This window comes from Gemmatimonadales bacterium (assembly GCA_041390145.1).
In the GTDB taxonomy this organism is placed as follows: Bacteria; Gemmatimonadota; Gemmatimonadetes; order Gemmatimonadales; family GWC2-71-9; genus SPDF01.
Genome location: JAWKQM010000002.1, coordinates 227,127 through 342,469, shown reverse-complemented (window position 1 = coordinate 342,469; position 115,343 = coordinate 227,127). Strand labels below are relative to the sequence as shown.

The 115,343-nt window shown below is 67.2% G+C and carries 99 protein-coding genes and 1 riboswitch (2 of these 100 cut by a window edge); of the genes, 79 read left to right on the top strand and 20 right to left on the bottom strand.

The window, feature by feature from the left end; all coding sequences use genetic code 11:
• Both R2910_01550 and R2910_01545 read left to right on the top strand, forming a co-directional pair.
• A protein-coding gene (locus R2910_01550) for a potassium transporter Kup (GenBank protein MEZ4411655.1) crosses the window boundary here: on the top strand, positions 1 to 905 show its final stretch. It extends 1,030 nt beyond the left edge of the window; 905 of the gene's 1,935 nt are visible here — the last part of the coding sequence; its start codon lies off the left edge, out of view; it ends in the stop codon at positions 903 to 905.
• A gap of 2 nt (positions 906 to 907) precedes the next feature.
• The gene (locus tag R2910_01545; protein ID MEZ4411654.1) at positions 908 to 2,842 is read left to right on the top strand and encodes a KUP/HAK/KT family potassium transporter; all 1,935 of its coding nucleotides are present in this window, start codon (positions 908 to 910) and stop codon (positions 2,840 to 2,842) included.
• A gap of 139 nt (positions 2,843 to 2,981) precedes the next feature.
• On the opposite strand, the gene acs is transcribed toward R2910_01545, so the two are convergent.
• Positions 2,982 to 4,934 (bottom strand): acetate--CoA ligase, encoded by a 1,953-nt coding sequence (acs, locus tag R2910_01540; GenBank protein MEZ4411653.1) that lies wholly within the window; start codon positions 4,932 to 4,934, stop codon positions 2,982 to 2,984.
• A 212-nt stretch (positions 4,935 to 5,146) separates the two neighbouring features.
• A riboswitch (cyclic di-GMP riboswitch) is annotated at positions 5,147 to 5,230 on the top strand.
• Positions 5,231 to 5,325: 95 nt separating this feature from the next.
• Here acs and R2910_01535 point away from each other — a divergent pair.
• The 6 genes from R2910_01535 to R2910_01510 are packed head-to-tail and all read left to right on the top strand — an operon-like array spanning position 5,326 to position 8,288.
• Positions 5,326 to 5,640, top strand: coding sequence for an STAS domain-containing protein (locus R2910_01535; protein MEZ4411652.1), 315 nt, complete (start codon positions 5,326 to 5,328; stop codon positions 5,638 to 5,640).
• Between the two features lie 60 nt (positions 5,641 to 5,700).
• Positions 5,701 to 6,069: a response regulator gene (locus R2910_01530; protein ID MEZ4411651.1), complete on the top strand. Its 369-nt coding sequence runs from the start codon at positions 5,701 to 5,703 to the stop codon at positions 6,067 to 6,069.
• Complete coding sequence (gene ccmA, locus R2910_01525) at positions 6,053 to 6,772, top strand: heme ABC exporter ATP-binding protein CcmA (GenBank protein MEZ4411650.1); 720 nt, start codon at positions 6,053 to 6,055, stop codon at positions 6,770 to 6,772. Before R2910_01530 ends, ccmA begins: the two co-directional genes overlap by 17 nt.
• On the top strand, positions 6,765 to 7,445 hold the full coding sequence (locus tag R2910_01520; protein MEZ4411649.1) for a heme exporter protein CcmB: 681 nt from the start codon (positions 6,765 to 6,767) through the stop codon (positions 7,443 to 7,445). Before ccmA ends, R2910_01520 begins: the two co-directional genes overlap by 8 nt.
• Positions 7,442 to 8,143 carry a cytochrome c biogenesis protein CcsA gene (gene ccsA, locus R2910_01515; GenBank protein MEZ4411648.1) on the top strand — a complete coding sequence of 234 codons (702 nt, stop codon included), beginning with the start codon at positions 7,442 to 7,444 and terminating at the stop codon, positions 8,141 to 8,143. Before R2910_01520 ends, ccsA begins: the two co-directional genes overlap by 4 nt.
• On the top strand, positions 8,133 to 8,288 hold the full coding sequence (locus R2910_01510) for a hypothetical protein (GenBank protein MEZ4411647.1): 156 nt from the start codon (positions 8,133 to 8,135) through the stop codon (positions 8,286 to 8,288). The genes ccsA and R2910_01510 overlap by 11 nt, the downstream gene beginning before the upstream one ends.
• Positions 8,289 to 8,370: 82 nt before the next feature.
• Here R2910_01510 and R2910_01505 read toward each other — a convergent pair whose 3' ends face one another.
• From R2910_01505 to R2910_01465, 9 genes are all read right to left on the bottom strand, one after another.
• Entirely contained in the window at positions 8,371 to 9,042 is a 672-nt protein-coding gene (locus tag R2910_01505) for an aquaporin (protein MEZ4411646.1), read from the bottom strand.
• Positions 9,043 to 9,104: 62 nt separating this feature from the next.
• Positions 9,105 to 10,349, bottom strand: a complete 1,245-nt coding sequence (fabF, locus tag R2910_01500) for a beta-ketoacyl-ACP synthase II (protein ID MEZ4411645.1) — start codon at positions 10,347 to 10,349, stop codon at positions 9,105 to 9,107.
• The gene (locus tag R2910_01495) at positions 10,342 to 10,806 is read right to left on the bottom strand and encodes an SRPBCC family protein (GenBank protein MEZ4411644.1); all 465 of its coding nucleotides are present in this window, start codon (positions 10,804 to 10,806) and stop codon (positions 10,342 to 10,344) included. Before R2910_01495 ends, fabF begins: the two co-directional genes overlap by 8 nt.
• Positions 10,806 to 11,498 carry a methyltransferase domain-containing protein gene (locus R2910_01490; GenBank protein ID MEZ4411643.1) on the bottom strand — a complete coding sequence of 231 codons (693 nt, stop codon included), beginning with the start codon at positions 11,496 to 11,498 and terminating at the stop codon, positions 10,806 to 10,808. The genes R2910_01495 and R2910_01490 overlap by 1 nt, the downstream gene beginning before the upstream one ends.
• Positions 11,495 to 11,983 carry a flavin reductase family protein gene (locus tag R2910_01485; GenBank protein ID MEZ4411642.1) on the bottom strand — a complete coding sequence of 163 codons (489 nt, stop codon included), beginning with the start codon at positions 11,981 to 11,983 and terminating at the stop codon, positions 11,495 to 11,497. The genes R2910_01490 and R2910_01485 overlap by 4 nt, the downstream gene beginning before the upstream one ends.
• Positions 11,980 to 13,197, bottom strand: a complete 1,218-nt coding sequence (locus tag R2910_01480; protein MEZ4411641.1) for an FAD-dependent monooxygenase — start codon at positions 13,195 to 13,197, stop codon at positions 11,980 to 11,982. The genes R2910_01485 and R2910_01480 overlap by 4 nt, the downstream gene beginning before the upstream one ends.
• On the bottom strand, positions 13,194 to 13,958 hold the full coding sequence (locus R2910_01475) for a DUF92 domain-containing protein (GenBank protein ID MEZ4411640.1): 765 nt from the start codon (positions 13,956 to 13,958) through the stop codon (positions 13,194 to 13,196). The genes R2910_01480 and R2910_01475 overlap by 4 nt, the downstream gene beginning before the upstream one ends.
• An 8-nt stretch (positions 13,959 to 13,966) precedes the next feature.
• A complete protein-coding gene (locus tag R2910_01470) occupies positions 13,967 to 14,215 on the bottom strand; it encodes a zf-HC2 domain-containing protein (GenBank protein ID MEZ4411639.1) in 249 nt (82 codons plus the stop codon).
• The gene (locus R2910_01465; protein ID MEZ4411638.1) at positions 14,212 to 14,778 is read right to left on the bottom strand and encodes a sigma-70 family RNA polymerase sigma factor; all 567 of its coding nucleotides are present in this window, start codon (positions 14,776 to 14,778) and stop codon (positions 14,212 to 14,214) included. Before R2910_01465 ends, R2910_01470 begins: the two co-directional genes overlap by 4 nt.
• A gap of 107 nt (positions 14,779 to 14,885) precedes the next feature.
• Between R2910_01465 and R2910_01460 the strand changes: the two genes are divergently transcribed.
• The 7 genes from R2910_01460 to R2910_01430 all read left to right on the top strand — a co-directional run bounded on the left by R2910_01460 (position 14,886) and on the right by R2910_01430 (position 28,260).
• Positions 14,886 to 15,524 carry a hypothetical protein gene (locus tag R2910_01460; GenBank protein MEZ4411637.1) on the top strand — a complete coding sequence of 213 codons (639 nt, stop codon included), beginning with the start codon at positions 14,886 to 14,888 and terminating at the stop codon, positions 15,522 to 15,524.
• Positions 15,521 to 16,705 (top strand): M24 family metallopeptidase, encoded by a 1,185-nt coding sequence (locus R2910_01455; protein ID MEZ4411636.1) that lies wholly within the window; start codon positions 15,521 to 15,523, stop codon positions 16,703 to 16,705. Before R2910_01460 ends, R2910_01455 begins: the two co-directional genes overlap by 4 nt.
• A 368-nt stretch (positions 16,706 to 17,073) precedes the next feature.
• A complete protein-coding gene (locus R2910_01450; GenBank protein ID MEZ4411635.1) occupies positions 17,074 to 20,400 on the top strand; it encodes a TonB-dependent receptor in 3,327 nt (1,108 codons plus the stop codon).
• A 91-nt stretch (positions 20,401 to 20,491) separates the two neighbouring features.
• On the top strand, positions 20,492 to 24,451 hold the full coding sequence (locus R2910_01445; protein ID MEZ4411634.1) for a hypothetical protein: 3,960 nt from the start codon (positions 20,492 to 20,494) through the stop codon (positions 24,449 to 24,451).
• A 61-nt stretch (positions 24,452 to 24,512) separates the two neighbouring features.
• Positions 24,513 to 25,634, top strand: a complete 1,122-nt coding sequence (locus R2910_01440) for a PorV/PorQ family protein (protein MEZ4411633.1) — start codon at positions 24,513 to 24,515, stop codon at positions 25,632 to 25,634.
• 50 nt (positions 25,635 to 25,684) lie between these two features.
• Positions 25,685 to 27,124, top strand: a complete 1,440-nt coding sequence (locus R2910_01435; GenBank protein ID MEZ4411632.1) for a GWxTD domain-containing protein — start codon at positions 25,685 to 25,687, stop codon at positions 27,122 to 27,124.
• Between the two features lie 86 nt (positions 27,125 to 27,210).
• Positions 27,211 to 28,260, top strand: coding sequence for a hypothetical protein (locus R2910_01430; GenBank protein MEZ4411631.1), 1,050 nt, complete (start codon positions 27,211 to 27,213; stop codon positions 28,258 to 28,260).
• 74 nt (positions 28,261 to 28,334) lie between these two features.
• Here R2910_01430 and R2910_01425 read toward each other — a convergent pair whose 3' ends face one another.
• From R2910_01425 to R2910_01415, 3 genes are read right to left on the bottom strand one after another with little or no spacing between them, the layout of a single operon-like run.
• Positions 28,335 to 29,732: an aryl-sulfate sulfotransferase gene (locus tag R2910_01425; protein ID MEZ4411630.1), complete on the bottom strand. Its 1,398-nt coding sequence runs from the start codon at positions 29,730 to 29,732 to the stop codon at positions 28,335 to 28,337.
• A 35-nt stretch (positions 29,733 to 29,767) separates the two neighbouring features.
• A complete protein-coding gene (locus tag R2910_01420; GenBank protein ID MEZ4411629.1) occupies positions 29,768 to 31,582 on the bottom strand; it encodes an ABC transporter transmembrane domain-containing protein in 1,815 nt (604 codons plus the stop codon).
• Complete coding sequence (locus R2910_01415) at positions 31,579 to 32,538, bottom strand: heme o synthase (protein ID MEZ4411628.1); 960 nt, start codon at positions 32,536 to 32,538, stop codon at positions 31,579 to 31,581. Before R2910_01415 ends, R2910_01420 begins: the two co-directional genes overlap by 4 nt.
• A gap of 159 nt (positions 32,539 to 32,697) precedes the next feature.
• Here R2910_01415 and R2910_01410 point away from each other — a divergent pair, with 159 nt between their 5' ends.
• Both R2910_01410 and R2910_01405 read left to right on the top strand, forming a co-directional pair.
• Positions 32,698 to 33,996 (top strand): amino acid permease, encoded by a 1,299-nt coding sequence (locus R2910_01410; GenBank protein ID MEZ4411627.1) that lies wholly within the window; start codon positions 32,698 to 32,700, stop codon positions 33,994 to 33,996.
• A gap of 173 nt (positions 33,997 to 34,169) precedes the next feature.
• Complete coding sequence (locus R2910_01405) at positions 34,170 to 37,379, top strand: carboxypeptidase regulatory-like domain-containing protein (GenBank protein ID MEZ4411626.1); 3,210 nt, start codon at positions 34,170 to 34,172, stop codon at positions 37,377 to 37,379.
• Between the two features lie 79 nt (positions 37,380 to 37,458).
• On the opposite strand, the gene R2910_01400 is transcribed toward R2910_01405, so the two are convergent.
• Positions 37,459 to 38,541, bottom strand: a complete 1,083-nt coding sequence (locus R2910_01400; GenBank protein MEZ4411625.1) for an LptF/LptG family permease — start codon at positions 38,539 to 38,541, stop codon at positions 37,459 to 37,461.
• The gene (locus tag R2910_01395) at positions 38,541 to 40,151 is read right to left on the bottom strand and encodes an LptF/LptG family permease (protein MEZ4411624.1); all 1,611 of its coding nucleotides are present in this window, start codon (positions 40,149 to 40,151) and stop codon (positions 38,541 to 38,543) included. Before R2910_01395 ends, R2910_01400 begins: the two co-directional genes overlap by 1 nt.
• 91 nt (positions 40,152 to 40,242) lie before the next feature.
• Here R2910_01395 and sprA point away from each other — a divergent pair, with 91 nt between their 5' ends.
• The 16 genes from sprA (at position 40,243) to R2910_01315 (ending at position 59,957) form a co-directional block, all read left to right on the top strand.
• Entirely contained in the window at positions 40,243 to 46,287 is a 6,045-nt protein-coding gene (sprA, locus tag R2910_01390; protein MEZ4411623.1) for a cell surface protein SprA, read from the top strand.
• Positions 46,287 to 47,189, top strand: coding sequence for a M28 family peptidase (locus R2910_01385; protein ID MEZ4411622.1), 903 nt, complete (start codon positions 46,287 to 46,289; stop codon positions 47,187 to 47,189). The genes sprA and R2910_01385 overlap by 1 nt, the downstream gene beginning before the upstream one ends.
• Before the next feature lie 122 nt (positions 47,190 to 47,311).
• A complete protein-coding gene (locus tag R2910_01380; protein MEZ4411621.1) occupies positions 47,312 to 47,971 on the top strand; it encodes a helix-hairpin-helix domain-containing protein in 660 nt (219 codons plus the stop codon).
• 131 nt (positions 47,972 to 48,102) lie between these two features.
• A complete protein-coding gene (pilB, locus tag R2910_01375) occupies positions 48,103 to 49,815 on the top strand; it encodes a type IV-A pilus assembly ATPase PilB (protein MEZ4411620.1) in 1,713 nt (570 codons plus the stop codon).
• Positions 49,812 to 50,951 carry a type IV pilus twitching motility protein PilT gene (locus tag R2910_01370; GenBank protein ID MEZ4411619.1) on the top strand — a complete coding sequence of 380 codons (1,140 nt, stop codon included), beginning with the start codon at positions 49,812 to 49,814 and terminating at the stop codon, positions 50,949 to 50,951. Before pilB ends, R2910_01370 begins: the two co-directional genes overlap by 4 nt.
• A 20-nt stretch (positions 50,952 to 50,971) precedes the next feature.
• Positions 50,972 to 52,177: a type II secretion system F family protein gene (locus R2910_01365; protein MEZ4411618.1), complete on the top strand. Its 1,206-nt coding sequence runs from the start codon at positions 50,972 to 50,974 to the stop codon at positions 52,175 to 52,177.
• Positions 52,178 to 52,309: 132 nt separating this feature from the next.
• Complete coding sequence (locus R2910_01360; GenBank protein ID MEZ4411617.1) at positions 52,310 to 52,822, top strand: nuclear transport factor 2 family protein; 513 nt, start codon at positions 52,310 to 52,312, stop codon at positions 52,820 to 52,822.
• Positions 52,823 to 52,947: 125 nt separating this feature from the next.
• Positions 52,948 to 53,292 carry a metalloregulator ArsR/SmtB family transcription factor gene (locus tag R2910_01355; protein MEZ4411616.1) on the top strand — a complete coding sequence of 115 codons (345 nt, stop codon included), beginning with the start codon at positions 52,948 to 52,950 and terminating at the stop codon, positions 53,290 to 53,292.
• A 48-nt stretch (positions 53,293 to 53,340) separates the two neighbouring features.
• Entirely contained in the window at positions 53,341 to 54,207 is an 867-nt protein-coding gene (locus R2910_01350) for an arsenite methyltransferase (GenBank protein MEZ4411615.1), read from the top strand.
• The gene (gene arsB, locus R2910_01345) at positions 54,204 to 55,304 is read left to right on the top strand and encodes an ACR3 family arsenite efflux transporter (GenBank protein ID MEZ4411614.1); all 1,101 of its coding nucleotides are present in this window, start codon (positions 54,204 to 54,206) and stop codon (positions 55,302 to 55,304) included. The genes R2910_01350 and arsB overlap by 4 nt, the downstream gene beginning before the upstream one ends.
• Positions 55,305 to 55,312: 8 nt before the next feature.
• Complete coding sequence (locus tag R2910_01340; protein ID MEZ4411613.1) at positions 55,313 to 55,801, top strand: arsenate reductase ArsC; 489 nt, start codon at positions 55,313 to 55,315, stop codon at positions 55,799 to 55,801.
• Positions 55,798 to 56,421: a hypothetical protein gene (locus R2910_01335; protein ID MEZ4411612.1), complete on the top strand. Its 624-nt coding sequence runs from the start codon at positions 55,798 to 55,800 to the stop codon at positions 56,419 to 56,421. Before R2910_01340 ends, R2910_01335 begins: the two co-directional genes overlap by 4 nt.
• A 59-nt stretch (positions 56,422 to 56,480) precedes the next feature.
• Complete coding sequence (locus tag R2910_01330) at positions 56,481 to 57,107, top strand: TetR/AcrR family transcriptional regulator (GenBank protein MEZ4411611.1); 627 nt, start codon at positions 56,481 to 56,483, stop codon at positions 57,105 to 57,107.
• Positions 57,104 to 58,087, top strand: coding sequence for an efflux RND transporter periplasmic adaptor subunit (locus tag R2910_01325; GenBank protein ID MEZ4411610.1), 984 nt, complete (start codon positions 57,104 to 57,106; stop codon positions 58,085 to 58,087). Before R2910_01330 ends, R2910_01325 begins: the two co-directional genes overlap by 4 nt.
• Entirely contained in the window at positions 58,084 to 58,830 is a 747-nt protein-coding gene (locus R2910_01320; GenBank protein MEZ4411609.1) for an ABC transporter ATP-binding protein, read from the top strand. The genes R2910_01325 and R2910_01320 overlap by 4 nt, the downstream gene beginning before the upstream one ends.
• The gene (locus tag R2910_01315) at positions 58,827 to 59,957 is read left to right on the top strand and encodes an ABC transporter permease (GenBank protein ID MEZ4411608.1); all 1,131 of its coding nucleotides are present in this window, start codon (positions 58,827 to 58,829) and stop codon (positions 59,955 to 59,957) included. The genes R2910_01320 and R2910_01315 overlap by 4 nt, the downstream gene beginning before the upstream one ends.
• A 104-nt stretch (positions 59,958 to 60,061) precedes the next feature.
• On the opposite strand, the gene R2910_01310 is transcribed toward R2910_01315, so the two are convergent.
• Positions 60,062 to 60,805 carry a DUF2461 domain-containing protein gene (locus tag R2910_01310; protein MEZ4411607.1) on the bottom strand — a complete coding sequence of 248 codons (744 nt, stop codon included), beginning with the start codon at positions 60,803 to 60,805 and terminating at the stop codon, positions 60,062 to 60,064.
• 158 nt (positions 60,806 to 60,963) lie between these two features.
• Here R2910_01310 and R2910_01305 point away from each other — a divergent pair, with 158 nt between their 5' ends.
• From R2910_01305 to R2910_01140, 34 genes are all read left to right on the top strand, one after another.
• Positions 60,964 to 62,625 (top strand): ATP-binding protein, encoded by a 1,662-nt coding sequence (locus tag R2910_01305; protein MEZ4411606.1) that lies wholly within the window; start codon positions 60,964 to 60,966, stop codon positions 62,623 to 62,625.
• Positions 62,622 to 64,004 (top strand): sigma-54 dependent transcriptional regulator, encoded by a 1,383-nt coding sequence (locus tag R2910_01300; GenBank protein ID MEZ4411605.1) that lies wholly within the window; start codon positions 62,622 to 62,624, stop codon positions 64,002 to 64,004. The genes R2910_01305 and R2910_01300 overlap by 4 nt, the downstream gene beginning before the upstream one ends.
• A 351-nt stretch (positions 64,005 to 64,355) precedes the next feature.
• On the top strand, positions 64,356 to 64,766 hold the full coding sequence (locus R2910_01295; GenBank protein MEZ4411604.1) for a prepilin-type N-terminal cleavage/methylation domain-containing protein: 411 nt from the start codon (positions 64,356 to 64,358) through the stop codon (positions 64,764 to 64,766).
• A 95-nt stretch (positions 64,767 to 64,861) separates the two neighbouring features.
• Positions 64,862 to 65,326 carry a prepilin-type N-terminal cleavage/methylation domain-containing protein gene (locus tag R2910_01290; protein ID MEZ4411603.1) on the top strand — a complete coding sequence of 155 codons (465 nt, stop codon included), beginning with the start codon at positions 64,862 to 64,864 and terminating at the stop codon, positions 65,324 to 65,326.
• A gap of 16 nt (positions 65,327 to 65,342) precedes the next feature.
• Entirely contained in the window at positions 65,343 to 66,557 is a 1,215-nt protein-coding gene (locus R2910_01285) for a HAMP domain-containing sensor histidine kinase (GenBank protein MEZ4411602.1), read from the top strand.
• Positions 66,538 to 67,938 carry a sigma-54 dependent transcriptional regulator gene (locus tag R2910_01280; protein ID MEZ4411601.1) on the top strand — a complete coding sequence of 467 codons (1,401 nt, stop codon included), beginning with the start codon at positions 66,538 to 66,540 and terminating at the stop codon, positions 67,936 to 67,938. The genes R2910_01285 and R2910_01280 overlap by 20 nt, the downstream gene beginning before the upstream one ends.
• Positions 67,939 to 68,066: 128 nt before the next feature.
• Positions 68,067 to 68,438, top strand: coding sequence for a hypothetical protein (locus R2910_01275; protein MEZ4411600.1), 372 nt, complete (start codon positions 68,067 to 68,069; stop codon positions 68,436 to 68,438).
• A complete protein-coding gene (locus R2910_01270) occupies positions 68,438 to 69,295 on the top strand; it encodes a prepilin-type N-terminal cleavage/methylation domain-containing protein (protein MEZ4411599.1) in 858 nt (285 codons plus the stop codon). The genes R2910_01275 and R2910_01270 overlap by 1 nt, the downstream gene beginning before the upstream one ends.
• A gap of 17 nt (positions 69,296 to 69,312) precedes the next feature.
• Complete coding sequence (locus R2910_01265) at positions 69,313 to 69,765, top strand: hypothetical protein (protein MEZ4411598.1); 453 nt, start codon at positions 69,313 to 69,315, stop codon at positions 69,763 to 69,765.
• Between the two features lie 178 nt (positions 69,766 to 69,943).
• Complete coding sequence (locus tag R2910_01260) at positions 69,944 to 70,750, top strand: DUF4382 domain-containing protein (GenBank protein MEZ4411597.1); 807 nt, start codon at positions 69,944 to 69,946, stop codon at positions 70,748 to 70,750.
• 194 nt (positions 70,751 to 70,944) lie between these two features.
• Entirely contained in the window at positions 70,945 to 71,517 is a 573-nt protein-coding gene (locus R2910_01255; GenBank protein MEZ4411596.1) for a sigma-70 family RNA polymerase sigma factor, read from the top strand.
• Positions 71,504 to 74,158 (top strand): serine/threonine-protein kinase, encoded by a 2,655-nt coding sequence (locus R2910_01250; protein MEZ4411595.1) that lies wholly within the window; start codon positions 71,504 to 71,506, stop codon positions 74,156 to 74,158. The genes R2910_01255 and R2910_01250 overlap by 14 nt, the downstream gene beginning before the upstream one ends.
• A 122-nt stretch (positions 74,159 to 74,280) precedes the next feature.
• Positions 74,281 to 75,597: an OmpA family protein gene (locus tag R2910_01245; GenBank protein ID MEZ4411594.1), complete on the top strand. Its 1,317-nt coding sequence runs from the start codon at positions 74,281 to 74,283 to the stop codon at positions 75,595 to 75,597.
• 85 nt (positions 75,598 to 75,682) lie between these two features.
• Positions 75,683 to 76,150, top strand: coding sequence for a hypothetical protein (locus R2910_01240; GenBank protein MEZ4411593.1), 468 nt, complete (start codon positions 75,683 to 75,685; stop codon positions 76,148 to 76,150).
• Between the two features lie 10 nt (positions 76,151 to 76,160).
• Positions 76,161 to 77,288: a hypothetical protein gene (locus tag R2910_01235; GenBank protein ID MEZ4411592.1), complete on the top strand. Its 1,128-nt coding sequence runs from the start codon at positions 76,161 to 76,163 to the stop codon at positions 77,286 to 77,288.
• Positions 77,289 to 77,781: 493 nt separating this feature from the next.
• Entirely contained in the window at positions 77,782 to 78,825 is a 1,044-nt protein-coding gene (pilM, locus tag R2910_01230; GenBank protein MEZ4411591.1) for a type IV pilus assembly protein PilM, read from the top strand.
• A gap of 25 nt (positions 78,826 to 78,850) precedes the next feature.
• Positions 78,851 to 79,555 (top strand): PilN domain-containing protein, encoded by a 705-nt coding sequence (locus tag R2910_01225; GenBank protein ID MEZ4411590.1) that lies wholly within the window; start codon positions 78,851 to 78,853, stop codon positions 79,553 to 79,555.
• Between the two features lie 7 nt (positions 79,556 to 79,562).
• On the top strand, positions 79,563 to 80,195 hold the full coding sequence (gene pilO / locus R2910_01220) for a type 4a pilus biogenesis protein PilO (protein MEZ4411589.1): 633 nt from the start codon (positions 79,563 to 79,565) through the stop codon (positions 80,193 to 80,195).
• Positions 80,185 to 80,709, top strand: a complete 525-nt coding sequence (locus R2910_01215) for a hypothetical protein (protein MEZ4411588.1) — start codon at positions 80,185 to 80,187, stop codon at positions 80,707 to 80,709. Before pilO ends, R2910_01215 begins: the two co-directional genes overlap by 11 nt.
• Positions 80,706 to 82,466, top strand: coding sequence for an AMIN domain-containing protein (locus tag R2910_01210; GenBank protein ID MEZ4411587.1), 1,761 nt, complete (start codon positions 80,706 to 80,708; stop codon positions 82,464 to 82,466). Before R2910_01215 ends, R2910_01210 begins: the two co-directional genes overlap by 4 nt.
• Before the next feature lie 116 nt (positions 82,467 to 82,582).
• Positions 82,583 to 83,779 carry a chorismate synthase gene (aroC, locus tag R2910_01205; GenBank protein MEZ4411586.1) on the top strand — a complete coding sequence of 399 codons (1,197 nt, stop codon included), beginning with the start codon at positions 82,583 to 82,585 and terminating at the stop codon, positions 83,777 to 83,779.
• On the top strand, positions 83,779 to 84,297 hold the full coding sequence (locus R2910_01200) for a shikimate kinase (protein MEZ4411585.1): 519 nt from the start codon (positions 83,779 to 83,781) through the stop codon (positions 84,295 to 84,297). Before aroC ends, R2910_01200 begins: the two co-directional genes overlap by 1 nt.
• Positions 84,298 to 84,414: 117 nt before the next feature.
• Positions 84,415 to 87,213 (top strand): type I DNA topoisomerase, encoded by a 2,799-nt coding sequence (gene topA / locus R2910_01195; protein MEZ4411584.1) that lies wholly within the window; start codon positions 84,415 to 84,417, stop codon positions 87,211 to 87,213.
• The gene (gene trmFO / locus R2910_01190; protein MEZ4411583.1) at positions 87,210 to 88,505 is read left to right on the top strand and encodes a methylenetetrahydrofolate--tRNA-(uracil(54)-C(5))-methyltransferase (FADH(2)-oxidizing) TrmFO; all 1,296 of its coding nucleotides are present in this window, start codon (positions 87,210 to 87,212) and stop codon (positions 88,503 to 88,505) included. The genes topA and trmFO overlap by 4 nt, the downstream gene beginning before the upstream one ends.
• Positions 88,505 to 89,443 carry a tyrosine recombinase XerC gene (locus R2910_01185; protein ID MEZ4411582.1) on the top strand — a complete coding sequence of 313 codons (939 nt, stop codon included), beginning with the start codon at positions 88,505 to 88,507 and terminating at the stop codon, positions 89,441 to 89,443. Before trmFO ends, R2910_01185 begins: the two co-directional genes overlap by 1 nt.
• 27 nt (positions 89,444 to 89,470) lie before the next feature.
• The gene (gene hslV / locus R2910_01180) at positions 89,471 to 90,019 is read left to right on the top strand and encodes an ATP-dependent protease subunit HslV (GenBank protein ID MEZ4411581.1); all 549 of its coding nucleotides are present in this window, start codon (positions 89,471 to 89,473) and stop codon (positions 90,017 to 90,019) included.
• Complete coding sequence (gene hslU / locus R2910_01175) at positions 90,016 to 91,485, top strand: ATP-dependent protease ATPase subunit HslU (protein MEZ4411580.1); 1,470 nt, start codon at positions 90,016 to 90,018, stop codon at positions 91,483 to 91,485. The genes hslV and hslU overlap by 4 nt, the downstream gene beginning before the upstream one ends.
• A gap of 97 nt (positions 91,486 to 91,582) precedes the next feature.
• Entirely contained in the window at positions 91,583 to 92,482 is a 900-nt protein-coding gene (argF, locus tag R2910_01170; protein MEZ4411579.1) for an ornithine carbamoyltransferase, read from the top strand.
• A gap of 42 nt (positions 92,483 to 92,524) precedes the next feature.
• Positions 92,525 to 93,634 carry a glycine cleavage system aminomethyltransferase GcvT gene (gene gcvT, locus R2910_01165; GenBank protein ID MEZ4411578.1) on the top strand — a complete coding sequence of 370 codons (1,110 nt, stop codon included), beginning with the start codon at positions 92,525 to 92,527 and terminating at the stop codon, positions 93,632 to 93,634.
• Between the two features lie 11 nt (positions 93,635 to 93,645).
• On the top strand, positions 93,646 to 94,140 hold the full coding sequence (locus tag R2910_01160; GenBank protein MEZ4411577.1) for a MogA/MoaB family molybdenum cofactor biosynthesis protein: 495 nt from the start codon (positions 93,646 to 93,648) through the stop codon (positions 94,138 to 94,140).
• A gap of 6 nt (positions 94,141 to 94,146) precedes the next feature.
• The gene (locus R2910_01155; protein ID MEZ4411576.1) at positions 94,147 to 95,652 is read left to right on the top strand and encodes a sigma-54 dependent transcriptional regulator; all 1,506 of its coding nucleotides are present in this window, start codon (positions 94,147 to 94,149) and stop codon (positions 95,650 to 95,652) included.
• Between the two features lie 101 nt (positions 95,653 to 95,753).
• Positions 95,754 to 97,448 (top strand): diguanylate cyclase, encoded by a 1,695-nt coding sequence (locus R2910_01150; GenBank protein MEZ4411575.1) that lies wholly within the window; start codon positions 95,754 to 95,756, stop codon positions 97,446 to 97,448.
• A gap of 43 nt (positions 97,449 to 97,491) precedes the next feature.
• Positions 97,492 to 98,247 (top strand): hypothetical protein, encoded by a 756-nt coding sequence (locus tag R2910_01145; protein MEZ4411574.1) that lies wholly within the window; start codon positions 97,492 to 97,494, stop codon positions 98,245 to 98,247.
• Positions 98,248 to 98,542: 295 nt separating this feature from the next.
• Positions 98,543 to 99,946, top strand: a complete 1,404-nt coding sequence (locus R2910_01140; GenBank protein ID MEZ4411573.1) for an HD-GYP domain-containing protein — start codon at positions 98,543 to 98,545, stop codon at positions 99,944 to 99,946.
• Positions 99,947 to 99,961: 15 nt separating this feature from the next.
• Here R2910_01140 and R2910_01135 read toward each other — a convergent pair whose 3' ends face one another.
• Positions 99,962 to 103,288 carry an AAA family ATPase gene (locus tag R2910_01135; protein ID MEZ4411572.1) on the bottom strand — a complete coding sequence of 1,109 codons (3,327 nt, stop codon included), beginning with the start codon at positions 103,286 to 103,288 and terminating at the stop codon, positions 99,962 to 99,964.
• Positions 103,289 to 103,557: 269 nt separating this feature from the next.
• On the opposite strand from R2910_01135, the gene R2910_01130 reads away from it, so the two are divergent.
• Positions 103,558 to 104,451, top strand: a complete 894-nt coding sequence (locus tag R2910_01130; GenBank protein MEZ4411571.1) for a hypothetical protein — start codon at positions 103,558 to 103,560, stop codon at positions 104,449 to 104,451.
• An 86-nt stretch (positions 104,452 to 104,537) separates the two neighbouring features.
• Here the strand turns inward: R2910_01130 and R2910_01125 are convergent, their stop codons facing one another.
• Both R2910_01125 and R2910_01120 read right to left on the bottom strand, forming a co-directional pair.
• A complete protein-coding gene (locus R2910_01125; protein MEZ4411570.1) occupies positions 104,538 to 105,551 on the bottom strand; it encodes a MoxR family ATPase in 1,014 nt (337 codons plus the stop codon).
• Positions 105,552 to 105,610: 59 nt separating this feature from the next.
• Positions 105,611 to 106,060: a nuclear transport factor 2 family protein gene (locus R2910_01120; protein ID MEZ4411569.1), complete on the bottom strand. Its 450-nt coding sequence runs from the start codon at positions 106,058 to 106,060 to the stop codon at positions 105,611 to 105,613.
• A gap of 118 nt (positions 106,061 to 106,178) precedes the next feature.
• Here R2910_01120 and R2910_01115 point away from each other — a divergent pair, with 118 nt between their 5' ends.
• The 6 genes from R2910_01115 (at position 106,179) to atpH (ending at position 109,217) form a co-directional block, all read left to right on the top strand.
• Complete coding sequence (locus R2910_01115) at positions 106,179 to 106,457, top strand: AtpZ/AtpI family protein (protein MEZ4411568.1); 279 nt, start codon at positions 106,179 to 106,181, stop codon at positions 106,455 to 106,457.
• The gene (locus R2910_01110; GenBank protein ID MEZ4411567.1) at positions 106,454 to 106,795 is read left to right on the top strand and encodes a hypothetical protein; all 342 of its coding nucleotides are present in this window, start codon (positions 106,454 to 106,456) and stop codon (positions 106,793 to 106,795) included. The genes R2910_01115 and R2910_01110 overlap by 4 nt, the downstream gene beginning before the upstream one ends.
• Positions 106,792 to 107,652, top strand: a complete 861-nt coding sequence (atpB, locus tag R2910_01105; protein MEZ4411566.1) for a F0F1 ATP synthase subunit A — start codon at positions 106,792 to 106,794, stop codon at positions 107,650 to 107,652. The genes R2910_01110 and atpB overlap by 4 nt, the downstream gene beginning before the upstream one ends.
• Positions 107,653 to 107,805: 153 nt before the next feature.
• Complete coding sequence (atpE, locus tag R2910_01100) at positions 107,806 to 108,132, top strand: ATP synthase F0 subunit C (GenBank protein ID MEZ4411565.1); 327 nt, start codon at positions 107,806 to 107,808, stop codon at positions 108,130 to 108,132.
• A 57-nt stretch (positions 108,133 to 108,189) separates the two neighbouring features.
• Entirely contained in the window at positions 108,190 to 108,684 is a 495-nt protein-coding gene (gene atpF, locus R2910_01095) for a F0F1 ATP synthase subunit B (protein MEZ4411564.1), read from the top strand.
• Positions 108,681 to 109,217: an ATP synthase F1 subunit delta gene (gene atpH / locus R2910_01090; GenBank protein MEZ4411563.1), complete on the top strand. Its 537-nt coding sequence runs from the start codon at positions 108,681 to 108,683 to the stop codon at positions 109,215 to 109,217. The genes atpF and atpH overlap by 4 nt, the downstream gene beginning before the upstream one ends.
• A gap of 62 nt (positions 109,218 to 109,279) precedes the next feature.
• Here the strand turns inward: atpH and tnpA are convergent, their stop codons facing one another.
• Entirely contained in the window at positions 109,280 to 109,660 is a 381-nt protein-coding gene (tnpA, locus tag R2910_01085; GenBank protein MEZ4411562.1) for an IS200/IS605 family transposase, read from the bottom strand.
• A gap of 555 nt (positions 109,661 to 110,215) precedes the next feature.
• On the opposite strand from tnpA, the gene R2910_01080 reads away from it, so the two are divergent.
• The 5 genes in view from R2910_01080 to R2910_01060 are tightly spaced (at most 52 nt apart) and all read left to right on the top strand, a layout consistent with a single transcriptional unit that may run on beyond the window.
• Positions 110,216 to 113,188: a M1 family metallopeptidase gene (locus R2910_01080; protein ID MEZ4411561.1), complete on the top strand. Its 2,973-nt coding sequence runs from the start codon at positions 110,216 to 110,218 to the stop codon at positions 113,186 to 113,188.
• A gap of 32 nt (positions 113,189 to 113,220) precedes the next feature.
• Entirely contained in the window at positions 113,221 to 113,805 is a 585-nt protein-coding gene (locus R2910_01075; protein MEZ4411560.1) for a 4Fe-4S dicluster domain-containing protein, read from the top strand.
• Positions 113,805 to 114,158 (top strand): cupin domain-containing protein, encoded by a 354-nt coding sequence (locus tag R2910_01070; protein MEZ4411559.1) that lies wholly within the window; start codon positions 113,805 to 113,807, stop codon positions 114,156 to 114,158. Before R2910_01075 ends, R2910_01070 begins: the two co-directional genes overlap by 1 nt.
• Positions 114,158 to 115,135, top strand: coding sequence for a sugar phosphate nucleotidyltransferase (locus tag R2910_01065; protein MEZ4411558.1), 978 nt, complete (start codon positions 114,158 to 114,160; stop codon positions 115,133 to 115,135). The genes R2910_01070 and R2910_01065 overlap by 1 nt, the downstream gene beginning before the upstream one ends.
• Before the next feature lie 52 nt (positions 115,136 to 115,187).
• A protein-coding gene (locus R2910_01060; GenBank protein ID MEZ4411557.1) for a LeuA family protein crosses the window boundary here: on the top strand, positions 115,188 to 115,343 show its 5' end (the start). It continues 1,107 nt past the right edge of the window; 156 of the gene's 1,263 nt are visible here — the first part of the coding sequence; it begins with the start codon at positions 115,188 to 115,190; its stop codon lies beyond the right edge, outside the window.

Here is a 115,343-nt window from a genome sequence, read left to right as displayed (position 1 = left end):
ATATCCCCGAGGTGAACCAGGCGCTGGCCGTCGGGTGCATCCTGCTGGTGCTCGGTTTCCGGAGCGCCACCAACCTGGCGGCGGCGTACGGCATCGCCGTCACCGGCACGATGGCGATTTCCACGCTGCTCTTCTTCCGCGTGGCGCGTGACCTCTGGCACTGGAAGCTGGCGGCCGCGGCGTTGCTCTGCACCCTGTTTCTCCTTGTCGATCTCTCCTTCTTCGGCGCGAACATCATCAAGTTTGCCGACGGCGGGTGGTTCCCGATCCTGGTGGCCGCCCTCGTGTACACGCTGATGACCACCTGGAAGCGGGGGCGCGCGAAGCTCACCTCCCTGGCACAGCAGACCAGCCTCCCGATCGACCTGTTTATCGCGGATGTGGCCAGGCGCCCGCCCGTCCGGGTACCCGGCACGGCGGTGGTTCTCACCTCCGCGCTCGACGTTGCGCCGCCGGTCCTGCTGCACCACCTCAAGCACAACAAGGTGCTCCATCAGCGGGTCATCCTCCTCTCCATCGTGACGGAGGAGGTGCCGCAGGTCTCGGCCGCGGAGCGGGTTGAGTCCCGCGAACTGGGCGAGGGGTTCTGGCGGGTGGTGGGCCACTATGGATTCATGGAGAGCCCGGACGTGCCGGCGTTCCTGACCAAGCTTGGCGAGTCGAACCTCCCGGGGTCGCCGGACCCCGTCTTCCTCACGCAGACATCCTTCTTCCTCGGCCGGGAGACGTTGATCGCCACGCCACGCGGCAAGCTCCCGAAACGGCTCCCCGGCGACCCCCGACCGATGCCGTACTGGCGGCGGAAGCTCTTCATCATCATGACGCGGAACGCGCAATCGGCCGCGGCATTCTTCGGCCTGCCACCGAACCGGGTCGTCGAGCTGGGGGCGCAGATCCAGATCTGACCATGACTTCCCACGACAACCGAGCAGGGCATGATCACGGCACACGGCTGGGCGCGCTGGCGCTCGGTGCCCTCGGCGTCGTCTATGGTGACATTGGGACGAGTCCGCTCTATGCGTTGAAGGAGGCGTTCACCGGCTCGCACGGCCTCTCCCCGACTCCGGCCAACGTCTACGGCGTCCTCTCGCTGGTGTTCTGGTCGCTCAATTTCGTCATCTCCTTCAAGTACATCGGATTCGTGATGCGGGCGGACAACCGGGGGGAGGGCGGCATCCTCGCTCTTCTGGCGCTGGTCCGTTCCCGGGGGGTGCGCGGCCGGGGACAGGCCGTGCTGGTGGCCCTGGGACTCTTCGGTGCCGCCCTCCTCTACGGCGACGGGGTCATTACCCCGGCCATCAGCGTCCTGGGTGCCATCGAGGGGCTGGAGGTGGCCGCACCCGCGCTCGCCCATGTCGTCGTGCCCCTCTCGGTGCTCATTCTGGTGGCACTCTTCTGGTTCCAGCGCCATGGCACCGACCGGATCGGGCGGGCGTTCGGGCCGATCATGCTGGTCTGGTTTCTCTCGCTCGCGGTGCTCGGGGTGCGGGGCATCAGCATGCACCCGGAAGTCCTCCGGGCCATGAATCCGTGGTACGCCCTGGACTTCTTCATCGAGGATGGATTGCGGGGCTTCCTGATCCTCGGTGCCGTGGTCCTGGTTGTCACCGGCGGGGAGGCGCTCTACGCCGACATGGGGCATTTCGGCCGGCGCCCGATCCAGCTCGCCTGGTTCGGCGTCGCCCTGCCGGCCCTCCTCCTCAACTACTTCGGGCAGGCCGCCCTCCTGATCCAGACGCCGGGCGTCGAAAATCCGTTCTTCGCGCTGGTGCCGGGGTGGTTTCTCTATCCGATGATCGTCATCGCCGCGATGGCCGCGGTGGTGGCCTCACAGGCGCTGATCTCCGGCGCCTTTTCCCTCACGCGGCAAGCGGTGCAGCTGGGGTACAGTCCGCGCGTGACCATTGTCCACACCTCGCGTACCGAGGTGGGCCAGATCTATGTCCCGGAGGTCAACCAGGCGCTGGCGGTCGCGTGCATCCTCCTGGTCATCGGGTTTGAAAGCTCGTCCAACCTGGCCGCCGCGTACGGCATCGCCGTCACGGGGACGATGATCATCACCACCATCCTGTTCTATCGCGTGGCGCGCGATCGCTGGCAGTGGAGCCTCCCCGTCGCGGGCACGCTCTGCGGGCTCTTCCTCCTGGTCGACCTGGCCTTTTTTGGCGCCAACATCGTCAAGTTCGTGGATGGCGGATGGTTCCCGGTCGTGGTGGCGGCCGGCGTGTACACGCTGATGAGTACCTGGAAGCGGGGGCGGGATCGAGTCAAGGCACTGGCCAGCGAGTCCAGCCTTCCGATCGACCTGCTGTTGTCCGACTTCGCGGCGCATCCCCTGGTCCGCGTCCCGGGCACGGCGGTGTTCCTGACCTCGGCCACCGACGTGGCCCCCTCGGTGTTGCTCCACCACCTGAAGCACAACCGGTCGCTGCACCAGCGGGTCATCCTGTTGTCGATCGTGACGGAGGAGGTACCGCAAGTCGATGCGGGAGACCGTCTGGAGAGCACAAGCCTGGGAGAGGGGTTCTGGCGTGTGGTTGGACACTACGGGTTCATGGAGAGCCCCGATGTGCCGGCGCTCCTGACGCACATGGATTCAGTGGAGTCAGCAGATGTGCCTGCCCGGGTGTTCCTGACCCAGTCCTCGTTCTATCTCGGGCGGGACACCCTGATCGCCGCACGGGCGCCAAGAACCAGGCGGAGCGCCGGAGGACCCCGGCCGATGTCGTATTGGCGGCGAGTGCTGTTCATCGTCATGACGCGAAATGCGCAGTCGGCCACGACGTTCTTCGGGCTTCCACCCAATCGAGTGGTCGAACTCGGCGCGCAAATACAGATCTGAAGAACTGGACCCCGGCTTGCGCCGGGGTGACGGCCTTCACACCATCCGGCCCCGCTGCCCCGCTGCCCCGCTGCCCCGCTGCCCCGCTGCCCCGCTGCCCCGCTGCCCCGCTTCCCCGCTTCCCCGCTTCCCCGCGTTCTTACTCCTTGTCCTCGTACGTCTCCTTCAGCCGTGCCACCACGTTCGGGTCCGCCAGTGTGGTGGTGTCGCCCAGCGCCCGTCCTTCGGCAATGTCCTGCAGCAGCCGGCGCATGATCTTGCCGCTGCGGGTCTTCGGCAGGTCGGCGGTGAAGATCACGTCGTCGGGCTTGGCGATCGCGCCGATCTTCCGGGCGACATGCTCGCGCAGGTCGTCGCGCAGCTCCGCCGATGCCTTGACCCCCTCCTTGACGGTCACAAACGCGGCAATGGCTTGTCCCTTCAGTTCGTGCGCCTTCCCCACCACGGCGGCTTCCGCCACGCCCGGGTGATCGACCAGCGCGCTTTCCACTTCCATCGTCCCGATGCGGTGCCCGGCCACGTTCAGCACGTCGTCCACCCGGCCGAGGAGCCACCAGTATCCGTCGTCGTCCACCTTGGCGCCGTCGCCGGCGAAATAGCGACCGGGGAAACGGCTCCAGTACGTCTCACGAAACCGGGCGTCGTCGCCGTAGATAGTGCGGAGCATCCCGGGCCACGGTTCCGTCAGGGTCAGGAATCCGCCGCCCTTGGCCATCGGCTTGCCGGTGGTGTCCACCAGCTCGACGGAGATCCCCGGGAAGGGGGTCGTCGCGGAGCCGGGCTTCGTGGTGGTGACGCCGGGGAGCGCGGTGATCATGATCCCGCCGGTCTCGGTCTGCCACCAGGTGTCCACGATGGGGCAGATTCCCCGGCCGATGTGCTCGTGATACCACATCCACGCTTCGGGATTGATCGGTTCGCCGACGGTGCCGAGGAGTCGCAGTGTCGACAGGTCGTGTTTGGCGGGAAACGCCGGGCCCCACTTCATGAAGGCCCGAATGGCGGTGGGTGCCGTGTAGAACACGGTCACCCCATGCCGGGCCACGATCTTCCAGAACCGGTCCTTCTCCGGCCAATCGGGTGCGCCTTCGTACATGAGGACGGTGGCGCCGTTCGCGAGCGGGCCGTACACCACGTACGAATGGCCGGTCACCCAACCCACATCCGCGGTGCACCAGAAGATGTCTTCCTCACGCAGGTCGAAGACGTACTTGGTGGTGGCTGTCACCTGGGTGAGGTAGCCCCCGGTGGTGTGGACGATGCCCTTCGGCATCCCGGTGGTGCCGGAGGTGTAGAGGATGAACAGCAGGTCCTCGGCCTCCATCGCTTCGGCGGGGCAGTTGGGGCTCTCCTTGTCGAGCAGCCGGTGCCACCAGTGGTCACGGCCCTCCGTCATCTCGGCGAAGCTCTCGTCGCCCTCGCCGGCCGGCCGCCGACGGACGACTACCACGTGCCGAATGCTCGGGCAGTCCGCCACCGCCTCGTCGGCAATGCGCTTGAGCGGCAAGACCTGTCCCCGCCGATAGCCGCCGTCGGCGGTGATGAGGACGGTGGCGGTGGCGTCGTTGATCCGGTCGCGCAGGGAGTCCGCCGAAAAGCCGCCGAAAACCACCGAATGCACCGCGCCAATGCGTGCGCACGCCAGCATCGCGATCGCGGCCTCGGGGATCATGGGCAGGTAGATGGCGACCCGGTCGCCCCGGCGGACGCCGAGCCGCTTGAGCGCGTTGGCGGCGCGGCCGACCTCGCGGGCGAGCGCCCAGTAGGTGTAGACCCGGCGGTCGCCCGGCTCGCCTTCCCAAATGATGGCGGCCTTGTTGCGGTGGGGACCGGCGAGGTGCCGGTCGAGGCAGTTGGCGGCGACATTCAGGGTGCCCCCCTCGAACCATCGGGCGTGCGGGGGAGTCCATTGGAGGACGCTCTTCCAGGGCGTTATCCAGTCGAGGGCCCGGGCCTGCTCTTCCCAGAACGCCAGCCGGTCACGGGCCGCCGCGTCATACAGCGCCGGGGTGCCTGCGGCACGCGCGGCGAAATCGGCCGGCGGGGGGAAGCGCCGTTCTTCGGAGAGGAGGGTGTCGAGATGGTCGGCCATGAGCGGAGGTCCTCCGGTCGAGTCGGGTCCGTACGGGGCGGCGGCCCTTGCAGGGAAGCCGCGGAGATGGCGGAGTGCGGGAGGCGAAGCCGCTGAAGGCCTTTGCAGTCTCGCCGCAACCGGTTGGAAAACAACATGTTATGCCGATGGCACCAATTTCGCCTTTTCCAGCGGCGGGAGGCATCTTGCCCCCGGAACAATACAACTGATCCGCCCGATAATAGCACACCCGGAGCGATCCGGGGCCGCAAAACTGGAGGTCTCATCCGGATCGGATGAGATAGCTCGGTGCCGAAGGTGGAATGCACACGACTCGATGAGCGTGGCGTTTCGGCCGGTTGGCGTGGCGAAACGACCACGCTTTGCTTATACGGGCCAGGGAGAACGCCGTATGGTGCCCGATACCCAGATTGTCCGAGAAATGACCGCGCCGGCTTCGTTGGGACTCGAGACCCGCGCCACCTTCCGCCAGGCCGCCGTCGGCGTCCTCGAGGAGATGCCCGTGGGGGAGAGCCGCCTGGTCATCGATCTGAGCGGCACGCAGCACGTGGACTCGGCGGGCCTCGGTGCGCTGATGCTGGTTCAGCGTCGCGCCGGCGAGCGGCGCCAGCGCGTGACCCTCCGCTCGGCGAGCGAGGAACTCCGTTTTCTTCTCATGCTCACCAAGCTCGAAGACCTCTTCGAACTGGAACCGAAGCAGGCGTAGTCTTATACTCCGTGGACGCCCACCGCTCCGGCGGGCGATCCGTGCCTTCCGGGCGGGGTGATGACCGATCAGCGAGCACCACGGCGGGTGTTGTTCATCGAAGATGAGCCCGCCCTGCGCATCAGCTACGAACGCTTCTTCCGTCCGCGCTACGCCATGACGTTCGCGTCGTCGGGCGCGGAGGCGCTGGCGCGGGTCAGCGAGGAAGCGCCGGACGTGGTGGTTCTCGACATGCGCCTCCCGGACACCGACGGCGTCGAACTCCTCCGGCGCATCCGTGAATCCCACCCCGACGTCCCCGTCATCATCACCACCGCGTACGTGAGCGTGGAGCCACAGCTCCGCGTACTGGACCTGGCCCACAGTGCCTACCTGATCAAGCCCTTCGATCTCGATGAACTCGGCGCGGCCATTGACCGAGCCGGCTGACGCTCCGCTGCTCTCGGCGCGCGGACTCGTGCGCGCGTTCGGGGCACTGCAGGTACTGCGCGGGGTGGACCTCGACGTCCGCCCGGGCGAACTTCTGGCCATTGCGGGCCCGAACGGCGCCGGCAAGACGACGTTGCTGCGCTTGCTGGCGGGGCTCATGCGGCCGAGCGCCGGCGAGGTGCGCATTCGCGGCCAGCGGGTGACCCGCGACGACCCCTCGCCCCGCCGCGCCATCGGGCTGCTGTCGCACCACACCTTTCTCTACGACGACCTTACCGCGGCGGAGAACCTGCTGTTCACCGCCAAGCTGTACGGCCTCCCCGATGCCGCGGCTGCCACGCGCGCGGCGCTGGAGGAGGTCGGGCTGTCGGCGCGGGCCAACACCCCCGTGCGCCACCTGAGCCGCGGTCTCCTGCAGCGCGCGGCGATTGCCCGCGCGCTCCTGCACCAACCGGACATCCTCCTCCTCGACGAGCCGTTCACCGGGCTCGACGCCCCATCCGCCGACCGGTTCCGGGCATTGCTCGCGTCCCAGCTTGCCCGGGGCCGGGCCCTCGTGCTCGTCAGCCATCACCTCGCGGAAGCGTGGGAGCTGGCCACGCACGTGGCGGTGCTGGCCGGGGGGCGCTGGGCCCTGGAAGGACGGCGCCCTGCGGACCTGACGGCATTCCACACCCGCTACGCCGAGTTGGTGCATGGCTGAGTTCCTGCGGTTGGCATTGGCGATTGCCGGGAAGGACATCCGGCTTGAGCTCCGGAGCCGCACCGCGCTCCTCTCGGCCATCGTCTTTTCGGCGCTCGTACTGGTCGTCTTCAACTTTGCGCGCGACCCCACCGCCCTCGCCGCCGTGGACCTCGCCCCGAGCGTCCTCTGGGTCACCTTTGCCTTCGGTGCGGTGATCGCGCTCAACCGGGCGTTCTACGTGGAGCGCGAGAACGCCGCGCTCGACGGCATCCTGCTGGCGCCGGTACCCCGCAGCTCGCTGTACGTGGGGAAGCTGCTCGCCAACCTGGCGTTTGTCGGGGTGGTGGAGGCCGTGGCGCTGCCGCTGTTTGTCCTTTTCTTCAACGTCAACCTCGGGCATGCCCTGCCGGGCATCCTCGGCGTGACGGCGCTGGCCACGATCGGGTTCGTCGCCGTGGGGACGATTTTCAGCGCCATGGTGGTGCGGACCCGTTTTGCGGAACTGATGCTGCCGGTGCTGCTGCTCCCGTTCATGGTGCCGCCGCTCGTCGGGGCGGTGCAGGTGACCGCCAAGCTGCTGGCGGGCCGCCCGTTGAGCGAGATGGTGGGCTGGCTTAGGTTACTGACGCTCTACGACATCGGTTTCGTGACCCTCTGTATCCTCGTCTTTCCGGCGGTCGTCGACGAATGACTCCAGACATTCTTGCCGCAACCCGCATTGTCCGCCGTGGGCAGGTGCTGACGGTCCTCGGACTGCTCGCCGCCGCCGCGGTCTATGTCATCGCGCTGTTCTACACCCCAGTGGAAGTGCGCCAGGGGCTGGCCCAGAAGATCTTCTACGTCCACGCCCCGGCGGCGTGGGGCGCCCTTGTCGCCTTTGCCGTCGTCGGCATCGTGAGCATCCTCTACCTGTGGTTGCACGACGAGCGGCTGGATCTCTTTGCCGCCAGCTCGGCCGAGGTCGGCATCGCCTTTTCCCTCGTGATGCTCACCACCGGTCCGATCTGGGGCAAGACGGTCTGGGGCACCTGGTGGACGTGGGACGCGCGGCTCACCCTCACGCTCTTCCTCTTCTTCCTCTTCGTGGGGTACCTGGCGCTGCGGGCGGCGGTGCAGGACCGGGGCGAGCGGGCCCGGTTCAGCGCGGTCGTGGGGATCATGGGCCTCGTGCTCGTGCCCTTCATTCACCTGAGCGTCTACCTGTTCCGGACACTCCACCCGCAGCCGGTGCTGCTCAAGCCGAGCGCGCCCTCAATGCCGCCGGAAATGCTTCGCGCGCTGCTCTCGGGAATGGCCGCGTTCACGATCCTCTACATCGGGTTCGTTGTCCTGCGTTACGGCTTGGCACGGCTGGAGAACCTGCGCGAAGGAGCTGGCGATGCCCTTTGAGACCCCCCAGAACGGCGGATTCCTCACGGCGGCGTACGTGGTGGCGGCGGTGATCTATGTCGCCTACGCGACCAGTCTCTTCCTGCGCGCGCGTCGGGCCATGCGACAGGCGGGGCAGAGGGGCAGCGGGGTGGGGGGCCAGTAGGGACGCAAGACGCTGTGCCCGGCAAGACAAACGGCCCCTGGCGATTGCCGGGGGCCGTTGTCGTTCGGGTGCTGCCGTCTCGTCAGTCGGTCGCTTTGGGGAGGAGCACCTTCTCCCAGAGGAACGCCGCCACGAGGGCGCCGAGAATCGGGCCCACCCAATACACCGCCTGGCTGATCCACTGGCCCGACACGAGGGCGGGGCCGAAGGCGCGCGCCGGGTTCAGGGCGGCACCGGTGAGCGGGCCGCCGATGAGCACACCGATGAAGAGCGTGAGCCCGATGCCGAATCCCGCAATCTTGGGCGCTTCCGCTGAAACGGCGGTGCCAAGCACGGCGCTCATCACAAAGAAGGTCAGGAGCGCTTCGATGGCGATCGCGGTCCCGAAGGTGGTCGTCGCGGCGATCGACGGGGTGCCGAGGGCAAGCACCTTGCTCACGCCGCTGGGGAGGATGGACTGGAGCACCAGCGCGGCGACCGCCGCGGCGGCGAGCTGCGTGACGATATACAACCCGGCGGCCTTGGCGTCGATGCGCCGGATGGCGAGCATGCCAGCGGTCACCGCGGGATTCAGGTGGCCGCCGGAAATCGACATGGTGGCGGTGACGCCAATGGCGAGCGCGATGCCGTAGGCGAACGCCACGCCAAGCAAGCCGAAGTCTGCCTTGGGGAAGTTGGTTGTCATCACGGCGCCAGCGCCGAAGAACACGAGCATGAAGGTGCCGAAGAACTCAGCGACCAGCCGACGAGTCATGCGATGCATCCTGCTACCTCGCGAATCGGGGAAGGGGGCCGTCCAGATGGCGCCGAATCTAATCAGTCGGCGCGGCGCAGCACCAGCGCAGCGTTGATGCCGCCAAACCCGAAGGAGTTGCTGAGCAGGTACTCGGGTGCCGCGGCGCGACCGCCGCTCGCAAGATAATCGAGGTCGCAGGCGGGGTCGGGAACCTGGAGGTTCAGCGTCGGCGGGAGCCATCCGCGGTGACTGGCCAGCGCGCAGATGGCCGCCTCGATGGCGCCGCTCGCCCCGAGGGCGTGGCCGTAGAACCCCTTGGTGCCGCTGATGGCCAGCTGCCGCGCGTGCGCGCCGAAGACCTGCTTGAGCGCGGAGGTTTCGGTCGAATCGTTGAGCGGCGTGGATGACCCGTGCGCGTTGACATACTCGATGTCGGACGGCTCCACGCGCCCCTCGGCAAGCGCCAGGCGCATGGCCCGGGCGGCCTGCGCGCCGTCGGCGCGTGGGGCGGTCATGTGGTAGGCGTCGTTGGTGAGGCCAAAGCCGCAGAGTTCGGCGTAGATCTTGGCGCCTCGCGCCAGCGCGTGCTGACGCTCCTCCAGCACCAGAACCGCGGCGCCCTCGCCCATGACGAAGCCGTCCCGGCCGACATCGAAGGGGCGGCTCGCGGTCCCCGGGTCGTCGTTGCGGGTGGACATGGCGCGGATAATGGCGAACGCCCCGAAGCTGAGCGGGGCGAGCGGCGCCTCGGCGCCGCCGGCGATCATCACGTCCGCGTCGCCCCGCATGATGGACCGGAAGCCGTCGCCGATGGCGATGGTGCCCGAGGCGCAACTCATCCCGTTGGTGCTGTTCGGGCCGGTCACCCCGAATGCGATGGCCACATTGCAGCTCGCCGCCCCCGCGAAGACCATCAGCGCCAGTCCTGGATCCACCGCCCGGATCCCGCCCTCGACATATCGGGCGTGCTCCCCCTCCGCCATGCCAATACCGCCGAGTGCGGTCCCCATCATGACGCCGACCCGGTCGCGGTCCTCCTTGGCCAGGTCGAGCTCGGCGTCGGCCAGCGCCATCCGGCTCGCCGCCACGCTGAACTGGCCGAACCGGTCGATCCGCCGCGCCTTCCGCTCCTCGATGTGGTCGGTGGCATGGAAGTCGTCCACTTGCGCGGCGATCCGTGTCCGGAAGGGAGCGGGGTCGAACCGGGTGATGGTCCGCACGGCCGACTCGCCCCGCTGCAGGCCGGCCCAGAGCGCTTCGACGCCGATCCCGATCGGCGTGATGGCACCGATTCCGGTGATGACGACCCGTCGCGTGTCACTCATGGGTGGCCTCCACGGCGCGCGCGAGGCCGGCGAGGGTGCGCGACGCGATGCCGTGCACGAAGACGGGACCGATGACCCACTCGGCGGCTGGCACTCGGATCAGCGGCCAGGATGGACCTTCCCAGGTATGCACGATGGTAACTTCCGTTTCGTTGGTCCCGCGTGGAACGACACTCCAGACGACATCCATTCCCCGGGTAATGCCCCGGACGTGTCGATACCGCACTTCGCGGCGCGCCGCATCGATCCACATCTCCGATTCCCACCACACCGGCCAGGCCAGCGGTCCGAAGGGTCGGAACGCAGCCATTTCCACCACCCCGCCATCGGCGCGCCGGTCGTTGAAACGCACCCACCGATAGTGCGGCAGGTGTTCGGGCCAGCGCTCCACGTCGGCGGCGGCCTCGAACATCGCGGCCGCGGGCGCCCGCACGATTCTCCGGTCTACCGTTCGCATCAGGCCGTGCTCCAGTACGCCACCAGGCGAAAGCCGGGCCGGTGGGCGACATGGGCCGTGTGGCCGGCGCGAGCGGTGAGTGCTTTCAGTTCCCCGGCGTGGTACCCGCGACGGACGGAGGTGATCCCGTCGGCGCGCGTCACGGGGTCGAAGCCGAGGATGGCGCTGCCGAGGCGGAAACCGGCGACCGCCAGCTCGGAGCGCCTGAGGTCCGCGATCACGACGCCGATTCTGGCCAGCCGACTGACCGCGCGAAAGAGATCGACGACCGCGTCCGCTGCCAGATGATGTACCACCTGGCTGAGCAGGATGATGTCGACTGCGTCCTCCCGCACCGGCAGGTGGCCGGCGCAGCCGAGAATGGTCGGCACGCCGCGCGCCGCCGCAAGCGCCGCGGCGACGGGACTTCGCTCGAGGCCGATGGGGTGCAGCACCTGGCCGCGTCGGGCCGCGCGCCGCACCGCCGCGACCGGGAGGTCGCCCGCGCCGGTCCCGATGTCCAGCAGGGTAACGGCACGACGGGTGCCCGCGTCGCGCAGCAATTGATCGATGCCCCACAGCGCCGCCGCCCGGCCGCCGAACCACCGGTTGGCGCGGGAAATATTGGCGAGCGAACGGGCAACGACGACCGGGTCGGCGTCGGGATCGTCGAGCAGTTCGGTGCCCAGGGGAGCAGCGGCGGGGGATGTCACCCGTGGTTGAGGTCGGTGTATCCGCCCCGGAAGTACACCAGCGGGGCCCCGTCCGTCGTGGCGCCGCGCAGGACGCGGCCGACCACGATCGTGTGATCTCCGCCGGGGAAGGTGGCGTGCGGCACGCACTCGATCGAGGCGAGGACGCCCTCGAGGACCGGCTGCCCCTCCGGCGAGGTGTGATAGCCGATACCGTCAAACCGGTCGAGGTGCTTCGCGGCGAAACGCCGGGAGAGCGTTTCCTGTGACGCCTCGAGGATGTTGATCACGAATCCGGGGGCGGCGAGCAGCGCGCCATACAGTTCGGCGGCGTGGTCGATGCAGACAAGCACGAGCGGTGGATCGAGGGATACGGAGGTCAGGCTGTTGGCGGTCATTCCCGCCGGCTGGCCGTCGGGCAGCGTCAGCGTGATGATGGTGACGCCCGTGGCGAACCGTCCGAGGAGCTGGCGGAAGTCGGCGGGGTCGAGGTCGGGCCGGCTCATAGCATCATCCGGGTCAGGAATCGTGGGTTGAGAACGCGACCGGTCGGCACGAAGTCGCCGGTGACACCGATCAGGGTGTGCGCCATGTCGGGGCGTCGGCCCAGCCGGCCGACGGCGTGGTCGAAGACGGATGGAAGGTACATCCCGTACCCGATGAGCCGCTCGACGATCCACTTTCCGGCGAACGCCTGTCGCCGGAGCTGCCGGTACGGTGCGAGGGCAGTGGCCGACGGGATGCCCGGCTGTTCCAGCGCGCCGCACGCCGTGTCGGCCGCCATTTGCGCGCCGCGCAGCGCGGAAAAGATGCCCTGGCCGGTGAATGGGTCGAAGAAGTCGGCCGCATCGCCGACCAGGAGGGCGCCGGGGGCGGTGACGCGGCCGGCCCGGGAGGCGAACGGCCCGGTCACCAGCACCTCCCGCTCCAGGCGGGTGGGATCGATGCGGCCGCGTACACCCGGAAAGCCCTCGAGCGCGGCAAAGAAGAAGCCGGTCGCATCACCGCGGGCGTTCGCCGCACGGTGCTGCGGAACGACCAGCGCCACGTTGTACAGGTCGGCGCCGATCCGGTTGAGTCCGACATAGCCATCGTCGCCGACGTGCATTTCGGCGGTGGCGCCCATGCCCGACACCCCGCTGAGGTGGGCCACGAAGGCCACGCGGCGGGGGCGTGCGCTGATCCGCCGGCCGATACGTCGCGAAACCAGCGAACCGAGGCCGTCGGCTCCGATGGTGAGCCGCGCACGAATCGGCGCATGGCGTCCATCGGGGCCCCTGACCAGCACACCCGCCACCGCGCCCCGATCGTGCAGCAGTCCCTCGACCCTGGTCTGTTCCCGGACCTCGGCGCCCGCCTCGCGGGCGGCCCGCACCAGTCTGGCGTCGAGAATGCGCCGCGGCAGCGACAGTCCCGACGGTCGGAACGGCCCCGGTGTGGCCTCCCGGAAGAGCCCGGTCAGGCGGCTCCCGCGGGGAGCGATGACCGTTGTGCCTGCGAGGGCGACGGCCCCCGCGGCTTCGAGATCGGCGACCACACCGAGGCCATCGAGCAGCCGGACCGCTTCGGGGCTCATGTACTCGGAACAGGGCTTGTCCCGCGGGAAAGTGGCGCGGTCCACCACCACGACGCGCCAGCCGGCACGGGCAAGGTGCACGGCCGCGGCGCTGCCGGCGGGCCCGGCGCCGGCGATCAGGACATCCGCGTCGGTCGCGCTCACAACAACCCGCTCCAGCGATGTCCGGCGGCCCAGCCGGCCGCCGTGGCGGCGATGGTCGCGAGTGCGTTCACCCAGTCGTTGCTCATCCAGGCCCAACCTCCGAGGAATCGCGTCGGGTGGCCGCAGCGGTGGACGGTCCGTTCGCTTTCCTGATGGCAATGCTCACATCGGAACCTACCCTGCACTCCGGCACCAAGCACTGCGTCGAGCACCATCCCGCCCATGCCGATGCCGACGACCGCCAGCGCACCAATCCATCCGATGATCGGCACGGCGGACGCCGCGACGAACGCGGACCCGATCCCTGCGCCGGCGGTTCCGAGCGCCGTGATTCCTCCGCTGGTCCCTGGTGGTACCACCTGAAGGGTCAGGATGTGCCGCGGCTGGACGGAACTGTGGGCGCCGACGGCGGTGGCCCAGGTATCGGCGGCGGCGGCCGAGAGCCCGGCCGCGAAGGCGATTGCCGCGCCGGGGCCGCCGATGGTGAGGGCGAGCGCCGGGGCGCCACCGTTCGCGAGCACTTGCCAGGCGTCACGTCGGTCGCCCTTCGGGTCCAGGGGGGAGAGGGGACCGGGCCAGAGCCGGGAGATGGCGCTGCTGGGGAGGAAGAAGGCCATCAGGACCACGCCGGCCAACCACCCTCCTGCGGCGAGGGTGGCGGTGCCGATGGCCGCCGCGGCCAGTGCCCCCGAGCGCGTCAGCGCGCCGACGCGCCATGCGCCGCCGGCCACGGCAGCTGCCACGAGGGCGGCCTGCAACATTCCCACTGTCAGGTCGGTGGGGTGCTCCGGAGTGCCTGCCGGATGCGTGAAACGACGGCGTCAGGGCAGCGAGTCCCCCTGGCCGCGCGCTCGAGCGCCGCCAGAAAATTGCGCTCGAAGTGCGCATGCTGGAGGCAATGCCCGCAGGCCGCGAGGTGGCTGGCGACCCGGGTCTCGTTCTCGGCGGTCAGCTCTTCCTTCAGGTAGTCCTGGAGGAGGGCGAGCGCCTCGGCACAATCGAGCTTCTGGTGGCTCATGCTTCCTTCCCCGGGCGGACGATGCCGGACTCGATCGCGTATTCCAAGAGCGTGCCCTGCAGTTGCCTGCGGGCGCGGAAGAGCCGGGACTTCACCGTTCCCACCGGCACTCCCAGCGTCTCCGCGATCTGGGCGTAGCTCAAGCCCTCCACGTCGCTGAGGACCACGACCTCGCGAAACTCTTCAGGGAGGGCGTCAATCGCGGTCACGATGCGATCGTCGACCAGCAGCCGGAAGAATTCTCCTTCAGGATCGTGCCCTGCCTGCTCGTGCACCAGGGCATGCGGTTCGGCCACGTCGATGTCCACCGTGACGGGCGCCCGACGCCGCCGTCGGTAGTCGTTGATGAACGTGTTCCTCAAGATGGTCAACAGCCAGCCGCGGGCGTTGGTTCCCTGCCGGAAGGTCTCCCAGGCCCGGAAGGCCTTGAGGACGGTGTCCTGCACCAGGTCTTCGGCGTTGGCCGGGTCGCCCGTGAGCCGCAACGCCACCCGGTACATCAGGTCGAGATGCGGGAGGACATCTCGTTCGAACGCGGTCTCGGTCGGTGGGGCGGTGGACATGAGTGGAATGTCCCCGGTCGCCGGACCGGGCGCAAGCGCCTCTGGTTCACGAGGCGATCCGTGGGTAACTTCTGCGCGTCTATGTCGAGGACTCCCTGCCGCATCCCATGCCGATGGTGACCGGCGCCGGTGATACGCCGGCGATCGTACCGCTCAGCCTCCTCGAGGCGCTCCGCAACCTCGACACCCCGGTTGGCGACGGGCTCGACGAGTTGGCCGGTGAAATCGTCTCGAAGCGATTCGGCCTGAGTTCCACGGTGGCGGCGCAGATTCAGCGCTATCAGGAGGCGCACCGGCGCGGGCTGCCGGTGCCGACGGAGGAGACTGTCGGCGTCTTTCGCCTCGTCGGCCGACGGCCCGATGCCGCGCTGGTGTATGCCGACGCCGGCCGCCGCGCCGCCCGCTACGCGGCCCGCCAGCGCTCCCTCCCGGTGCGCGCCCTGATGGCGTCCACGCCAGGGTTCATCCGGCGCCGGGTCGGGGCGGGGGCCGCCAGTCGGGCTGCCCGGCGGGTGTTCGGCGCCACGCTGGCCATTCGCGGCCGGTCCGCTGAAGCGGTCATTCCACAACCGTTGTCCCTGCGCGCCCTCCCTGACGGGCAGGCGTGCTCCTTCTACGGCGCGGCGCTCGCAGAAACGCTCCGCGTCCTCACCGGGTTCGAGGGGGCCATGGTCCACATGGCCTGCCGAGGCCGGGGAGACGACACTTGTCGGTGGCGAGCCGCCGCCGCGGAGGGGTATTCATGAGCTCCCAGGCATTGCCCGATCGCAAGCAGCTGGCCGACGGGCTCGACGCGGTTGGCGCCGACGGCTGGCTTCTGTTCGACTTCCACGGTCTCAATCCCGTGGCCGGCCGGGTGCTCGGTCTGGGCGGGATGGGGAGCCGCCGGCTCTTTGTGCTGCTGCCCCGGGACGGGGAGCCGGTGGCGGTCGTCCACAAGATCGAGATGCAGCCCCTCGAGGGGTTTCCCGGCAAGCTCTTGCCCTACGCCCGGTGGGAGGAGTTGCACGCCGCGCTGGGCTCGATCGTCAAGGGCCGTACCCTGGCGATGGAGATCTCACCCGACGACGCCGTTCCCTACCTCGACCGGGTGCCCCACGGGGTCATCCAGCTCATCACCAAGCTCGGGGGGACCGTCGTGCCCTCGTCGGGGCTGGTGACCCGGTTTGCGTCGCGATGGAGCGCCGCGGAGCTGGCTGACCATCGGTATGCGGCTGAGGCGCTGGCGGACATTGCGCGCAGCGAGCTCGCCTGGGCCGTCACGCAGGGGGGCACGGGGCTGACGGAGACCGCGCTGCAGGCCAGGGTGGTGGCGGCCATGGAGGCTCGGGGACTGAAGCTGACCACATTGCCCATCGTGGGCTTCGGCGCCAACGCCGCCAACCCGCACTACGAGCCTGAGGCGGGCAAGGACGCCACGCTCGCCAAGAACCAGGTCATCCTCCTCGATCTGTGGGGTGGGAAGGGCAGCACCACGACCGTCTTCGCCGACCAGACCTGGATGGGGTTCTCAGGGACCGAGGTCCCGGCGGAGGTCGAGGAGGTCTGGCGGACCGTGCGGGACGCCCGGGATGCCGCGATCGCCGCGGTACAACAGGGGGCGAGGGAGGGGCGCCCGGTGGGCGGCTTCGAGGGGGACCGGGCGGCGCGCGGGGTGATCGAGAAGGCGGGGTACGGGGAGTACTTCGTGCACCGGACAGGCCACTCCATCGACCGGGACCTCCACGGCTCTGGCCCCCATCTGGACGACTACGAGACCCATGACGACCGGGTCCTGATGCCGGGGGTCGGCTTCTCGGTGGAGCCGGGTATCTATATATCTGGGCGGATCGGGGTCCGAAGCGAGATCAACATGTACTGGGGTCCGGACGGCCCGGAAGTGACCCCGGCCGCCCCCCAGCGGGAGCTGATCAAGATTGGGGGGTAGCCCCCCCCTTCCCAAATCTGAAATCGGGGGATAAGCTTGTCGGGCGGGGTAGTGGCCGCACTGCTCCGCATCGTCCCATCCCGGTTTGTTGCATCTAGTTACACCCGGGTCCTGTCTCATTCTGGTTCGTGACAGTTCCTTGACACGTGATTTCGGTCACGTCATATTGATGAAGCTGACCGGGCCGCGGTCGGTTGTCTCGAAACATCATCGCAGCACCCTACGTGTGGTTTTCTCCCGCCGGCTTGTCCGGCGTATCCGCAGTCGCATTCCCCAACTCGGCGCTTCAAGCGCAAGGAGGGAAGCGCGTGCATTTCGTTGTTCGATTCGCAGGCAACACTGGGTTCACACCTTTGGAGGACGTGTCCATGAAGCAAAGTTGTGTGAGCGCCTTCACCCGTGCAGCGCGGTACCTTGCGTTGACGGCAGTCGTTCTGGTGACGGGAGCCTCGACGCTCTTCGCCCAGGCCTCGACTGGTAAGATTGAAGGCAAGGTGCGCGACCAGCAGGGCGCGCCAATCGCGAACGCGCAGGTCATCATCATCGGTACCAAGTTCGGCGCGCAGACCAACGCCGACGGCTACTACTTCATCAACCTCGTTCCCGCCGGCAGCGTCACGCTGCAGGCATCCTTCATCGGGTACAAGAAGACGCAGGTCACCGACCTCCGCGTCCTCTCCGGCCAGACGATCACGGCCGACATCACGATGGAGTCCACGCCCGTCGAAGTGACCGAAATCACGGTCGTGGCGGCGCAGAACGAGCTGGTGCCGCGAGACGCGGTCACCACCAAGCAGTCCGTGCAGGGCAATTACACCGAGAAGCTGCCGGTCGACCGGATCACCAACGCCCTGGCGTTGCAGCCGGGCGTCGTGGCGAGCACCGGCGGCGGGACGCTCTCCATTCGTGGCGGCCGGACCGACGAGCAGGCCGTGTACGTTGACGGTGTGCCGGTTGGCGCGGGCAACCGCGGCGGCGGATTCGTCACCGCTGGCGGCAACACGCTCTCCATCGGCACCAACGGCTTCGAAGACGCCTCGATCACGACGGGCGCCTCGTCCGCGCAGTTCGGCGGCGCGCAGTCGGGCATCATCTCGATCTCAACCCGGACCGGCGGCGACAAGTTCAGCGGCGCGGTCGGCTTTGAGTCCGACGGGCTCTTCGGCAACAGCGTGAGCCTCGGCTTCAACCGGGTCACCGCCAGCCTCGGCGGCCCGATCGTCAACAACCTGTCGTTCTTCGTCAGCGGTGCGCTCGAAGGCGCCGCCAGCACGGGCGCCGGGCAGGACCGGGCTAACTCGCCGTACTTCGTTCAGGCCGGTACCGACACCATCGTGGCGGTTCCCAGCGAACTCGGCAACGCGACCTCCGACACGACGTTCGTGACGGTCGACAACTTCGCCGTCTATACCGGCAAGTGCGACCAGACCATGAGCTACGCCGGAATCAACATCCAGAACAGCACCAACCCGGACATCGCCAATAACTACGGCGTGGATTGTCAGGGGATCCGCCTGCCTGGCACGGCCAACTCGAATTACGCCGTCCAGGGCAAGCTGAACTACACCTACGGCGCGGGCTCGCGCATCTTCCTCAGCGCGAACGCCAGCCAGGCCCAGGGACGCAACTTCACGTATGCGAACCTGTACAACCCGCAGGATATCTTCGGGAACACGGGCACCAACCGGGTCTACACCCTCGGCTGGACCCAGAACCTGGCGAAGTCCTCGGCGCGGGCCCTGGCGCTCGACGTCACGCTGTCGTACCAGATGGACGAGTTCATCCAGTCGCCGTTGACCCGGGCGTCCGAGGTCGACAGCCGCAACCCGTTCGGCGGGTTCATGATCTCGCCCCTGAAGTACCAGTTCGACTTCGACAACTTCCCGCTCAACCAGGACTTGCTCGACAACTTCCAGCAGAACAAGGCGGGCAGCCGGCGTTCCCCGTACGACTTGGAGAACACCGCCCAGTACTCCCTGGTCGACAAGTGGCGGAACAATGCCTACGGCCTCCTCGGCTTCTCCGAAGCCGGTGGCCCGACGGGCCGGCTCTTCCTGAACCAGGAAAACCGGTTCCTTGGCGCTGCCAACCTCGACTGGCAGGTCGATCGGTACAACCGCCTCAAGATCGGCGGCGGCTTTACCAACTACGACATCAAGTCCTACTCCTCGCAGATGACCAGTCAGGCCTTCTCTGATTTCTACATGGAGAAGCCGGTGGCCTACACCGGGTATGCGGAAGACCGGCTCGACCTCGGCGACGTGGTCCTCGTGGCCGGCCTCCGGTACGACTACTACAACTCCAATGCCTCGCACCCGCAGTACTGCGACTCGACGGGCGCGTGCCAGCCGACGGTCCGTATTTCGAGCAACCCGCTCTGGGATCCGAACGATATCCAGGCGTCGCTCGACACCATCTACACGCCGGACCAGTCGCACGACTACCTGTCGCCACACATCCAGGTGTCGTTCCCGGTGAGCGACCGCACCAACATGCGGTTCTCCTACGCCCACCAGGTCCAGCCGCCGGACTTTGCGCTGGTGCTCGGCGGGATCAACACCGACCTGGCCGTGACGAACACCAACCACGTCTATGGATCGGACCTGGACTTCGGCACCACGATCACCTTCGAGTTCGGCATCCGGCACGCCTTCTCGGATGACTTCGTGCTCGACTTCTCGGCCTACAACCGCGACGCCCAGGCCAACCAGGCCGGCCGTCTGCTGTCGCTCTACGATCCGCTCAAGCTGCAGAACCAGGACATCCGCATGATGACGAACGCGGACTACGGGAACTACCGCGGCTTCGACATTCGGGTGGACAAGCGGATCGGCAGCCTGTTCAACGGCACGCTGGCGTACTCCTTCAGCGACGCCAAGAACACCGGTTCAGATCCGTTCACGTACATCAACTTCGGCTCGCGAATCGTCAACCAGATCAGCGGTGGTAACGACCCGCCGCCGTCGGCCTACCTGCCGACGACCTACACCCGGCCGCACAACCTGGCCGGCTCGTTCTCGATGACCTTCCCGAACGAGTGGAATGCGGGCTCGACCATGGGCTCCATCCTTGAGAACGTCGGCTTCTATGCGACGTTCCGTGTAGCCAGCGGCACGGCCTACACTCGCTGCCCGGTGGAAACCGGCAACGAGTCGGTGATCTCGACCGGCGTCTGCGCCCGTCAGTTCCAGGGCGACGTGAACGGTTCACGCCTGCCGACCTTCCGGAACGCCGACCTCCGGGTCACCAAGGGCTTCCGGTTCGGCGGGGTCGACCTGACCGGGTACGTGGACGTCCGCAACCTGTTCAACTTCACCAACACGACCGCGGTCTTCGCCGAGAACAACAGCATCCAGAACACGGCGGAGCTGAACGAAACGTGGTCGGGCGACTCCTCGGGCTACGCCGACGAGGCGAAGGCGAACAATGGTGGCAGCGCCTACACGGCCAACGGCGACATGATCCTGCCGAGCACCGGCGCCTGCGGCAACTGGGTCACCCAGGACGGCAAGGCGGCTGCGCCGAACTGCATCTACCTGATCCGGGCCGAGGAGCGTTTCGGCAACGGCGACGGCACGTTCACCCAGGCCGAGCAGCGGCGCGCGTCGGAAGCTCTGTACTACACCAACCGCAGCGAGGCGAGCTTCACCGCCGCGCCACGCCGGATCCGACTCGGGTTGGAGCTCAATTTCTAACGTGAATGATCCACGGCGGAGGAGGGGGCGGCGCGCCGAACGGCGCCGTCCCCCCGTCCAGCCGAACAGTATTCATCTGAGAGAGGATGCAATGCACTCACCATTCCGTAAGAGGGGCGTCATTCTGGCAAGCCTGCTGGCGCTTGCGCTCGCGGCGGCACTGCCGTCGCCTGCCATGGCCAAGCCGGAGCCGGGGGCCAAGAAGGCCACAGGATTCCGGCTCTTCGCCCGGCCCCTGGGCGCCATGACCATCAACCGGATCTATTGCGGTCTGTCGTCTGACGGCCAGATCTGCGTCGACTCGACCAACTCCTCCACCATCGGTGGCGGCTTCTGGCCGAAGGGCACCGCCGACCAGTACATCTTCAACACCGGCCTCCAGCTCGCCGGCGTGGTCGGGGCCGATGGCGGCCCCTGGGCCGGCGACACCACTGGCGCGTTCTTCTTCGATCCGAAGGGAACCACCCAGCACGGCACGCAGGTGGAGCCGATCTACAACACGGCCAATCCCGCCGACTTCCAGGACCTGCCCGAAGCGGGCTACGTCCCCTTCGGCGACGCCAGCGCGGACCTCTTCAGCCCCCTGCTGACCGGCACGGCCGCCAGCCGGCGCGAGCAGGCCTCGCAGGGCGACGTCTGGTGGATGTCGTGGGACGGCGACCCGGCGCTGAATGCCGGACGCTCACACCCGCTCGGCATCGTCGTGGAAACCCGTGGTATGGGGTGGAACTTCCCGACCGGCAATGAAGACATCATTTACTTCATCTACACCTTCTATAACGTCACCACGACGAACGCGGCCGATTACGTCAACATCCGGCCGGAAATGCAGTCGATCCTGCTCGACAAGGCCCAGGAGTTCCAGGCCAAGAACAACGCCACCTTCGGCGTCACCCTCCCCACGGGCGGGTACACGATCGACAATCTCTTCGCCGCCTTCGGCACGGACATGGACGTCGCCTCCGCCGGGACGAACTACTCCAGCGTCAACCTGCCGTTCGCGCTTGGCTACACCTACGTGCAGAGCTTCGCGGGCGAGGTCTCCTGGACCTTCGACCCGAGCACGTTCGCGCCGCCGTTCATGCCGGGCGCCGGCTTTGCGGGCATCAAGTACCTCAAGAGCCCCGACGGCCCGGGCGCCATTCAGCTGTTCTCCAACACGGTGAACGGCTCGCCCTTCCCCGGCGCCTTCAACGACCCGCAGAACGCGACCCAGCTCTGGCGCTATCTCTCCGGTAACATCTCGGTCCCGGCCGGCGACCAGCCCTGCAACACCGGCGATCCGGCGGTAAGCCGGATCTGCTGGATCAACAACACGCAGCCTGCCGACATGCGCTTCTTCCAGTCCTCCAGCGGCTTCTCGCTGCCGCCGGGCGGACAGGGCTCGATCGTCGTCGCCTACATCTTTGCGGCGCCGGTGGCCGTGCCGGGCGGCTGTCCCGCGCCGGGCGCTGCCTGCGGCAGCGGCAACGTCAAGCCCGGGAACCCGACCATCCTCGGCAACCCGACGCTGATGGCTGGCGGCGTCAACCTGGTGGACAGCATTTCCGGGTTCATTTCCGCGACCGACCTCGACGGAAGCGGCACCTACGAACAGGCCGGCGCCCTCGGTCCGGAATGGACCGTGGTCCCGGGGTCGCTGCTCGGCAAGTCCTACACCGCGCAGGCGGTGTTCGATGCCAAGTTCCTGCTGCCGTTCGCCCCGACTGCCCCGGCGTTCTTCCTGATCCCGGGCAACAATCAGGTGACGGTCATGTGGCAGCCCTCGCCGTCCGAAGTCCAGGGCGACCCGTACTACTCCGTCGCCTCCGACGTCGCGAGCGCCCTTTACGACCCGAACTATCGTGAGTACGACGTCGAAGGGTACCGGGTCTACCGGGGTCGCACCGACAACCCCGACGACCTCTCGCTCGTCGCGCAGTTCGACTACGCCGGCACCATCTTCAACGACTACGACGGCGTCGTCAATCCGGTGGATACCTGCGCCCCGGAACTCAACATCTTCACTGACTGCCCGGTCGCGTATGACCCGGTGGCGCCGGGCGTACCGCGCACCGTCGCAAATGAGAACAACATCGTCAGCCCCTTTATCATGACGAAGTTCGGCGATCGCCTCGAGCTCGCCACCGGCAACGCCATCCTGACCGGCGTCGATACGGTGGTGACCGGTAACGGCTCCGGTTACCCGGAACTGACGAACACCGGCGTCCCGTTCGTGTTCGTGGACAACGGGGTTCGCAACAACTTCCGCTACTTCTACGTGGTCACGGCGTTTGACGTGAACTCGTGGGCATCCGGTCCGACCAGCCTCGAGTCGCCGAAGTCGGGTACCATCTCGGTGACGCCGCAGGCCCCCGCGTCGAACTACCAGAACACGGCGAACCTGTCCAGCGGCATCTATGGCCGGGACGTCGAGTTGAACGCGTCGGCGCCGTGGCCCACCCTCGATCCCGCCACGGGCAGGTTCTCCGGCCCGATGCCGCCGGCCAACGCCTGGACGGTGGGCTTCGAGAACTTCGTGCAGTCGGTCATCTCGGCGCCCGGCAATTTCGCGGTGCGCCTCGACAGCATCTCACTGGGTGATTCCTACAACGGCATCCCGGTGCAGTACTTCATGTCCGCGATCAACGGGGCAAACGTCACCCCGTTGACCATCTCCCTCGAACAGGTGTCCACACAGGGCACGGTCACCGGCGCGGCGGCGTTTGACGCCGTGCAGATCGACGGGAGCCTGGCCTCGATCTACGGCGGGAACAGCAACTATTCCCTCAAGGGTCAGGCCACGATGCAGCTCTACGGCACCTACCACACTGGTGGCTGGGGTCGCGGTTGCGTCAATAGCGCCACGGGCTTTGGTAGCTCGCGGGAATGCGCCTACAACGGCCCGCGGTGGTTCGCTGGCCCGTCGCCCCAGAACAACGAGACGATGGCCAACCCGAACTCCGGCAACCCGGCCAACTTCACCACGCAGACGATGGACGTGACCCAGCCGAACAACACCGGCTGGAACAACGCCGGTGAACTCCCGGGTGTCGTTGTCATCCACACCCCCGCGTCGTATGAGACCATCCAGACGACGTTCCGCACCTGGGAGGGCATCCTTTCGGGAGCCACCCGGGCGGCAGACTACAACGTCTACTGGGGCGCCGGCGGGACCGTGGACTCGGTTATCGATGTCACGCACAATGTGCCGGTGCCGTTCAATGCCGACACGTACCGTGGCGGTTGGGGCTTCCTGAATGCTTCGGACGCCAACAACACCACCAGCTACGATACGCGCCTGGAACTCACCTATGCCGACCTCGGCTGTGTTGAGCCCTTCAAGTCGCTCCCCGGTGCGCAGTCGCTGGTGCCCTGCGCCGGCACGGCCTACACGCTGAACAACACGGCGATTCCGGGCCCCACGGCGTTCATCACGACGTCGTTTGCCAACGCGACCTACGGCGCCAAGAACGCGCCGGTGGCCGCAAACCCCGGCTTCATCATGCTGCTCAACAGCCGGATCTTCCAGTTCATGCTCGATGCCGGCGGCACCCTGCCGGCAGCCGGCACGGTCTGGTCGATGCGTGACTACATCGGTGCTGCCATCACAGGTGGTAACGGATTCGGTGGCGATTACGGCCCGTACGTCTTCTCGTCGGCCAACACCGATCCGGCGGCGCCGACCCGGACCTTCAGCGCCATCGGGGCGGAACTCCGCGCCAACTACGACGTCGTCAACCAGGTCAACACCGTCTCGAACCTGGACCTGACGAAGATCCACACGGTGCCGGATCCGTATTACGTCACCAGCGCCTACGAGGTGGACTACACCTCGAAGGTCATCAAGTTCGTGAACCTGCCGACGCAGGCGACGGTCCGCATCTATTCGTCGAGCGGCGTCCTGGTCCGGGTGTTGAATTACGAGTCCAGCGAACTGGGCGGCATGCTGGACTGGAACGTCCGGAACCGGAACAACCAGGTCGTCGCCAGTGGAGTGTACTTCTATCACGTCGAATCGGGCGATGCGCGCTTTGTCGGGCGCATGACGATCGTCAACTTCGCCAAGTAGCCACGCCGGGGGTGGGGGGAACACTTCCCCCCACATCCCGCATCCAGGAGACAGAATACTTATGAAGCGGCACACTGCGCATGGGTTGGCCCTGGCGGCGCTGCTGGTCGGCGGGTTGCCCGTGGCCCTCGCGGCCCAGGCATCCGAGATCAATGCAGACAACACGCCCTATGGTACGACGTCGGGAGAGTTTCTTCTCCTCGGCGCCAGTGCCCGCGGCGCCGCCCTCGGCAACGCCTTTCAGGCCATCGCCAACGACGTTTCGGCTCTCTACTACAACCCCGCCGGCGTGGCATTGATGGAAAGCCCCGGGGTCCTCATCTCGACCTACTCGTACGTGGCCAACACCACGTACAGCTGGGGCGGCATGGCCTTCCCGTTCTCGGGCGGCGCCCGGGCGGTCGGTCTCCACCTCGGGACCTTCGGGTTCAAGGACCAGCCGGAATACACCGTCGAACTGCCGGACGGCACCGGCGGCGTCTATTCCGTCAGCGAATCGTACCTCGGCCTCACCTACGCCGAGAATTTCTCGGACCGGTTCTCGGCGGGTATCACCGCCAAGGGCGTGTTCGACCAGCTCGGTGAAGTGAGCGGGAGCGCCTTCGCGGTGGACTTCGGCACCAACTTCCACTCGGCGCTGAACAACCACCCGGTCAAGTTCTCCTTCGTCATCCAGAACCTCGGCACCAACCTCAGCTACAGCGGCGACGCGCTCAACGTGGGCGTCCCGCGGACGCCGGTGCCAGGTGAAGATCCCGTGCCGAACAACCCGCAGCCCGGTCAGTACCGGAGCAAGGCGTTCTCCCTGCCGACCACCTTTACCGTGGCCGTGGCGTACGACATCATCGCCAAGGAGAACACCCGGTGGACCGTCATCGCCGACTTCAACCAGCCGAACAACACGAGCGCTGGCTACGTCTTCGGCACCGAGTTCGCCTTCCCGCAGATGGGTGGCAGCAACTTCAATGGCGCGGTCCGTGGCAGCTACAGCTACGCCTCGGCCAACTCGGGCCAGGACGTCACGGGGAGCCAGCTCAACGAAGAGCAGAGCTACCAGGGCACCGCGTTCGGTGGCGGGCTGAGCTACACGACCGAATCGTTCAATCTGGGCTTTGACTATGCCTGGAAGTACATGGGCATTCTTGGCTCGACTAACTTCTTCACGTTCAGCATCGGCTGGTAATCGGCGTGATGCGACGGCAGCGGCCACGGTCGTTGCCGCCCAGGAGCACAATGGTTCGTTGGTTCCCGCTGGCCCTCGCGGCCGGTGTCCTGGTCGCCCCGACCCCGATGGGGCAGCGGCAAACGGACGATGTCATGGCGGTTCGAGCGGTCCGGTTCTACCGGGCGGAGAGCCGCCAGACGCTGGTCAAGGCGTTTGTGCAGATCCCCTACGTTGGCTTTGCCAACGCCGGGGGCAGCGGAACCAGTGACCAGGTCACCTACTTCGTGACCGTGAAGGTGTCCGATTCCACCGGACTCGGGCTGTTGCAGGAGGGATGGACCAACCATATCCCGATGTCGTACGCGGTACCGGGAGTGTTGGGGCTTGAAATGCTGGAGTTTCCTGTCTTGCCCGGCTCATATGTGCTCGACGTGACCGTGGAGGACAGCGTAACGGGGTGGAAGGCGTTCGCGACGACCGCTGTCGAAGGATTTCGGTCACCCCCGCCGGTGTCAGACCTGCTGCTCTCCCCGGAAATCCGGGCGGCAGCGCCGAATGACACGGTGCCCAAGCCCGGGGAGTTGCGGATCGGAAATTTGCTGGTGACCGGCGCGGTGGAGCTCCACCTGACCCCGCTCCAGAGCCAGGCCTACTACCTGATCGAGGCGTACAGTGAACAGGCCGGAAACGGCACGCTGTCGGCCGCCATTCGCGACTCCAGCGGGAAGACGCTCCTGAAGACACCATCGGCGGCGGTCAGTGTGCCGGCCGGGGGGGGAGTGCTGAAGGGCCAGTTGGACCTGACGGGGTTGCCCGAGGGGCAATACACCATGGCGGTGTCGGTCACCCTGGAAGGAGTCACATCGGAGCGGTCACAGCCGTTCACCATGGCGAACCTCGAGGAGACGCTCGCCAAGGAAGCAGCGAGGGTCGAACAGGAACAACGGACCGATGCCGGCTACTTCGGCGCCATGAACGAGGCGCAGCTGGATAGCGCCCAGGGACCGCTGCTCTACCTCGCGACGCCGGCCGATGGGATGAACTTGTACAAGGACCTGAGCGTTGATGCGAAGCGGCGGTGGCTCACGGAGTTCTGGACCCGCCGGGATTTGACTCCCGGGGTGGCACGGAACGAGACCCGCGAGAATTTTTACGAGGCCGTTGCCTACGCCAACCAGCAGTTCAAGATCGGCGGCCGACGCACCACGCCGGGATGGCGCACCGACCGGGGCCGGATCTACGCGAAGTACGGACCCTACGACGAGTATCTCGACCGGGTCTCGGTGGGCAAGGCACCGCCCTACCAGGTCTGGCGTTACACGCAGCAGAAGGACCGGTATTTCATCTTTGTTGACCGGAACAATCTGGGCGAGTTCCAGTTGATTTACTCAAACGACCTCACCGAGGTCTCCCGACCGGACTGGCAGGACATCCTGACCGCCGATGGAGTGATCGACGTGGGGCGATGGCTGGGCGTGAATTTCTTCCCGACATCGGGCGTCCAGTAACCGAGTGCGGTAGTTTTCAAAGGAGTTTCACTGCAGGACGCCGGAAAGAGCCGCTTTCCACCGTCTTCCGAGAACGAGGTACAAGTATGACACGTTTGATTCGTGGTTCGGTCGTGCTCGCCGCCTGTGTTGGGGTCTTGTCATGCACTGGTGGCGATCCCACATCCGGATCCCCCGGAACGCCAGACAAGATTGTGGCGCTGCCCGGCATCGTCTTCGTCAGCGCGGGCTCGACCCAGCTGATTTCCTTCCAGCTGCTCGACGACAATACCGGCCAGATCCCCACCACCTGGAGCGTGGGCGCCACCCCGGCCGGGTTCAATGTGGCCATCGATTCCACCTTCCGGCCGGTCTACAACCCGGACGGGTCGCTCACGTTGCCGAGCGAGCAGACGGAGCTTCGGGCCACCATCACCGGCCTGATCCCGAGCAGCGGTTCCTTCGTCATTTCGGCGAGCGGCAAGTCGCTGACCATTCCCGTCACGGTCATCCACGCCGTTCTCCCGGCCACGTTCAACACCACCACGCCGGATATCGGCCAGGAACTGGTGCTGACCATGCCGGCTGGGCTCTCGCTCCAGGCCGGTGCGACCTATTCCGCCACCGGGGCGGGGGCGCCGATCGTCGTTTCGCAGGCGGCGGACGGCAGTTCCGCAACCCTCCTGGTTGCGCCGGGCACCTCCGCGCCGATCAGGGTGGTTGGCATCACGCCGGACTATGCCCCGGGCGTCACGTTGTCGCTGTCCACCAGCGACACGATCATCGCGACCAACGCCTCGACCTTCATCGGAACCGATGATCCGAACACGGCGCCGCTGATCACGCTTCCGGCGATCGGCGACACGCTTGCCTTCTACGACATCCCGGCCGCTGTCGACCAGTTCTACAAGATCGTGCTGACCGACACGACCACGATCACGGTCAACACCGACTGGGCAGATCACGACGCCGACATCGACCAGCTCTGGGTCGACAGCGCGATCAACGTCATCAATTGTGACGCCTGCACGGGCGCGGCGCCGGAAGAGTCGACGGTCACCCTCGCTCCCGGCACCTACTACTTCGTCGCTGACATTTACGACGGGGACCCGGGTGCCTGGTACAAGTTCACCATTACCACGGAACCCAATCCGTAGGCTGAACCGCCGCTGGGATGTGAGACGCCCCCTGCCGGTTGGCAGGGGGCGTTTCGTTTGCTCGCGCCCGTGGCCTACCGCGTCGGCTCGTTCCTGCCGGCTGCGTACAGCGAGCCCAGGCGCTGGGCACGGAACACGTAGACACCGTCGAGCCCCGTCAGCTCCCAAATGCGGAGACCGTGCTGGTCTACCTCGATCACTCGCCCCGCACGTCCGAATGACACCGTGGCGTGGCCGTCCGGATGAAACTGGGTTGTTCCCCCCACCAACGTCCAGGTCGTCGGCGAATCGATGAACGCCCACTCCATGTCCGCGGTGTGGTTCGTGCCGTTCAGGCGGTACCGCACCAGGCGGCTTGGCGCTTGCAGGCCGTTGTCGAGCAGTTGGATCGTTCCAGCTCCGGCCGCCCGCACGCCGTGCTGGCGTTCAAACGTCCCCTTGGGATCGTTCAGGATGGTAAATTCGTTCCGGAGCCCTCCCAGGCGCCAGATCACTGCCCCGGTGGAGCGGTCCACCTTCGTCACTTCGCTTAAGCTCCGGAACCCGAGGAGCAGGTTACCGTCAGTGTCGAACCCGATGCCGTTTCCATGAGTGAAGTTCACGTTCGGCCCCGATCGGTCGGCAGATGGCTGATCAGTGATGTCGAAGTGATCGAACGCGTTCCACTCCCAGAGCAGCGTGCCATCGGCGTCCACGTGCTGGACGACCGTAGCGGTCACCGATGCAGCGGGATTTCCCCCGACGCCCGACAGGTCCATGACGCGGGTTTCGTCGCAGAGGATCCAGACGTCCCCATCGACCCCGACCAGCAGGTCGTGAAATCGGGTGGGGCGCCCGACGCATGCCAGTGTCCCTGTCTGTTCTCCCAGCACATTCAGCACGAGGAATTCGGTCCCCCCCGTCCCTGCGGCGCTGAGGATCGTGTAGGATCCACTCGGATGCGCCTGGAAGGAGTTGAGGACGCCGTTCGGCGAGTAGTGGTACCAGACCACCTTCCCGTCGTTATCCACTGTGACGGCGCCGTCGGGAAGCGAGAGCGCGACGTAGCCTGATTCGCCTGACGTCCCGATGCTCCCCATGGCTGGAATCCAGGCCGGGAGCGAGCCGCTGGTGAAGGGGAGGGAGTCCACCACATGATCCGCCGCCCCATCCTCCGTCAGCACCACGCGAAAGGTGTAGGCGGTGGCGGTGTCCAGCCCGAGGACCGGGACCCGGACGATGGTGTCACCGCCGAAGGCAACCGCGGGGGTCGTCTGGGACGGGCCGGCGCCGGCCTGGGCCTCAATGTAGGCGCTGTCGTAGCCGGTGGCGCGAACCAGCACCGCGGCCGCCAGGACGTTCTGTGGGATCGCCTGTACCGTGGCGCCCCTGTACGGCGGCGTGTCGGGACCCTGGGTGTCGGAACTCCCGCATCCCACGGCCACCAGCAGGAGCGCGGCGCCGGCCAGATGGTGAACCGCTTGGGACTTCATCGCTGCCTCGATTTATGGGGTGTGGCTGGGGGATGTCATGCGTTCACGGCGGCACGATCCAACTCGGCATCGCCGTCCCGGAACTGCCGCTGGTAGAGCCGGGCGTAGAGCCCGCCCTGCGCGAGCAGGTCGGCGTGGGAGCCCTCCTCCACTACGCGGCCGTGCTCCAGCACCACGAGCCGGTCGGCCCGGCGCACGGTGCTCAGCCGGTGCGCAATGATCAGGGTGCTCCGCCCAACCAGGAGCTTCTCGAGGACATCCTCAACCAGCCGCTCGCTCTCGGTGTCCAGGCTGCTGGTGGCCTCATCGAGCACCAGGACGGCGGGGTCCTTGAGCACCGCGCGGGCGATGGCGATGCGCTGCCGTTGCCCGCCAGAGAGCTTGACCCCGCGCTCCCCCACGATCGTCTCATAACCGTCCGGCAGGCGCTCCACGAACTCGTGGGCGTGCGCGGCCCGGGCCGCCCGCTCCACGTCAGCCTCAGAGGCATCTGGGCGCGCATAGGCGATATTCTCGCGGACCGTGCCGCTGAACAGGGCTGGCTCCTGGGGGACCACGCCAATGGCGCCCCGAAGGTCCCGGAGCCGGAGCTGCCGCACGTCGATGCCATCCAGCCGTATGCTCCCTTCTGCAACATCCCAGAACCGGGGCAGAAGGCTGATCAGGGTCGTCTTTCCGGCTCCGGATGGACCCACAATGGCGACCACCTCGCCGGGTGCCAGGCTGAGGTTCACCTCGCGGACCGCCCAGGGGGCGTCAGGGTGGTCCAGGTAGCGGAAAGACACCCTGTCGAACTCGACCCGCCCCTGCACCGGCGTCGGAAGGGAGGTGGGGGCGGGGGGATCGGCAATCGGGGTGTGGGCTTCCAGCAGTTGAAACACCCGTTCGGCGGCCCCGACGGATTCCTGGAAATTCCCGAAGAAGGAGGCGAGGGCACCGACCGAGGCGGCGATGGTCACCGTGAGCAGGAGGAAGCTCACCAGGGTGCCGGCCGTCAGGGAGCCGTCCAGTACCAGCCGCCCCCCCTGCCAGAGGACGATGACGATCCCGGTGAAGGTGCTGAAGGTGATGGCCCCGAAGAAGACCCCGCGGACCCGGGCCCGCACCAGCGCCGCCTGGACCACGCCGCCGATCAACCCGCCGTACCGGGCCCGCTCCGCCGGCTCCTGCACGAAGCTCTGCACGGTTCGGATCTGGCTGAAGGCTTCCTCGGCCACCGAGGTGGCGCCGGCCACCTTGTCCTGCACGCCGGTGCTGATCCGGCGGAGCCGCCGGCCAAAGAAGAGGGCCGTGCCGACCGCCACCGGGACGACGGCCAGCGCCGTCAGCGTGAGCTGGGGCTGGATCCAGGTCAGGAGGATGATGCCGCCGACCAGGGCGAGGATCTGGCGGGCGAATTCGGCGATCTGGTTGCTCAGGACGCCCTGCAGGAGCCCGATGTCGATGGTGAGCCGGCTGGTCAGTTCACCAGTTTTCCGGTCGGCGAAGAACCCCGGGGGCATGTCCAGCAGCTTGGCGAAGAGCTCTTCCCGGAGGCCGGCCACTGCGCGCTCGCCGGTGGCGCTGAGGAGATAGGTCTGGCCGTAGTTCAGGAACGCCTGGATGAGGAAGAGGCCCGTCAAGCCGAGAGCGACCCGGTCGAGGAGGGACCGGTTCTGGTCCACGAAGGCGGCGTCGAGGAGGCGCCCCACCACCAGCGGGAAGGCCAGCCCGATGGCGGCGCTCAGCAGGAGCGCCACGGAGGCGAGCATCAACGCCTGGCGGTGGGGCCGGACTCGTGGCCAGAGGCGGGCCAGCTGCTTGGGGGAAGGGAGGCGGCGGCGCGCTGCTTTGGCGATGGGCGTCGTCACCGGCCCAGCTGGCCGGCCACGGGGGCCGGCTGGTCGAGAATCAGCACCTGGGGGGTCTCGGCCTGCGCCTCACGGGGAAGGGCGCGGTCCACGCTCATGGCCACGAAGAGCAGCGCGAGATATGCGAGTGAGTACTTGTACATCTTCCACGCGGTGGGGGTGACCCCGTCCTCGCGGAGCAGCTGGAAGTTGTACCAGAGGAACCGGCCGCCGAGGGCCAGCGCGGCGACCGCGTAGAGGAGGCCGAAGGCCCCGAACAGGGCGGGTAGAATCGTCAGCGGGAGCAGGATGAGGGTGTAGATCAGCATCTGCACCTTGGTTTCCCGCTCGCCACGGACCACGGGGAGCATCGGGATGCCCGCCTTGGCGTATTCCCCCTTCTTCAGGAGCGCCAGCGCCCAGAAGTGGGGCGGGGTCCAGTAGAAGATGATCGCGAAGAGGTAGAGCGCCGTCAGGTCGAGGTGCCCCGCCATGGCGGCGTACCCGACCAGCGGCGGAAAGGCCCCTGCCGCGCCGCCGATCACGATGTTCTGCGGGGTGGAGCGTTTCAGCCAGACGGTGTAGACCAGCACGTAGAACAGGAGTCCGCCGAGGGCCAGCCAGGCACTGAGGGGATTGGCGAACCGCCAGAGGATGGCAAAGGCCAGCGTCCCCAGGCCGATGCCGAACGCCAGGGCGGCCAGCGGAGCCACCCGGCCGGATGGGACGGGTCGGAGCTTGGTCCGGGACATGAAGTGGTCGATGTCCTGGTCGAACCACATGTTGATTGCGTTGGCACCGCCGGCCATCAGGAAGCCGCCGAGCAGCACACATCCCACGAGGGAGAGCGGTGGCGCGCCGAGCCCGGTGATGTACATGGGGGCCACCGCGGTCACCAGCAGGAGGGAAATCACCCGGGGCTTGGTCAATGCCAATAGATCGCGGGCCAAGCCCGCCTGTGCCTGCCGTACGGCCATCCCTGCTCCGGGTCACTGGGAGAGGGCCAAAGAAACGGCCTCTGGCAGGTCCTTGTCAAGCGGAGTCGGCGGGCGCAAACTCCACCGATGCAAACATCTAACGCTGGAACGGGCGTCCGCGACGCCTGGGGTGAGCGCCTCCCCCGTCGGCTGGGCCTGATGAGCGCCGTCGCCGTGCTGGTTGGCTCCACCATCGGGAGCGGGATCTTTCGGGTACCGGCAAGCGTGGCCGGGCGGATCGGGGAACCGGGGCCCTTCCTTCTCGCCTGGGCCCTCGGCGGCGCCATTGTGCTCTGCGGCGCGCTGACCTACGCCGAGCTGGCGGCCGCGCTCCCGCGGTCGGGCGGGGTGTTCGCCTACATTCTTGACGCCTTCGGCCCCCTCCCCGCCTTCCTGTTCGGCTGGTCCACGCTTGCGGTCATTCGCGCCTCGGCGCTCGGCGCCATCTCCACCATCTTCGCAGAGTACCTCGGGTACTTCGTCCCGCTGACCCCGTCGCAGGTGCAGTACGTGGCGGCCGGGGCCATCATCCTCGTGGGGCTGTTCAATTATTTCGGCGTGAACGTCGCGGCGGTCCTCGTCAATCTCTCGACCGTGGTGAAGTACGGGGCGCTGGTGGCGCTGGCGGCGTTGGCCTTCACCATCGGCGAGGGGACCACCGCCAATTTCACCCCGGTGTGGAGCAGCGGGGTCCATGTGAGCGTCATGGGGACGGCCCTCATCTCGATCATGTGGACCTACGACGGCTGGGCCGACCTCGCCTATCTCGGCGGGGAGGTGAAGGACCCCGCACGCAACCTCCCGCGCGCGCTGCTGCTGGGCACGGTGGCCATCATCGCCATCTACCTCGTAGTGAACCTGGCCTACCTCTACCTGGTGCCGCTGCCCGAAATGGCCGGTTCGGCCCTCATCGCCGCCACAGCGGCCGAGCGGATTCCGTTCTTCGGCGGCGGGGCCGGCGGCGTCATCGCCGGGGTGGTGATGATTTCCACCTTCAGCGCACTGCTCGGCTCGATGATGACCGGGCCCCGGGTGTTCTTTGCGATGGCCGACCGCGGCCTCTTCTTCACCGCGATCGCGCGCGTCAGCCCCCGGTACCAGAGCCCGTCGGTGGCGATCCTGCTGGCCACGGGTCTTGGGGTGGTCTACGTCCTGCTCAACGACTTCCAGCAACTGGCGGACAAGTTCATCCTCGGCATCTGGCCCTTCTACGCCCTGGCGGTCGGGGCGGTCTTCGTGCTCCGGAAGAAGCAGCCCGACCTGGTGCGTCCCTACCGGACCTGGGGCTATCCCGTTGTCCCCCTTCTGTTCATGGCGGCCTCACTTGCGATCATCCTGAACGCGCTCTGGACCGACCCGGTCAACACCGGTATCACATTCGGGATCATTTTGGTCGGCGTTCCGGTGTACTACGCGTGGCGGCGCTCGCACCGCTTGGCCGGGAACGCCGAGTCCTGAGGTCGGAATCGGCGCCTTGACCCCGGGCTGGCGAGGCGTAAGTTTTTCGGCCATCGCCCGGGTGCGCGAGGCCGCCATTCGGGGTTGACCGGCCAGTGAGCGGTCATGGTAAGGATGCGGGGCCAATTCTCCTGTCGGACGTCCGCCTTATTTACTCCAGTCGAGGTGTCCCTATGCAGTCATGGTTTCGTCGGGTAGCGACCGCGACGGCCATGGGCGTGCTGTTTACGCTCGGGGCCGGCAATCTGTTCGCGCAGGGCGTCACAACGGCGGCGGTGACCGGGACCGTCACGCAGGAATCGGGGGCGCCGGTCGAAGGCGCCATGATCACGCTGACCAACCGGGGCACGGGCGCCAAGATCACGGCGACCTCCCAGGGGAACGGCAAGTTCTACATGGAGAACGTGTCGGTTGGCGGCCCCTACACGATCGAGGCCCGTGCCATCGGCTTCGAGAGCGCCCGCCGCGACAACGTGATGCTCTCCCTCGGTCAGCGTTTCGTCTCCAATTTCACCCTCAGGCAGCAGATCGTGCAGCTGGAGGAGATCGCCGTCAACGCCGAGACGGGTGACCCGGTCATGAACACGGCGAAGACCGGTGTGTCGCAGTCCATCAGCGATACCGTCATCAACCGGTTGCCGGTGCTCGGCCGCAACTTCCAGGACCTCGTGGCCACGACGCCGCAAGTGGCGAGCGTCGGCGCGGGTGTATCGGCCGGCGGCCAGAACAACCGCTTCAACAGCATCCAGATCGACGGTGGCGTCAACAACGACCTCTTCGGCCTCGGCGCGAGCGGCGTGCCGGGCGGGCAGGCCAACGCCAAGGCCATCTCGATCGAGGCGGTCAAGGAGTTCCAGGTCCTCGTGGCCCCCTACGACGTGCGGCTCGGCAACTTTGCCGGCGGCCTGATCAACGCCGTCACCCAGTCGGGCAGCAACAAGTTCGGCGGGTCGGTGTTCGGGTACCTGCAAAACCAGGACCTGGTGGGCAAGGATATTGACGGCCTGACATCGGCCGACTTCAAGGTGCTGCAGTACGGCGGAACGCTGAGCGGCGCCATCATCAAGGACAAGCTGCAGTACTTCGCCGCCGCGGACATCACCAAGCGGACGACGCCCTTCAACGGGATCACGCTCGCGGAATCCGGCGCCGACACCGCCGATGCGCAGCGGATGATCAACCACCTCAACGCCCTCGGGGCGGATCAGTGGGGCGGGGCGGGCGACGCCGGCGGGTTTACCATCGAGAACCCCAACCCGACCTACTTCGGGAAGCTGACCTGGTCGCCCAAGACCAACCAGAGCGTCTCGCTCTCGTACAACAACGTCGGGGCCACGGTGGATGTCATTTCCCGCCGGCAGAACGGCGACTGGCAGCTCTCGTCCGGCGCCTATACCATCGACAACCAGACCAACTCGCTGCGCCTCATCTGGAGCGGCGTCTTCGGCGGGAAGTACTCCAACGAATTCATCGGCGGCTGGCAGTCGGTGCGCGACAAGCGCTCCGGCAACTCGCTGTACCCCACCATCATCGTGGGCTCGGGCAGCACCGGCACCCGCCTGGTGGCGGGCGATGAGCGCTTTTCCCAGGCCAACTCCCTCGACCAGGACATCTACGAGATCACCGACAACCTGACCGTCGGCCTGGGCGATCACCGCGTCACCATTGGTACCCACAACGAGTTCTTCGGCTTCAACAACGTCTTCTTCCCGCAGAGCATCGGGCAGTGGACCTTCGCCAATATCGACTCGTTCGAGGCCAACTCGGCCGTGCGGTTCGACCGCGCCCTTCCGCTCCGCGAGGGGGGCCCGACGGCCGACTTCAACGTGAACCAGTGGGGCCTCTACCTGCAGGACCAGTTCAATCTCGGTCCGGTGGCGCTGACGGTCGGCCTCCGCTGGGACAACCCGATCTTCCCCGACTCGCCGGCCTACAATCCAAAGCTCGATTCCATCACCTCGGACCCGAACCTCTGGACCGGCGGCACGATCAACACCAGCGTGGTGCCGAGCGGCAACGCCACTTGGTCGCCGCGCCTCGGCTTCAACTGGGACGTCAACGGCGAGGGGATGACCATCGTGCGCGGCGGCGTCGGCTACTTCGGCGGCCGGCCGGCGTACGTGTGGCTCTCCAACGCCTACGGCAACACCGGCATGGAGCAGACCCAGCTGACCTGCCGGAACGACGACTCCAATCCGGACAACAACGTCCCGGGTGGCTTCACCCTCGACCCGTCGCAACAGCCGTCGGCCTGCGCCGGCTCCGCCGGGCTCTTCCAGGCGACGCCGACCATCAACTACTTCGATTCCAACTTCAAGTTTGAACAGAACATGAAGCTGTCCCTCGGCGTCGACCAGCGGCTGCCGTGGGGCATGGTCGGCACCATCGACCTGCTTTACACCAAGTCGAAGAACACGCTCTACATCCAGGACAACAACCTCGTCGGCGTGGTGGACGAGAGCACCCTCACCTACGCCACCGGCGAAGGCAACCGGGCGCGGTACGGCGTGAACAACCTGGGCACGGGCTCGGCCACCCCCAACAAGCAGACGGCGGCCTTCGGCAACGTCCTCGAGCACCTCAACAAGTCCGAGGACCATGTCTTCAGCGGCACGATCCAGCTGCAGAAGCGGTTCTCCAACGGCATCGAGTTCAACGGCGGCTACACCTACACCGACGCCCAGGACGTGATGTCACTGACGTCGAGCATCGCCTTCTCGAACTACGGCTTCGCCACGCTGAACGGCCTGCTCAACGACCGCGACCTGACCACCTCCGCCTTCAGCCGCCCGCACCGGGTGGTCCTCAGCGGCACGGTCAACCTGCCGGCCGACTTCGACTTCTCGCTGATCTACTCGGGGATCTCGGGCTCGCCGTTCGGCTACGTCATCAACGGCGACGCCAACGCGGACGGCGTTGGCGGCAGCAACCGCGAGTTCAACGACATGTTCTACGTTCCGCGCGACCGGAACGACATCACGATGTACGGCGCCACCCCGGCGGCATCGTACGACTCGCTCGCCAACTTCATCGACTCCCAGGCCTGCCTCCGCAACCAGCGGGGCCAGATCATGGAGCGCAACAGCTGCCGCAACCCCTGGATCAACTCGCTCGACGCCCGGCTCCAGAAGGTCGTCCCGACCTTCAACGGACAGACGATGATCCTTTCCCTCGACGTGTTCAACCTCCTGAACATGATCGACAGCGACTGGGGCCTCGTGAAGCAGACCAGCGCGTTCGAGGGCCAGAGCATGGTCCGGCTCCGCGGATGGGACCCGCTCTACAACCGGGGCATCTACAGCCTCGCGCTGCCGACGCTCAATGTGGTCAACAAGAACGCCTCGATCTGGCGGATCCAGCTGGGCGGCAAGTACATCTGGTAACCGCCGCTGGAGGCTCTGCATGAGGAAACGGCCCCCGGAGTTCCGGGGGCCGTTTCGTTTGGTGGCGTGCCGTGCGCCCCTAGGTCCTTACCCGTTTCAGCAGGACCAGCGCCGCGCCCAGGAAGAGCACGTTCGGCGCCCAGGCCGCCATGAGGGGGTCGATGATCCCGCCCCTTCCGACCGCCTTGGCCAGGTTGATGATCAGCAGGAAGAGCACCGTGGTCGCCAGGCTGATGGCAATCCCGTACGCCGCCCCCGCCCGCGGGGAGCTCAGGCTGAGCGGCGCGCCGAAGAGTGCGATGATGAGGCAGGTGACCGGGATGGCGATCTTCAGCGCCCGCTCCACCCGCAGCTTGTTCACGTCGTTGCCGGAGCGCCGCAGCCCCTCGATGTACTCGCCGAGTTCCCGGTAGCGCATTTCGGACGGCTGCTTGGCGGCCGCCAGCAGCTGGCTCGGCGTCTGGGAGAGCGCGCGGAGCCGCATCTCCTGGGCGGTGAACACGGGCTGTACCAGTCCGCCGAAGATGACCCGGCTGGTCCCCCCCCACAGCTTCCACCCCGCGGCCGTGCTGTCGTATGTGGCACTATCGGCGCTGACGGCGAGGTAGGGGTAGTTCGTCCCGTTGCCCTGCCGGACGAAGACCGGATCCCGGAGCACCTGGTTGACGACGTCGAGCGTCCGGATGGTGTACACCCAGTTGGCGTCGGCTCCGTACACGAAGTTGTACCGATAGGTGGTGGCCCGCGCCTCCCGCGACTTCTGGAGTTCCAGCGACCTGCTGGAGGCGGACACCGAAATTTCCCCGACGACGAAGGCCAGCACCGCCGCCGCCGCCGCGGCAAGGAAGATCGGCCGCGCCAGCCGGTGAAAACTCGTTCCGCCCGCCTGCGCGGCCACGATCTCGGAGTTCCGGCTCATGGCCCCCAGCGTGAACACCGTGGCGAAGAAGACCGAGGCCGGCATCACCATCGAGATCTCTTCCGGCAGCACATAGACGTAGCTGACGACGATTTCCGTAACTGTCAGGCCGGTACTGAGGAGCCGGCGCATGTTGTCGGTGATCTTGATCAGCACCGACACGACCGGAAAGCCGAACGCGGTCAGCACGAAGATCCGGATCCAGGAGCGCAGGATGTACCGGTCGAGAATCGCGAGCCGCATCAACGCGCCCTCCATCGGGCCACCCAGCGCCGCACGAGGTCGGTCAGCTCTGCCAGGTCCCCGCCGCGGGTCGACCCCAGCTCGCGATTGACGCGCAGCAGCCCCACGGTGCCGAGGAGGGTGAAGATCACGTTGGGCGCCCACATGACCACCGCCGGCGGGAGGATGCCGGCGTCGGCCAGCGGCTCGCCGGCGGTCAGGCTGATGTAGTAGAGGGCGAAGATCCCAAGGCCGCCGCCAAGGACGAGGCCCATGCCGCCGCGGGGAAACCGGAGCGCCAGCGGAATGCCCACCAGCACGAACACCAGGCAGGCGACCGAGATTGCGTACTTCTTGTGCACCTCGACCAGGAAGCCGTCGGCTGTCCGCTTGGCCGACCTGATCCCCTCTGCGGTGTTTGCCACGTCCACCCAGGACGAAAGGGGCACCGATCGGGAAATGCCGTACTCCGCCAAGTCGCCCTCGCCGGGTGGCGCCTTGGCGGGGGCCGGCACCATGGCGGCGCTGTCCTTGCTCCCCATCTCCAGCTTTTGCCTGAGCCGCTCCCGCTTCCATCGGGGAAGTGTGTCGGCGGCTGCCCGGGGGTCGCGCGGGGCCGGCCGTTGTGCGGGATCCTGTGCCTCGACCGTCTCCGGCAGGAACCGCTGTCCCAGCGACCGGAACCAGCCGCACCACGGGGCCCCGCGTGCGCGCCCGGAATCGGGACTGGTGGGAGGGGCCGCCGGCAGGCCGAGCAGGTTGCGGAGGTCCTTGTCCACGCGCTCGGCGCGGGTCCGGGCGAGTGAATGCATTGCGGCGGTGGTGTCATGCACCTCATCCAGCATCTCGCAGGTGGTCATTTCCCGGTCGCTCTTCGGCACATCCCCTTCCGTGCGAGTCAGGGTATTGCCGACGCTCCGGACCCGCATGGTATTGACGGCGAAATAGGTCAGTTGCATCAGTCCGGGATCGGACCCCTTGAACTGCATGATCGAGCCGTCGTACAGGGTCAGGTAGAGGTCGTTCTGGTTGGCCTCGAAGCCCATCCGACCGCTGTCGGCATAGATGACCTGACGCCCCTGCTGGCCCGACATGTCGAAGATGGTCACATCGCGGAGCCGGCCGTCCGCCGGCTCGATCCGACCGGCCCGGAGAAAGAGGCTGGACGGGGGGACATCGTTCAGCGCCTGTTCCCGGAACTGGACGGTGGGCCGCTTGCGGCCGATGTCGAAGAGGAGGGCCTTCAGCCGGAGGTTGGCGGCGGGGAGCCCCTGGTCGACGAAGACGAAATCGGCCACCGTCAGGAGCAAGGCCGCGAGGAACACCGGCCGCAGGAGCTGCCCGATCGATATCCCGCTGGCCCGCATGGCGGTGATTTCGTTGCCCGAGGCCAGGGTGGTGAAGGCGTAGAGCACCGCGAGGAGCACGGCCATCGGCAGGGTCATGGCCACGATGAACGGCAGGCTGAGGAGGAACACCTCGCCGATCAGGCTCCACGGCAGGCCCTTGCCCACCAGGGCGCCGAATCGCTTGGCAATCTGGTTCAACAGCATGATGCTGGTCAGCGCCGCCACCGCAAACACGAACGGGGCCGCCAGCTGCCGGAGCACGTATCGGCTCAGCAGGCGCATTGGGGGCCCCAACGGTGGTTGAACCGCATTTTTTCGGGCGCTATATTGCCAAGGATCCTCACCACCATCGCCTCTCTTCTCCCGGACACGCGTGGCCCGTCTCGCCGTTGCCCTCGGGTTCCTGTTCCTGCTGCTGCCCGTCGCCGTGTCCGCCCAGGACACGCCGGGGGACCTCGGCGTCCGTGCGTCCTTTAATGTAGCGCTCCCAACCCTCCGGCAACCGCCGGCGGGCCGGGCCGTCTGGCTGGGGGCGCCCAGCGTCACTCCCGCCCAGATGGGCGCCCGGTGGGAGCGTCAGCTGGACACCCGCCTGGAGCGCGAGGAGGCCGCCGCGGCCTCGGCCTCCCTGATGGCCTCGCTCTACGGGGCCAACAACCTGCAGATCCAGTATATCAACGCGGCCGTCGAGGATCGAAAGAGCATCCTCGGCCTCCCGTCCAAGTATGCCGACCTGCGCATCGACGGGTCGGTCTTCCTCGAGCTCCGATCCGACCGGCTGCGGAACCTCACCTGCACCCCCGCGCAGCTCCTCGACCAGAACTCCGGCTGCCGGGGCGGGTTCAAGGCCCCGCGCCTCGACAACGAATTCAACGCGAAGGTCGGCGGGCTGATCGGCAGCCGGCTCCACCTGAATGTCGACTACGACTCCCGCCGGGAATTCAACGCCAACAACGACATCCAGGTGTATTACCAGGGATTGCAGGATGAAATCCTCCAGCGGGTCGAGGTCGGCACCGTCTCCTTCCGCGCCCCGCCCTCGCGCTTCCTGACCGCCGCCATTCCCGCCAACAACTTCGGGATCAACGCGACCTTCGAGTTCGGCGCCTTCACCCTCCAGGGGATGATGGCCACCCAGGAGGGGAGCGTCGTGGGACAGCGGGTGTACACGGTCGGTGCCACCACCAGCGAGCCCCAGGATCGCATCGTCCGTGACCTCGATTTCGAGTCCGGTCGCTTCTTCTGGGCCGTGGACCCGGTCACGCTCCCGAACTATCCCTTCGTGGACATCCTCAACCTCGATGCGGTATCCATCCCGCCGGCGGTCCAGCCGGCGGATGCGCAGGTCCGTGTCTACCGGTATCGCACCGGCGTCGGCAGCGGACTCAACCCGAACCTCGGCGGCATCACCGCCGTCGGGTTCCGGCCCGACGGGCCGGAGCGGGTGGAGGGCACGTGGCAGCTGCTGCTGCAGGGGGCCGACTACTACCTCGACCCGTCGGCGACCTGGTTCGCCCTGGCGACGCGGCTCGACCAGAACGATTACCTGGCCGTCAGCTACGTGACGGTGACTGGAACCCGGGTCGGGACGTTTCCCTCGGCGGAGAACCCGGCGGTGACCGACAGCGTGCTGCTCGTGGCCATTCCCAACCAGGGTCCGACCCAGCAGACCTTCCGGCACGAGATGCGCCAGGTGTACCGGGTGTCCGGCACCGACCTCGAGAAGTCGTCCCTCCAGGTGACGGTGTCACTCAACCAGTCCGAGCGCCCCTCGAGCGCCGATGCGCAGACCTATCTCGCCTTCTTCGGCCTGGCCATCCCGCCGGACCCGAACATCTTCGATATCGAGAACCGGCTCTTTCCGCGCACCCGCGATCCGGGCGCCGATCTCGTCCTGCGCGAGTCGTACATCGCCTATCCGACGCTGAAGCCGTTCATCGACCCGCGCCTCCAGCCGAATGAACGGGCCGACTCCGTCTACAACTCGCCGGTGTATCTCCTGCTGACGCCGCAGGGACCGCCCTCCCGCTTCCAGATGCGGCTCAAGTACGAGGCCGCCGGAGGCACCGACGCCGGGAGCCTGAACCTCAACGCGCTCCAGATCCGTCGCGGTTCTGAGCAGCTCATCGCCGGGGGCCGGGTGCTTGAGCGAGGCGTGGACTACGAAATCAACTACGACCTCGGGCAGGTCACCTTCAACAACCCCTCCACCCTCTTCCCCTCGGGCATCGGCACCGTGACGGCACGGTTCGAGGAGCGGGGCATCTTTGCCGTGGCCCCCACGTCGATCCTCGGCGGCACGCTGGGGTACTCCCTCGGCGATGTCGGGTCGGTCAACCTCGTCGCCATGTACCAGAAGGAACAGTCGGTCTTTACCAGGCCCACGCTGGGGTTCGAGCCAACCTCCAACCTCCTCACCGGGATCACCACCGACCTCCGCTTTCCGGTGGACGGGGTGACCCGGTTCTTCGACAAGCTCACGTCCCAACAGGTCACCGCCCCCTCGCTCTTGGACGTCCGCGCGGAGTATGGCACCACCCACCCCGACCCCAACGTGATCGGCCTCGCCTACCTGGAGGACTTCGAGGGCGAGTCGTCCATCCCGGTCAGCATGCTCACCTCACGCTGGGAGTACGGGAGCGTCCCGCAATCGTCGGTGGGCGTGGAGGGGCTCGGCTTCACGACCGGCTTCGACTCGCTCTGGGCGGTTCAGTTGAGCTGGCAGAACCTGGTTCCCGCCTGCAGCGGATGCGGGCCGATCGAACTCTATCCGCAGGACATCGACCCGACGATCATCACCAACGGCCAGGGGAGCGTCAACGAGACGGTGCTGTACTTGACCTTTCACGCCGATACGGCGGGCGGCATGGTGCAGCAGGACAGCCGGTCCCTCTGGAGTCAGCCGGCCCAGCCGTTTGCCCCACGCTGGCGCTCGCTGGTGACGCCCCTCTCCCAGAGCGGCCTCGACCTGTCCCGTGCGGAGTACCTGGAGTTCTGGGTGTTCCAGGGGGGCGAAGAGACGGTGGACGCCGCCGGGATGCAGCTGGTCATCGACCTGGGATCGGTCAGCGAGGACGCGCTGTCGGTGGTGCCCGACAGCCTGACCGTCGTCGGCTCGGACAGCCTCTACACCGGCCGGCACTACGACGGCGTCGGGCTCCTGAACAGCGAGCGGCAGTCCACCGGCATCTTCAACGCCTCGAACGACGACATCGGCATTCTCCTCGACCGGGTGGACTCCCTCTTCATCAACGGCGAGGTGGTCCGCGACGTCCCCACCTGCACGCAGATCCTCTCGGAAACCGTCCCGGTCTATCCCTGGGGCGACCTCGGCAGCCGCTGTACCAACGGCAACGGTTTCCTCGACACCGAGGACCTCAACGGCGACAACCGGCTCAACGCCCAGGGCGCCAACGACAACGTGCTCCGGTGGGTCGTCCAGCCGAACGAGTTGTCGCAGTACTATGTCCGCACCGGCGCCACCTCCACCAACGATCAGGGACAGACCTCCACGTGGACCCTCTACCGGGTGCCGATCCGGTTGCCGGAGGCCACGATCGGCACGCCCAATCTGCGGCTGATCCAGAGCATGCGGGTGACGCTCGTGGCCCCCGACATGGGCGAGCCGGACGTGGTGGCCAACTTCGCCCTGGCGCGGATGCGGTTCACGGGCGCCCCGTGGGTGCGCCGGGCCGACACGCCGCTGATCGGCATCGGCGGATCCACCGCCAGCCCGACCGGGACGATGTTCGCGGCCGTCATTTCCACGGAAGATGTGGCCCTGGGATACACCTCCCCGCCCGGCGTGACCAACGAGGCCGCACGCAACGACAATGGCCAGACGGTCAAGGGCGTGCAGATCAACGAGCACTCCCTCCGCATTGTGGCCACCTCGCTGGAGGTGGGCGAACGCGCCGAGGCCTACCAGCGCTTCCCCTCGGGCCCGCAGAACGTGCTCAAGTACGAACAGATCAACGTCTGGTTCCGCGGCAAGGGCGCAGGCTGGGACAGCGGGGATCTCCAGGCCTTCTTCAAGATCGGGAGTGACGACAAGAACTGGTACATGTACCTGCAGCCCGCGAGCAGCACCACGTGGACGCCGGAGGCGCGAATCAGCATCCCGGTCTGGCGCCAGCTCCGCGCGCAAATCGAGCAGCGGTGGCTGCAGGGACTGCCCCCGGACGGCGCGGCCGCCTGCGGCATCGGCGACGTGACGGCGTACGTCGCCTGCCAGGGGAACTACGTGGTGCAGGTGGCCGATCCGGGGGTCAACCCGCCCAACCTCGCCGCCGCGCAGGAGTTGGCGGCCGGCCTGTATCGGGTGCAGAACACCGAGGTGCTGGGCACCGTCGAGTTGTGGGTGGACGACATCCGCCTCGACAGCCCCCTCACCCAGTCCGGGTCGTCGATGGCGCTGGACGCCCGGCTGGCGGCGGCCGACGTGGCAGATTTTTCGGTCAACTACGTGCGGCAGGACGGGCTGTTCCAGCAGATCGGGCGCGACCCGACCTACCGGACGACCGGCGCGCTCGTGGTGGGAACGAACCTCCGGGTCGACCGGTTCCTCCCGGCGAGCCTTGGCATTGCGGTCCCGATGTCCATCACTCACACCCGCACCTCCGCGGATCCCATCCTCATCGGCGGGACCGATATCCTGGCGGCCGACATCGCCAACCTCCGCCAGCCGTCCAGCGGCCTGACCCAGTTCAATATCGCGATCCGTCGCACCAAGCGCGGGACCACGACGCTCGAACGGGGTCTCCTCGATCCGCTGACCTTCAACGCCTCGCTGACAAACGGCAACAGCCAGACCGAGCTTTCGACGGGCTCGAGCTCCGCGTCGCTGTTCAACCTCAGCTACGTGCTCCTCCTCCCGCGCACGGGGCCCACCGTGTCGCTCGGCGGGGCGGTGGACCAGTTGCCGTCGTGGGTGGCGCGGAGCGAGGGACTGACCGCCGCCCGGACGACCAAGATCAGCGTGGTGCCGGGCACGATTCGCTTCGGCAGCCAGCTCACGCGAGCGGAAAGCGACTTTACCGGCTACCTGGTGCCCGTGCTCCGCCCCGGGGACGCGGCGCTCCGGCCGGCGGTGTCGCTCACCAATCTCTGGCGCAACAGCGCGGGGCTCACCTGGCAGCCGATCGGTCTGCTCACGTTCAATACCGATCTCTCCAGCACCCGCGACCTGCGGGAGTACGACGACACCACCTCCATCGGCCGGCTGGCCAATGTCTCCCGCAAGGAGTTTCTCGGCATGGACGTCGGGGTGGAGCGCGACCGCAGCCTCACCACCGCCATCAACATCGCGCCGCGACTGACGTCCTGGATGCGCGGTCGGTTCAACACGAACAGCAGCTTCATCCTGTCCCGCAGCCTGACCAGCCGCGCGCCGATCCAGGAGTACGGCGACACCGGCACCTACGTCCTGCCGCAGACGCTGAACAATTTCCGTAGCCGTGAAATCGGCATCACCCTCGACCCGCCACGCGGATTCCGACAGTTGGTCAAGGACTCCAGCATCGCCAGCCGGGCGCTGTTGGGGCTCCGGGTGATCGATTTCGCCTATCGCACCAGCCTGAGCTCCACGTACGACCTTGCAACCTTCTCGCCCGATCTCGGCTACATGCTGGCGCGCGGCGGCTTGAACGACTTCCTTACCCAGGACGCGGACTCGGCCCTGAACGCCGTCGAAAGTTCCACGCTCACGGTTGGCGGCGGTGCCGACCTCCCGCTCGGCATCACCGCCAGCCTGCAATATTCGTCGTCGATCATCGATCGCTATGCGCGTGCCAGCAACAGTTATCTGCGCACCGAGATCACGCAGAAGGACTGGCCCATTGTCCAGGCGCGGTGGACCCAGACGCTCCAGCGCGGGTTGCTGACGGTCATCAGCCTGTCCACCAACCTGCGCAAGCGCTCCGGGCAGACCGTGCTGCCGTCCACGGCCGCCAGCGCCCTCTCGCTCACCGAATCGTCCACCTGGAGCAACGACCTCCAGCTGACCTTCCGGAAGGGTATCAGCCTCACGTTCGGCTACGGCGTGTCGACCAACGAGCGCCAGAGCAACGGCACCATCACCCAGGGCACCGGCGAGGACCTGACCGCCAACCTGATCTACCTCTTCCGGCTCCCCGGCAACATCAGCGCCGCGCGCAAACAGGTCCGGGTCTCGATCAATGCGCTGTCGAGCAAGGCGGAATCGTGCCTCGACCTTCCGGACGCCAGCGAGTGCGTCGGGATTTCAGACACGCGCCGGAAGACCCTCCGTGCCGGGATCGACACCGACCTGCTCTCGATTCTCACGGGGGGGTTCCAGGCCGCGTACGTGCTCAACGACATTCGCCAGCTGAACCGCAAGACCGAGCAACTGACGCTCAGCTTGACGTTCCAGCTCTCTCTCTTCTCCGGAGACTATTGATGCGCGTCTTCCACGCGCCAGCCCTCGTTGCGCTCCTGGCGCTTGCCTGCAGCCCCTCAAAGCCGCCGCGCCCCTTCGATGGCGAGGCGGCCTACCGTGCCGTGGAGGCACAGGTGGCCTTCGGTCCCCGGATTCCCGGAACGCCAGGGCACGCGGCCGAGGCGGCATGGCTCGACAGTCTCCTCCGTCCGCTCGCCGACACGCTCATTGTGCAGCGGTGGACGCACGTGACGGCCACTGGCGATTCGCTCCCGCTCGTCAATTTCGTTGCCCGCTTCAACCCGGGTGCCGGGGAGCGGGTCCTCTTCCTGGCGCACTGGGACACCCGCCCCCGCGCCGACGGCCCCGAGAGCCGTGACAGCTCGGCGGCCGTCCCCGGCGCCAACGACGGCGCATCCGGCACTGCCGTGTTGCTCGGCGTCGCCGCCGCCTTGCGGCAGGCGCCGCCGTCGGTCGGCGTGGACCTGCTGTTCGTCGACGGCGAGGACTACGGCGTGTTCGACGACAAGGCGGACGTTCTCCTCGGCTCCCGTTACTACGCGGACAACCCCGCGCCCGGTCCCCCGCCGCTCTACGCCGTGCTGCTCGACATGATCGGCGACCGTGATCTGCAGATTTATCAGGAAGGCAATTCCGTGACGGGGGCCCCGGAAGTGGTGGACCTGGTCTGGCGCGTCGCGAAGCAGGCGGGACACGGCAACGTGTTCGTCCCGGCCCTTCGCTACACCATTACCGACGACCATCTTTCCCTGCAGGCCAAGGGCATCCGGGCCATTGACGTGGTCGACTTCGACTACCCCTACTGGCACACGCCCGACGACACCCCGGACAAGGTCAGTGCCCAGAGCCTGCAGGTCGTCGGCGAGGTCGTGCTGGCGCTGGTGGCGAATACCGAGCGGTAGCGGACCAGGGCTGCGCGGCTGCTGGCGCTGCGAGGGCATGGACAGGCCCCCACCCGAGGGTGCCGGCGACCACGCGGATCGTGGCCCCCCGGGGCGCTCGCAGGATGCGCCCGTGACAGCCCATGCCTGGCATCCTCCGCAGCATGGAACCGACCGAGCGCCGGGCAATCGTGTTGCTTCTCCTCCTGGGGGTAATCGGGCAGGGTGTGCGGTGGTGGGCCGGCCGGCCGGGGGACCCCCCCGGCCAGGTGGCCCTGATGCCCGGAGAACGGCGCGGATCGCCCACCGCGCACCGGGACAGCGCGCTCGCCGCCACCCGGCCGATGGGGCCGGGCGAGACTCTCGACCCCGACCAGGCGACCGTGGGCCAGCTCCTCCGACTCCCCAAGGTCGGCCCCGCCTTGGCACGTGCCATCGTCGCCGATCGCGAGGCCAAGGGCCCATTCCGGAATGTGCAGGGCCTCGACCGTGTTGCCGGGATCGGCCCGAAGCTCCTTGAAGCGCTCGCCCCCTACCTGACCTTCTCAGGGGGATCTGCAGGGGGCGAGGCGGGTGCGGGCATCATCTGTAAACCTCCGGGAGCCGGGTGCCGGCTCCAGCTCAATTCGGCCACCGCGCGGGAACTCGAGGCCCTCCCCGGGATCGGGCCCGCCCTGGCCGGCCGGATTGTGTCATACCGCGAATCGCACGGTGACTTTGCGGACATCGGGGGACTCCGCGCGGTCCCTGGCATCGGATCGAGGCTCCTGGAGCGCCTGACGCCACTTCTGACAGTACGGTAAGTATTTGTTCTGCAATCACTTGAACTATCAGGTGAGGCGTGGATGCAATACATGGCACGGGAATGGCAACTCGCCCCTCCGGCTACTCTTGTCCTCTTTGTTGACCTCCGCCGCCGAGGGGCTGCACCAGCATGACGACTACGATGCGCGCCGCACGTGAGCCGCTCGCCGAGGCGCTCCTCCAGGAGGGGCTGCTGACGCCTGCCAAGCACGATCAGGCCGTGGCGGAGCAACGCTCCAGCGGCCATCGGCTCGGCTACGTCCTCGTCAAGCTGGGGTTTGTTCCCGAGTTGGAGATCACCAAGATCCTCGCCCGGCTGCACCGGATGCCGGCGGTGGATCTGTCGCGTTTCGAGGTCGATCCCAAGGTCCTCAAGCTGATCCCGGCCGACCTGGCCACCAAGAACGTCGTCCTCCCGCTCAAGCGCGAAGGCCGGACGCTCACGGTGGCCATGGCGGACCCGACGAACATGGGGGTCGTCGACGACCTGAAGTTCATCACCCGCTACGACGTGTTCCCGGTGCTGGCGGGGGAGCAGACGCTCCGCGGCATCATCGACCGGCATTACCAGGGCAGCGATCAGCAACTCCAGGACATCCTGAAGGACATGGAGGGGCAGGCCGAGGATGTCGAGATCGTCGAGGACATGGAGGACGAGGCGGCCACGCAGGCGCAGATCGACGACGCGCCGGTCGTCAAGCTGATCAACGGATTGCTGACCGACGCGGTCCGCCGCGGCGCCAGCGACATTCATATCGAGCCGTTTGAATTCGAGATGCGGGTCCGCTACCGGATCGACGGCGCGCTGCTCGAGGTCATGAAGCCGCCGCTCAAGATGAAGGCGGCCCTCACCTCGCGCATCAAGATTCTTTCGCAGCTCAACATCGCCGAGCGGCGGGTGCCCCAGGACGGCCGCCTCAAGCTGAAGATGGGCAACCGGGTCATCGACTTCCGTGTGTCGGTGCTGCCGGTGCTCTTTGGCGAGAAGATCGTGCTCCGTATTCTCGACAAGGGCAACCTGACGCTCGACCTCTCCAAGTTCGGGTTCGAGAAGAAGGCGGAGGACGACCTGATGGCCGCCATCCTCAACCCCTACGGCATGGTGCTCGTGACGGGGCCGACGGGCTCGGGCAAGACGACCACGCTGTACTCGGCGCTCTCGCGCATCAATACGATCGAATCGAACATCATGACGGCCGAGGACCCGGTCGAATACAACCTGATGGGGATCAACCAGGTGCTGGTCCGGAACGAGATCGGGCTCACCTTCGCCGCGGCGCTGAAGGCGTTCCTGCGGCAGGACCCCAACATCATCATGATCGGCGAAATCCGGGACCTGGAAACGGGCAGCATCGCCATCAAGGCGGCGCTCACCGGCCACCTGGTGCTCTCGACGCTGCACACCAACGATGCGCCGAGCACCATTACGCGTATGATCGACATGGGCATCGAGCCCTTCAACGTGGCGAGCGCCGTCAACCTCGTGGTGGCCCAGCGGCTGGTCCGGCGGGTGTGCAAGGACTGCGCGGCCCCGGCCACCTACAAGCCGGAAGAGATCAAGAGCCTCGGGCTGACCCCCGAGGAAGGGAAGAAGATGCAGTTCATGAAGGGGAAGGGGTGCGACACCTGCTCCGGGACCGGCTACAAGGGCCGGGCGGGGCTGTACGAGGTCATGGCCCTCTCCCCCGAACTGCGCCGCATGATCCTGCGCAGCGCGTCGGTGGCGGACATCCAGGCCATGGCGGTCAAGGAAGGCATGCTTACCCTGCGGATGGACGGGCTCAAGAAGATCGAGCGCGGGGTCACAACTCTCGAAGAAGTGGTGAAGGAGACGGCGGCATGAGTGTGAACCTGCGTGCGCTGCTGGAAGAAGTGATCGAGCGGGAGGCGTCCGACCTGCACATCACCGCCGGCGAGTGTCCCAAGCTCCGGATCGACGGCGACATCACCAACAGCACCACCACCTACGTGATGTCGCCCAAGGACACGCTGCAGCTGGCCTACTCCGTCCTGACGGAGAACCAGAAGAAGCGGTTCGAGACGGAAGACGAGCTCGACTTTTCCTTCGGCATCCAGAACCTGGCCCGGTTCCGTGGCAACTGCTTCAAGCAGCGCGGCTGCGTCGGGATGGTCATCCGGATGATTCCGTTCAGCCTCAAGACGTTCAGCGACCTCGGCCTCCCGCCGATCCTGGGCAAGCTGGCGGAAAAGCCCCGGGGGCTCGTCCTGGTGACCGGCCCGACCGGCTCTGGCAAGAGCACCACGCTCGCCGCCATGATCGACAAGATCAACAAGGAGCGGAAGGGGCACATCATCACGGTGGAAGACCCGATCGAGTTCATCCACCGCCACCAGTCGTGCATCGTCAACCAGCGCGAGGTGGGTACCGACACCAAGTCGTTCTCCACGGCGCTCAAGTACGCCCTGCGCGAGGACCCGGACGTCATCCTCGTTGGCGAAATGCGGGACCTCGACACCATCGGTGCGGCGCTCACGATCGCGGAGACGGGCCACCTGGCCCTCGCCACGCTCCACACCAACTCGGCGGCGGAGTCGATCAACCGGATCATCGACGTCTTTCCGTCCAACCAGCAGCAGCAGGTGCGGGCGCAGCTCGCCTTCGTGCTCGAGGGCGTCGTCACCCAGGTGCTGCTCCCCAAGGCGAAGGGGCGGGGCCGGGCCATGGCGTGCGAGATCATGGTGGCCACGCCGGCCATCCGGGCGCTGATCCGCGACGACAAGGTCCACCAGATCCAGAGCGCCCTGCAATCGGGCAAGAAGCACGGGATGCAGACGATGAACGACGCGCTGTACCAGCTCTACATGTCGCGCGAGGTGGAGCGCGACGAGTGCCTGCGCGTCTCGGGCGACCCGAACGAGTTTCTGCGCATGATTGGCGAAAAGCCGCTCGAGGAGCAGGAAATGGCCTCGGTGGGATCGATGGACTCGAAGGGCGGCAAGCCCGCGCTGCGCCGCTAACACACAGGGGAGACTGACACATGCCGCTCTTCGAATACACGGCCAAGAACGCCACCAACGGGCAGATCATGAAGGGCCAGATGCAGGCCCAGACCCGCGACGAGGTGGTGGGCCACATCCGGAAGAACCGCCTGATCCTGGTGAACATCCGGGAGGCGCCGAAGCAGATGTCGTTGAGTTTCGGCAAGGCCCCGATCAAGACCCGCGACGTCGTTATCTTCACCCGGCAGTTCGCCACGATGATCAATTCAGGCCTGCCGCTGGTGCAGTCGCTGTCGATCCTGGCGTCCCAGACCGAAAACAAGTCGCTGAAGGAGGTCACCAAGCAGGTGGTCTTCGACGTCGAGGCCGGCAACACCCTGGCTGACGCGTTCAGCCGGCATCCCAAGGCCTTCTCCGGCCTCTTCGTGAACATGGTGGCCGCGGGCGAGGCCGGTGGTATTCTCGACACCATTCTGCTTCGGTTGGCCACCTTCCTCGAAAAGAACGACGCCCTGATCCGCAAGGTGAAGAGCGCCATGGTCTACCCGGCCGTCATCATGAGCGTCGCGGCCATCGCCATCACGGTGCTGCTCATCTTCGTCATCCCGGTGTTCCAGAGCATGTTCGCGTCGGTCAACATGGAACTCCCGTTGCCGACCCGTATCGTCATCGGGATGTCGGAGTTCCTGATCGGCTACTGGTGGGCCATCGCCGCCACGATCGGCGCCGCGGTCTTCCTGGTCCGGTCGTACTACAAGACGCCGGACGGGCACAGGAACATCGACAAGCTGATGATCAACTCGCCGGTGCTGGGCGACGTCATCCGGAAATCGGCGGTCTCCCGGTTTACCCGGACGCTCGGTACGCTGATCAGTTCCGGCGTGTCGATCCTCGACGGGCTCGAGATCACCGCCAAGACGTCGGGCAACCGCGTCATCCACGACGCGGTGATGGAGTCCCGGGCGTCGATCGCCGGCGGTGAGACGATTGCCGCCCCGCTCGAGCGCTCCAAGGTGTTCCCGCCGATGGTCATCTCGATGATCGCGGTCGGTGAGCAGACCGGCGGTCTCGACGAGATGCTCTCCAAGATTGCCGACTTCTACGACGAAGAAGTCGACGTCGCGGTCGGCACCCTCCTGAGCCTCATGGAGCCGGTGATGATCGTGGTGCTCGGTGTGGTGGTCGGCGGCATGGTCGTCGCCATGTACCTCCCGATCTTCGACATGATGAACGCGATTCAGTAGGCTGGGCAGGGAGGCAGCAGGGCAGGGCGGCGGGCGGTCCTTCGGGGCCGCCCGCGTCGCGTTGGGGCCGTCCGAATCCCCAACCGTACAGGGCTCGTAGGGACTGGATTCCTCAACCAGTCGGAGCCCCGCATGTCGCGAGCGTTCGCCCTTTCCTTCCTCCTGCTGTTGCCCACCGCAGTCAGGGCCCAGGAAACCGCCCCCGCTGCCCCCCCGGCCCAGCCGTCGTACGCTGCCGATTCCGCCGCCATCGTCCAGGTCGTGACCCGCCTCTTCGACGGCATGCGCACCCGCGACACCGCCATGATGCGCACGCTTTTTCACGAGCCGACGCCCATGCGGAGCGCCTACGTCAGTCGGGGGGCAAACACGATCAGCGCGGACGGCCCCGACGACTGGTTCCAGGGAATCGTCAGCGCCCCGGATACGCTCCTCCTCGACGAGCGACTGGGGCCGCCGGAGGTCCGGGTGGACGGGAACCTGGCCTCGATGTGGGTCTACTACGAGTTCTACGCCGGCGACCGCTTTTCCCACTGCGGCGTCGACAGCATCCAGTTTGGCCGCACCGACGAGGGCTGGAAAATCATCCTGCTGTCGGACAGCAAGCGGCGGACGGAGTGCGCCAAGTCGCTCCCCAAGTCGTAACCCGCGGGGTCGCGGGGACGATCGTCATCCCGGCTTGCGCCCGGAGTGACGGTGGATCAGCAATCCCGCTCCCCCTCCGTCCCACTGTCTCTTGACATATCAACAATTATTGATACGTTTGAGCCATGCCAACACCGGTCAAGCTTCAGCCTGCCGCTGCCTCCGCCACCCGAGTCCGGGTTGCCCGTCTCTTCCAGGCGCTGTCCGATCCCACCCGGCTGCAACTCGTGGAACTTCTCGCCGACGGTGAGCACTGCGTTTGCGACCTGATGGCCGCGGTCAGCGCCGCGCAAAGTCGCCTCTCCTTTCATCTGAAGACGCTGAAGGACGCCGGGCTCGTCATCGATCGGAAAGAGGGGCGCTGGGTCTACTACAGGCTGCGGCCGGAAGCGCTCGAGGAAATGGCGGACGCGCTGCACCTGGTCCGCGAGGCGCGTCCCGGCGCCTGGCGGAGCATCACCTGCTGTTAGAGGCGGGGCTGCAGGGCAGACGGACACTCAATTGAAGGGGAAGCAGAGATGTCGGAGAGCATCAAGCAGATCGTGAAGGAGAAGTACGGTGCCGCCGCGCTGCGGGCGGCCGAAGGCCAGGGCAGTTCCTGCTGCGGCGGGAGCGACGGCTGCGGCACCACAGATCCGATCACAAGCGACCTGTACGAGGCGGCGCAGGTCGCCGGCATCCCTGCCGAGGCGGTGCTGGCATCGCTCGGCTGCGGCAACCCCACGGCGCTGGCCGCGCTTGAGCCAGGGCAGGTCGTGCTGGATCTCGGCTCCGGCGGCGGCATCGATGTGCTGCTCTCCGCGCAACGGGTTGGACCGACCGGCAAGGCCTACGGCCTGGACATGACCGATGAAATGCTCGCGCTGGCGCGCCGCAACCAGCGGGCCGCCGGTGTGACCAACGTCGAGTTCCTCAAGGGTGACATCGAGCATATTCCGCTGCCGGACGCCTCGGTGGATGTCATCATCTCGAACTGTGTCATCAACCTCGCCGCCGACAAGCGAAAGGTGTTCGGCGAGGCGTTCCGGGTGTTGAAGCCGGGAGGGCGGTTTGCCGTCTCCGACGTGGTGGTCCGGGGCGACGTGCCGCAGGAAGTCCGCCGGAGCATGGAGCTCTGGGTCGGCTGCGTCGCCGGCGCGCTCGAGGAGCGGGAGTTCGAGGCCTGGCTGCGCGCGGCGGGGTTCGAGGACACGACGGTGGAGCCCACCCGCGTCTACAAACTCGCGGACGCGAGGCAGTTTCTTTCGGAGGCGGGACTCGATCCCGACGCGATTGCGGCCGACATCGATGGCAAGTTCATGGCGGCGTTCATCAGGGCCACCAAGCCAAGCCAGGTCCCCGACGTGGCTGGCGCGCCCTGCTGCGCTCCCGGATGTTGCGAGTGACCGCATCTCCGACGGACGCCAGCGTCGTCCACGGCGCCGGCGTCCTGAAGCGCCTCTCCACCCTCGACCGCTATCTGCCCCTCTGGATTTTCGCAGCGATGGGAGCGGGCCTTCTGCTTGGCAGGCTCTTCCCGGGGCTCGGGGCACTCCTTGACCGGGTGCAGGTGGCCGGCGTCTCCGTGCCGATCGGGCTCGGGCTGCTGTGGATGATGTATCCTGTGCTCGCCAAGGTCCGCTACGAAAGCCTCGGCTCGCACGTGGCCGACCGCAGGCTGATCGGCACATCCCTCGTGCTCAACTGGGTCATCGGCCCTGTGGTGATGTTTGCCCTTGCCTGGTGGCTGCTGCCCGACCTCCCGGCCTATCGCAACGGCCTGGTGATCGTCGGGCTCGCGCGGTGCATCGCGATGGTGCTCATCTGGAACACCCTCGCGGGCGGGTCGGGGGAGCTGGCGGCCGTGTTGGTCGCCCTCAACTCCATCTTCCAGGTGCTCACCTACTCGTTCCTCGGTTATCTCTTCCTGACTGTCATCCCCGGCTGGCTGGGCGGCAGCACCGCAAGCCTCGATGTCTCGATGCTCGACATCGCGCGCTCGGTGCTGATCTTCCTCGGGGTCCCCCTCCTGGCCGGCTACTGGACCCGTCGCACCCTGGTGCGCCGGCGCGGTGTGGAGTGGTACGAAGGGTCCTTTCTCCCCCGCATCGGCCCGACGGCACTGCTCGGCCTGCTCTACACGATCGTCCTGATGTTCGCGATGCAGGGCGACCGGATTCTCGACCGCCCCTGGGACGTGTTCCGGATTGCGCTCCCCCTGCTGCTCTACTTTCTCGTGATGTTTGGCACCTCGCTGCTTCTCACCTGGCGGCTCCGGTTCCGGTACGAAGATGCGGCGGCCGTCTCCTTCACCGCCGCCGGCAACAACTTCGAGCTGGCCATCGCGGTGGCCATCGGGACGTTCGGCATCGCCTCAGGCGAGGCACTGGCCGCGGTGGTCGGTCCGCTCATCGAGGTGCCGGCGCTGATCGGGCTGGTGTACGTGGCGTTGTGGGCCCGTCGGTTCTTCCCTGCAGCTTCTGCCTCCTCTCCCGCGCGCTGAGTCCTGCCATGCCAACCACGCCGCCGCCGATGCGCATCCTGATTCTCTGCACCGGTAATTCCGCCCGCAGCCAGATTGCCGAGGCGCTCTTCGCCGCCAAAGGTCGAGGCCGGGTCGAGGCGGCCAGCGCCGGCTCCCGTCCCGCCGAACGGGTCAATCCATTCGCGGTGGAGGTGCTCGGCGAGGCGGGGATTGACTGGCAGGGAAGGACACCACGCGGAATGGACGGCCTCGAGCGGGAGCACTGGGACTTCGTGATTACCGTGTGCGACCGAGCCAAGGAGAGCTGTCCCTACTTCCCCGGGCAGCCGGTGCTGGCCCACTGGGGCATGCCGGACCCCGCCGAGGTGGAGGGGAGCGACGATGTGAAACGGGCGGCCTTCCGCGATACCTTCGTCACCCTGAGCCGCCGGATCGACCTCTTCCTGGCGCTCCCCGTCGAGAAGCTCGAGCGGCTGGCGCTCGAACGCCGGGTGAAGGAGATCGGAACCGAATGAGCGACTTCAGTCCGAGGGAACATCGACTCTCCGTGACGCGCTCCGCGCGCTGTTTCTCACAAGGCGGCGAGGCGGCATCCGAGGCGTGGATGGTGCTCCACGGGTATGGCCAGCTGGCGTCGCGGTTCCTGCGCGGGTTCGCGTCGCTCGCCACTCCTTCCCGGTTGCTCGTGGCACCGGAGGGACTCTCGCGATTCTACCTCGAGGCTGGGGCGGGCAAGGTTGGAGCCTCCTGGATGACCAGGGAGGACAGGGCACAGGAGATCGAGGACTACCTCGCCTACCTGGAGCAGGTGCGCGCGCTGCGAGTCCCTCCAGTCCCGCTCACGGTACTCGGATTTTCGCAGGGCGTGGCGACGGCGTCGCGGTGGGCGGTGGCCACCACCCCAGCCCCGGTGCGGCTCATCTGCTGGGGTGGGCTGGTGCCGGAGGAGATCTCCGCCGCCTCCCTGATCCCGATGCGCCTCACCTATGTGGTTGGGGCAAAAGAGGAATGGGCCCCGGCGCCGGCGGTGGAGGCACAAGCGGCCTCGTTCCGGGCGGCCGGTGTGAGCGTCGAGGTGGTGGAGTTCGAGGGCGGGCACGAGATCCGGCCCGAAGTGGTTGCGCAACTCGTGTGAGCACATGGGGGTACGTGTCCTATTGACATTTCGTTAACTAAACGATTAATTAGTCCACTATGGACGCACCTCACGACTCCCGCACCGGGATCCTCGACGCCGCCGAGCAGCTCTTTGCCCGCCAGGGGTTTCGGTCGACCACCATCAAGGCCATCGCCGGCGAGGCGGGGGTCAATACCGCCCTCCTGTACTACTACTTCCCCGACAAGCAGGGCCTGTATCACGCCGTGCTCGAGCGGGCCTTCGGCGGGTTGATCGATGAGGGGCAGGACCGGCTCACTGGTGACCCCGACCCGGAACAGGCGGTCCGGGCCTTCATTGCCCTGCAATCGTCCTATTTTGGCCGCCATCCCAATCGCCCCCACCTCTTCGTCCGCGAGCTCCTCGATCATGGAGCGGAACATGCCGCGGGCCAGTTGACCCGCCTGGCTGCCACCCTCTTCCGCCGGCTCTGCGGCATCATCGAACAGGGCCAGGCCACCGGGCAGTTTCGTCCTGATCTGGACCCGCGCCGTGCCGCCATTTCCGTCATCAGCCAGGTCGCCTGGTTCCAGGTGGCGCGGCCGGCCATCGGCATCCTGGTCGGTGCCGGCACTGCCGGCCCGCCATCTGAATGGGCAGATGCCTTTCCCGCGCATGCCGCCGACTTCGCCATCTCGGCGCTCCGTCCCACGAGGCCCTCATGATGAAACGTGCACGCCACTTTGCTATCACCACCGCCGTCGTGCTGGCCGCCTGTTCTGGAGCGGAGCCGCGTGATGTCGTCGCCACCGGCACGCTGCAGGTGGACGAGGTGGACATCGGCCCGATCGCCCCGTCGCGCGTGGTCCGGGTGTACGTGGAGGAGGGGGACTCTGTCTTCCCCGGAGACACCCTTGCCACGCTGACGCAGGCCACACTCGCCCCCGACCTTGCCATCCGGGAAGCCCGGCTGCAGTCGGCCCAGGCGCAGCTGCTCGAACTCGAACGCGGGACCCGCCCCGCCGAGTTGCAGCGCGCACGGGCGCAGGTGGAGGCCGCCGAGGCCGAGGCGGAACGCACCGCGGTCGAGCTGCGGCGGGCCAAGAAGCTGATTGAGGCCTCGAACATCAGTCAGCAACAGCTCGACAATGCCCAGGCGGCCGCCACCACCGCCGCCGCCACGCGGGATGCGGCCGCGGCAACCCTCCGTCTCCTGGAAGAGGGAGCACGCACTGAACAGATTCAGGCGGCGCGTGCGGAGGTCGCGAGCGCGCGGGGAGCCGTGGCCGCCGTGCAGGCGTCGGTGGCGGAACTCGTCCTGATTTCCACGGTGCCGGGCGTGGTGTCCGGGCGGCATGTGCAGCCGGGCGAAGTCGTCGGCGCCGGGCAGGCCGCCGTCACGATTTCGCGGGCGCAGCGGCCGTGGGCGCGAGTGTACGTGGGCGAGCGAATGCTGCCGTACGTGCATGCCGGGCAGGAGGTCGAGGGGGCGCTCGATGGCGTGGATGGGGCCACCTTTCACGGCATCATCGACTATATCAACACCAGTGCGGAGTTCACCCCGCGGGTGGCGCTCACCGAACAGGAGCGCGCCGACCTCGTCTTTGGCCTCAAGATCTACTTCGCGCCCGACTCGACCGGATTGCTCAAGGCGGGCCTTCCCATCACCGTCACGATTCCGATCTCCCCGGGCACCACCCCATGAGCGACACTGCCGCCATTCACACGGAGGCGCTCCGCAAGGTGTTCGGAGACGTCGCCGCTGTGGAGGGACTCGACCTCACGGTGCGTCGTGGCGAAGTCTTCGGGCTCCTGGGCCCGAACGGCTCGGGCAAGACCACCACCATTCGCATGCTCACCGGGCTCATGGCACCGACCAGTGGTCGTGCCACGGTGGATGGGGTCGATGTGACGGTGGCACCGGAACAGGTCCGACGCCGGATCGGGTACATGTCCCAGCGGTTCGGGCTCTATGACGACCTGACGGTGGAAGAGAACATGCGCTTCTACGCGTCGGTCTATGGGCTGCGCGGCGACGTGCGCGCCCGGCGTCTGGAGGAACTGGTGGCCGAGCTCGGCCTTGGTGACCGGCTCCACCAGATGGCCGGGACGCTGAGCGGCGGGTGGAAGCAGCGGCTCGCACTCGCCTGCGCCACGGCCCACCGACCCCAGGTGCTCTTTCTCGACGAGCCGACGGCAGGCGTCGATCCGGCGGCGCGCCGGCAGTTCTGGGAGTTGATTTACGACTTCGCGAAGCGGGGCATCACCATCCTGGTGACGACCCACTACATGGACGAGGCGGAGCGCTGCCACCGGCTGGCGTTCCTCTCCCGGGGGCACCTGATCGCGGTGGGAACGGCGGAAGAGGTGCGGCAGCAGTTCGATCAGCCGAGCATTGAGGACGTCTTCATCGAACTGCAGCGGCGTGACGAGGGGGTATCGGTATGAGCCTCCGCGAGCGCCTGGCCGCGTCCACCGTCTGGCCCATGCTCTGGAAGGAATTCATCCAGATGCGCCGGGACCGCCTCACGCTCGGGATGATGCTGGGCATTCCCGCCATTCAGCTTGCCATGTTCGGCTATGCCATCCAGACCGAGGTGCGGCACCTTCCGACCGTCGTGCTCGACGAATCGCGCAGTTCGGAGAGTCTCGCGCTGGTGGACCAGCTTCGGAACACCGGCAACTTCGACATCGTGGGGTACGTCCCCGACCGGAAGGCGCTGGACGAGGAGATCCGTGCCGGGCGCGCGATGGCCGGCCTCGTCATCCCGCCGACCTACCTGACCGATCTCCGCCGCGGTCGCACCGCCCAGGCACAGGTCATCGTGGACGCCGCCGACCCGCTGGCGTCCAGCGCGGCGATGGGCGGCGCGGCACAAGCCGGGTCGGCCCGCGCCCTCGCGATCCTGTCGCGCACCACCGGGCGTGGGCCGCCCATCGAGATCCGTGTGCGCCCCTGGTACAACCCGGGGCTCCGCAGCGCGGTGTACATCGTGCCCGGCATCATCGGCGTCCTGCTGTCCGTCACGATGATCCTGATCACCTCGATGTCCATCGTGCGCGAGCGCGAGCGCGGCACGCTCGAGCAGTTGATTGTCACGCCCATCGACAAGACCAGCCTCATGATCGGGAAGATCGTTCCCTTCATCCTGGTCGGGTATGTGCAGATGACGGTGATCCTGATTCTCGGACGGGTGCTGTTCAACGTCCCGATCCGCGGGAGCCTGCTGCTCCTCTACGCGCTCACCTTCGCGTTCATCGTGGCCAGCCTGGGGATGGGGTTGTTCATTTCGACCGTGGTCCGGACGCAGGCGCAGGCGATGCAGCTCGGCTTCTTCTTCCTCCTGCCGAACATCCTGTTGTCGGGGTTCATGTTCCCCCGTGAGGCGATGCCGCTGGTGGCGCAGTGGATAGGCCTCGTGCTGCCGCTCACGCATTTTCTCAAGGTGCTTCGGGGCATCATTCTCAAGAACGTCGGCATCGTGGAGTTGTGGGGTCCGACACTCGTCCTCGTTGTCCTCGCGACGCTGTTCCTCGTGCTCAGTGTGCGGCGATTCAGCAAGCGGATTGAATAGCGAGTTCTGTCATTGCGAGGAGGCCCCGCAGGGGCCGACGAAGCAAGCTCGGTCCGGCACGAGATTGCGTCGGCCGCTCCGCGGCCTCGCAATGACAGAGCAGATCAATACCGGCGTACCTTCGATCGCAGCCCCAGCGCGGTGTTCAACCACCGGACAAACGGACGCAGCGCGCGAAAATCCGCCGCCAGCATGGACACCAGGCGCGGACTCGTCACCATCGCCGGCGAGAGCGGGCGCGACACGATGAACGACTTGTAGCGGAGCCACTCCTCCGCGGGATGGCCCGGCGCGTAGCCGCGGGGGAGCCGCTTCAGCATCCCCTCCTCGCTCAGCCGGCCATATCGGCGCCGGAAGGCGGGTGCACGGACGATCTTGGCGAAACCCGCCGGATTGTCCGCGAGAGCCGCTCGCAGCTTGGCGAGCGATCCGGACGCCGGCATCCAGATGCCTCCGGCCACGAAGCAGCCGGCAGGTTCCAGGTGCAGGTAGTACCCGGCACCCCCCTCGGCATCCTGGCCGACCCCGCGCCCGGCGTCCTGATGGTAGAACCAGCACCCGGCGTTGGTCTTGTAGGGCGACTTGTCCCTCGAAAAGCGCACGTCGCGGTGGATCCGGAACAACGAGCGGCGGGGATCGCCGACAATCTCGGGTGCGATGGAGGCCAGGCGGACGTCCAACTCCTCCACCAGCGCCGCCATCGGCTTGCGGAGGCTCTGCTCGTAGCGGGGCCGGTTGGCGGTGAACCACTCCCGGTTGTTGTGGCGGGCGAGGGCACGCAGATAGGCGAGGGCGTCGGGCCCGATTACGGCGGTGGCGGCCCGGGTCGAAGCGGACTTGGCAGGCATCGGTCATTCACTCCTTGGTCGAATCGCTTGCCCTCGACACGCAGGGCGTCCTACAATTATTACATCAGTCGCCGCATTGCGCCGCCGGCGCCGATGCGTTCTTTCCCCGACGAGGCCCCATGGATCCCGCCACACCGCCCGACACTGGAGCGACGCCCGTGGCCGTGCCTTCGGGCCGGCGGGGGCTGGGGTGGGCGCTGCCGTCGCCGCGTCGGCTGATTGCCTGGCTCTTCGCCGCCCGGATGGTGCTGGCGGTCGCCACGCTGCTCGGGGCCTCGCTCTCCTGGACCCGGTCGCCCGACGTCTCCTTCATCGTCACGATTTCGGTGCTGCTGGCCTTTACCGTCACCGCGTACGGCTGGTGGGCGGTCTGGATCAACAACAGGAACATGGGGCCGGTCTTCCTGACCGTGCAGGCGGTGGTGGACCTTGGCCTCGTGACCACCCTGGTGCACTTCACCGGTGGGGCGGACAGCCCGCTCTCGGCGCTGTACGTCGTGGTGCTCGCCGCCTACGCCGTCCTGTTGCCGCTCTGGGCGGGGATCATGGTGTCGCTCCTGGCCAGTGCCCTCTACTTCCTGGTGGGCATGCTCGATGGTGGGGGGCTCGGCCTCGCGTTCTGGGGCCAGGTGGTCATCTTCAACACCGTCTTCGGCATCGTCGCGGCCCTGGGCGCACGCCTCCGGCAGGCCGGCGCCGAACAGGATACGCTTGAACTGGAGTTGCGTCGGGTCCGGCTCGAGGCAGACGACATCCTGCTCAATATCCGCTCCGGCGTGCTGACCGTAGATGGCTTCGGTCGGCTGGCGTTCATCAATCCAACAGCCGAGCGGCTGCTTGGCATTGATGGCAATACCCAGGTCGGCCTGCCGGTCCTCGATAGCCTCAAGTCCAAGAGTTCCGAGTTGTGGGCCTGCCTGGTGGCCGGCATCCGGAGTGGACGCAAGGTAAATCGCGCCGAGGGGATCGTCTTTCGGGAGGACGGAAGCTCCTTCCCGATCGGGCTCATGACGACAACCTTTGCCCGCGAGACCTCCCAGCACCCGTCGGTGACGGCGCTCTTCAACGATATTTCCGAGAGCAAGCATCTGCAGGAGCTGCACCTGCGCGCCGAGCGGCTGGAGGCGGTGGCTTCGCTGAGCGCCTCGCTGGCGCACGAGATCCGGAACCCCCTCGCCTCGATCCGGAGCTCGGTGGAACAGCTTGCCGCGGCCACGGGCGCCGGCGACGACGAGCGGACGCTGGCCACGCTGATCGTGCGCGAGGCGGACCGGCTCAGCCGGCTCCTGAGCGAGTTCCTCGACTTCTCACGGGTTCGCGCCGCGCGACGGGAGCCGGTGGACCTGCGCGAGATTGCGACGGCCGCGGTCCACCTGGTCGAGGCGCACCCGGAGTGCCATGCCGACACGGTGTTGCAGGTGACGGGCCCCGTGGCCATTATCGATGCGGATGAGGACCTCCTGCACCGCGTGATTGCCAACCTGGTGTTGAATGCGGTGCAAGCCGCCGCGGGGCCGGTCAACGTGACGGTGCGCATCGGGCCCGCCCTGCAAAGCGACGTGCCACGGGGCAGCGGAATCGAGTCGCCGATCCGGCTCGACGTGATCGACGACGGTCCCGGCATTCCAGAGGAGCTTACCGACCGGCTCTTCCAGCCCTTCGTAAGCGGCCGTCCGGGTGGCAGCGGGCTCGGGCTTGCCATCGTCCAGCGGGCGGTGGAGGCGCACCGGGGTTTGATTACGGTGACCTCGACGGTCGGCGAGGGAACCACCTTCACCATATTCCTGCCCGCCAAATGGTCGGCTGAGGAAGACGAATGAGCGCGCAGCCCACATTGTTGATCGTCGACGACGAGTCCGGCATTCTCGACACCCTCCGCATCCTCCTGAAGAAGGAAGGGTTCGAGGTCACGACCGCCCAGGGCGGGAAGGCGGGGCTGGAGGCGATACGGACCGGCCAGTTCGATATCGTGCTGAGCGACGTCCGGATGCCGCAGGTGACCGGCATCGACATCCTGCAGGCGGCCCGCGATCAGGATCCGATGACCCCCGTCATCCTGATGACGGCGCAGGCGTCGCTCCAGACCGCCATCGGGGCCGTGAATGCCGGCGCGTTCTATTACATCCAGAAGCCGTTTGCGAACGACGAGTTGCTTACCATCCTGCGCCGGGCCGCGGAGTTCCGCTCCGTCAGGGTGGAGAACAAGCAGCTCAAGCAGGAGATCAAGCGGCGGGAGCGCGGTGGAACCACGCGGCCGATCGGCAAGTCCAAGCGCTTCCTCGACGTGCTCAAGCTGGCCGAGCAGGTGGCGCCGACGGACTCCACCGTGCTCATCGGCGGCGAGAGCGGCACCGGCAAGGAAGTGGTCGCCCGGCACATTCATTACCTCTCCGACCGCGCCGAGGGGCCCTTCTTCAGCATCAACTGCGGTGCGTTGCCGGAGAATCTGCTGGAGAGCGAGCTCTTCGGGCACGTGAAGGGATCGTTCACCGGGGCGGTGCGCGACAAGCAGGGGCTCTTTGCGGCGGCGCGGGGGGGGACCTTCTTCCTGGACGAGGTCGGGGAGATGCCGCCCTCGCTGCAAATCAAGCTGCTTCGGGTATTGCAGGAACGCGAGGTGATCCCGGTCGGGTCGACGGAGGCCATACCGGTCGACGTGCGGATCGTCGCCGCGACCAATCGCGAACTCGAGGAGGAGATCCGGCGTGGCACCTTCCGCTCCGATCTTTTCTATCGGCTGAACGTCATTGCTCTCGACCTGCCGCCGCTGCGCGACCGCCGCGACGACCTCCTCCTCCTGGTCGAGTGGTTCCTGCAGGGGATGGCGACGCAGTCCGGGACCGAGCCGAAGGCGCTCTCGTCCGAGGCGCTCGATGCCGTCATGGTGTACGACTGGCCCGGCAACGTGCGCGAACTCGAGAATGCGCTGGAGCACGCCGTGGTACTGACGAGGGGGAACCTGATCGAGCCGCAGCACCTGCCGGAACGGATCACCCGGCGCCGGAAGGAGCCGCTGGTCACCGACCGGTCCTACAAGAACCCGGCGCTGGACGTGATCGAGCGGGCCTACATCATGTGGGTGCTGCAGGCGGAGGGAGGGAACAAGACCCGGGCGGCGGAAGTCCTGGGGATCGACCCCTCCACCTTATATAGGAAGCTGAGCCGGTACGAGGAGACGGCGGCGCCGGTGGCGGAATAGGGTGGAAGAACGGCCGTCACGCCGGCTTGCGCCGGAGTGACGGCCTACGCACCTTCGGCCCCGCTGCCCCGCTGCCCCGCTGCCCCGCTGCCCCGCTGCCCCGCTGCCCCGCTGCCCCGCTGCCCCGCTTCCCCACCCCCCCGCCCTTGCAAAATCCCCCTCCAAAGGCTTGCAACCCGCCATGCAAACGTTGGCGCGACAAAGTGTAACTACATGTTGTTAAAAGGGTTACACCCTGGAATTCGATGCTGGCATAGTCGTTGCCCTTCCATCAGCCCGGGAAGGAATTTGAAGGGACCGATCACGGTCAGCAGCACAATGCAGGATTCATTCTCTCTGGAGGTTGTACCCATGTTGAACCGCAAGGGCTTTACCCTGATCGAGCTGCTGATTGTCGTCGTGATTATCGGCATTCTGGCAGCCATCGCGATTCCGAAGTTCGCGAGCACGAAGGAGAAGGCGTACCTGGCCTCGATGAAGTCCGACCTGCGCAATGGCGCGACCGCTCAGGAAGGCTACTTCGCCGACAACCAGGTGTACCTCAGCGGCGCCGCCAGCAACCTGGCCGGCGTGGCCACCCCGCTCGTCGCTCTCGGCAACTACGTGCCGTCGGCTGGCGTGACCGTGACCTTCACCGCGACTGCGGGCACGGGCTGGAGCGCCGTCGCCTCGCACAGCGCGACCGCCAAGACCTGCTCGATCTTCATCGGCGTCGCGGCAGTTGCCCCGGCCACCGTCGAAGGCGAGCCGAAGTGTAACTGAGCCTAGCCCAGGCTAGACTCGGCAGGGCAACCTGAATCGGGGCGGCGGTCTACGGGTCGCCGTCCCTTTTCACACCCTCTCACAGGATCTCAACCATGCGCGAAGACAATCGGCAGGACACGAGGGAGCAGGCCAACAGTGCCGCCGGGGAGAAGCGTCGCTTCGCCCGCTCGGCCGGCCGGGCCGGCTTCACCCTGATCGAGTTGCTCATCGTCGTGGTGATCATCGGGATCCTGGCCTCCATTGCCATCCCCAAGTTCGGGAGCACGAAGGAGCGCGCGTACCTCGCCAAGATGAAGGGCGACCTTCGGAACCTGGCGACGGCGCAGGAGGCGTACAACAGCGACAACCAGGTCTATTACGGCGGCGGCATCCCGAACCCGATCCTGGCCTACAATCCGTCGAGCGGGACCACGATCACCATCACCGAGGCCACGGCCGGTGGATGGGCGGCGACGGCCAGCTACACCGGGACCACCAAGACCTGCGCAGTGTTCTTCGGGAGCGCGGCGGCACCGGCGCCGGCCACAAGCGAGGGGCAGATCACCTGCGACCCGTAATCGCGAGGGATACGCAGTGACCCATGAATCGGGGCCGCCACACGACGGGCCGCCTGGCGGCACGCCAGGCGGCCCGCTCCGTTCACTCCGGACCGAGCTGCTCTTCAATCTGGCTTTCCTGACTTCGGCGGCGGTGGTCCTCGCCAGCCTGACGACCCTCCTGGTCGCCTCGCTGGATCCGGACGCCGCCGTCTGGACGCTCTGGATCCTCTGGGCCGCGAGCACCCTCCTCTTCGTGCTCTTCGGCCGCCACCTGGTGCGGCGGCTGGTGCTCACGCCGCTCAGCGAATTGTCGGCAGAGGCTGATCGCCTCGCCAACGGCGATGTCTCCGCGTCGCCCGCGGCCTTCGAGACCCGCGAGCTCGCGCATCTCGCCGATCGCTTCCACTCGATGGCCGAGCAGCTGCTCGACGTGCAGAGCCAGGCGGTACGCGCTGAAAAATTGGCCGGGGTGGGGCGCCTCGCCGCCGGCGTCGCGCACGAAATCCGGAATCCCCTCGGCGCGTTCGGCACCTATGTCGAGGTGCTCCGCCAGCGCGGGGCCGATGCCGCCCTCGTCGACGGCATGCGGCGCGAAGTGGCGCGGATGGACCGGATCGTGGAAGGGTTGCTCGACTACGCGCGCCCGGGTGCGCCCTCGGGCGCGACTTCGCTCGCCGAGTTGGCCCGGGATGTCGTGGGGTTTCTGGGCGACCAGGGCGCGCTCAAAGCGCACGAGATCGTCCTGGAGGTGAGCGATTCGCTCCACCCCGTGCGCGGCGACCGGAAGGCGCTGGAACAGGTGCTGGTCAACCTGGTGCTCAATGCCCGGGATGCCTCCCCCGAGGGGGGGCGCATCTGGGTGGGGGCCGTGCCGAAAACCTTTGTTCCTCGCAACGTGCCAGAGCACCGGGCGGGGGACGGGAATGGGGCAGGGGGGGCCCCGGACCGCCCTGGAGCGGCTGGTCGGCGTCCCTGGCGGCCGGACCTCCCTGCGGGCACGGCCGGGGGGCTGCTCTACGTGGCCGACGAGGGGCCTGGTGTCCCCGAGGATGAGCGAGAACGCATCTTCGACCCCTTCTATACCACCAAGGACCCCGGGAAGGGCACGGGGCTTGGTTTGGCCATTGTGGCGCGGACTGTGCATGACGCCGGGGGAGTAGTCTGGGTCGACCGCGCCCGCGAGGGCGGGGCTGTCTTTAAAGTATTCCTGCCACAGGCAGAGGCGGTTGATGCGCATTCTGGTAGTTGACGACGATCCGGGTCTTCGGCAATCGCTGGGACTCTTGCTCTCCGAGGCCGGTCACGAGGTGACCGCCGAGGGAGACGCTCGGCGTGCCCTGGCGCGCGCCCCGGAAGTCGAGCCGGATGTCATCCTCTCCGATGTGCGCATGCCCGGCATGGACGGCCTGGAGTTCCTGCGTGAATACCGCACCGCCGGCGGCGATGCGATTCTCCTGATGATGAGTGCCTATGGCACGGAAGACGCCGCCATCGCCGCCATGCGCGAAGGAGCGTACGACTACCTCCACAAGCCGTTCCGTCCCGACGAAGTCCTGCTGACGCTGCGCAAGGTCGAGGAGCGCGAGGGGCTCCGCCGTGAGGTGGAGTCGCTGCGCGCCTCGCTCGGCGCAGGCCAGGTGCAGGACGAGGTGGTCGCCGAGAGCGCCTCGATGCGTCACCTCCTCGAGCTGGCCAGCCGTGTCGCCGCGCACGACACCACGGTGCTCATCACCGGCGAGAGTGGCACCGGCAAGGAAGTGCTGGCGCGGTCAATTCACCGGATGAGCAAGCGCTCCGAGGGACCGTTCGTGGCCATCAATTGCGCGGCCATCCCGGAGCAGTTGCTGGAGTCCGAACTCTTCGGCCACGCGCGGGGCGCCTTCACCGGCGCCACGGGTGAGCGGGCGGGACTGTTCGAGGAAGCGACCAACGGGACGCTGCTGCTCGATGAAATCGGCGACCTGCCGGCCGGCCTCCAGGCCAAGCTGCTCCGTGTGCTCGAGGAGCGCGAGGTCCGGCGCGTCGGCGAATCGAAGAGCCGCCCGGTCAACGCGCGCCTCATTGCGGCGACCGCCCGCCGTCTCGAAGATGCACGAGCCGCCGGCGAATTCCGCGACGACCTGTACTACCGGCTGAATGTCGTGGAGCTCGAGGTGCCGCCACTGCGCGACCGCCCGGAGGATGTGCCGGCCCTGCTGGCCCATTTTGCCCAGCACACCGCGCAGCGCCTCGGTCGCGCCATCAGCTTCAGTCCGCAGGCCCTCAGCTACCTCAGCCACTACAAGTGGCCCGGCAATGTGCGCGAGTTGCGCAACGCGGTCGAGCGCGCGGCCGTGCTCAGCGAGTCCGGCCGTCTCGAGCGCGACTCGTTCCTCTTCGGCGCGGCGCCGGCGGTGAACGGGAACGGTATCGGCAACGGCAACGTCAATGGGAACGGCCATGGACATGCCACCGACCACCCGGCTGCTCCCGGTGACCTGCTCCTCAAGGGCCGCGTTGAGGCGCTGGAGCGCGACCTGGTTCAGCAGGCGCTGCAGGCCAGCGGTGGCAGCCGCCGTGAAGCGGCCGACCTCCTGGGTGTCAGCCTTCGCACGCTCTTCTACAAGCTGCGGCGGTATCGGCTCGAGTAGTGTCGGTCGTTCCCCCGCTCCACATGGTGGAGAGGGGGTCAGGGGGTGAGGTGAAGACCGCGCGCATGGGATCCCCCGTGCGCGTTTTTCGTTGTGGGCCGCCGACCGGGGCGAGTTACTGTCGTCGCATGCGAACCATCGGCCGCCAGGGGTTCACCCTTCTCGAGGTGCTGGTCTCGAGCCTCCTCCTGACCACGGGGATCGGGGCGCTGCTTGGCACGGCGGCGCTGACGGTCCGGATGGTCCACCGCGGCCGCCAGTCGATGCGCACATTGGAGGCGGCCACCGCGCAACTCGAGGCGCTCCGGGCCCAGGCGGCCACGGGATCGGCCGCATGCCGGGCGCTCCTCGATGGTGTTGATTCATCGGTCGATGGCACCGCGCGCCGTTGGACCATCACATCTGCCGGTGGGCTGCAGGAGGTGTCGATCGAGGTGTCCGTTCCAGTTCCCGGTGGGCGCGCCACCGACACCCTGGCCGCCTCGCTCTGGTGTCCCTGATGGCTCGTCCGCGCGGGGGCGTCACCCTGCTGGAACTGCTCGTTGCGCTCGTGCTCCTGACGCTGGTCACCGCCGCCGTCCTTCGGACTTCACTGGCCCTCGGGCGGCAGTCCGTGGCCGTGGCCGAGCACGCCGCGGTGCAGGCCGGAGTGCGCGCCGGGATGGTGCTCGCCCGCGCTGAACTTCGGGAACTCGGCAGCGACGCGGCTGGCGCAGACATTCTCCGCCTTGATCCCGACTCCATCACTTTTCGGGCGGCGCGCGGCTTTGGCGTGACGTGCGCCGTCTGGCCCTCGCAGATCCATATTCTGGATGCGCCACCGCTCCCGTTCAGCCGGCTCCGCAACATCGCTCCCGGCCGGGACAGCCTCCTGCTCTTTGTCGAAGGTGATTCAACCACCCCCACCGACGACCGGTGGGTTACCCTGCCGGTGCTGGCCGTTGGCTCGGCTTCGTGCGCCGGCCTGCGGGCCATCGCGGTGCAGACCTCTGACATCACCGCACTTCTCCCCTCCGGCACGACCGGTGGCATCGTCGTCGGTGGCCTGGTGCGCACCTTCGAGGTGCTCCGTCTGGCGGAGTATGCGTCGGGCGGCCAGCGATGGCTTGGCTTGGCGTCGGTGAGCGGGGGAGAGCCCATCCAACCGCTGGCAGGTCCGCTGGACGGCGACGGGCTGTCGTTCGAGTACCTCGACCATGCCGGAGCGTCTGTCGGCGATCCAGCGGCTGTGCGCAGCATCCGCATCACGCTGGTCGGCGCCAGCGAAAGGCGCGCGGCCATTGGCTGGAGCGGGGGGCCCAAAGCGTTCATTGCCGAGACGGTCTCGACCCGGCTCTTTCTTCGGAACGTCCGGTGATGAGGACGGGGGCGAGCGTGGGCCAAGTCGATGAGCGCGGCTTCGGGCTCCTGCTGGTAGTCGTGGTCCTCGCGGTGCTGGGCTTCCTCTCGCTCAGTGCCTTCGGCATCGCCCGCCGCGAATTTCGGAGCGCGATGGACGTGGGGTTCGCGGCCAAAGCATTCGAGGCCGCGGAATCGGGACTCGCCGCCGCGGCGTCGGTGGCTGGCGGGTTTGGAAGTGCCCCCCTCCGGGCTCCGCAGTCAGGCCCAGGGATCGTCGGCGATCGGACCAGGTTTGCAACGACAATGACCCGGCTCACTGGCTCCGTCGTGCTGCTGCAGTCCACCGGGGAACGGCTGGATGGGGCAGGGGAGGTGCTGGCGAGACGGCGGCTGGGACTGCTCGGGAGGATCGTCACACCGACGGGCTCGACGGTGCCCAGGTTTGAGCAACTTCAATCTCGCGGGTGGGTGCAATTGTACGACTGAATCAAGGGGAAATCGGGCAGCGTTTCCCATGCGCCAACCTGCTTGCCGATTTGCGGAGCTTGTGCGCCTCCGCACAGCCTTGCCTCATGATTGGAGGTATACTTGATGGGTCAGGTTTGCCCCGGCAGTCCAGATTCGGGGCATTGACCTCGGCACTCTCTCTGAGATGGGTAATTCTATGCGCCTCAACAGCTTGACGTTTCTCCTGGTTGGCCTTTCCCTGGCGCTCGGCGCCTGCAGCGACAGCGGCACCTCGACTGCGGAAATGGGTACCCTCACCCTCCGCCTGGCAGACGCCCCCGGCGAAGAGGTCGAAAGCGCCATGATCTGGGTATCGGGTGTGTCGGTGATTGGAGACGACGGATCCCACGTCATCAGCAGCGACACTGCTTCCTACGATCTGCTTGATCTTCAGCATGGCGTGACGGCCTACCTCGGCTCGGCCGAGATTCCGGTCGGCAACTACAACCAGCTTCGCCTGATCGTGGATTCGGCGCGGGTCACCCTGAAGGACCCTGTAACCTTCACCAGTGGCAGCAACTCCGCCCTCATGAAGGTGCCGAGCGGCTCGACTTCCGGGCTGAAAGTGAATCTGGGGAATGTGCGGGTCGTGCCAGGTGAGACCATTCTGCTGGTCGATTTCGACGTCTCCCGGAGCTTCGTCTTCCAGGGTCCTCCGGGCGGACCGAAGTCTGCGTCCTTCAAGCCGGTCCTCCACGCGACCGTCATGAATATCGCGGGCTCGATTGCGGGCACGGTCCTGCCTGACACGAGCCGAGCCGGCCTCTTTGCAATCCAGGGGGCCGACACCGTTGCCACGGCGGCGGCCGATACGCTGACCGGTGCGTATGTCATCCGCTTCCTGGCACCGGGGATGTACACCGTTTCGGCCAGCGCGACGGGGTTCCAGACCGAGACCATCGACAGCGTGATGGTGGGGAATGCTCAGGCGGTGACCGGAGTGGACTTCACGCTCGTTCCGTAGGCACGTCCCGCAGTCTCGCTGCGTTCTGCGAGCCGCCTCACCCCCGACCCCCACTCCCTCCGGGAGCGGGGGTCGTTGTTACCTGCCTCCCGGCCTACCGGCCCCGCCGCCATGGCGGAACCCCATCACAAATCCCGTTCAAGGACACAGAGCGGCTGCCTTGCCGAGGTGCTGGCGCGGCGTAGGTTGCGAGTATGACGACCGACCCGCAGACGATCACGAACCTCCTCGGCCAGTGGAGTGAAGGCGACGCAGAGGCGTTTCCGAAGCTCGTGGCGCTCGCCTACGATGACTTGCGGGCCATTGCGCACCGGCGCCTGATGGCGGGCGGTGGCGGTGACCTCGCCACGACCGCGCTGGTTCACGAGGTCTTTCTCCGTCTGGTTGGCAGTGAGGGCGGCGCATGGCAGAGCCGCGCACACTTCTATGCCTTCGCCTCGAAGGCGATGCGTCACATCCTCGTGGATCACGCCCGGCGCACCCAGGCCCAGCGACGCGGGGGCGGAGCGATCCGTGTCGAGCTCGTCGAAGGCACGGTTGGCGCCGACCAGGGTTTCGAGGACGTGCTCGGTGTGGACGAGGCCCTTGAGCGGCTCGCAAAGCACAATCCCCGGATGGCACGCGTGGTGGAGCTCCGGTTCTTCGGGGGGCTGACCATGGACGAAGTGGCGGTCGTGCTGGACACCTCAACCCGGACAGTGGAGCGGGAATGGACGCGCGCCAAGGCCTACCTGCTCGAATCGCTGGCGGGAGATGACGGCCGATAGCCCGCTGCTCTGGGAGCGCTGGGACGACGTCGACCGGTTGCTGGCGGAGGCGCTGGATCGCCCGGCCTCGGAGCGTGTCGCGTTCGTCCGCCGTGCCGCACAGGGCGACGAGGCGCTGCGTGACCTGGTCCTACGACTCCTCGAGCGCCTGGAGTCCGATTCCGGCCGCGTGACATCTCCCTCGGACCCCGTGGTGCTCGGGGCGTTCGCGGCCGGAGACGCCGCGGATGACGCCGGCGCACTGGCACCGGGCACGGAAGTCGATCGCTATCGGATCATTCGGCACCTCGGCCGGGGCGGGATGGCCACCGTGTACGAGGCCGAGCGATCAGACGGCACCTACCAGCAGCGTGTGGCCCTCAAGGTCCTCCGGCGAGGACTCGACACCGACGACCTGGTTCGTCGGTTCCTCGTCGAGCGGCAGATTCTCTCCTCGCTCTCCCATCCGAACATCGCGCGGCTCCTCGACGGCGGCTCCACCGCTGATGGCAGGCCGTACCTGGTGATGGAACTGGTGGAAGGAACGCGCATCACCGCCTGGGCCGATGAGCATCGGCTGGGCGTTCGGGCGCGACTCCGGCTCTTCCTGGAAGTCGCGGACGCCGTGCAGTCGGCCCACCGCCAGCTCGTGGTGCACCGGGACATCAAGCCCTCGAACATTCTGGTCGGCGCGGATGGCCGGGTGAAGCTGCTGGACTTTGGCATCGCCAAGCTGCTCGAGACGGATGGCGGCGAGACGGATGTCGGCGGGCGGCCGCTGACCCCTACCTACGCGAGCCCGGAGCAGCTGGAGGGTGGGCGGATCACCACCGCCACCGATGTGTACCAGCTGGGCTTGTTGCTGCGGGAACTGCTCACCGGGGTCCGCCCCGAGCCACGCAGTTCCAACTCGTGGGACCCGCCCATCCGGCCGAGCCGCACCGCCGAGCTCGCCGTGATGAAGACGCCGGTCCCGGAGTCCCGCGCGGCCCACCGGGGCACCACCCCCGCGCGCCTCGCCCGGGAGCTGCGGGGCGACCTCGACATCATCGTCAGCACGGCGCTTCGCCTCGGGCCCGACGAGCGCTATACGTCGGCGAGCGACCTCGCGACCGATATCCGTCGGCATCTGCAGGGGCTTCCGATCGTGGCGCACCCCGAGTCGGTCGCGTACCGGGCGCGCAAGTTCATCGGCCGGCACCCGACCTTCCTGCCCGGCGTCGCAATGACCCTGTTCGCTGCCCTGTTGTTCGTCGGCATGCTTATCCGCCACAACCGCCGGCTGGAACGGGAGCGGGACATCGCGACCACCGCCTCGCGCCGGGCGCAGGAAACCCAGGCCTTCCTCGTGGATCTCTTCGAGAGCGCCGATCCGCTGTCTCCGGCGGATCCGGAACGGGGGCGCAGCATCACCGTCGTGGAGGCGCTCCAGATCGGCGAAGCCAGGGTACGAGACGAATTCGCGGCGGAACCGGAACTGCAGGCCGACCTGCTCTCCGCCATCGGTGCCGTCTTCTCGAAACTGGACCAGACCGCCTCGGCCACGTCGGCCATCGGCGACGCCGTCGCGCTCCGGCTCGCCATCGGTGATACGGTCTCGGCTGAATTTTCGGACGATCTCGGGGAGCTGGCCTACCTGCTCGGCGGCAAGACCCAGTACGACTCCTCCAGGCAGCTGCTGGTGCGGCGCCTGAGGGTGGAGCGCGGGCGGACGCCGGTCGATGCCGAGCGAGAGAGCAAGGCCCTCCTTGCCCTCGCGATGCTGGAGCGCAATCGAGACCCAGTGGCCGCCATCGCGCTGGCGGAAGAGGGCGTGGCCCTGCTCCGGTCCACCAACAGCGCGCAGATGGGGGAGGCGCTGCGGCGACTCTCCGACGACTACCGCGCCGTCAATCGACTGGAGGAGGCCGAAGCGGCGGCGCGTGAGGCGCTGGCCATCTTCGAGCGGCAAGACGGCCCCGATGCGGTCGGCACCGCCATGGCCGCGCACACGCTGGGGCAGGCGCTTGGCACGCGCGGTCAGATCACGCCGGCCGTCGAGATGATGGAGCGGGCGGTCGCAATCTTTGACCAGCGCCTGGGAGCGGACCACAACTTCACGATGGCAGTGCGGAACAACCTCGGCGTATTGATGACCAACGCGGGGCGGCATGCCGAGTCCGAGGGGATCTACCGGGAGCTCCTCGAGGTCAAGCTCGGCAAGTATGGTCCGGACAACTCCCTGGTCGCTGTTGGGTACCAGAACCTCGCGGTGGCCGTCGCCGAACAGGGACGTTACCGGGAGGCCGACTCGCTGGCCCGGGAGGCAGAGCGGATCTACCGGCGCGTCATGCCGCCCGGGTCTTATGTCGTCGCCTTCCCGATGCTGACCCGGGCGGAAATCCTGCTCCAGGGTGGCAACGGGGTGGCGGCCGAGCGGGTGGCATCGGGGGCAGCCGACATCCTGAGGGGCAAGGTGCCTACGGGACATCCGGCAGCCATCATGGCGGACTGCCGCGTCGGGCGGGCCAGGCTGCTGCAGGGTGACACCACCGCCGCGCACCTCCTGCTCGATTCCGCGGTCCAGCGGATCGCGCGCATCGAGGGGGTCCGGGCGGAACACCAGGCCGAATGCCGGGACGCGCTCGCCCTTCTCACCGGCACGCCAGGCTCCAACCCGTAGGCCCTCGCAGGTCCCTCTCCCACAACCTGTCGGGGCCGGATCCCCGTGGCGGGAATCGTCCTCCCAATCCGTTCAGGATAGGGAAGGACCCTTCGCATTACCGTCACGCAAGGAGACATCCGATGCTCTCGACCCGGCGCCCGCCCCTCGCCGCGGGGATCGCTCTGATCCTCCTCGCGCTCGCATTCTCCCCCGCTCGCGCCGACGCGCAGTTTTTCAAGAACCTGAAGAAGACGGTCAAGCAGGCGGCGGAATCAGAAACCAACAGCCAGGTGGACAAGATCGTCCGGGGCTCGGTGCAGTGTGCCTTCGACAATCTCCAGTGCATCAACTCCGCCGAGAAGTCGGGCAAGGACGTGGTCCTGACCGATGACGACGGGGAGGTACTGCTCGACAAGAAGGGGAAGCCCGTGTCCGACCCGGAGGAAGGGGCGCGCATCGCCGAGCAGTCCGGCGGCGTTGCCCGGCCAGGTGAGGGCGCCTGGGCCAACTACGACTTCCAGCCCGGCGACAAGATTCTCTTCTATGACGATTACACCCGCGACGTGGTCGGTGACTTTCCCCGCCGGTTCGTGCTGAGCCAGGGGAACTTCGAGATCGTGGATATCGAGGGGATGCGCTACTTGCGGGCCACGTCGTCCGGCATCTTCGCCATTCCGTTGCCGGAAACGCTGCCGGAGCAGTTCACGATCGAATACAGCGTGAACATCACGCACGGCAACGGCTACGCCCGGATGATGCCGGGTCGGGCCTTTCTGGGACCCGCACGCTCCTACCAGGGCTCCGCGGTGGCCGTGGCCATGACGCGCGCGGGCATCATGCCGGTCGGGGGGGCGGGGCCCGAGGTGCTGACCACCGTGGGGGCCGGTGCGACGCGAGATGTGATCGCCTCGGTCCGGGTGATGGCGGACGGCGATCACATGAAGGTCTATCTCGGGGAACGGCGCGTGGCCAACGTGCCGAATGCCGTCTTTCCCCGCAGCGACACCCTCTTCATGGCCGTCGGGTCAGCGGCGCCTGACCATCCTATCCTGATCGGACCCGTGCGGGTGGCCGGCGGGGGCAAGGACCTTTATGACCGGCTGGTCGAAGAGGGTCGGGTCAGCACGCAGGGAGTGCTCTTCGCGACGAACAGCGCGCGGATCCGTCCCGAGTCGACCCCGACCTTGCTCGAGATCGGCATGATGCTGCAAGGGAACCCCGAGCTTCGCATTGCCATCGAGGGGCACACCGACAGCGACGGCACCACGGAATTCAACCAGGACCTCTCCGAGCGGCGCGCCCAGGCGGTCATGGCGTATCTCGTGACGGAAATGAACATCGATGCGGCACGTCTCGAGGCGATGGGCTTTGGGGAGACCAAGCCGGTGGCCAGCAACGACACCCCGGAAGGGAAGGCGCAGAATCGGCGGGTGGACCTGGTGCGGGTGGGTGACTAGCACGCCCCGGTGGCGGACTCCACCCTCAAACTGCGTTCAGGGGGTGCGAACATGAACCGGTGTCGGCACAATCCAGGAGACCAACATGCGAATCGAACTTGCAGCGGCCGTCGGATTGGCGGCGGCGCTGACGGTGGCGGGCGGAATGGGTGTGTCCATCGCACAGCGCAGTGAGCAGCCCCTTGTCGGCGTGACGGCGGTCCACCCGGTCACGCTGCCGGATGGTTCGGCGGGCTGCAACCTGACGATTACCGCCAAGAACACCGGCACGAGCAACCTGAAGATTTCCAATACATCCCAGGTGCGTGCCAAACCCGCGCTCTCGCCCCAATACGGCACCTGGAGCAAGCTCTGGGGCACCAACCAGTTCGTGCACGCCGGAAAGAGCTGGTCCACGGTCGTCAACGCCAACCTCGGCTGTTCCTATGTCCGGCAGTACCGCTTCGTGATCTCCTATGGTGGCAACGAGAAGGCGTTCATCTACCCGAGTACTGGTGGCACCAAGAACGAAACGGTCAGCCTCGGAAACCTCTATACCAAGTTCTTCGACTGAGGAGCAGGCCATGCTCTCTCCCATTCTGCTCCTGGCCGCGACGGCCCTTTCGCCCCTCCCGATCCAGGACGCCCAGGAGATCCTCGCCACGGTCGCCAGCAAGCAGGCGGAACGGATGGCAGGCGTCCACAATTACGTCATCATCCAGAAGGTGCAGGGGGGGATGGAGGCGCCGTTCTACTACGAGGAATTCGCGCCTGAGGGCACCATGGCCAAGTTCTTCCGCGTCGTCCCAATGAGCGAGTGGAAGCAGCGCGATCCGCGCAATCAGGCCGCGGGGATGGATCCCCAGGGGATGGCGGCGGGAATGAGCCAGGCCATCGGGATCATGGCCGGCCCGCTCAGCGCAAAGCTGATCGGTACCCCAGTCGGCCAGATGATGCCTGCCGGCGCGATGGACGAGATGGTGGGCGGAGCCACCGCCTTTCTCGATGCCGCGGCCACCTACCAGGAAGGCGATGGGCGTGCCGAGGCCACGGCTGCCTACTTCGACGCGGCGCAGTTTGCCCAGCGTGCCTCGTTGCAGGGCACGCACACGGTCTTCGGGGGACGGCGCGCCTACCTCCTGGTCGCCGACGGGCTCTCCGATCTCCCGCCCCAGCAGGTCGGCGAAGCCACTTTCGTGGTGAACAAGGTCAGTGTCTGGATCGACACGGTGGAATTTGTCCAACTCCAGCTTCGGGTGGCCGGCACCATGGAGAAGGACGGTCAGTCAGTGCCCATGAAGATCGAGCTCAATCAGTGGGACTACGCCAAGGTCGGACCGTTGTACGAGCCCCGCCGCCGGATGATGGGAATTTCAGGGCTCATGGCCGGGTCACAACTCGACCCGAAGCAGCAGCAGAAGATGGCAAAGGCCCAGGCCGACATGGAGAAGCTGAAACGGCAGATTGCCGCGATGCCGGCCTCCCAGCGCGCCATGATTCAGGGTCAGGTGGACAAGGCCGAGCGCCAGCTGGCGCTGATGACCAACAACGACGTGATGACGTCGGAGATCGAACTGATGGTCTTCAGCATCAACAAAGGGCCGCCGTTCGACTGGATGCCCTTCTGTCCCTCGCTTATACCAGGTGCGCCCCCCTTCCCGACGCCGGTCGCCGGCGCCAACCAACCGCCTGCAGAGGCCTGCGGGTCATAGCGCGTCGCCGTCCGCCCCATCTCGGCCCCCTCTCCCTCCGGGAGAGGGGGCCGTTACGTTCGCCCTGCTGCCCTGCTGCCCTGCTGCCCTGCTGCCCCGCTGCCCGGCCCCGAACCCGCTCCCGCATCCCACCACTTTCCTTGCGAAAGCGATTGCACCCTGCCCGAGGCCGGGGGTTTAGTGGTCGAGATGCCATGAGTTAAGTGATTGATAACAGAGATGTTAAGTGTGGTGTGAATCTTTTGGCACATCGGTTGCCCGAGAGGGCGGTGGGCAACTCCTTCCCGGAACGGGATTTGGAGCCGCCCTCCAGGAGGGAAGGGCAGTCCGCGGGGCAGTTGACCCCACCTCCTTGGGTCGGTGCCGGAGCGCATAACTTCGCATCGAGCAACAGCTTGTTCCGTATGACCTCAAGCAAGTTACTAGCTTGACAAATTTCGGGTCGGATGGTAGCGTAGCCTACCTTACTCCCCTTTTACCGCGTCAGGCACCTATGGCTCTTTTTGGTCGGAAACGGACCACGGTCGCCCTCGACATTGGCAGCGGGCTCATCAAGCTCGTCGTCATTGATCACGCCTCGGGCGAGCCGGTGCTCACGAAGGTGGCGTTCACGTCCGTGGTGGACGGGGCCATCGTCGAGGGCGAGGTCATGGACCCAGGAATCGTGGCTGACGCCGTCCGGGGCCTCCTCTCCTCCGCGGGCATCAAGGCCAAGCGGGTGGTGACGGCTGTCGGCGGGCGCGACGTGATCATCAAGAAGATCTCGATGGACCGCATGAAGGAGGGCGAGGCCCGCGAGCAGATCCGCTGGGAGGCCGAGCAGCACGTCCCCTTTGATATGGACAACGTCGAGCTCGACTTCCAGATCCTGGACCCCGAGGGCGAGGGGCTCCAGATGTCTGTCCTCCTCGTGGCCGCCAAGCGCGAGCTGGTCGAGACCAAGCAGTCCCTCTTTGCCGATGTCGGGCTCGAGGCGAGCGTCATCGACGTCGACGCCTTTGCCCTGCACAACGCCTTTGAACTCAACTATCCCGACGCCATGCACGGCGTGGTCGGCCTGGTCAACATCGGGCATGAAATGACCAACGTGAACATCCTCGACGAGGGTGTGCCGGTGCTGACGCGCGACATCATGATCGGGACCCGTCGCTTCCGCGAGGACCTGCAGCGGGAACGGAACATGTCCGCCGACGAGGCCGACCAGCTCCTCCGCGGCTTCGAGCGGAACGAAGCGCTCGAGCCGCTGCTGGCCTCGCGTGGCGAGGAGCTGGCCGTCGGCATCGAGCGCGCGGCCGCGTTCCTTCAGTCATCCAGCCGCTCGGCGAGCGGGCTCGCCCGGATCTTTACCTCCGGTGGCGGGTCCCGTATCCCCGGGCTCAATCGCATCCTGGCCGACCGGCTCCGGTTGCCGGTCCAGGCTGCCAACCCGCTCGAGCGCCTGCAGGTGGCCGAGGGCGTGTTCGACACCCTGTCGCTGGATGAGGTCGCCCCGTTGTTGATGCTGCCCGTGGGCCTGGCCCTCAGGACCGCGGCGTGAGCCCCGAGACCCGGACCGACGCCTCATGATTGAAATCAACCTTCGTCCAGGCCAGAAGCGCGCGCGCGGCGGATCGCCGTTTGCCGGGCTGCAGGCGCAACTGTCCGGACTCCGCGAACGGATGCGGGATCCGCTCCCGCTGGTCGCCGCGGGCGTGGTCCTGCTGGCCGTGCTCTGGCTGGGCTGGTCCTGGTTCAAGACCGGGAGCGACCTTGGCGCCCTCGAGCCACAGCTGGAACAGGCGCGCGCCGAAAACGACCGCTTCCGGAATTTCGTGGCCCAGAAGCGCAAGGTCGAGCTGATCCGCGACTCGCTGGTGTCGCAGATCCAGGTGCTGCAGCAGGTCGACGGCGAGCGCTACGTGTGGCCCCACGTGATGGACGAGGTCACCCGCGCGCTGCCGCCCTACACCTGGCTCGTGGACCTCGGCGCCGCCGGCCCCGCCCCCGTGCCGGTCGTCCCCGGCTCTCCCGGCGACACCATGCCGGCCGACGCGGTGCCGCCGCCAATGCAGCTGCAGATCAACGGCCGGACGGTCGACGTGCAGGCCTTTACCCGGTTCCTGCGCCAGCTGGAAGCCTCGCCCTGGATCTCGAATGTCCAGCCGGTCTCGGCGCAGACGGTCATCCAGGACGACCGCCCCGTGACCGCCTTTTCGATCCGGGCCGCGTTCCGCAAGGCGGATTCCGCCTACATCCGGACCGTGCCCCTCAGCCAGTCGGTGAGGTAACCGCGCCATGGCACTCATCAACGACCAGAACAAGGTGCCGGTGCTGGCCATCGTCCTGACCGGACTGATCGGCTACATGCTCTACTCCGGCGCCGGGATCGAGATGCTCGGCATCGACGGCATCCAGGCGCGCGAGGCGCACGTCGTCGCGATGCAGGACACGCTGAACGCCGTCCAGGCCCAGACCGACAGCGCCAAGCGGGAACTCGCCAAGGGCACGGCGGAGGATCTGCGCAAGGAGCTCGACAGTCACCGCGCCAGCCTCGCCCTCCTGCGCCAGATGGTGCCGGAAATGAACGAGGTGCCGAATCTCCTCGACGCCATCTCCACCCGCGCGAAGATCCGCGGCGTGAACCTGGCGCAGGTGGTGCCGCTTCCTGAGCAACCCGGCCCGGCGCCGTTCAACACCTACACGTACAACATGTCCATTCTCGGGCACTACGACGAAATCGGTGAATTCCTGGCCGACATCGCCTCGCTGCCGCGGATCATCGTCCCGCAGGGCGTCACCATGGCGCCGGCCGCGATGAACTCCGCCAAGGTGCTGGGCGACACGACGGGCGCGCTCCTCGAAGCCAAGTTCCAGATCCGGACCTTCGTGAAGTCCGCCGAGCCGGAAGGAGCGAACAGTGGCACCTGATCGCATCGGGCTGCACCTCTGCCTGGCCCTCGCACTCGCCGCCTGTGGCGGGGATGCCGAGGCGCCGGCCGCTGCCGCCCCCGACGCCGCACCCGCGCCGATGGTGGACGCCCAAACCGCCCAGGCGGATTCCGCCGAGGCCGCCCGCATCGCGGCCGCGCGTGCCGACAGCGCCTCTGTCTCGGGCCCGATGGCCCAGCGCGAGACGTTCGCCTACCGCGGCGGCAGCCGGGATCCCTTTGAGTCACTGCTCGACATGGCCACCTCTGGCCCCGAGCTCCCCGACCTGATGCTGGTCGGCATTTATCAGGACCTGGCCTACAACAGCAACAGCGTCGCGCTCCTGCGCGACCGGACCAATGACCGCCGGTTCAAGTTGCGGGTCGGTGATCAGCTGGGGCGCCTGAAGGTGGCGCAGATTCGTCAGAAGGATGTGGTCTTCATTGTCGAGGATTTCGGCTTCGAGCGGCAGGAAACACTGTCGCTGACCAAGCGGGAGGAAGAGACGCCATGACCCGAGTACTCAGCTGTGCCCTTGCCGTCGCGCTCATGGGGCTGGCCTCGCCCGCCCGAGCCGACGTCTCCGACCCTGGGTCGGTCACCGGCGTCAGTGTCGTCTCCGCGCCAGGTCGCGCCGAGGTCGTCATCGCCTTCTCCGGTGCCGTCCAGCTCAAGGACTTCATCCTCAAGGACCCTGCCCGTCTGGTCGTGGACCTGACCGGGGTCACCATCGACGCGCGCTCGCTCGGCAGCTACGACGGCGTGAATCGTGGTGGCGTCCTGAACGTCCGCACCGGCCAGTACTCCGCGCAGACGGTGCGGGTGGTGGTCGAGCTGGACGCGGTCAAGGAATACACCATCGACCAGAGCGCCAGCGAGATTCGCATCTCGTTCGGCGCCGAGCGGCCCTTCCTGGCCTGGTCCAGCGCGGCCCCCGGCGAGTTTGCGGCGCCGGCGTCCCGCCCGGCCTCGGCGCGTCCCGCCGGGACTCCCGAAGTGACCACCGCCTCCTATAAGCCGGCGGCGTCGGGCGACGAGCCCCGCATCACCGTCACCTGGGACAATGCGTCGATCGCCGACGTGGTGGCCGGTTTTGCCGCCTTCAGCGGCCGCTCCATCATCCTCGGTCGCGACATCGCCGGCCAGGTGTCGGCCGAGATCAAGAACCAGCCGTGGACGGAAGCCTTCTACGCCGTCCTCGCCACGCAGGGCCTCTCCGCCACGGAGCTGCCCGGCGGCATCATCCGCGTGGACTCCCCGGTCGCCCTCTCGGCGCTCGACTCGCTCGAGCCCCTGGAGACGGTCGTGGTGCGGATGAACTACGCCCGGGCCAAGGAGATGTCGAAGAACCTCGACGGCATCCTGACCAAGGGCCGGGGCAAGGTCTTCCCCGACACCGCGTCCAACTCGCTGATCATCACGGACACGCGGAGCCGGGTCTCGACCGTCGCCAACTTCGCCCGCAGCCTCGACATCCGGACGCCGCAGGTGGCGATCCAGGCCAAGATCATCTACGTCAACCGTACCAGCCTCGATGAGCTCGGCCTCAAGTACGACCTGGGCAGCCAGTCGACCTTCTACAACAGCCTCGTGTCGCGGCCTGACCCGAACAATCCGGGCGACACCTATGACCCGAACACCACGGTTGTCGGGCTCGGCGGCAACTCGCTCGCCGCGGTCGGCAACGCCGAAGCCAGCATCTCGCAGCCGGCGCTCGACCTGGTCTGGTCCACCGCCATCGGAAACTTCGACTTCACCGTCTTCCTGAGTGCGCTCGAGCAGACCGAACTCGCCGACATCCAGGCCGAGCCGACCATCAACACGATGGACAATCGCGAAGCCAACATCCTCGTCGGCGAGGAGACCCCGGTCCGCATCATCGACTACGGGTCGGGAACCGTCGCCGCGCAGTCCACGGTGCAGTTCAAGCAGACCGGTATCAAGCTCATCGTGACGCCGCACGTGACCGACGACCGCCAGGTCACCATGAAGCTGCACACCGAGCGGTCCGCGGTGCGCCCCGTGGCCGACCGCGAACTCGGCTTCATCGTGGAGACGCAGCAGGCCGACAACCAGCTCCTCGTTGCCGACGGCCAGACCGCCGTCATCGGCGGGCTGACAGTCACCGAGGTCAACAAGACCCGCTCGGGCATCCCGATGCTCTCGCGGCTCCCGCTCCTCGGCCCGCTCTTCTCCTTCAGCAGCAACAAGGAATCGCGCCGGGACCTGATCATCCTGGTCACCCCGCGCATCCTGGACGACAACTTCTAGGCGGATTACCGCGCGGCCCAGCCGCGCAGCCATCCACCACCCGTGAGCCCGACCCGTGTCGGGCTCATGCGTTTTTCCCGGTCGCGCGCACCGCGGCCGGCAGGACAGGACACCTCGTGCACTTTCGATTCACGACCGCGGGCGAATCGCACGGACCGGCCCTCGTGGCCATCGTGGAGGGGCTGCCGGCCGGACTGCCGGTGGCCGCCTCGTTTGTGGACGCGCAGCTCGCCCGCCGCATGCAGGGATACGGGCGTGGCGCCCGGATGCAGATCGAGCAGGACCAGATCCAATGGCTGGCCGGCATCCGTGCCGGCGAAACCCTGGGCTCCCCGATCGCGATGCAGATCGCCAACCGGGACTGGGCCAACTGGCAGGACGTGATGGACCCCGAGGGGACGCCCGGCACGTCGCGCCGCCGCCAGGTGACCCGTCCGCGTCCCGGCCACGCCGACCTCGTCGGCGTCCTGAAGTATGACCGCAGCGACGCACGTGACATTCTCGAGCGCGCCAGCGCCCGCGAGACGGCGGCGCGGGTCGCCGCGGGTGCCCTCGCCCGGCGACTCCTCGAGGAGTTTGGAGTCGAGCTGGGCAGTCACGTGGTTGCGCTCGGCGGCATTCGCGCAGAAGCTCCCCATCCCCTCCCGTCGTCGCTCAATGCGGCAGCCGACCGCTCCACCGTCCGGGTGCTCGATTCCGCGGCCGAGGCGGCGATGATGCACCGGATCGACGAGGCGAAGGGCGCCGGCGACACCCTGGGCGGTGAGGTCGAGGTCGTGGCCACGGGCGTGGTGCCAGGGCTCGGCAGTCACGTCAGCTACGACCGTAAGCTCGACGGTCGGCTGGCCGGGCTCCTGATGTCGATTCCGGCGGTGAAGGGAGTGGAGATCGGGCTCGGCTTCGAGGCCTCGCGGCGCCCCGGCTCGGCGGTGCACGACTCGATCCTGACGGAGCCGGTGCGGGGTGCCGGTGTGCGCGTAGGGTACTCCAGGCAGACCAACCACGCGGGAGGCCTGGAGGGTGGCATGACCACCGGGGAGCCGCTCACGGTGCGGGTGGCCATGAAGCCGATCAGCACCCTGATGCGCCCCCTGCCGACGGTGGACCTGGCCACGGGACAGCCGGCGGCGGCGCAGAGCGAACGCTCCGATGTCACCGCAGTGCCGGCCATGGGGGTCGTGGCGGAGGCGATGGTCGCCATCGTCCTCGCCGATGCCATGCTCGAAAAATTCGGCGGTGACTCCCTCGGCGAGATGCGCCGCAACGTCGACGGATATCTGATGGCGCTTGCTGCCAGGCGGAGCATGCCGTGATGGACCGCCACGTCATCCTGGTCGGCCTGCCGGGCTCCGGGAAGAGCACCGTGGGCCCGCTGGTGGCCGAAGCCCTCGGCCTGCCATTCGAAGATCTGGACGCGGCCATCATCCGTCGGATGGGGATGCCGGTGGTCCGGATCTTCGGCGAGTTCGGGGAAGCGCACTTCCGCAAGGTCGAGCGAGAGGTGACGGCCGAGAAGCTCGCCGCCGCTCCTTCCGTCATTGCGCCGGGCGGGGGATGGGCCGCCCAGCCGGGCAACCTCGACGAGGCCCGCGACCGGGCGCTCTTCTTCTATTTGCAGGTTGCGCCGGCCATCGCGTTGGAACGGGCGGGGCAGGGGGCGGTCCGCCCCCTCCTCGCGGGCGGCGAGGGATTGGCACGGATGAATGCGCTGCTGGCCGAGCGGAAACCGTTCTATGAACGGGTGGACGCGACCATTGGAAATGACGCCCCGGACCCTGCGCCCGCCGCGACCGAAATCGTCGAGTGGATCCGTCGCGGCGGCTTCGCCTGACGCCACCCTCGCCGGTGGATTTGCTCCCCCCGCCTTGCCATTCGGTCACGCCCGTCCTTAGTTGCAACCGATTTTAGGGGTTGTCGGGAATACTCTGTCTTTGTGAAGCTGAGGCCCATGGCGAGTTCCAAGTCGAAGAAGATCACGAAGCCCAAGTCCGCGTCGCCGAAGGCGGCGGGGAAGAAGGCGCCCGCCCCCAAGGCGAAGGCGGCAGCGGCTCCGAAGGCCCGGACGTCGGCCGCCACCCCAAAGGCAAAGGCGCCCAAGGCGGCGAAAAGGGCCAAGGCCGCCAAGTCCAGGGGCACCGCGAGCCGTACCGGGGCGGGCACCACGCTGGTCATCGTGGAGTCACCGACCAAGGCACGGACGATTCGCGGCTTCCTCCCGGCCGGGTACCGTGTGGAGGCCTCGATGGGGCACGTCCGCGACCTGCCCGGCGATGCCAAGTCGATCCCCGCCAAGTACAAGGAGTTTGACTGGGCCCGGCTGGGCGTGAACGTCGACAACGACTTTGAGCCGCTCTATGTGGTGTCGCCGGACAAGAGGGCGGTGGTGCGTGAGCTGAAGGCCGCCGTGAAGGATGTGGACCAGCTCCTCCTCGCGACGGACGAAGACCGCGAGGGGGAGAGCATCTCCTGGCACCTGCTGCAACTGCTGGAGCCGGATATTCCGGTCCGGCGGATGGTCTTCCACGAAATCACCCGGGAAGCGATTGCCGCGGCGCTCGAGAATCCGCGTGACATCGACGATCGCCTGGTCCGTGCGCAGGAAACCCGCCGGATCCTGGACCGATTGGTCGGCTACACCCTTTCGCCGCTCCTCTGGAAGAAGATTGCCTTCGGGTTGTCGGCGGGGCGGGTGCAGTCGGTGGCCATGCGCCTGCTGGTGGTGCGCGAGCGTGAAAGGCGCGCCTTCCGGTCGGCGGCGTACTGGGATCTGCTCGCCGGGCTCCGGCACGACGGCCAGGCGTTCGAGGCGGAGCTGGTGCAGCTGGCCGGGAAAAAGCTTGCCACCGGCAAGGACTTTGATGAGCGGACGGGCAAGCTGCTCGCGGGCAAGGATGTGGTGGTGCTCGGCGAGACGGAAGCCACCGCGCTGGCGGCCAAGGCCGCCAAGGCGCCATGGCTGGTGTCCGCCACCGAGGAGAAGCCCGGCATTCGGCGCCCCGCGCCTCCATTTACGACTTCGACGCTGCAGCAGGAAGCCAACCGCAAACTGCGGCTCAGCGCCCGGGACGCGATGCGGGCCGCCCAGGGGCTCTACGAGCGGGGCTTCATCACCTATATGCGTACCGACTCGGTGCACCTCTCGGACCAGGCCGTGACGGCGGCCCGCGCTTCGGTGACCGAGCTCTATGGCAAGGAGTACCTCCCCGACGCGCCGCGCCGCTACGCCAACAAGAGCGCCAACGCGCAGGAGGCTCACGAGGCCATCCGGCCCGCGGGTGCCGCATTCCGTCACCCGAAGTCCACCGGCCTCGATGGGCGGGACCTGGCGCTGTACGAGCTGATCTGGAAGCGCACCATGGCGTCCCAGATGGCCGACGCGCGGCAGACGTCGATGTCGGTCACCTTTGAGGTGGGCGACGCCACCTTCCGCGCCACGGGCAAGCGGATCGACTTCCCCGGCTTCCTCCGCGCCTACGTGGAGGGAAGCGACGACCCCGAGGCGGCACTCGAGGACCGGGAAGTCATCCTGCCGCATCTCGAACGGGGCGACAGCCCCACCTGCGAGTCGGTGGAACCGGTGCGCCACGAGACCCAGCCGCCGGCCCGCTACACCGAAGCGACGCTGGTCAAGGCGCTGGAAGCCGACGGCGTGGGCCGCCCCAGCACCTACGCGTCCATTATCGGGACCCTCCTCGAACGCGATTACGCCGTGCGGCAGGGCCAGGCCCTGGTGCCGACTTTCACCGCGTTCGCGGTCACCTGCATTCTCGAAGAGCACTTCCCGCACCTGGTGGACGAGAAGTTCACCGCCGGCATGGAAGACGTGCTGGACGAGATTTCGGAGGGGAAGGCGGAGTGGCTGCCCTACCTGCGCAAGTTCTATCTCGGTCCCGACGGATTGCGGCAGCAGGTGCTCCTGCACGAAAAGCAGATCGATCCGACCGAGGCGCGCACGCTGCTCCTCGAGGGACTCGATGCGAAGATCAAGATCGGCAAGTTCGGCCCGTACGTGGAGACCGGCGCCAAGGGCGAGGAACTCCGGGCCTCGCTGCCGAAGGACATCGCGCCGGCGGACATCGACCAGGCGCGCATCGAGGACATTCTCCGTCAGAAGGCGGAGGGGCCCGATTCGCTCGGCATCCATCCCGAGACCGGCCAGAAGATCTTCCTGCTCACCGGGCAGTACGGACCCTACCTCCAGCTCGGCGAAGTGGTCGAAGGCGAGCCCAAGCCGAAGCGGGCCAGCCTGCCGAAGGGCATCACCCCGGATCAGGTCACCATGGAGCAGGCGCTCGGGCTCCTGGCGCTGCCGCGGCTGCTCGGGAAACATCCCGAGTCGGGCCGGTCGGTCCACGCGGGACTCGGGCGGTTCGGGCCGTACGTGGTCCACGATCTCGGCAAGGACGGCAAGGAATACCGGTCCATCAAGGGCGAGGACACGGTCCTGGGCATCACGCTGCCGCGGGCGCTTGAACTGCTTGCCCAGCCGAAGCAGGGCCGAGGCCGCCGCGCCGCGGCGGCCCCGATCCGGATTCTTGGCCGGCATCCCGACGACGAGCAGCCCATCGGGCTGTACGACGGGCAGTACGGGCCGTACGTGAAGCACGACGACATCAGCGCCTCGTTGCCCCGAGGCAGTGATCCGGCCACCTTCACCGCCGCCGAGGCGATCGAAATCCTGGCCGCCAAGCGCGCGTCCGGCCCCCGGAAGAAGCGTCGGACCAAGAAGAAGGCCTCGTCAAAATGACCGTAACCGTTCTCGGTGGAGGGCTGGCCGGCTCGGAAGCGGCCTGGGCCCTCGCCGAGCGCGGCGTTGCGGTCACCCTCGTTGAAATGCGTCCGGTGGTCCGCACCGCCGCCCACCAGACCGACCGGCTCGCCGAACTCGTCTGCAGCAACACCTTCAAGAGTGTCGAAGTCGTCAACGCGCATGGACTGCTCAAGGCGGAGCTTCGCCTGCTCGGTTCGATGCTGCTGGAGTGCGCCGACGCGGCGCGGGTGCCCGGCGGGAGTGCGCTTGCCGTGGACCGCGAGGTCTTTGCCGCCGCGGTGCAGGAGCGCATCGAGAGCCATCCAAAGATCACCGTGGTTCGGGAGGAGGCGAGCACGCTCCCGGAGGTCGGGATCGTGGCCACCGGGCCGCTCACCTCCGAGCCGCTGGCCAGGGCCATGGCGGAGCGCCTCGGGGCGGACGCGCTGGCGTTCTACGACGCCATTGCGCCGATCGTGTCGGCGGAGTCGCTCGACCGGGACCGGCTGTACGCCTTGTCGCGGTACGGGAAGGGCGCGGGCGACGACTACCTCAACGCGCCGATGACGCGCGACGAGTACGAGGCGTTCATCGACGCCCTGCTTTCGGCAGACCAGTTCACCGCCCACGAATTCGACAAGGTGCCCTACTTCGAGGGGTGCATGCCGGTCGAGGAGGCGGCGCGCCGCGGCCGTGAGACGCTCCGCTTCGGACCGATGAAGCCGGTGGGGCTGCCCGATCCACGGACCGGCCAGGAACCCTATGCCGTGGTGCAGCTGCGCCAGGAGGACCGCGCCGGCCAGATGTGGAACCTCGTCGGGTTCCAGACCCGGCTCCGCATCCCCGAACAGCGGCGGGTGTTTTGCACGATTCCGGGATTGCGGGAGGCGGAGTTCCTGCGCTTCGGGAGCATTCACCGCAACAGCTACCTCAACAGCCCGGCTTCGCTGGGACCCGGGCTGACGGCGCGCGACAACGACCGACTCTTCTTCGCGGGACAGCTGACCGGCGTGGAGGGGTATACCGAGTCGCTGGGCACCGGCCTGCTGGCGGGGATCAACCTGGCGCGCCGACTGCAGGGAAAGCCCGCGGTGGTCCCGCCACCCACCACCATGCTCGGGGGGCTGTATCGGTACCTCGCCGAAGCGGACCCGAAGCACTTTCAGCCGATGAACGCGAACTTCGGCCTGGTCGATCCGCTGCTGGGCAAGGTCAAGAAACAGGATCGCAAACCGAAGCAGGCCGAGCGGGCGCTGGAGGTGATGGCCGCGTGGAAGGAGAGTCTCTGATGCCCGACCCCTCCCCGCGCTCCCACGTCCCCGCGGACCCGCTCATTCGCGAATACCTGCTCCACCTCGAGAAGGAGACCCAGCACTCACCGCACACCGTGTCCGCATACGGTCGCGACCTCGCGGCGTTCGAGGAGTTTTGCGGCCGCCACTACGGCCGGCCGGGCGACTGGGCCGCGGTGGACCGGCTGGGGTTTCGCGGGTTCCTCGGGGAGCTGCAGCGACGCGGGCTTGCCAAACGCACGGCCGCGCGTGCCCTGTCCGCCGTCCGGAGCTTCTATCGATACCTGCAGGTCCAGCACGGCATCAACGCTGCGGTCTCCCGGGCGGCCAAGGTGCCGCGGCTGCCGAAGCGGCTGCCAGGGCACCTCGAGCGGGGCCAGGTCGACGAACTGTTCGCGGCCCTCGAGGCGCGCGCCGCCGGCGACGACTTCGGCCCCCTGCGCGACCTCGCCATCCTCGAGCTCTTCTATTCGACCGGGATGCGGCTCTCCGAGCTCCAGGGCCTGGACATCGGGGCTGTGGAACTCCTCTCCGACCAAGTGAAGGTCCGGGGCAAGGGGCGGAAAGAGCGGATCATCCCCGTGGGCGATCGGGCGGTCCGAGCGCTCCGGCGCTATCTTCCCGTCCGCGAGGCGCTCCCGTCGCCGACGGCCGCCGACCGCCGCGCCCTCTTCGTGAGCACCCGTGGCCGGCGCCTGGCGGCGCGCAGCGTCCAGCGCATCGTGCACAAGGCGTTCGACAGCATCGGGGTAGACGGTTTGCGCACGCACTCGCTGCGGCACAGCTTTGCCACGCATCTGCTGGACGCCGGCGCTGACCTGCGGGCGGTACAGGAGATGTTGGGCCACGCGTCACTGAGCACCACGCAGGTGTACACCCACACCAGCGTCGAGCGGTTGAAGCGGGTTTATCAGCAGGCGCATCCGCGGGCCTGACGGCCGGCGGGAAAGCGGGGAAGGGACATGAGCATCACGACATTCCACGGCACGACCATTCTCACGGTGCGCAAGAACGGCCGCGTCGCGCTGGGCGGCGACGGACAGGTGAGCGTCGGCGACACCGTCATGAAGGGCAAGGCCACCAAGGTCCGGACCCTCAAGGGCGGGAAGATCCTGGCCGGCTTTGCCGGTTCGGTGGCGGACGCGCTCACGCTCTACGAGAAGTTCGAGGAGAAGCTCGAGCGCCACCCCGGCAACATGCCGCGGGCGGCGGTCGAGCTGGCCAAGGACTGGCGGAGCGACCGGGTGCTCCGCCGGCTGGAGGCGCTGCTGGTGGTGGCCAACCTGGAGCACAGCTTCCTCCTGAGCGGCAGCGGCGAGCTCATCGAGCCCGACGACGGCATCCTCGCGGTCGGTTCGGGGGGCAACTACGCACTGGCCGCCGCTCGTGCGCTCCTGCCGGACGCCGGGCTGAGTGCCAGAGAGACGGTGGAGCGCTCCCTGAAGATCGCCGCGGAAATCTGTGTCTTCACCAACGATCACATCACCGTGCTTGAGCTGGGCGGCTCGTGACCACCCCGCCCGTCGACCCGAAGAACCCGCTCGCACCCGCCGAGCCGCCGCCGCCGTGGCTGGAGGAGTTGCCGCCGCGCAAGATCGTGGCGGAACTCGACCGCTTCATCGTCGGACAGGACGCCGCGAAGAAGGCGGTGGCCATTGCCATCCGGAACCGGTGGCGCCGCAGCCAGGCCCCGGACGGCATCCGGGATGAAATCACCCCGTACAACATCATCATGATCGGGCCGACGGGCGTCGGGAAAACCGAGGTGGCGCGGCGGCTCGCCCGCCTCGCGGGGGCGCCGTTCGTGAAGGTGGAGGCGTCGAAGTTCACCGAGGTGGGTTACGTCGGCCGCGACGCGGAGTCGATGGTCCGGGAGCTGGTGGACGCGGCAATCTCGATGGTGCGGGCCGAGCGCGAGGATGAAGTCTGGCCCCAGGCAGAGCAGCGGGCTGACGAGCGGCTGCTCGACATCCTGCTCCCCCCGCCGGACCCGAAGCCTCCGACACCGACGTCCACCGCCCAGGAAAAGGTGTTCGTCGTCGGGCCGGGTGGTGCCGCGCAGTCGGAGACGGTGGACGCCGACGCCAGCCGCCAGCGCTCCCGCGAAAAGCTCCGGCAGATGCTGGTCGACGGCAAGCTTGATGACCGCGAGGTGGACCTCGAGATTTCGCCGCAGAACTACCCGATGCTCGACCTGCTCCAGCAGCCGACCGGCATGGAGGGCTCCGAGATCAACTTCGTCGAGATGCTGCAGGACATGATGCCGAAAAAGAAGAAGCGGCGGACGGTGCGCGTCCCCGATGCGCGGCGCATCCTGATCGACGAAGAGCTCAAAAAGATGGTCGATATGGACGACGTGGTGAACGAGGCGCTCGACCGCACCGAGAACCACGGGATCCTCTTCATCGACGAGATCGACAAGATCGCCGGCGAGCGCGCGCAGGGCGGCGGGCCGGACGTGAGCCGGGAAGGGGTCCAGCGGGACCTCCTGCCGATCGTGGAGGGCTCCACGGTGCAGACGCGCTACGGGTACGTGCGCACCGATCACATCCTGTTCATCGCCGCGGGGGCGTTCCACGTCTCCAAGCCGTCGGACCTCATCCCGGAGTTCCAGGGCCGGTTCCCGATCCGGGTGGAACTGACGACGCTCACCGAGGCGGATTTCATCCGCATCATGACCGAGCCGGAAAATGCCATCGTCAAGCAGTACCAGGCGCTGGTGGCGGCGGAGTCGGCGACGCTCGAGTTCACGAGCGACGGCATCGCCGAGGTGGCGCGGATCGCGGCGCTGGCCAACGGCAAGATGGAGAACATCGGCGCCCGCCGGCTCCACACTGTCATGGCGACGCTGATGGAGGACCTGCTCTTTGACCTCCCCGAGACGACCGAGAAGCGTTTTGTGTACGACGGCGCCAAGGTACGGGACCGGCTGATGGCGATTGTGACGGATGACGACCTGCGGCGGTACATCCTCTAGCCGCCGCAGCTGCGCCACCTTGCCCCACCCCTCCCAATCGGGCTAAACTCCCACCTGCCAATTTGGCTGTTTTCCCCCTCCCGACCCCGGTTGGTGCATGTCCAAGCGCGACTTTCTCTCCATTCCCGATTTCACCGCCGACGACCTCCTTTCCCTTCTCGATCTGGCTGGCCGGATGAAGTCCGGGGCGTACCGGGAGCGGCCGCTGGCCGGGAAGACCCTCGCCATGGTCTTCGCCAAGAGTTCCACCCGGACCCGCGTGTCGTTCGAGGTTGGGACGCTCCAGCTCGGGGGACATGCCCTCTTCCTCTCCTCGCGCGACATTCAGCTGGGTCGGGGTGAGCCGATTCGCGACACCGCCCGCGTCCTCTCGCGGATGGTGGACGGCATCATGATCCGCACCTTTGCGCACGCCGACGTCGAGGAGCTCGCGCAGTTCGCCACGATTCCCGTCATCAACGGGTTGACCGACCTGCTCCACCCCTGCCAGATCCTCGCCGACCTCCTGACCACGCTCGAGGCGTTCGGCACGCTCAAGGGGAAGACGGTGGCCTGGATCGGCGACGGCAACAACATGTGCAACAGCTGGCTGAATGCCGCCGGCGTCCTTGGATTCGAATTGCGGGTCGCCTGTCCGCAGGGCTACGAACCCGACCGCCGCATCTTCGAGCGGAACACCGCCCTGACTTCCCTGCTGGTGACCGGGGATCCGGAGGAGGCGGTGGCCGGTGCCCACGTGGTGACCACCGATGTCTGGGCCTCGATGGGACAGGAGGGCGAGGCGGCGCAGCGGGCCGAGGCGTTCAGAGACTACCTGGTGGACGAGGCGCTGATGCAGCGCGCCGACCCGAACGCGATCTTCCTGCACTGCCTCCCCGCACACCGCGGGGAAGAGGTCACGGAGGCGGTCCTTGAGGGTCCGCAGTCGCGGGTGTGGGACGAGGCCGAGAATCGGCTCCACGTGCAGAAGGCCCTGATGGCGATGGTGATGGGTTAGGCAGACTCGACGCATTCTGATTTCTTCTACTCTGGTCATATCATGGACACGCCGCTCAAGCGCACGCCCCTCTACGACATTCACGTCGCCCTCGGCGCCAAGATGGTGCCCTTTGCCGGCTGGGAAATGCCGGTGCAGTATCCCACCGGCATCCAGGCCGAGCACAAGGCCACCCGCACCGGCGCCGGCCTGTTCGATGTTTCCCACATGGGGGAATTCGAGGTGACGGGCCCCGACCGGAACGCCTTCGTCAACCGGATCACCTGCAATGACGTCGGCGCCCTCGGCACCGGGGATGTGCAGTACTCCGCGCTCCTGACCAACGAGGGTACCTTCGTCGACGACTGCACGATCTACCGGTTCGAGGACAAGGTGATGCTCGTGGTGAACGCCGCGAACATCGACAAGGACTGGGCGCACGTCGTGGCGCAGAAGGGCGGGGCCAACGTCCGGCTCAAGAACATCTCCGACGCCGTGGGGCTCCTCGCGCTGCAGGGGCCGACCGCACAGGCGGTGCTCGCCCCGGTCACCGACATCCCGCTCGACGACCTCGGCTACTACAAGTTCACCACCGGCAAGGTGGCCGGGGTCGACTGCTTCGTGAGCCGCACCGGATATACCGGCGAGGACGGCTTCGAGATCTACTGTCGCCTTCGCGACACCGAGGCGATCTGGAAGGCGCTCGAGGGTCCCGGCAAGGCCCAGCCCATCGGCCTTGGCGCCCGCGATTCGCTGCGGCTCGAGGTGGCCTATCCCCTCTACGGCAACGACATCGACGACACCACCACGCCGCTCGAGGCTGGCCTCGGCTGGATCGTAAAGCTCGACAAGGGGTGCCCCTTTACCGGCAGTGACGCGCTGCGCGCACAGAAGGGGCGCGGTGTCACCCGCCGGTTCGTCGGCTTCAAGTTGCTCGACCGCGGCATCCCGCGGCACGGCTTCCCGGTGTTCTACGAGGGATCGCAGGTGGACATCGTGCGCAGCGGCTGCATGAGTCCGTCCCTCGGCATCCCGATCGGCACCACCTACCTGCCGGTGGCGGCGGCCAAGCCGGGCACGCGGTTCGAGGTGGAGTCGCGGGGCACGCGCATTCCCGCCGAGGTGATCAAGCGGCCCTTCTACACTGAGGGCACGGCCCGGAAGGCGAAGTAGGGACGCACCGCATGCGCGTGGGCATCCTGACCGTCTCCGACGCCTGCAGCCGTGGCGAGCGTGCCGACACCTCGGGCGACGCGATCGCTGCCTGGGCGTCGGAGCCCGGACGTGAGGTGGCCTGTCGCGCCGTGGTGCCGGACGAGACGGGGCCGATTGCCCGCACGATCGCCGAGTGGGCAGATGCGGATGTCGCGGACCTGATCGTGACGACCGGCGGGACCGGACTCACCGCACGGGACGTCACCCCCGAGGCCACCCGTGCGGTGCTCGAACGGGAGGCGCCCGGCATTGCGGAGGCCATCCGGGCCAGCGCCTTGCCCCGGTTCCCTCGCGCCGCGCTGTCACGTGGGATGGCGGGTGCACGTGCGCGCTCGCTCGTGGTCAACCTCCCCGGCAGCCCCGGCGGTGTGCGCGACGGCCTCGCGGTGCTCGGCGGCGTCGCGGCCCATGCGGTGGACCTTGTTCGAGGCACCGACACTTCTCACCCCGCCACGGAGGGCTGACCAGGCATGACCGCACAGATCCTCCTCACGATGGACGACCTCGAGACGGCGGTGCCGCTCAACGCGGCGCTGGAGCACGCCGGCTTCGCCACCACCATGGTCTCGGCGATGGACGACGTGCGCGCGGTGTTCCGCCGCGAAGGCCCCGAGTTGCTCATCCTGACCGGTGCGGTGCACGAGTCGCCGGCGGTGGGGCTGATCGCGATGGCTCGCGAGGCGGAGGTGTCCACGCTGGCGCTGATCGAGCCGACCGATTCCGAGCGCGCCGAGCGCGTGGCGCGCCTCGGGGCGACGGCGGTCATGACCAAGCCGATCGTGCCGGACGACGTGGTGGCGGCCGCAGGCCGGCTCGTGGCGCGGCGCCGGCTGCAGCAGCGCACCGGCATCAGCGGCGAGAGCGCCGCCGTGCAGGAAGTGCTGGTCAAGATCGAGCAGATGGCGCCGGTGTCCAGCACGGTGCTCATCCAGGGCGAGTCGGGCACCGGGAAGGAACTCGTCGGGCGGGCCATGCACGACCTCTCGCCCAGGGTGGGGAAGCCGTTCATCGCGGTGGACTGCGCCGCGATTCCTGACACGCTGCTGGAGTCGGAGTTGTTCGGGCACGAAAAGGGGGCGTTCACCGGGGCCGCCGAGCGGCGGCTGGGCCGGTTCGAGCTCGCCGACGGCGGCACGATCTTCCTCGATGAAATCGGCGACATCCCTGCGTCCACCCAGGTCAAGCTGCTCCGTGTGCTCGAGAATCGCGCCTTCTTCCGCGTCGGCGGTACGCAGCCGATCAAGGTGGATGTGCGCGTGGTGGCCGCCACCAACCGCAATCTTCGCGACGCCGTCCAGATGGGTGAGTTCCGCGACGATTTATATTACCGGCTCAGCGTCCTCAACATTTACCTTCCCCCATTGCGGGAACGGCGCGAGGACATCCCCCTGCTGGTCCGGCGGTTCATCCGGGAATTTTCCAAGGCCCACGACCGCCCCTTCCGCGGCATCGCGCCTGAGGCGCTGGAGCGGCTTGTTGCGGCACCCTGGCCCGGGAACGTCCGTCAGCTCCGGAATCTGGTCGAATCGATGGTGGTGCTGGCCCCGGGGAACCAGATCCGGGCCAGCGACATCCCGGCCGATGTCCTGGAGGGGGCCGGCTCCCTCCTGCCGGCCCGCCTGCCGCAGGCGGGCAGGGATGTTTCCGGGCAGGAATTGGAGTTTATCTTACGTAATATCATGGACTTACGGCTCCAGATGGAGGAGCTCCGCCGGCGGATGGATTCCGGGCCCCAGCGGGTCCAGATCATCGATATCGGGGACCGGCAACCGGTGTCCGATCTGGCCGGGGAGTCCACGGGGGAGGACCTCGGGTCCATCCTCTACAGGTCTGGCATGACAATGGCTGAAGTGGAGAAGCGGGCCATCGAGGCGGCCCTCGAGGAGTACCGCGGAAACCGAAGGAAAGCCGCGGAGGTCCTGGGGATCGGGGAGCGGACACTGTACCGGAAGATCAAGGCGTTCGGACTCGGCTAAGTGGTTGGTTTCTTGATATTTGCGGGGTGTCACCTCTTGACAGTTCTCAGGTCCGTACCAATATTGACCAAGACCCGCTCTCCCAGGCCGTGGGTGGGCGCGTGATTTTTTCGATCGACTCCGAAGCCTGCGTGGCCTGTCTGGCCTGTGTGCGCGTCTGCCCCACCGAGGCGGTCGCCGTCGACGGGGACCAGGTGCAGATCGTGGATGAGGCATGTATCGCGTGTGGTCAGTGCCTGCCGGCCTGCCCGCACGAGGCCATCCACGCGAGCGGAGAAATCGGTCGGGCGCTGACGGTCGCGGCGCGGGGGGATGGCATGCTCATCCTCAGCTCGGAGGCGACGGCGCACTTCTTTCCGGCCACGCCGGAGCAGGTGGTCAACGCCTGCTACGCGGCCGGGTTCCGCACGGTGCATCGCGGTGTCATCGGCGATGAACTGGTGGCGGCGGAGTACTTGAGTCTCTGGCGTGACGAGGGGTGGGGCACACTGATCCGGTCCACCGATCCGGTGGTGGTCGAGACGGTGCGCATCGATTACCCCGAACTGGTGCCCTACATGGCGCCGGTCACGATTCCTGCGGTGGCGGAGGCGCGGTATCTGCGCGCGCAGCATGGGCAGGAGCTTCGCATCGTGTACGCGGGCGTCGCGGCGCCGCGGAACACACCGGAGCTTGATGCCGCCGTCACCTTCGAAGACCTCGAGCGGATTTTCGAGCTGCGAGGGGTGTCGGTGCTCGGGCAGGCGGACTTCTTCGCGCGGATTCCCGAGGAACGGCGCCGGCATCTGAGCGCCGCGGGCGGCCTGCCGCTCGCCATGCTCGAAGAGGTGCGCTACGCGAGCCGCCGGTTCCGGACCATGCGGGGGCTGAAGCACCTGCCGGCGCTGGCGCAGGCGGTGGCGGTCGATCGGCTCGACATGGGGTTCGTGGACCTGCTCTCCTTCGAGGGGAGCCTGGACCACCCGCTTCTCGGCCCGAAGGACCAGCTCTACTGGCGGCGGGCGCTCCTGGCGAGCGCGGAGCCGCCCCGCAGCCCGCAGCCGGTGGTCGACGGCACCCTGGTGGCCAGTGTGGGCGCCACGTTCGATATCCGGCCCCGGCGGCTCGCGTCCGACCCGACTGCGGTGGCCGCGCTGCTCGAGGCCATCGGTCCGGGCCCGAACGGCCGGCCCTGGGACTGCGGGGCCTGCGGCTTCACCACCTGCGCGCGGTTCGCGTCCGCGGCGGTGCTTGGCCGGGCGACGCTCCGCCAGTGTCCGCCGTACCAGGAGCGCCGTGCGGAAGAGGCCTCGCGCGAGGCGGCGGTGGATCTGCTGACCGGACTCGCCACCTTCCGGGTGTTGCGCGATCGGTTGAGCCACGAGATCGAACGGAGCAAGCGCAGCGAGGAAGGGTTCGCGGTCATGTTCATCGACCTCGACCGCTTCAAGCAGCTGAACGACCGGTTCGGGCACGAGGCCGGCAACGAAGTTCTGAAGGCGGTGGCGGGGGAAATCCGGAGTGCGGTTCGCGCCTCCGACCTCGCGGCCCGCTATGGTGGCGACGAGTTTGTCGTCATCCTGACCCGCACCGACCTGCATGGCGCCCGCCGCGTGGCGGAAGCGCTCCGGGCCGGGATCGAAGGGGTCGGACGCCGGTTGGGTTATGACGTCGGCGTGGTGACGGTCAGCATCGGGCTTGCCGAGTTCGACCCGGCGAGCCCCAGCGAGGGCGACCTCCTGGTCACCGCCGACCGCGCCTTGTACCAAGCGAAGGCCGCCGGCAGGAATGCCGTGGCCAATGAAGGGGCCGCCTGAGGCGGCCGCTGCCCCCACAGGCACTCAGCGACAGGAAACCGAGATGGCGTTCAATTCCGCGAGGCAGTCCGATGCCGGCTTCCAGGCCGCGCGCACCACGCCCAGTGGTGGGCCCGGTGGTGAAGCGCCCGATCCCTGGGGCGTGCGCCGGGCGGAAAACCTCTTGACCACGCTCGAGGGGATTCTCTCGGCGCGGGTCGTCACCACGCCGCTCGGCGAGGTGAGCGAGGTGCATATCCTGGCCCAGTCGGGGCTCGCGCCGAAGCAGCTGGTGCGCAACATCGAGTCGGCGCTCCTGGCGCAGCTCGGCCTCCGGGTGGACCACCGCAAGATCAGCATTGCGCAGACGGCGGACGTCAAGCCGATCGAGGCGCTCGAAAAGGAGGCGGTGCGGAGCCAGGCGCTCCACCGGGCCATCCTCTTCGAGGACCTGGCGGTGGCGCCGGGCAAGCGCGCGCACCGGATTACCATCAGCGTGAGCCTCAGCTTCCTCGGCCGCACGGAAACGGCGGACGAAGAGAGCAGCGACACGCCGCGGAGCCGGGTGGAAGCGGCGGCGCGGGCCACGGTGCTGGTGCTCGACCGATTGCTGGAAGACTCGTCGGTGGCGCTGGAGGGGGCCAAGATTGTCCCCGCCTTCGACCGGGACTTCGTGTTCGTGGCGGTGCAGGGGTTGGGCGGGCGCGAGTCGCTCGTGCTGACCGGCAGCGCGCAGATCAAGGAAAGCGCCGAGCGGGCCGCGGTGTTTGCAGTGCTCGACGCGACCAACCGATGGACGGAACTCCGCCGGCCGCGATAGGCGCGGGCGGCGATTCTAACCAACTCGAGCGGAGGGAACAAAGCGAGGTAGGGGGTCGAGTCTTCAAAGAGGCAGCGGAGACTAGCGGACAACAGAGCGGAGCGTCTGGTAGGCCATAGCGAGGCCGACCACTTCCCGAGTCATTGATGTACTCGAAGGGAGGTGACGCTCATGTTGCAGATTACTTGGCTTGCCGCCGCTGTGAAGTTCGTGGCGAATCTGTTCCTGGCCGAAGGTCAGGACTGGGCCTAGTTAAGGCCTGATGCCTCGATCCCCCACCGAGCTGTTCCAATCCATGAGATCAACTACCAAGACCAACATTTTTGTCGCAATCATGGCCACCGCCGCGTTGGCGTTAGGTATGATTGCTTGGAGTCATCGCCAACCCTCTCCGGGTATTTGGCCGCTCCTCAGCTTCATATTCATGGCATTCTTGGTTGAACAAAGCACTACGGAACTGAAGGTTTCCGCGCGCGGTTCGACTTCCTTTGTGATGCACATGTCCGCAGGATTGATTTTTGGTGGCTTTTGGGGCGGCCTAGTTGCAGCATCCTCAACAGCTCTAGGGCAGCTTTCGATCGGCAATCCTCCCGCGAAGACCCTCTTCAACATTTCCCAACGGGCAGCATCTGTGCTCGTCGCGGTCCTTGTGTATCGTTTGCTTGATGGGGGGTTACCCCCGGCGTACATGCAGGTGGTGGGGAGTGTGGAATCTTCGGCCATCCAGCGGGACTTCTTTCTGTTCTTCGCTTATGCCGCGACATATTTCGTCGTCAATTCTGTAGCGGTTAGCGGTGTCGTCTCGCTCAGCGCCGAGCGTTCGTTCCGGGATGTTTGGAGCCTAAACACGCGGGGAGTCATCGGGTACGACCTCGGCGCGAGCGTTATCGCACTCCTCTTGGCGTGGCTGTACACCTGGTTTCAGGCCACATGGGAGCTTGGGTCCATCGGCCTGGTGCTGGTGGTCATTCCCATTGTGGCAGTGCGCCACGTGTACGGGCTCTACCACCAGTTGCAGGAAAGCGGGCAGGAGCTCCTGCAGGTGATGGTCAAAGCCATCGAAGCCCGCGACCCCTACACCTCCGGCCACTCTCTCCGGGTGAGCCAGCTTTCCCGGCTCATTGCCCTCGAAATGGGGCTCCAGATCCGCGATGTGGAGCAGGTTCACACCGCGGCGCTGCTCCACGACGTCGGCAAGATCCACGAGGAATTCGCGCCGCTGCTCCGGAAGGAAGACCGCCTCACCGCCGATGAAACGGCGCTGATGCAGACGCACTCGGCCCGGAGCGCCGAGCTGGTGGGCATCATCTCCAAGTTCCGGGGGTTCATCCAGGAATCAGTGCGGCACCATCACGAGCGGTGGGACGGCAAGGGGTACCCCGCCGGGCTGTCCGGGCACGAAATCCCGCTGGCCTCGCGAATCATCTTGGTAGCCGATACCATCGACGCCATGACCACCGACCGCCCCTACCGGAAGCGGCTCCCCCTCGAGGTAGTGATCGCTGAACTGCAAAAGTGCCGAGGGGGTCAGTTCGACCCCGAGGTCGTAGAGCACGTGGTGACGTCCGTGGCAGTTCGCCGGCTCATCACCGTGGGTGTCGAGACTTCTCCGATGCCGGCGACCGTCACGGTTTCAGATCCAGGCATGAACAGGTCAGGCTGGGCCAAGAAGTCGTTCTGGAAGGGGCGGTCTGCCTAGGTCGTTCGATGTTGTTTAGATGTCAAGCATGCCGAGTGCACGCAATTCATTGGTTGCTCCCACTGGCAGGTGGGCCAGTCTCCGCCACATCTCCTCTCGTTCGCGCTCGTCAAGTCGCCCGCTCCTACTATCGAGCCATACCTTCGCGTTCAAGACCTCGGCTTGGTCCATGCGATCCAAGGACTGCTGCCGTGACCATAGTGCGTCAATTCCGGCTTGTGCCTCCTCTGTTGGTGTAGCCCCGTTCGCGGCGGTCTTGGCGAGCCACCGTGCGAATGGCCCTGCTAGAGATTCAGATTGAATTTGGCGCATCTCTCCAGTTATCGCTGACAGTGCAGTCTCTAGTGCTTCCTTGTGTCGGCCGAGTATGACGAGGACGTCGGCTGCGCGGAGTTGCCACAACTGGCGCACCCAAGGTTGATGAATGTGTTCTAGTGTGTCGTTTCCTCTACGAAGCTCATCGAGGGCATCTTTTGTGTCCCCACGAAGTGCGTAGCCTTGGGCAAGGATGTAGTGCAAGTTTTGGTCAAGAATAATGTCGCGGGTCCGCCACTTCTCACTAATTGCTCGGTTCGCCCAAGCTAATTGAGCCTCAGGATTGCCAAGTCGAGAATGGAAGAGAGCGATGTTTGCGAGGAAGAGCTGTAGTCGTCGTTCCTCTCCAATTTCACGGGCCGCATTGACACCGCGCTCGCCAATAGCAAGCGCAATTGCGTATTCACCGAGGCTGCTGTGTATGGCGCAACGCCCGAGCAGTAGGGCAAGGTAGACCGAGTTCTTGATCTTGTACGCCTCAAGGTCGCCAATGATCGCATCTATGGTCTCAAGACTCCGTGCCCTGTCTCCGGAAAAATAGAGACAGAGTGCCTTGCCTAATGCGTATTCTCCTTTGTCCTCCAAGGAGAGCGTACCGAATGCTTCCTTCTCAAGTTGGTTCCAGATATCGCTGAGCAAGACCGGGTCGGGATGTTCGCGGAATATCCTCGCGGCGATCCAAAGAGCTCGGAGGCGTGTGTTAGGTTCTTCCGCAGCCCTGGACTCTTGTAGGAGTTGGACAGCGATGCCGCGAGTTCGAGCCACCGTACGTTCGTTGACAAATTGCTCTGCATAGAGTCTCAGCACATTGCGTCGTGTCAACACTTCCTTGCGAGAGGATTCATGGACTGCGTCTAGGAAGGAGATGGACTCCTGCATCCGCCCCTGCTCCTGCAGCGCTTCCCCGAGCAGCAACAGCGCCTCACTCTTGTCCGGCTCCTTGAGCCGGTCCATTGCGGTCGAGAGCCCGCGCTCCGCCTCGTGGGGCGCGCCGCCACGCATCGACTCCCGCGCGCCACGCAGGAGGTAGGGCGTCGCCTCATCGGGTCTCCCGGCACGAATCAGATGCCAGGCGATTTCCAGTCCCGGGATCTGTCCGCCATTCGCTTCCGTGCCGAGCAGGCGGGACACCACCTCACCGTGGAGTGCCGTCCGCATCGGTCGTGGAATCCCGAGGTAGGCATGCCCTCGTGTCAGTTCGTTGACGAACTCCAGCTGCTCCTCCGTTTCACGCAGCAGGCGGGCCGACCGCAGTGCCTCCATGGCCTGGCCAGTCGTACCGAGTCCCAGGTCCACGATCTGGTACATCGGGAAGTCGTTCAGTCGCGGCCCCAGTACCGCGGCAAGCTGGAGGGCAAGGCGGGTGGACGCGTCGAGTCCCTCGCAGATGCGATCCAGTGCCATCCTGTAAGCATCTTCCGGGGGCGGTCGTTGGCCGAGTTCCTCGCGCATCGCGGGCACGGCAAGCGCCAGGCTGCCCTCCCCGCTGCTGATCCACTCACTGACAAACAACTCCAACGCGAGCGGGTACCCGCCCGAGGCGCGAAGCATGGCGTCCCGCACGGACTTTCCCGGATCGGGCCCGTCGGCGGTCAGGCTCTCAAGCATCTCGGCCGCCTCATCCGGCGCCATCGGCGGCACCTCGAGCGACACGAACCCGAGCCGGCTGTGGCTCTCCCGGAGCCGTGCGATGTTCGGGGATTCGTTCGGGCCCGTCGGCCTCGCGGCCAGCGCGATCATGACTCGTTCGGTCTCGAACCGGCGGGCGAGGAGGTGGACAACGGAAAGGCTGGCGTCGTCTGCCATGTGAAAATCGTCGACGACCAGCATCACGGCGGTCTCTTCCGCGATGGTCCGGAGCAGGGACTCCATCGCATCGGTCACCCGGATCCGGAACGATTCGCCGTGGAGCTGCAGGGAAGGGGGGAGGCTGGGGAACTGTTCCCGGAGCGCCGGAACCGCCTGGCTCAGGTCGGCCAGCGACTGCGGAGAGGTGGCCAGCGCCTCGGGGCGCTCGAGCAGCCCGCGGACGAGGGCACCGAGTGCTGCGTAGGGAATATCCCGCTCCAGCTCGTAGCATTGGACCCGGCTGGTGACGGCGCCATCGAGGCTGGCCGCCGTCATCAGCCGCTGCAGCAGCGTGCTCTTGCCGATCCCCGATTCGCCCAGCACCAGGGCATGGGTGGGCTCGCCGCGCGTGGTGCGTTCCCAGGCCTCATACATCGTCTGGTACTCGGTGGTCCTGCCGATGAAGGTGCGATCCCGCCACTGCTCGGTCGGGACCCGTGGGCGGTTGCCGTCGCCGCCTCCTTCGAGCGTCCCGCGCCGGAGCCGCCTGGCCATCGCCTCGAGCTGCTCGGAGGGTTGGGCGTGCAGCTCGGTATGGAGCGCCTGCTTCCAGGTTTCGAACGCCTGGAGGGCGCCGATGCGGTCGCCGGCGAACGCCCGTGCCTCGATCCGTGCCCGGATCGCCGCTTCGCTGAGTGCATTGTGGCGCAGGGTCCGCTCGGCGAGTAATTCGATGCCGCTGAAGTCTCCGGTGCGGCGGCAATGATCCATCTGTCGGACCAGCGCCGCCTCGATCATGGGCCAGAGCCTGGTGCGCTGCTGGTCGCGCCAGTGATTGAAGCTGGGCGCGTCGGGAATCTCGAACTCCTCGAGAAAGGCGTCGACCTCCAGCGCCGGGAGGAACTCGGTTTCGAGGACCTCGCCGCGCTGAAGCCGGTCGAGGTCGCAATCGAGCTGGACGGTCGTCCGGATCGTGTAGGCGTCCCCCGGGAACGCCTTGGGGCCGATCCGATTGCGAAGCCCCCAGATAGCGGTCCCCATCGAGTGGCGCGCCTCCTTCATCCCGACGCCGGACCAGAGCAGGTCGGCGAGCCGCTCACGGCGGACCGGCGCGCGCCCCTCCAGGACCAGGTAGATCAGGAGCGCCAGCTGTTTCTGGGTCCGGAGGCGAATCGGTGTCCCGCTGGCATCGAGGAGGGCGGGTTGGCCGAGACACCGGAGATATGCGGGCTTGCCCATCGACGGCTCCGGTAGTGTGATGCGGACAACATGTGATGACAGGCGCAAAAAGGAATCAACAGCGAGTCGATGCCCTGTTGACAGTTTGTAATGTTCCCCTGGGCAGTGGTTTGTCCAGTTCCCTTCCGCCAATCGGTAAGGCAATGCTCTGCAAGGCATTGCATTACCCCTCCCGGCCCCATTGTTGCGACCCCTTCCCCTGATCCGGTACATTGCCCCGCGTTTGTGATTCGGCGCACGCCCTGCTGCGCCACAAATGGAGGATTTCCATGCGAAATACATCCCGCCTGCTGACCGGCGCCCTTCTGGCCGCCACCGTCGGTCTCGGCGCCTGCAGCGATTCGTCCGGCCCCAGCACCACCCCCCTCTCGGCCGCCAACGCCGCCGACGTGGGAGACGCCGTGGCCAGCACCGCCGGCCTGGCCCTCGCCGGCGTCTCCCCGTCCGTCCCGAATTTCGGGACCGGCTTCCCTCTTTTCGCCAACGGCCGGGCCATCAGCGGCGGCATCGCCTTCTCGCCGCCAGCCGACTCGCTCCCGAACTGCCCCGCCGCGAGCGACCTGACCGACACCGACGGCGACGGCGTGCCCGACAACGCGGTCTGGACCTTTAACGCCGCCGATTGCACCGAGACCGACCTGGATGGCAACCGCAGCGTGGTGACCGGCAGCGTGGCCATTTCCGACCCGGGCCTCACCGTCGGATATGACCTGCAGCTCAACAGCCTGACCGGGCAATTCTACCAGAGCGGCGACCTCAGCCCCTTCCTGCAGCTGATCATGGACGGCGACTGGTCGCTCCGCGCCACCAGCGACGCGATCAACGCCGACCAGAACTACACCTACGTCCTCTCGGTGCAGAACGAGCGGGTCACCCTCGCCAACGACCTGTCGGTGGCCTTCAACGCCGCCAACGGCAGCTCGATCTCCTGGGGCGTGCCCCTGCCCAACGGCACCATCAGCATCGACGGCGCCTGGCGTGTGTCCTCGAGCCGTGAATCGCACTCGCTCACCCTGGTCACGGTCACCCCGCTGTCGTATGACGACACCTGTTATGGGGTGGTGAGCGGCGTCCTCGACGCCTACGGCACCGGCGGCGCCGTCCGCGTCACCTGGACCGCCTGCGACACGTACACCGCCGTCTTCATGCCCAACGCGCAGTAGCGGGGGCACCAGACAGACCAAGGCCCGGCGGGAATCGCTCCCGACCGGGCCTTTGTTTCTTCCTTCCCGCTTCCCCGCTTCCCCGCCTATCCCGCGATCCATCCCTTCGCATCAATCAGCTCCTTCACCACATCCTCGCTGGTGCGGTCCGCCGCCTCCGCGGCGAAGTTGGTGACCACCCGGTGCCGCAGCACCGTCATCGCCACCGACCGCACGTCGTCGAGGTCCGCCATCGGCCGGCCCGCCAGCGCGGCGCGCGCCTTGGCGCCGAGCACCAGGTACTGCGACGCCCGGGGACCCGCCCCCCACTCGACGTACTCCCGGATCAGCGCAGGAGCGCCCGCCTCGTTGGGCCGGGTCATCCGCGCCAGCGTGACCGCCGACTGGATCAGCTGCTTCGACACCGGGATCCGCCGCACCAGCGCCTGCATGGCCAGGAGCTGCGTGCCGTCGAACACCGGCTCCAGCGCTGCGCCCCGGCTTCCGGTGGTCTGCTCGACAATCGCCTCTTCTTCCGACTGCGACGGATACCCCACCCGCAGCTCGAACATGAAGCGGTCGAGTTGCGCCTCGGGGAGGGGGTAGGTCCCCTCCTGCTCGATCGGGTTCTGGGTGGCCAGCACGAAGAATGGTTCGGGCAGCGCATAAGTCTGGCCGCCCACCGTCACCTGGTGCTCCTGCATGGCCTGCAGCAGGGCGGCCTGCGTCTTCGGCGGCGTCCGGTTGATCTCGTCGGCCAGCACCACGTTGGCAAAGACCGGCCCCTTCACGAACCGGAAGGCCCGCTTCCCGGTGGTCAGGTCCTCCTCGATGATCTCGGTGCCGGTGATGTCGCTCGGCATGAGGTCGGGGGTGAACTGGACCCGCTGGAAGGAGAGGGCCAGCGCCTCGGACACGGTGTGGACCATCATTGTCTTGGCCAGTCCGGGCACGCCGATCAGGAGGGCGTGTCCACCGGCCAGGATGGCGGCGAGGATCCCCTCGACGGCCTCCTCCTGCCCGACGATGCGGCGGGCCACCTGCGCCCGGAGCCGCGTGGCGGCCGCGGCCAGCTGCTGGAGTTGTTCGACGTCGGAAGGGGGCGTGCTGGTGACGGTCATGTCCACTCGCGATCAGGGTCTGGTGGCGCTACGGGCCGTTGCCCGGGAAAGTTGCAGCGCTACTTGGCGGGCGCGTAGGCGTACTGTGAGGCCAGGCAGATCCACTGGCCGTCCACGGTACGCACCCAGGTGTCGGTCCAGACCACGTGGACCAAGAGGCTGCCGCCGTCGCTGCCGGTGGTCATCAGGTTCGCTTCCCCGAGGTGCACCGCCGTCTGGCTGTACACCAGGACCTTGTATTCCGGGTCGGGAACCGGGGCGAAGGTGGTGGTGCCGCGCTGCAGCTCCTTGAGGTACTGGGCCCGGTCGAGGCGGGTGCCATCCGCATTGGTCATCACGAAGTCGGGCGCCATGAATGTCTCCACGGCCGACCAGTTGCCGAGCGAAATAGCGGTCCGCCACTGGACTTCCCGTACGTGGATCCCCTTGCCAACGGCCTCATTGGACTGGGCCGCCAGGGGCAGGGTGGCCAGGGAGAGGAACAGGGTCGCCGAGAGGGTACGGAGCATGGGGGCCTCGTAGGGGAAAGCGGCGGCCTCGGGGAGGCCTGAGATGGCCGGAATCTAATCGCGGCACGAGGTGAAAGTTGCTTGCGCTTTTTTTCACAAGCCGCTAATTTCCGCCCCGATGAAGGAGCCCACGGACACCTCCCGCGGGGCGGGGGAGGGGTACAGGTACGCTTCCCTCGGCTTCACCTTTGCCGCCGGGACCATCTTCTTCATGGGGATGGGCTGGCTGCTGGATCGGTGGCTCGGCTGGACCCCGTTCCTGACGGTGGCGGGGACGCTGGTGGGGGCGCTGCTGAGCTTCATGAACATCTACCGGAGGCTGCTCGCGGACGAGCGGCGCTACAGCGCCAATCACCCGCACTCCAGCGCCGGTACAAGGGGCGGAAAGCGGCCGTGAAGCATCTTGCGGCGGGCCTGACCCTGACGGCGGTGGTCACCGCCCTCCTGGTCTGGGGATTCGGGGCGACGGCGTTCATTCCCGGGGTGGTGTTCGGCGCACTGGCGACGGCCATCCAGATGGCCGCCGGCGTGTTCCTCCGGCGGGCGGCGGGCAAGCCGTTCGAACAGCTGTTGAAGGCGTGGGGCATGGGGATGGGGTTGCGGGTGCTCGGCATGTTCCTGTTCCTGGCCGCGGTGCTCGCTGACCGGACGGTGTTTCCACCGGTCCCGACGGCATTGGCTTTCGTAGGGGTGCTCATTCCCCTCATGTTCTCGGACATACGGACGATACGATGATGGTTGGCCAGGGTCCCAATATCGGCGAGATGGTGCTCCACCACACGGCGGACGCGTGGACCATCGACCTGTTTCCGTTCGGTGAGATCCACCTGCCGCGCTGGGCCGACGTGCACATCGGGTCGATGACCATCAACCTGTCGCCGACCAAGCACGTGGTGTACCTCGCCGTCGCCGCCCTGCTCGTCTTCCTGACCATGTGGCTGGCCGGGCGGTCGCTCCGGCGCCAGCAGGCGGGACAGAAGGCCCCGAAGGGGTTCGCGGCGGGCATGGAGGGGATTGTCCTCTTCGTCCGGAACGACATCGCCATCGCCAACATCGGCGAGAACGGCGCCAAGTTCGCGCCGCTCGTCATGACGCTCTTCTTCTTCATCCTCTTTGCCAACCTGCTTGGCCTCCTGCCGTGGGGCGCGTCGCCCACCGGCAACCTGGCGGTGACGGCCGCGCTGGCGCTCCTCGTCTTCCTGACGGTGGAGATCGGCGGGATGATCCAGCTCGGCGTCCGCGGCTACCTCGGGACGATCTTCCCCCACCCGCCCGGCATGCACGGTCCGGGCGCGGTGGCGTTCTCGCTCTTCATGGCCCCGATCGAAATCCTGGGCAAGCTGGTCAAGCCCTTTGCGCTGGCGGTCCGACTCTTCGGCAACATGACGGCAGGCCACTTCGTGATCCTGTCGCTCTTCGGCATCATCTTCCTCTTCGGCGACATCCAGGGGTGGAACTGGGCCATCGGCGGCGTCACCGCGTTGGCGGTGGTCGGGGTGATGATGCTGGAACTGTTCGTGGCGTTCTTGCAGGCGTACGTCTTCGCGCTCTTGTCCGCGGTGTTTATCGGGATGATGCAGCACGAGCACTAGCAGGTGTGGAACCCCGGCGCCGCGCGCTGCCGCCGCCGGGATGACAGGTAGTCCGCCGAATGGCGGACGATGCGCCCGCTGACTCCCCGGGAGTCGATGGCGGGCCGCCGAGAAGGGCCGTGCTGGAGACGCGGTGCCGGACCGGGTGGCGCAATGACCAGACATCTCCACTCTAGAACAGGACTGACCGACATGTACCTCCTCAATCTCGTGCAGGACGCGATGGGCCCAACCGGCGCCGACATGGTGGCCGCCGCCAAGAACTCCTACTCGCTCCTCGGCGCCGGTCTCGGCATCGGCCTCGCCATCATCGGCGCCGGCCTCGGCCTCGGCCGCATCGGTGGCCAGGCCGCCGAAGCGATTGCCCGTCAGCCCGAAGCGGCCGGCGAAATCCGTGGAGCCGCGATCGTGATTGCGGTGCTCCTCGAAGGCGCCACGATCATCGCGCTGGTGTTCGCCCTGCTCTTCAAGCTCATCTAAGGCGGCACAATGCTCTTCGCGTTGCTTGCGTCATCCGAGGGCGCCACGGGGGCCCCGATGTCACCTTTCGAGGTGAATTTCGGGCTGTTCTTCTGGACGTGGATCGTGTTCGCCATGCTCTTCCTGCTGCTGAAGAAGTATGCCTGGCCCGCGATCCTCAGCATGACCGAGCAGCGCGAGGAGGCCATCCGTCGCCATCTGGCGGAGGCCGAGGAGGCGCACAAGCAGGCCGCGGCGTTGCTGGCTGAGCAGCAGAAGCTGCTGGGCGATTCGCGCACCCAGGCCCAGGCGATTCTCGCCGAGGCCAAGATGGTCTCGGAGCGCGAACGTGCGGCGGCGGTGCTGAAGACCCGCGACGAGCAGGACCAGCTCCTGGCCCGTGCCCGTCGCGAAATTGCCGCGGAAGGGGAGAAGGCCCGGCAGGAACTCCGCCGCGAGGCGGTGGATCTCTCGCTGGCCGCGGCGTCCAAGCTCATCGGTGAGCGGCTCAGCGCCGAGGCCGACAAGAAGATCGTCATGGATTTCCTGAGCACGCTGGAGTCGACGCATTGAGGCACGAAGCGATCGCCCGGAACTACGCCGAGGTGCTGTTCGACCTCGGTGAGCAGCACGGGGAGAGCGAGCGGTACGGCGCGCTCCTCGAGGCGCTGGCGGCCGCGGTGACCGGGACGCCGCAGGTGCTGGCGGTCATGATGTCACCGCGGGTGCCGAAGGGGGTCAAGGCCGAGCTGCTGGCCGACGCCCTGCCCGACGCTCCGGAGCCGTTTGTCCTCTTCCTCCGGGCCCTGGTCAAGCGGGGTCGGCAGGGGGTGCTGGACGAGGTCGCGCAGGTCTACACCAGCCTCGTGGACGCCAAGCTCAACCGCGTCCGGGTGGGCGTGACGCTGGCGCACGAGGCCGACGGCGCGCTGCGGCAGCAGATCGCCGCGAGCCTCACCAAGGCGCTCGGCAAGGAGGCGCTGGTGCGCTATGCCTCCGACCCCGCGATTCTTGGCGGGTCGGTGGTGCGCGTCGGCGACCGGGTGCACGACGGCTCGTTGCGCCGCAAGATGATCATGCTCCGGCGGCAGCTGCTCAACCGCTAGCGGGCCGCACACTGAGGTCGAGACGGGTCCATCCGCGAGGGTGGGCCCGTTTTGCATTCCGACTATCTTGGCGCCTTGAGGCGACGAGCGTGAATCTGTTCCTGTGATCGGATGTATCGCCTGAGCGCTTCGTCGTCCCGTGGGTCGACGCCGAAGGCAGCGAAGCCACGCTGCCACCTGAATTCGGCCAAATCGGGGAAGCTCTCCCGCAGCCATGCTGAGGAGTTTGATTTCAGGGCCACCACGAGGCTGGACAGCGGTATGTTCGCCGACAGGCCCACATATACGTGAACGTGGTCCACCCATCCGCCGATCGCCAAGGGTTGGCAGCGACGGCGCACCGCAATGTTCCCAAGCAGCGGGGCAAGGCGGCGCAGGATTTGTGGCTCCAGCCAGGGATGGCGGTTCTTGGTTGCCCAGACCAAATGAACGCCGATTCGCACGAATTTCCGAGACAGACTTCCCTCCACGTTGGATGGCGCTGCTTCCGCACTACTCCTTTTTCTGAATCTGGCTCTGTGTCTCGGCCTCCCGTCATCGAATTGCATCGTCTTGTGGGCGGGCTTTCGCGTCCGGGGGCCATTCCGTTCATCGGGGCTGGCGCACCGTTTGGGCGGGCTTATGCCCGCCCCTATACAAATGAACCCGCCACTCCGATTCTCGAGCTGCCTTCGCCTCGGTCGGGTGGTTGGCGGTTCGATCTGAATTGGCACCGCGCTCCGCAGATAACATCGGCGCGGTGCGTTCCCGTGGATAGGGGTGGGCGTGCGCCCACCCCCTCGGTGTCGCGCGCCCATGATCGTGCATGGCGCCCGACGCCATCCCGCGCCCACCCACCGTTGGCGCCCCGATCAATCCGGTACGCATCGCTACCATGGTCGTGCCCCCCCCCCCCCAACACCGCGCCGACCGCGCCCCCCCGCCGGTTCCCGCATCCCCAAGCCGTGACTAGTTTTGGGAGTCCGAGCCCGTCCCCCTGTCTCACTCCGGAATCCACCATGCTTCTCGCCTTCCTGACGCTCGCCACCCTGCAGCAAGCCACTCCCGGCACCGGCCCCACGCCGTACTGGCAACAGTTCGTGGCCTACGAGATCGACGCCTCGCTGGACGAGCCGAGCGGCGTGCTGTCTGGTCGCCAGCAGTTGGTCTATCGCAACAACTCCCCGGACACCCTGCACCAGATCAGCTTCCACCTCTACCTCAACGCCTTCCGCCCCGGCAGCCGCTGGTCGGACGCCGACTCGATCGAGAACACCCGCCGGTTCAACGACCTCAAGGATCCGGACTACGGCTTCAACCACGTGTCGAACGTCCGGATCATGGGCCAGCGGGTCGAGGCGATTTATCCGCTGGCGCCCGACAGCACGATCGTGCGCTTCATGCTCCCGAGGCCGCTGGCGCCCGGCGACTCGCTGGTGGCCGACATGGACTGGGACGCACGGCCCTCGACCGTCCCCCGTCGCCAGGGCCGCCGGGGGCGGTCGTTTGACTTCGCCCAGTGGTACCCGCGCGTGGTCGTATACGACCAGTTCGGGTGGGAGGAGCATGCCCTCTATCCCGCCGGTGAATTCTACGGGGAGTTTGGCACCTACCTGGTTCGCCTGAACGTGGCGGAAGACCAGGTCATCGGCGCCACGGGCGTGCCGGTCTGTGGCGATCCCGGCTGGGCCCGCGCCAACCAGGTGCCGGGTGGACACATCGACTACCAGCGTGATTTCTACGGAGATCCGACGCGGTTTGCCTGCCCCGCCGCCGCGCCGGCGGCCGGGCGCAAACTCGTCACCTGGTACGCCGCCGATGTGCACCACTTCGCCATGTCCCTCAACCCCGAGTACCGCTATGAGGGCGGCCGGTGGGGCGGGGTGGCGGTCCACGTCCTCTACCAGCCCGGCGACGAGAAGAGCTGGGGCGGCGGCGTGGCCGTCAAGCGCACGGAGATTGCGCTGGCCTGGCTGAACCAGACCTTCGGCACCTTCGCCTGGCCGCAGATCACCAACGTGCACCGGATCGAGGGGGGCGGCACCGAGTTCCCGATGATGATCATGGATGGATCCGCCTCCCAGGGGCTGATCGTCCACGAACTCGGCCACAACTACGTCATGGGGATCCTGGCCAACAACGAATGGCGGGAGGGGTGGCTCGACGAAGGGTTCACGTCGTACCAGGAGGGGCTCTTCACCGAGGCGAACGGCGGGAACTCCGGCATCGCCGGCACCGAGGCCTTCCTGCTCGGCATGCAGCTCGACGGGTACGCCGAGCCGTACAGCATGGTCAGCAACGACTACCGGGACTTCTTTACCTACAGCATGAGCATCTATTCCGGCGGTGAGCTCTTTCTCCGCCGCCTGCAGTACGTCGTCGGCGACTCCACCATGCAGGCGGTGCTCCGGAACTACTATGCCCAGTGGAAGCTGAAGCATGTGAACGAAGATCGGTTCCGGGCGGTCGCCGAGGAGACCTCGCAGCAGCCGCTGGGGGCGTTCTTTGCCCAGCAGCTGCACGGCGTCGACCTCACCGATTATGCCGTGGGCCGTACCAGCCGGACGCAGGGATCCGACGGCGGCTGGGTGACGCGCGTCGAGGTGCTCCGCAAGGCGCCGCGGCAGATTCCGGTCGAGGTGCAGGTGACGGGGAAGACCGACACGGCCGTGGTGCGCTCCGGGGGCGTGGCCGAGCGCGAATGGGTGGTGGTGCACACCCGCAGCGAGCCGACCGGCGTCACCCTCGACCCGCGGGTCCAGACCGGCGACTGGAATTTCCTCGACAACCACAAGTCATTCGGACTCTTCGCGAACCCTGGCCGGACCGAACCCTACCTCGACACCTATTTCTCCACGAAGCGGGCGCGCGACCACATGACGCTTGGCATCGCGCCCGAGGCGTGGTACAACGACGCCGGCGGCGTGACCCTCGGACTCCGCAGCCGTTCGGATTACCTGGGCCGGTACGACCAGAACACGCTGTCCATTACCGGCGGCACCGGATGGGGTGCCGACGATCCGGTCACCAACATCGACGTCTTTGCCCGCGTCAAGAACCCCACCGCGCTGCGCTCCCCGAACATGAGCCAGGTCTTCGAGGGGTACAGCATGGAAGGGCGCGCCGGGGCCACGGTCATCCTCGAGAAGAAGCGCCGCGCGCACCGGACCTTCGGCCCGACGGTCACCCGTGGACTGTCACTCCGCTGGGTCAGCACCACCGATACGGCATTTCTCGACCCGGGGTACTACCAGAACGCCGGCACGGGCGAGGCCACGGTGTACGGCGGGGTCAGCACCCGCTCGGGCGACTGGCAGCTGTCCGTCAACGGCTCGTTGGGGGGCGGCGTCATGTACGACAATGAAGGGCCCGGCATTACCACCGACGATCGGTATGACACGCAGGGGTATTTCCGCGGCTTCCTCGTGGCCACCGCGAAGCGGGCCTTCGACAAGACCTCGCTCGCCCTCCGCGGCTACGCCGGCGCCGCGCTGGCCAACGATCCCGTGGTCAAGCAGCGGCAGATCTACCTGGCCGGCGCCGACCCCTACGAGCAGCTCTACAATCCGTTCCTCCGCTCGGAGGGGGCGCTCCTGGTCCGTCCCGGGGTGTACTACCAGGCGCCCGGCGGCGCGAACCTCCGCGGCTTCGACCCGCACACCAGTTCCCGGCAGGCCTACGGCCTCAATGCGCAGGTCGAGCGGACGCTTGTGTCGCGCCGAGGCGCCAAGCTGTTCAGCACGGTCAGTGTCAGTGTCTGGGGTGACGCCGCCCTGGCCGACCCGCCGAGCGGGTCGGCGGCGTACGGCGCCCTCCGCGGATTCTACGATGCCGGGCTCGGCGTGAGCGCTTCGCACCGGATCGGCCAGACCTCGTTCGTGACGCGGTTCGACGTGCCGCTCTTCGTGAGCCAGGCCGGGCTGGCGCAGGATACCGACCCGACCGGGCAGGTGGGGTTCCGCTGGCTGTTCAGCTTCGCGCCGGCCTTCTAGGGGAGCGGCGGTCACCCCGCTAGACTTCCCGTATGACAGGACCCTGGGATCGTGGCGATGGCAACCGGCGGGATTTCTTCCGGAACCTGGTTGGGGACTGGCTCGACGACATCGTCAAGAAGACCGAGGAGACGGTGGTGCAGAAGCGCTACCACCGTCCGCCGGGCGCGCTGCCGGAGGTCGGGTTCCTCACGGCGTGCACCCGCTGCGGCGACTGCGGCAGCGTCTGTCCGCCGCACGCCATCCAGTTCGCGGCGCCCAGCGCCGGGCTCGCCGCCGGGACGCCCTTCTTCGACCCGCGCCTGCAGCCGTGCATCGCCTGCCCGGAGATGCCGTGCGCCGCGGCCTGCCCGACCGAGGCGCTGAACGTCCCCGCCGATGGCTGGGCCGGCGTGCAGATGGGCCTCCTGGAGCTGCTGCCGGAGCGGTGCATCACCTTCCAGGGGTCTGAATGCTCCGTGTGCGCCAAGGCCTGTCCGATCGGCCCGGAGGCGCTCGCCATCGACGAGGCGGGGCACCCGGTGATCCGTGCGGAGGGATGTGTGGGCTGCGGTGTCTGCGTGCGCGCCTGCGTCACCGTGCCGTCTTCGTTCAAACTTCGACCTGTGGGGACCTGATGCCGGATGTGCCGTACCGGGTGGACAAGCCGTGGGGCCATGAGTTGATCTGGGCTCGCACCGACCGCTACGTGGGCAAGGTGCTGCACGTGAAGGCGGGCCATGTGCTGAGCCTGCAATACCACAACAAGAAGGACGAGACGATGCACGTCCTCTCCGGCGAGCTCATCCTGCGGACGCGCCCTGGCGAGGAGCTGGAAGCCCGCGCCTTCAAGGCCGGCGATTCGGTGCACATCCCGGCGGGCCTCGTCCACCAGATCGAGGCCGTGGTGGACAGCGACGTGCTCGAGGCGTCCACGCCGGAGCTCGACGACCTGGTCCGCCTGTCCGACCGCTACGGACGGGGGAGCTGATGCAGGTCATCATTCCGCTGGCGGGCAAAGGGACCCGACTCCGGCCACATACCCACCTCGTCCCCAAGCCGATGCTCAAGGTGGCGGGCCGCCCGGTCATGGACTGGGTGATGGACCGGCTCGAGGGTCTGGACGTGACGGAGCTGATCTTCATCACCGGTCACCTCAAGGAAACGGTGGAGGCGTACGCGAAGGACCGGTACGGCATCCCCTGCCGCTTCATCGAGCAGAAGGTGCAGGACGGCACGGCCGGGGCCATCAACCTCGCGCGGCCGCACGTGACCGGCCCCGTGCTGATCGTCTTCGTGGACACCGTGTTCGAGGCAGATCTCTCCCTCATCAATCGCACCGATGCCGACGGGATCATCTGGGCCAAGGAGGTGGAGGACTACCAGCGCTTCGGCGTGGTGGTGACCGACGCCGACGGCTACATGACCCGCATCGTGGAGAAGCCTTCCACGCCAATTTCGAAGCTGGCCAACATCGGCCTCTATTTCATCCGCGACGTGGCCGCGCTCTGGGCCGGGATTGACCACGTGCTGGCGTCGCCCGCCAACAAGGGGGAGTACTACCTGACCGATGCCTTCCAGCGGATGATCGAGCACGGCAGCCGCATCCTGGCCGCCGAGGTGGGCGGCTGGTATGACTGCGGCGCGCCCGGCACGCTTCTCGAGACCAACGGCATCCTGCTTGAGCACGGCGCCGCGCGCCGGCGGGACTTTCCCGGCGTGGTCATCAGCGACCCGGTCTACATCGAGGACGGCGTGACCATCGAGCGGAGCAGCATCGGGCCCAATGTGTCCATTGAAGCGGGGACGCGCATCACCGACAGCACCATTCGGAACACGATCATCGGCCGCGACGCGGTCATCGGCACGTCCTCGCTCGACGGAGCGCTCCTTGGCAACCGCGTGAAGGTGACCGGCCTGCGAGGAACGGCCAGCCTCGGCGACGACTCCGAGCTCAACGCGCGCTGACCCCGACGCGGTGGCGCTTGACGCCCCCGCTTCGAGGCGAGAGACTACGACTATGGAATCCAAAGATCTCGTATACGACTGGAACGCCAGGGACGCCGCCTTCGACTACACGCGGCGGCCGGTGGTGCTGAACGACGAGACCCTCCGCGACGGCCTGCAGAGCCCGTCGGTGATCGACCCGCCGATGGACGTCAAGATCCGTCTCCTG

Excerpts from the sequence above, each read along its gene's own strand:
- atpE (MEZ4411565.1), top strand. The coding sequence starts at position 107,806 with ATGACCAGACATCTCCACTCTAGAACAGGACTGACCGACATGTACCTC.
- R2910_01460 (MEZ4411637.1), top strand. The coding sequence starts at position 14,886 with ATGCCGATGGTGACCGGCGCCGGTGATACGCCGGCGATCGTACCGCTC.
- R2910_01250 (MEZ4411595.1), top strand. The coding sequence starts at position 71,504 with ATGACGGCCGATAGCCCGCTGCTCTGGGAGCGCTGGGACGACGTCGAC.
- R2910_01275 (MEZ4411600.1), top strand. The coding sequence starts at position 68,067 with ATGCGAACCATCGGCCGCCAGGGGTTCACCCTTCTCGAGGTGCTGGTC.
- R2910_01140 (MEZ4411573.1), top strand. The coding sequence starts at position 98,543 with ATGAGATCAACTACCAAGACCAACATTTTTGTCGCAATCATGGCCACC.
- R2910_01365 (MEZ4411618.1), top strand. The coding sequence starts at position 50,972 with ATGCCGCTCTTCGAATACACGGCCAAGAACGCCACCAACGGGCAGATC.
- R2910_01330 (MEZ4411611.1), top strand. The coding sequence starts at position 56,481 with ATGGACGCACCTCACGACTCCCGCACCGGGATCCTCGACGCCGCCGAG.
- argF (MEZ4411579.1), top strand. The coding sequence starts at position 91,583 with ATGTCCAAGCGCGACTTTCTCTCCATTCCCGATTTCACCGCCGACGAC.
- R2910_01425 (MEZ4411630.1), bottom strand. The coding sequence starts at position 29,732 with ATGAAGTCCCAAGCGGTTCACCATCTGGCCGGCGCCGCGCTCCTGCTG.
- R2910_01260 (MEZ4411597.1), top strand. The coding sequence starts at position 69,944 with ATGCGCCTCAACAGCTTGACGTTTCTCCTGGTTGGCCTTTCCCTGGCG.
- R2910_01135 (MEZ4411572.1), bottom strand. The coding sequence starts at position 103,288 with ATGGGCAAGCCCGCATATCTCCGGTGTCTCGGCCAACCCGCCCTCCTC.
- R2910_01335 (MEZ4411612.1), top strand. The coding sequence starts at position 55,798 with ATGAGCGACTTCAGTCCGAGGGAACATCGACTCTCCGTGACGCGCTCC.
- R2910_01290 (MEZ4411603.1), top strand. The coding sequence starts at position 64,862 with ATGCGCGAAGACAATCGGCAGGACACGAGGGAGCAGGCCAACAGTGCC.
- R2910_01430 (MEZ4411631.1), top strand. The coding sequence starts at position 27,211 with ATGACACGTTTGATTCGTGGTTCGGTCGTGCTCGCCGCCTGTGTTGGG.
- topA (MEZ4411584.1), top strand. The coding sequence starts at position 84,415 with ATGGCGAGTTCCAAGTCGAAGAAGATCACGAAGCCCAAGTCCGCGTCG.
- R2910_01155 (MEZ4411576.1), top strand. The coding sequence starts at position 94,147 with ATGACCGCACAGATCCTCCTCACGATGGACGACCTCGAGACGGCGGTG.
- R2910_01435 (MEZ4411632.1), top strand. The coding sequence starts at position 25,685 with ATGGTTCGTTGGTTCCCGCTGGCCCTCGCGGCCGGTGTCCTGGTCGCC.
- R2910_01080 (MEZ4411561.1), top strand. The coding sequence starts at position 110,216 with ATGCTTCTCGCCTTCCTGACGCTCGCCACCCTGCAGCAAGCCACTCCC.
- R2910_01200 (MEZ4411585.1), top strand. The coding sequence starts at position 83,779 with ATGGACCGCCACGTCATCCTGGTCGGCCTGCCGGGCTCCGGGAAGAGC.
- R2910_01145 (MEZ4411574.1), top strand. The coding sequence starts at position 97,492 with ATGGCGTTCAATTCCGCGAGGCAGTCCGATGCCGGCTTCCAGGCCGCG.
- pilO (MEZ4411589.1), top strand. The coding sequence starts at position 79,563 with ATGGCACTCATCAACGACCAGAACAAGGTGCCGGTGCTGGCCATCGTC.
- R2910_01245 (MEZ4411594.1), top strand. The coding sequence starts at position 74,281 with ATGCTCTCGACCCGGCGCCCGCCCCTCGCCGCGGGGATCGCTCTGATC.
- R2910_01385 (MEZ4411622.1), top strand. The coding sequence starts at position 46,287 with ATGCGCGTCTTCCACGCGCCAGCCCTCGTTGCGCTCCTGGCGCTTGCC.
- fabF (MEZ4411645.1), bottom strand. The coding sequence starts at position 10,349 with ATGAGTGACACGCGACGGGTCGTCATCACCGGAATCGGTGCCATCACG.
- R2910_01300 (MEZ4411605.1), top strand. The coding sequence starts at position 62,622 with ATGAGCGCGCAGCCCACATTGTTGATCGTCGACGACGAGTCCGGCATT.
- R2910_01395 (MEZ4411624.1), bottom strand. The coding sequence starts at position 40,151 with ATGCGCCTGCTGAGCCGATACGTGCTCCGGCAGCTGGCGGCCCCGTTC.
- R2910_01325 (MEZ4411610.1), top strand. The coding sequence starts at position 57,104 with ATGATGAAACGTGCACGCCACTTTGCTATCACCACCGCCGTCGTGCTG.
- hslV (MEZ4411581.1), top strand. The coding sequence starts at position 89,471 with ATGAGCATCACGACATTCCACGGCACGACCATTCTCACGGTGCGCAAG.
- pilB (MEZ4411620.1), top strand. The coding sequence starts at position 48,103 with ATGACGACTACGATGCGCGCCGCACGTGAGCCGCTCGCCGAGGCGCTC.
- R2910_01075 (MEZ4411560.1), top strand. The coding sequence starts at position 113,221 with ATGACAGGACCCTGGGATCGTGGCGATGGCAACCGGCGGGATTTCTTC.
- R2910_01310 (MEZ4411607.1), bottom strand. The coding sequence starts at position 60,805 with ATGCCTGCCAAGTCCGCTTCGACCCGGGCCGCCACCGCCGTAATCGGG.
- R2910_01240 (MEZ4411593.1), top strand. The coding sequence starts at position 75,683 with ATGCGAATCGAACTTGCAGCGGCCGTCGGATTGGCGGCGGCGCTGACG.
- R2910_01470 (MEZ4411639.1), bottom strand. The coding sequence starts at position 14,215 with ATGAGCCACCAGAAGCTCGATTGTGCCGAGGCGCTCGCCCTCCTCCAG.
- R2910_01340 (MEZ4411613.1), top strand. The coding sequence starts at position 55,313 with ATGCCAACCACGCCGCCGCCGATGCGCATCCTGATTCTCTGCACCGGT.
- R2910_01280 (MEZ4411601.1), top strand. The coding sequence starts at position 66,538 with ATGCGCATTCTGGTAGTTGACGACGATCCGGGTCTTCGGCAATCGCTG.
- acs (MEZ4411653.1), bottom strand. The coding sequence starts at position 4,934 with ATGGCCGACCATCTCGACACCCTCCTCTCCGAAGAACGGCGCTTCCCC.
- R2910_01545 (MEZ4411654.1), top strand. The coding sequence starts at position 908 with ATGACTTCCCACGACAACCGAGCAGGGCATGATCACGGCACACGGCTG.
- R2910_01535 (MEZ4411652.1), top strand. The coding sequence starts at position 5,326 with ATGGTGCCCGATACCCAGATTGTCCGAGAAATGACCGCGCCGGCTTCG.
- R2910_01400 (MEZ4411625.1), bottom strand. The coding sequence starts at position 38,541 with ATGCGGCTCGCGATTCTCGACCGGTACATCCTGCGCTCCTGGATCCGG.
- R2910_01520 (MEZ4411649.1), top strand. The coding sequence starts at position 6,765 with ATGGCTGAGTTCCTGCGGTTGGCATTGGCGATTGCCGGGAAGGACATC.
- atpF (MEZ4411564.1), top strand. The coding sequence starts at position 108,190 with ATGTCACCTTTCGAGGTGAATTTCGGGCTGTTCTTCTGGACGTGGATC.
- R2910_01210 (MEZ4411587.1), top strand. The coding sequence starts at position 80,706 with ATGACCCGAGTACTCAGCTGTGCCCTTGCCGTCGCGCTCATGGGGCTG.
- trmFO (MEZ4411583.1), top strand. The coding sequence starts at position 87,210 with ATGACCGTAACCGTTCTCGGTGGAGGGCTGGCCGGCTCGGAAGCGGCC.
- R2910_01530 (MEZ4411651.1), top strand. The coding sequence starts at position 5,701 with ATGACCGATCAGCGAGCACCACGGCGGGTGTTGTTCATCGAAGATGAG.
- R2910_01455 (MEZ4411636.1), top strand. The coding sequence starts at position 15,521 with ATGAGCTCCCAGGCATTGCCCGATCGCAAGCAGCTGGCCGACGGGCTC.
- R2910_01380 (MEZ4411621.1), top strand. The coding sequence starts at position 47,312 with ATGCCTGGCATCCTCCGCAGCATGGAACCGACCGAGCGCCGGGCAATC.
- R2910_01405 (MEZ4411626.1), top strand. The coding sequence starts at position 34,170 with ATGCAGTCATGGTTTCGTCGGGTAGCGACCGCGACGGCCATGGGCGTG.
- R2910_01350 (MEZ4411615.1), top strand. The coding sequence starts at position 53,341 with ATGTCGGAGAGCATCAAGCAGATCGTGAAGGAGAAGTACGGTGCCGCC.
- R2910_01185 (MEZ4411582.1), top strand. The coding sequence starts at position 88,505 with ATGCCCGACCCCTCCCCGCGCTCCCACGTCCCCGCGGACCCGCTCATT.
- atpB (MEZ4411566.1), top strand. The coding sequence starts at position 106,792 with ATGATGGTTGGCCAGGGTCCCAATATCGGCGAGATGGTGCTCCACCAC.
- R2910_01415 (MEZ4411628.1), bottom strand. The coding sequence starts at position 32,538 with ATGGCCGTACGGCAGGCACAGGCGGGCTTGGCCCGCGATCTATTGGCA.
- R2910_01160 (MEZ4411577.1), top strand. The coding sequence starts at position 93,646 with ATGCGCGTGGGCATCCTGACCGTCTCCGACGCCTGCAGCCGTGGCGAG.
- R2910_01450 (MEZ4411635.1), top strand. The coding sequence starts at position 17,074 with ATGAAGCAAAGTTGTGTGAGCGCCTTCACCCGTGCAGCGCGGTACCTT.
- R2910_01355 (MEZ4411616.1), top strand. The coding sequence starts at position 52,948 with ATGCCAACACCGGTCAAGCTTCAGCCTGCCGCTGCCTCCGCCACCCGA.
- R2910_01465 (MEZ4411638.1), bottom strand. The coding sequence starts at position 14,778 with ATGTCCACCGCCCCACCGACCGAGACCGCGTTCGAACGAGATGTCCTC.
- R2910_01370 (MEZ4411619.1), top strand. The coding sequence starts at position 49,812 with ATGAGTGTGAACCTGCGTGCGCTGCTGGAAGAAGTGATCGAGCGGGAG.
- R2910_01440 (MEZ4411633.1), top strand. The coding sequence starts at position 24,513 with ATGAAGCGGCACACTGCGCATGGGTTGGCCCTGGCGGCGCTGCTGGTC.
- gcvT (MEZ4411578.1), top strand. The coding sequence starts at position 92,525 with ATGGACACGCCGCTCAAGCGCACGCCCCTCTACGACATTCACGTCGCC.
- R2910_01295 (MEZ4411604.1), top strand. The coding sequence starts at position 64,356 with ATGTTGAACCGCAAGGGCTTTACCCTGATCGAGCTGCTGATTGTCGTC.
- R2910_01505 (MEZ4411646.1), bottom strand. The coding sequence starts at position 9,042 with ATGACTCGTCGGCTGGTCGCTGAGTTCTTCGGCACCTTCATGCTCGTG.
- R2910_01255 (MEZ4411596.1), top strand. The coding sequence starts at position 70,945 with ATGACGACCGACCCGCAGACGATCACGAACCTCCTCGGCCAGTGGAGT.
- R2910_01485 (MEZ4411642.1), bottom strand. The coding sequence starts at position 11,983 with ATGAGCCGGCCCGACCTCGACCCCGCCGACTTCCGCCAGCTCCTCGGA.
- R2910_01235 (MEZ4411592.1), top strand. The coding sequence starts at position 76,161 with ATGCTCTCTCCCATTCTGCTCCTGGCCGCGACGGCCCTTTCGCCCCTC.
- R2910_01410 (MEZ4411627.1), top strand. The coding sequence starts at position 32,698 with ATGAGCGCCGTCGCCGTGCTGGTTGGCTCCACCATCGGGAGCGGGATC.
- R2910_01130 (MEZ4411571.1), top strand. The coding sequence starts at position 103,558 with ATGCGAAATACATCCCGCCTGCTGACCGGCGCCCTTCTGGCCGCCACC.
- R2910_01270 (MEZ4411599.1), top strand. The coding sequence starts at position 68,438 with ATGGCTCGTCCGCGCGGGGGCGTCACCCTGCTGGAACTGCTCGTTGCG.
- R2910_01115 (MEZ4411568.1), top strand. The coding sequence starts at position 106,179 with ATGAAGGAGCCCACGGACACCTCCCGCGGGGCGGGGGAGGGGTACAGG.
- R2910_01125 (MEZ4411570.1), bottom strand. The coding sequence starts at position 105,551 with ATGACCGTCACCAGCACGCCCCCTTCCGACGTCGAACAACTCCAGCAG.
- R2910_01475 (MEZ4411640.1), bottom strand. The coding sequence starts at position 13,958 with ATGTTGCAGGCCGCCCTCGTGGCAGCTGCCGTGGCCGGCGGCGCATGG.
- R2910_01360 (MEZ4411617.1), top strand. The coding sequence starts at position 52,310 with ATGTCGCGAGCGTTCGCCCTTTCCTTCCTCCTGCTGTTGCCCACCGCA.
- R2910_01225 (MEZ4411590.1), top strand. The coding sequence starts at position 78,851 with ATGATTGAAATCAACCTTCGTCCAGGCCAGAAGCGCGCGCGCGGCGGA.
- R2910_01320 (MEZ4411609.1), top strand. The coding sequence starts at position 58,084 with ATGAGCGACACTGCCGCCATTCACACGGAGGCGCTCCGCAAGGTGTTC.
- ccsA (MEZ4411648.1), top strand. The coding sequence starts at position 7,442 with ATGACTCCAGACATTCTTGCCGCAACCCGCATTGTCCGCCGTGGGCAG.
- R2910_01495 (MEZ4411644.1), bottom strand. The coding sequence starts at position 10,806 with ATGCGAACGGTAGACCGGAGAATCGTGCGGGCGCCCGCGGCCGCGATG.
- pilM (MEZ4411591.1), top strand. The coding sequence starts at position 77,782 with ATGGCTCTTTTTGGTCGGAAACGGACCACGGTCGCCCTCGACATTGGC.
- R2910_01120 (MEZ4411569.1), bottom strand. The coding sequence starts at position 106,060 with ATGCTCCGTACCCTCTCGGCGACCCTGTTCCTCTCCCTGGCCACCCTG.
- R2910_01065 (MEZ4411558.1), top strand. The coding sequence starts at position 114,158 with ATGCAGGTCATCATTCCGCTGGCGGGCAAAGGGACCCGACTCCGGCCA.
- R2910_01070 (MEZ4411559.1), top strand. The coding sequence starts at position 113,805 with ATGCCGGATGTGCCGTACCGGGTGGACAAGCCGTGGGGCCATGAGTTG.
- R2910_01445 (MEZ4411634.1), top strand. The coding sequence starts at position 20,492 with ATGCACTCACCATTCCGTAAGAGGGGCGTCATTCTGGCAAGCCTGCTG.
- R2910_01510 (MEZ4411647.1), top strand. The coding sequence starts at position 8,133 with ATGCCCTTTGAGACCCCCCAGAACGGCGGATTCCTCACGGCGGCGTAC.
- R2910_01315 (MEZ4411608.1), top strand. The coding sequence starts at position 58,827 with ATGAGCCTCCGCGAGCGCCTGGCCGCGTCCACCGTCTGGCCCATGCTC.